Genomic DNA, 112,724 nt, shown 5'->3' on the forward strand with positions numbered 1-112,724 from the left:
GTACAAGGCGCCGTTGGTAAGGGCAAGGACGCCGTCAAGGATGCGCTGAAGTGAGGTTGTGATGACGGCTCGCTACAAAGGCGAGCCGTCATCACCCAATAAGGATCACGCCAGATGCTTTTTCAATCTTTTGCAAGCGTAGCAACCGCTGCGGACCCCATTGCGAGTAGTGAGGCGATCAGGTGCCTTTTGGCCTATACCTACGGTCTAGAAGATTGTCAGATCAAAGTTGAAGTAGTTGACGGCGCCATCATGCTGACCGGTATGGCGTCGTCAGAGGAAGCCTCACGTATGGCGACCTCGATTGCTGCCGACTTCACGTCAAAACAGGTAATTTGTGGTCTGCAGGTCGCTGTCACGTCAAGGCGCGCCTGAAGCTGATCGCAAAACAGAACCGCTATGTTTCAAACAAGGAAGAGACCATGAAAAAGACGCTCGTTCTCGCGGTGGCCACCACACTTGGCTTTGGCTCCGTTGCCGCGGCAGCCGATACCCACCACAGCAAAAGGCAGCATAAGCAGCAGGTTGCGTCACAGCCGAAAGAGCGGCTGGGTACGCTTTCCTGCGAAGTCGCCGGCGGTATTGGCCTTCTGATCGGCTCCAGCCGCGCGGTGGATTGCCAGTTCAAGCAGCGAACCGGGAAGGTCGAACGTTACAACGGTACGATCGGAAAGCTCGGCATTGATGTCGGGGTGACCGGCAAATCCTATCTGAGCTGGATCGTGGTCAACACGAAGCCGACGACAGTTGGCGAAGGCAGCCTTGCCGGGACCTATGTCGGAGCGTCCGCTGGCGCATCTCTTGGTTTGGGCCTGGGGGCAAACGCGCTGGTTGGAGGCAATGCCACCAATTTTGGCCTGCAGCCGCTCAGTGCTGAAGCCGGGACCGGTCTCAATGTCGCAGCCGGCGTCTCGCGCCTGCAACTCCGTAAGGCAGACTAATCCGCGATCGTTCTCATCCCGACGGCCATGAATCCGATCGCCGGGCGCACTAGAGGGGCAAGGCTGTGCCCCTCTTATGATTTTGGATGCCGACTACAAGGTAATACCCAGCTGGTATCGGAGAGCCAAGACGCATCGAGCAGGGTAGTCGTCACGCTGCTGGGACGTGCACCGGCATGGTGAAAGTGAGTGGATGGCATTGAACTCTTCTGCAGAAACCGGCAAAGCGGCAGCGCCTTAGATTAGGGTGTCAGTTCAGTCGCAACAAAGCTTGAACGCCAGACCCCAACCACGCGATCTGCCGAGCCCATTCGGCACTCAGCTGATTGGCCTAAGCCTGAAGCAATTTGTTTCCCAGTTCGGCGCTGACGTTGTCCGGCTCGACAGGCTCCGACTTCGACCCGTATGAAAATGCCAATTGAAGCGCCGTACGACGAGGTTCATCTCCCCGCCTGCGTCGCCAAGGCCCCAGCGCCCCGCGTCGCCGACGTGCTCGTTGACGATGAGCGACAGAGGCGTCGCCTTCACGGCCGGCACGAAGTCCGGCGAGGTATCGGCGTCAGGCGAATGTCGTCACGCTTGATCGACTCGATAAAATCGATCGTAAGCTCTCAGTGAAATCGCCTCACGAATGCGCGACACCGCGGCCCGATCCGTCTCAGCCCGCTGCAAGAGCTGACAGTTCCGGCCGATATGGTCTGCATTAGAATAGCCCGTCAGCTTCTGGAACGCCGCGTTGCAGAAAATAATCGAGTTGTCGTCTTGGCTCGGATCGGTGCCGATCATCGGCATGCGCGCTCCGCGGCCAACGGGTCTTCCCGCACATGCGCATCCGCTAGGCGGTTTCCAGCTGTCCTGGCGTCCAGCCGTCTCTGGTCGGTGTCCTGCATCGTCAGCCTCTGAAAGTCCACACGGTCAGTTTCGGCGCAGGATATGGTCCCGCATTTACTCGGATTCGGGGAAGACAAAGAGACGTTGTCGATAGTGTCTATAACCTTTCTTGTCCTGGTTAGAAAAATCCCTCCTCAATCAACCATAACTCCGCCCCGCCTTGCCGTACGCACCTCGCAATTGGTGTGATCAGCCAAGACAGTGACAAGGGAACAAAAGGTGTATACTAACCTGCTAATTGACAGCACCGAAGAACGACGGATCGACCGCGAGATCAATCAAACCAGCTCAGGATCAGATCCGTTCGCTGCCGCGATGCGGGCCTCGCGGATGCCGATGATCATCAACGATCCCCGTCGCCCGGACAACCCAATCGTTTTCGTCAACGAAGCCTTTGCCGCCCTCACGGGATACAGCCGCCAGGAAGCGCTGGGACGGAACTGCCGCTTTCTCCAGGGACCCGGCACGAATTCGCACGACGTCGAAAGAATCCGAAAAGCGGTCGCCGATAAACGCCCCATCGAGATAGACCTTCTCAACTATCGTAAGGACGGCTCGCTGTTCTGGAACAGGCTGCTCATATCACCGGTCTTCGACGGCGGGGAGCTGACCTATTTCTTTGCCTCCCAGTATGACGCGACTTCGGAGCGGACAGCGCCGTCCCGTCCGGAGCAGCAGGAGCTGGAAGCCACGCTCCAGCGCCGGATCGTCGATCTGACGGCAAGCGAGGAGAGGCTAAACTTCACCCTCAAGGCGGGCGGCCTTGGAGTTTGGACGCTGGACGTTCAGGACGGGCGGCTGGTCTGTTCGCCGATCTGCAAGGCGAACTTCGGACGCCAACCTGCCGAGAACTTCACCTACGACGATTTGCGAGCATCAGTGCATCCCGATGATTTGGAACGGTGGCAGCAGACCGTTGCGGCGGCGCTGGCGTCCGATGGCAACCTTCATGTCGAGTACAGGATCATCAAGCCGGATGGCAGTCCTGCGTGGATCGAAGTCCGGGCGGAGACGAAGTTCGACGAAGCGGGACGGCCTTTGCAGATGAGCGGCGTTTCGATCGACACGACCGAACGCAGGCAGGCGGAGGCCTATCGCGCGATGATGGCCCAGGAAATGGGACATCGGATGAAGAACATGCTGGCGACCACCCAGTCGATCGTCAATTAGTCGCTGCGTGCAGACCAGTCGATCGAGAGGATGAGGTCGACAATATCGGAACGTCTGGCAGCCTTGTCCCGCTCCGCAGACGTTCTGCGCGGGCGAGAGTTCGAGACGCTCGGCTTGCGCGAGATAGTGGAGCAGGCAGTCGCGCCTTTCAACGAGGCCGGCCGCATCGCGTCCGACGGGCCTGACCTCGAGGTCTCACATCGGTCGAATACAAGCCTTTCGCTGGCTCTGCACGAGCTCGCGACAAACGCGGCAAGGTACGGCGCTCTTTCCGTGCCGGATGGCCACGTCGATATCGACTGGAGTGTCGGTGGAGGCGACTTCAAATTCCGATGGCGCGAATCCGGCGGGCCGACTGTCGTGGAGCCGAGACGACGAGGCTTCGGAACGAAACTTATTCAGATGCTCGGCGCGAGCCTGCGTGGCAAGGCCGACATCGAATTTCGCCCGGAGGGTCTGTCGTTTACCGTTACGACTTCAAAAGATGCACTAACGCAGCCTTGCTGAAGGAGGCGACTGTGACGACGCTGCTCGGTCTACCGCGCTACTCCAGGTCGGTTTTCGTGACATGAAGGCAGCAGCCGCGCCGCCATCCCGACGCGGCTCGCGGCCGCCAAATGGCCTCGCCACTGTTTCAGGTACGGCGGTGAACCCGTCGCACAAAGAGATCGTCGCACAAGCCAAGGCTCAACCCAGCCCCATCCGTGCGACGAACTCGCTTGAAGAAACGCGCATCGATCGTGTAAATTGTTTCCGGGAGCGCACCTCCACCGCGCTCCATTGAGGCCGTCCAAGCTGCCTCTAACTCTCACCTTGGGCGGTCTCTTCAATCAGTTCGAATGGGTATCGCCGATGGCAGTTGCAGTGATCGCTAGCCTTGCATCCTTCCTCCTGGGGATGATCACCGTGCGCATGGCCGGGCTTCGGCATGAAGTGATCGGCGGGTTGCTTGGGCTGAGCTGGTTCTGGGGAACTTCATCTGGCTAATGCAGAATAAGCGGCGTGAGATTGAAGCGATCAAAAAGGAGCTAGAGCGAATGTATCCCCGGCTGAACTTCTAAGCTTCATCGCATTCCTGCATAGAAAAAGCCCACGCGAGGGCGGCGCGTGGGCTTTCATTATCTCTGCCAATGGGTTCTGAGGGGAGCAGAGATTGAACGCGTGCGGTTGGGTTTCCATAACGTTCGCCGATTAAACGACTCGGGTGACGTTGGGTTCCATCGAATCTTGGAAAATTGGATTGTACCCATGTTGACAAATCGCTGCGCCCTATTTTAGCAATCCGCTCGTGATGGACCTGAGATAACCATCACGAGAAATGCTGGTGCGCATGAAGAGACCCCGGGATCCAGGGCAAAGGTGGTTCCGGGGTCTTTTTTTTGCAAAAAAGGCGCCGGTGTTTCCACCGGCGCAGTTGGTCATACAGTTGAGAACTGCCGCCCGACTTAGCAAGAACTGGGGTAGCTTGCTCGAACAGGTAAACAAAGCGCCGGGCGGCACAAAGTCAACCTGCGTGGAGCCTTGAAGTTCCCTAGGCTACGCGTTTTCGCTCTGTTTCTGGTCTCAAGGCCGCATCTTTCGCCATTTGGATCATGTACGCGACAAAAGGTTTGTCGCTCAATTCCGCCAACTTCTTTGCTGCTTCCAGATGATCGACGAGATGAACTTGCGACATATCTACCTCCTGACTGTCCGCATATTCATCTTTGCTAATGACTCTTAAGCGAAGCTTACCATGGGTAGACTATTTTTGGCCTTTGATGCCGCATGGGTAGTACAGAGGAGTTTGCCGCTCGGCATACGCAGGAAGAAACTCTGACAATCGACTGAAAGAGCGCCGAGCGGCAGCGTAACAACTTGCGGTGAGCTTACTGGTTCCAAGAAAAAAGCCACCACAAGGCTTAATTCGTGGTGGCTGCCAAGTCGTTGATGGAGAACGGTTTGCCATCAATGCGATATTGTTATTGGCATTGACTGGCATCTGCAAGAGCGCAGCAACCCGTTCATCATCCATTGGCTAGCGCGGATCCCATCTTCACGCATGTCTAACACCATCTGACAGCTTTCATATGATCGCGCGATCACGGTCACGGAAGCCGATGAAAAACCTGCGGCCGTTCAAATGCACGCGTCGCTTCATGAGAAGATGAACATGATCCTCGGCGTCTTCCTCAAGGTTTATCAACGACAGGAAGCGGACAGACGCCATCGACGCGGTCCCCGCCGACGGGCTGGGCCCATCTGAGCTGGAACCCTTTGGACCTCGTCTTTTCGTCGGCAGCCTTCGGTGGGCTTATCGCCTGATGCATACCCCGTGCGAGCCGGTCAAAACCGGGCCCCGCGTACGGCGAGAAGCCGCTTAGCGGTCGGCCCTCGAACATGCTTATTGAGGGCCGAGTTATCATGCACACCCCACTCGATCTCCTTGGCGTTGGCATCTTTCTTCCGGTCACGAGCGATTTGTCGAGGCGGCTCCCGTTAGTCAAGATCGATCACCTTGAACTCGCAGCTCCCTTCTCGGAGGTCTCTTCGAGTTCTGAGATATGCTTGAACTTTTCCGGGACGAGGCCGGCGACCCGGTCGACGTAGATCGTCGCGGCAGGTCTACGAGACCCCCATAAAATGAAAGACTGGATTGCGTTGGTCGGCGAGGTGGCGGGTGAGCTGATCATGCTGCACCTGGTCTGTCGATCGTCAGGAAGTGGCGTACAACCGGCTTTTCGGTCCCCGTATGGTACGCGAGCACCTTGCCCTGCAGGTCTGCATCGGCATGCGAAACGCGCTTGTGCTGGCGAAGATGCTCGGCCCAGGACTCCACCATGAACCATTCCACGATCTTCTCTGGATCGGCGGAATCTTCCGTCACGCCCCAGCCATAGGCGCCATCGCGACGACGTTCCTGGGAGAGCGTGTCGAGGGCGTGCAGAAACGCTTTGCGGTGCTGCTTTTCGACATGATATTCGATCAGGATCAGGACCGGTCCACGGTCATGAGCGACGGGCTCGGCAACGAGAGGCTCCGGCCAGTGGGCCGACGGGACCAGATCGGCATCCCCGGTCGGCAGCTTCACGCGGTGCATGATGAGCCCGGCGACCAGCAGACCGGCCGCGCCGATCACCAGCGCGCCGGAAACGCCAACTGCTTCACCGACGGCGCCCCAGCCAAGGCTGCCGGCCGTCATCGCGCCGTTGAAAACGGTGAGATAGACGGCAAGACCACGACCGCGCACCCAGTTCGGAAGGACAGCCTGAGCGGCACCATTGAGCGTTGTCAGAGCGGTAATCCACGCCCCGCCCAGAAAAAGCAGAGCGATAATGGCAATCGAATTCGAAGGCGCAAGGGCCAGGACTGACATCACGATAGCGGTGGTGATGGCTGCGCCAAGCATCAGGCCATCGGCGCTCAAACGTTCGCGCAGCTTCGGCATGACGAGCGCTCCGCCGATCGCACCGGCACCGACCGCGCCAAGCAGGATACCATAAAAGCTTGCACCACCGCCGAGAAGCTGGCGGGCTACCAGGGGAAGAAGGGCCCAGACCGCACTGGCGAAGGCGAAGAAGATTGCAGCGCGCAGCAGCACGACATGCAACGGGCGGCTTGCACGGGTGTAGCGAAGGCCAGCGCGAAAGGCTCCGAAGAAATTCTCCTGCAAAGCATCATTCGAATTTTTGGCGCGCGGCCACCAGACAAGTGCTGCGATGACGATGATATAGCTCGCGACGTCAGCACCATAGGTGAGACCCGCGCCGAACGCCGCAAGCAGAAGACCGCCTGCGGCCGGCCCGATCGACCGCGCAATGTTGATGCCGAGCGAATTCAGCGCCACGGCACTTTTGACGTCTTCCCGTCTGACGAGTTCGGGCACGATCGCCTGCCAGGTCGGCCCCATCAGCGCAGCGCCGATACCGCCGAGAAATGTCAGACCGATGAGGGCACTGACCGAGAGCATGCCCGTCTGGGCAAGAGCCATAAGGCTGATGCTGACAGAGGCGAGCAGCAGCTGGACGGCAATCAGGAACTTGCGCCGGTCGAGAATATCGGTCAGGACGCCGGCCGGGATGGCGAGCAGGAAGATCGGCAGCGTGCCCGCCGCCTGGACCATGGCGACAGCCGCCGGCGAGGCCGAAAGATCGGTCATCAGCCAGGAACTGGCGACATCGCGCATGAAGCTGCCGGTGTTGCCGAGAACGGTCGCAGCCCAGAGGACCGCGAAGACCGGTTGTGCAAGCGGTGCAAAGCTGCCCCCGGGCGACTTTGTGGTGCTCATTGTTCAGCTCCCTTGGTGATATCGAAAATGGTGACGAGGACGAAGGCCCCCGCGAGGCCGAGATGTTCGAAGAAGGCGTTGGTTGCCATCATCCGCTCCATGCCGGCGGGCAGTTCCCAGAAGCGGAGCGCGATGAAGGTCGCAAGGACAGTGAAGCCGGCGAGCGCGAGAGCGCCTGCCCACCGGAGCGTGCCAGAGACAACCAGGGCCGACGCAGTCAGCTCGAAGGCAATGACGGCGACAGCAAAGACCGGGGCCGGGTGGAGACCGAAATGCTCCATCTCGGCGATCGCGCCGCCGAAATCGAAGATCTTGGTCAGCGGGCCCTGGATATAGGCGGCGCAAAGCGAGAGCAGCGCGACCGTTCGCACGGCGGGCGCCGAAACGACATCGGCCAGAAGCCTGCGCGAGTTTGAAGGAGAGTGGCTGGTCATCATTGCTCCTGCGATCTGGGCCGGTCGGTTCGAGCGGCGCTGTGTTCGTCTGATGGAGCGATATTGCCGGGAACCATTGCGGCCAACAATTGCATCAATAGTTTCGATTTAATTGCGATAAACGCAATTATTCGCGGGAGTTTTCCCCTCTTATAAAACAAGCCTGGGGCAGCGGTCTCCCGCTGCCCAGGCCGATACGTCGTTCGATTATCGCGTCAGCCTCAAACGGCCCAGCAGGAGCAACCGAGTGCGCCGAAGAAGCCCTTGAGATCCGCGATCGGCAGCTTCGAGGTCCAGGCACCGGCATGGTCGTGGCTATGAACGCCGCAGTCGCTGGCGCAGCCGCAGGTGGAGATGGCCGTGCGGCGCAGCGAGCGTGCGCCCGCCCCTTCGGGTTCGCCCCAGGCAGCGTAGCCGCCGAACTTGCGCACCGGAGACCAATCCGGCATGGCGGGCGGGATATTGCTTTCGTCGTAGTTGGCGAAGTCACCCGAGCCGTAGACGATCTTGCCGCCGACCATCGTCAGATCGGAGGTCAGGAACGAGATCTCGTCCTCGGCGCAGGTGAAAAAGTCCTTGCTTGGCACCACGAGATCGGCGAACTGGCCTTTCTCGATGCGGCCCTTCTTGCCCTCTTCGTTGGAGAACCAGGTGACCTTTTCCGTCCACATCCTGAGCGCGGTCTCGCGGTCGAGGCAATTGGCACGCGGATAGAGCTGCATGCCGCCGACCGTTTTGCCCGTCACCATCCAGGAGAGCGATACCCACGGATTGTAGGAGGCGACACGCGTCGCATCCGTGCCGGCCGAAACATTGACGCCCTTGTCGAGCATGCGGCGGATCGGCGGCGTGGCCTCGGCAACGCCGTGGCCGTAACGCTCGACGAAATATTCGCCCTGATAGGCCATGCGATGCTGGGTGGCGATACCGCCGCCGAGTGCCGCGATACGGTCGATCGAGCGCTCCGAGATGGTCTCGGCATGGTCGAAGAACCAGTTGAGGCCCTCGAGCGGAATGTCCTTGTTGACCTTCTCGAAGACATCGAGCGAGCGCGAGATGGTTTCGTCATAAGTGGCGTGCATGCGCCAGGGCCAGCGGTTTTCGGCGAGAACGCGCACGACTTCCTCGAGCTCGCCTTCCATCTCCGGCGCCATTTCCGGGCGCGGCTGGCGGAAGTCCTCGAAATCGGCGGCGGAGAAGACCAGCATCTCGCCGGCACCATTGTGGCGGAAGTAGTCGTTGCCCTGCTTGTATTTGACCGAAGACGTCCAGTTGAGGAAGTCTTCCTTCTCCTGCTTCGGCTTCTGGGTGAACAGGTTATAGGCGAGACGAACTGTCAGCTGATTTTCGTCGGAGAGCTTCTGGATGACCTCGTAGTCATCGGGATAGTTCTGATTGCCGCCACCGGCGTCGATCACACCGGTAACGCCGAGACGATTGAGCTCGCGCATGAAATGTCGGGTGGAATTGACCTGGTAGTCGAAGGGCAGCTTGGGGCCTTTTGCCAGCGTCGAATAGAGAATGCCGGCGTTCGGCTTGGCAAGCAGCATGCCGGTCGGGTTGCCGTTGGCGTCGCGCGTGATCTCCCCGCCGGGCGGGTTCGGTGTGTCGCGGGTATAGCCGACGGCGCGGAGCGCAGCACCGTTCAAAAGCGCGCGGTCATAGAGATGCAGCAGGAAGACCGGCGTATCGGGCGCAACCGCATTGATCTCCTCGATCGTCGGCAGGCGCTTTTCGGCGAACTGGTGTTCGGTGAAGCCGCCGACGACGCGAACCCATTGCGGGGCCGGCGTGATCGCTACCTGACGCTTGAGCATGTCCATCGCGTCAGCCAGCGAACGAACGCCGTCCCAGCGCAGTTCCATGTTGTAGTTCAGACCACCGCGCACGACGTGGGTGTGGTTGTCGATCAGGCCGGGTAGGACGCGCTTGCCCTTGAGGTCGACGATCTTGGTGTCGGGGCCAGCGAGCGCCATGATCTCGGCGTCGGTGCCGACTTCAAGAAAGGTCCCGTCCTTGATAGCGACTGCGCTGGCAGTTGGATTGGTGCGATCGAGCGTGGTGATCAGACCGTGGTGGAGGATGAGGTCGGCGAACATGGGAAATGCTCCTGGCTTTATTATTAAGATTGATTTCAACGCCTTGCGCCGGGATCGACGGGCTGGGGCCCACCGCAAGCGAATCTCCTCTTGCGGTGTCAGCTATCGGACTTGTGCTGATCGTGGCGAGACAGGACAACGTCGTTGCGGCTCTCGCCCTTCGGCATATGGCCGAACATGTGCGGCTTGATCTGGTTGATCCAGGAGACGGCTGCGGGCTCCCTGCCGATCAGCGTCTTGGCGAAAGGAATGAGCTGTTCGCCAACCAGAATGCCAAGCAGGCCGACAAGGGCCACGATCGGCGGCGCGGGAGAGCGAACATTGAGCAGGCTGTAGACGATACCGACCAGAAGACCGGCGCCGATGGAAAGAATGTAGAGTTTCATGGGGGCATCCTCGACTGTGAATGAAGCCGCCTCCGCATCCGGACGTGCGATCCTGCGGAAGCGGCGGTGATGGGTGATTACTTGGCTGGGTTCGGGCCGATGCGCTTGCCGTGGCTGACGCGCTCGGCGCCGCCGTGGACATGCGTGACCGCGTAGTCGATGCCCATGCCGTAGGCGCCGGAATGTTCCTTCACCAGCGACGTGACCGCGTTATACGTCTCCTTGCGTGCCCAGTCGCGCTGCCACTCAAGCAGGACCTGCTGCCAGGTCACCGGAATTACGCCCGCCTGCACCATGCGGTCCATAGCGCGATTGTGGGCTTCCAGCGAGGTGCCGCCGGAGGCGTCGGCGACCATGTAGATCTCGTAGTCCGGGACGTCGTTGAGAGCGGAAAGCGCGAACGTCGTGTTGCACACTTCCGTCCAGAGACCGGAGACGACGATCTTCTTAGCGCCGCCGGCGGCATTCTTGGCAAGGGCGTCACGAACGTTCTGGTCGTCCCAGGAGTTCATCGACGTGCGCTCCAGAATGTCGTTCTCGGGGAAGACGCCGAGCAGTTCCGGGAAGGTGTTGCCGGAGAAGCTTTCCGTCTCGACCGTGGTGATCGTGGTCGGGATGTCGAAAATCCTGGCGGCCTTGGCGAGACCGACGACGTTGTTTTTCAATGTCTGCCGGTCGATCGACTGGACGCCGAAGGCCATCTGCGGCTGCTGGTCGATGAAGATGAGCTGGCTGTTTGCCGGGGTCAGGACTTGGAGCTTGGACATGGTACTTTCCTCGTGGTTGCGGCCCGCATGGGGTGCCTGAAAATCGATAGCGGCGGGCGGGAGCTTCCTGGCCCGCAGGCCGTTTCGCTCGCCGTCCTGGCTGCTGAAATCAAACCTAGCGTTCGACGCCGCGCTGCAGAATTGCAATAATTCTATTGAATGAATTGCGAAAAATGAAATAACCCTTGAGGATGCATGGGTCTGGATGTGCACGAAGGGCCGCGATCCTTGCCGATCGCAGCCCTCGTTGTCGTCAGATGTCTGGTATGCTCCTACGCAGCCAGGGGCACGAGGTTGGATTCTATTTCAGCGCGCATTGCCTCATAACGGCTGGGCAGCTTGAGCACCTCTCCGAGATGGGCGGTGTCCTCGTCTCGATTGAAGCCCGGTTCGTTCGTTGCGATCTCGAACAGAACGCCACCGGGCGTGCGGAAATAGATGGCCCAGAAATAATCCCGGTCTATGACCGGCGTGACCTGGTAACCGGTATCCATCAGAGCCTTGCGCACTTCGAGCTGCTGTTCACGGTTGTCGACGGCGAAGGCGATGTGGTGAACGGATCCGGCGCCCTGCCGGGCAAAGGGCGTCGTTGGCAGGAGCTGAAGGTCGATCGTGTCGGCGCCGTTTCCGCCCGGAATGATGAAGCGCGTGACGTCGCCTTCCTTTTCAGCGCGCTGGTAGCCCATGAACCCGAGCAGTTCTTCCGTCGCAGCCGTATCGTGCAGGCGGAAGCGAGCGCCGGCAAAACCGCGGATAGCAGCATCGTCCGGGATACCGCGACCAAGCCAGGGGGACGAGCGGCGGTCGTCGGCCGCTTCGATCAGCGCCAGGCTGTCGCCGTCCGGGCCCATGAAGCGAAGCCGCCTGGCTCCGAAGATTGTGTCTGCTTCCAGCCCATCGACGCCTTGCGAGGCCAGGCGGTCGCGCCAGAATTTCAGCGAACCTTTCGGCACGGAAAATTGCGTCTCGCCGACCTCGCCGACCCCGGGGCGGCCAAGCATCATGTTCTGAAAGGGAAAGTAGGTCATCACCGTCCCGGCGCTACCGGTCTCGTCGCCGTAATAAAGGTGATAGACGCTGGGATCGTCGAAGTTCACCGTCTGCTTGACGCGGCGCAGGCCGAGCGTATTTGTGAAGAAGTGGTTATTCTGGCGTGCGTCCGACGCCATAGACGTTACGTGATGCAGTCCCTTGATGTCCTTGATCATGTCGATGCCTTTCTCTCAGCACGGATGATTGTTGTGTGAAGGCAATCTAGGCCCGTTGATGACCAGGCGGAATTGCAATACTTGTTTTGAACGAATTGCGATTTTTGAAATAATGATATGAACGACTACAAGGCACTCCGCACCTTCCTCCTCGCCGCTGAGAAGCGGAACTTCGCCCAGGTGGCCCGCGAACTCGACATGACGCCCGCTGCCGTAACGCGAGCCATCGCCGCCCTGGAGGCAGAGCTCGGCGTTCAGCTCTTCGTGCGCACCACGCGCCAAGTGTCCCTCACCACCGACGGCGCGATCTTTGCTGCGCAGATCCAACCCGCGGTAAAGACGCTGGAGGATGCCCGACGCGAAGTGATGAACGCCCACAAAGCCGAGGAAGGACGCCTCAGGATCAGCGCACCGACCTGGTTCGGGAAGGTCGTGCTGCCGACGATCCTTTCCGGATTCAAGGAGCGCTATCCGAAGATCAGCTTCGAGATCTCCCTGTCTGACGGCCTGATCAACATCGTCGACGACGATTACGACCTGGCGATCCGCATCTCCTCGCAGCCCTCCGACAAGTTCACGATCTGGAGGAAGATCCGCGTCGTGCCGCGCATCCTTGTTGCCGCGCCCGGCAGCCGCTTCGTCACCATGTCGCATCCCAACGAACTGACGCCGGACGATTGCCTTGCCTATAGTGGAGAAAGCCGGCGGGAGAACTGGGTTCTGTCGGATGGTGGCTCAAGCATCGCAATATCGGCGGGGCGAGCGTTCAGCGCCAATAGCGGCGAGGTGCTCGCGGAAATGGCCGCAGACGGGGCAGGTGTCGCCCTGCTTCCGGGGTTCAACATCGCCGAGCACATCCGCAGTGGACGGCTCGTGCATGTGTTCAAGGGATGGGCGCCGCCAGATCTGTGGCTCACCCTTTACTATCCGCCCTACCAGGCTCTGCCGCCGCGTATTGCCTCCTTTTCGAAATTCTTCGAAGAGCAGGTGGCGGCGCATATGGTCATGCTGGATTGACAGGTAGCGGGAGAGCCTGAAGCTTCGTTGCCACAAGTTCCTGTAACTGCCATAGGTTCCGGTCGAAGATTTGGCGTTCTGCAAGATCAACGACGGTGCGATGCAGGTATTCCGCACAAGACCCGGCCGGTCCGCAGGCCTGGGCAATCAGCGCCGCCGCCTGTTCGAGAGGTACCTTTTGGGTCAGTGCTGACCGCGTCGGGCTTGCCCAGAATGTCAATGCGCGACGGGGTCCTGCCGGTGTCCGGACCGTGACCCAACGGACCATATCGCAAACTTCGACATAGCGGATTTCGCGGGCCAGGAGCCTACGTAGATCTTCCTTCTTCGACGCGCAGGCAAGCTTGAGGATCAGGCCGGTGCAGCTTCCTCCCGGCTGAAGGGCAAGCATAAGACCCGGCGCATCCGAGGTCGCCCGCAGCCGTTCGATCCTCAATGCGAACGCACGGTGCCATCCGAACGCGACGGCTCTTTCGAAGCCCGCCACGTCGAACCCGGGGTTCCACATCAGCGAGCCATAGGCAAACACCCAAATCTCTTGATCGCGCGCTTCCTCATCGACCCTCTGGACGAGCTCCTCGAGCTGGTTGGACGAGATGGGCGTCCAGTTAGGCTCCGGACCTTCGTCCGTAACAGTCCTCAAGGTCCTGGCAACGAGATCCGTGGTGAGATGCAAGGCGGATGGCGATCTCATCGTCGCTGAATATGGTCTTGGCATCGGGAAACCCATCAGGAAAGGTTCGCCGCGGCAGTGCATCACCCCGGCAACGCTTCGAGCGACTGTTGTCTAATCAGGCGACCGTGGCGTCGAGCACCGCGCGGAACGTGATCTCGACGATCTGTTCGGGGAAGGCGAGCGCACTCACTCCGATCAGGTTGCTTGCGACGGACGGAGTGTCCGTGCCGTACATCTCCTTGCGGACCTTTGATCCGGCTGCGAATGCACTCGCGACGTCGAGGACAAAAAGCGTCTCTTCGACAACGTCGTCGAGAGTGGCACCGAACTCAGAAAGAAGCTCTTGGCGTTCACATAGCTCTGACGTATCTGCGCCTCCATTGGCTCGAAGTCGACAGGACGGCCTTGCGCGTCAAGGGTGGCTGGCGCGACCATCTTGCCGTCGCCGTCTTGGCTTAACTGTCCAGAAATGTAGATCGTATCCTTGACCTGGACAGCCTGCGCGTAGCCGAAGGTTTGCTCCCAGGCAACGCCAAGGTTTGCGATTGTCTTTGTCGTCGTCATTACGTTTCCTATCGATATGCAGCGCGCTCGCGCGTGTGGACCAGCAATCCGAAGACGGCGGATGCGAGGGAGCCCGCACCCGCCGTCAATGCCGATCAGGCCCGGATGAAAGCCAACAGATCAGCGTTGAGAACGTCGGCGTTGACAGTCAGCATTCCGTGAGAGAAGCCCGGGTAGGTCTTCAGCGTGCCGTTTTTCAGGAGCTTGACGGATTTGTGGGCGGAATCTGCGATCGGGACGATCTGGTCGTCTTCGCCGTGCAGAACCAACGTCGGAACGCTGATATTCTTCAGGTCTTCGGTCTGGTCGGTTTCCGAGAATGCCTTGATGCCGTCGTAATGCGCTTTTGCGCCGCCCATCATTCCCTGACGCCACCAGTTCTGGATCACGCCTTCATGCACAGTCGCGCCATCGCGGTTGAAACCGTAGAATGGACCAGCCGGCACATCGCGGAAGAACTGCGCACGGTTTGCCGCAAGCGCCGAGCGAAAGCCGTCGAACACCTCCATCGGCAAGCCTTCGGGATTGGCCTCGGTCTTGACCATGATCGGCGGGACAGCAGAAACGAGAACTGCTTTGGCAACACGACCAGAAGGTTCGCCATGCTTTGCGACGTAGCGGGCAACCTCACCGCCGCCGGTGGAGTGACCGATATGGACGGCATTTTTCAGGTCCAGCGCCTCGACGACTGCGAAGGCGTCGGACGCATAATGATCCATGTCGTGGCCGTCCGACACCTGGGCCGAGCGGCCATGGCCGCGGCGGTCATGGGCGACGACGCGAAAGCCCTTCGAGAGGAAGAACAGCATCTGCGCGTCCCAGTCGTCGGATGAAAGCGGCCAGCCATGGTGGAACATGATCGGCTGGGCATCCTTCGCTCCCCAGTCCTTGTAGAAGATTTCGACGCCGTCTTTGGTGGTTATAGTGCTCATGAACTCGTGTCCTTTGCTGGAGACTGTGGTGGGATCGATGGTGGCTGCAAGGCCGGAAGCGCGTGACATGGTTGCGAGCGTGACTGCGGCGCCTGCGCTCATCAACACGTTCCGGCGTGTGATCGATGTAAAAGCTTTCGTCATCGTGCGTCCTGCGATTTTTTTTTGAAACTCTCAGGCGAAGACGTCTTCGTCTGACAGGTGCGATATTGCCGCCAGAACCGCGGATCAACAATTGATTGAATAGTGTTGAGTTTGTTGCGTCTGGCGAAACAATCCGCAGCCTCGGCCAGATCATGCGTGGAAGACCCGACTTCAGGAACGTCACCGCTGACCCATGAATCTGCGATGCACCGGCCGGACGCGAGCGCGCACCGTCGTAACGACACAGGCAGCTGGGCTTGGCTTCGTTGCTCACGCGAGGCAGGTTGTGAAAGCGCTGCGTCCCTCAAGGCCCTGCCAGCCACAAAAGGCATGTCGACGATGCAAAGCGCCAAGCGATCAACGTTTGCCGTTATCGTAGTCGTGCTGCGCTTGCTCCAGCTCGGGACCGTAGGTCATGGACCATGTGTAAAGGGCTTCGAACGGTTGCTGAAGCGAACGGCCAAGCGAAGTGATGGTATACTCCACCCCGACCGGTGTCGTCGTGGTCAGCACTTCACGACGGATCAGACCGTTGCGCTCCAGGCGCTTCAACGCCTCGGCGAGCGCCTTGTGCGTGATCCCGTCCAGACGCCGCATGATCTCGTTGAACCGCGACGGCCTTGAGCAAAGAACCGTCAGGATCAGCACCGACCATTTGTTGGCGATCTGCTCCAGCACCGGGCGCGCCTTTTCTACGTTCAATAGTGCCTCGGCTGCGGCAGCTTTGTGTCTTTCAGCAGAACAAGGCTTAACCGGAAAACCTACGTCGGTCCTTCGCATCGATATACTCCATGATATCTGCTTTACATATAGTACGTAATTGACCGTAGGTATAGAGTTTATATCTTCTGCCCATCACTATTGATGGAGTTGATGTGATGAGATTAGCAAACAAGATTTCCCTCGTAATCGGCGGCGTTGGCGGTATCGGCGGGGCCATATCGCATCGCTTTGCCAGCGAGGGCGCAACGGTTTACGCAACGAGCCGCAAGGGCGCAGAGACACAGAGGCAGCCGGGTGGCACTGGCACCATCCGCACCATAAAGGCCGATGCCGGAAACAATGCAGATCTCCAGCGCGTCTTCGAGCAGATCCGATCGGAGCAGGGCCATATCGACGTGCTTGTCGTCAACGCCGGGCTTTCTGAACACGCGCCTCTCGGAGCAATTTCCGAGGATCACTACGATCGAACGTTCGGCCTGAATGTCCGGTCTCTGCTGTTTGCGGCGCAAGGTGCCATTACCTTGATGCAGCCCGGGGCAACGATCGTGCTGATTGGCTCGATTGCCGGCGATATCGGCACCAAGGGCTATGGGGTCTATGGCGCCACGAAAGCTGCAGTCCGTTCGCTCACACGCACATGGGCCAACGAACTCGCTCCCAAGGGGATACGTGTCAACGTCGTAAGTCCTGGCCCAACCGATACCGCGATGATGGCTGCAGCCTCGCAGGAAATTCGAGACGCACTGTCCAGGATGATACCGCTTGGGCGGATGGGCAAACCTGAGGAGGTGGCGGCCGCGGCCCTGTTTCTGGCCAGCGACGAAAGCAGCTTTACGACAGGCGCGGAAATAGCCGTAGACGGAGGCATGGCACAGGTCTGATGCCCATCCCTGTTATCCGCCGGAGACAAACTCGGCGCTAAAAAGCGCGCGAGCCATCAAAGGACCTCTTCCAGTGATGATGGGTGCATCATCACTGGAAGCAAGGCCCAGGTGAGGCGCTGTCTGCAGTGGCTTTTTCCTGCGGGACAAGCCCAAACACAGACAGGCCTTGGGTTCGACCGCCCGCCTGCTGCTTGACTCCTGCAAGCAGGAAGGCACTATCGAGTGCGTGCGTCAGTATCTGGTACAGGCATGACCGGCATCAGTCGATTGGTTCAAACAAGTCTTGTTGTCACACTCCTTCTTCCGGCTGCCACGGGAAGGGCATTTGCTGGAGATAAAGCAGCCGTTGTATCACCGGACAGCTGGGTCGTGACGCTCGGCGCCAGCATCGAATATGGCCCAAAATTTCCCGGATCGAGGCATGACGGTTTCAGCGCCATCCCGTCGTTCGATATCAGGCGCTTTGACGAACCCGATGAGCCGGGTGCTCCCGACGACAGCATCGACTATGGCCTTATTGGTCTTGGCGGCTTCGAAGCTGGGCCAGTGCTCGGTTTTCGCGATTCCCGGTCCCGTTCCGACGACCAGAGGCTCGCCGGTCTTCATGCGGTTCATTGGGACGTGGACGCCGGCGTCTTTGCGCAATATTGGGCAATACCAGACGAGCTGCGTATCCGCACCGAAATCCGCCAGGCGCTGTCGAATGGCAGCGGTCTGGTCGCCGATCTCGGCATCGACTGGTTCCAGTCGTTTGGCGACAAGTGGCTGCTTTCGATCGGACCGCGCGCATCATTCGCCGACGGCGCCTACATGCGCAAATACTTCTCTATTTCGTCAAGCGAAGCAGCCCAGAACGGGGTTTTGCCCGCTTTCGATGCCACCGGCGGCCTGAAATCGGTCGGACTTACCGTTTCGGCGTCTTATGACGTGACGCCGACCCTGTCGCTGCAGCTCTATGACCGGCTCGACAGACTGACGGGCGACGGCGCCGACAGCCCGATCACCTCGAAGCTCGGCGACGCGAACCAGAACATCATCGGCATTTCATTGAACAAGGCCTTCAGCGTCGGCTTCTGACCCGACACCTTCGATTTTCAATGCGATGGCACGGCCGTTGCGATGCACCAGATGCCGATCAGGATCAGACCGCTGCCTGCGAGCTGGAGCACGCTCACCGGCTCGCCGAACGCAAGCCAGGCGACGGCCATCACGAAGACATAGCTGATGGCCGAAAGCGGGAAGGCCTTGCTGATATCGAGCTGTGACAGAACTGTCATCCAGATAGCAAAACAGGCGATCTCAGCAGCGATCGCCGCGAAAAACCAGGGAGACGACAGGATCTGAAACAGCCACTCGCCGTGGGTACGAGCCGCCTCTTCGGCGCTGCGTTTCAACAGCAGCTGCTGGGCTGTGTTCAATAGCGGCACTGCCAACCATATCGGCCGGATCGCATTCACGTCATCACCTCGGCACCGTCATCGCCACTGAAGAAGGGCGATACGGTCTTCAAAACAAGCTGAAGGACCGCATTGCGATGGCGAAAATACATCGCATTGGCCGTCAGGCTGCTACCGAGCCGGACCTTGTTGCGATAGTAGGCCTGACCGCTCTGGTAGCGACCGATACGGTGCCTGAGGCAATATTCGAGGTTGGTGAACCAGCTGAGATAATAAAGGTTGTGGGCCCTGCCCCTAGGGGCATCCATGCAAAAGAACTTGTCGATGAGCCTGGACCCGTCACAAACCATGACATTGGCTGCCAGCAATTCGTCTTCGACGAAATACATCGTGCAGAAGGACCGGCCGGGCATCCCCTTCAGCAGACCCTGGAAATAGGCAGGCGTCAGCTCTTCAAACTGCCATTCGCTGCGTTCTCGCGTCTCCAGATAGAGTTGCATCACGCGAGGCAGCCATTCGCCGAAATCGCTGCGATATTCGATGCGCACGGTGCCGCGGCCCCGGAGCTTGCGCCGCATATCCTTGCGGGTCCCCGCCGACAACCTCGAAAGGTAGTCATCGAGCGTATCGAAGTCGATATCAAGGAACGCTGTCGGCATGCTGACGATCTCAGCATACCCGCCGTCAGACAAAACGCGCGTCACACCCAACGGCAGCGGTAGCGCCAGATCCTTCATCGCGATCAGCGAACAGCCCTCGGCCTGCGCATGCGCTTCGAAAGCGGCGAGAAGCTGCGCAAAGAGCTGTGGCCGGCGACTCTCGGAGATCCGCGGATGAAAGCCGATCATGCCGGTTTCCGTGCAGGGCGAACCAAGGCAGGCCAGGCGCAGCGTCAGAAATTCGGGGAAAAGGCAACGGATCCTGCCCACCGAACGTCTGATGCGGCCGGGCTGCAATGTCGTTTCGAGCGCGTAGCGGCACAAAAAGGCGGGCATCGCGGCAACGATCTCATCGTCTTCGCGCAATACGACATAGCGAAAGTCGAAACCGGCAATGCCGGCCTCCTCCACCACCAGCAGATAGTCATAGGTCTCGATCTCTTTCGAAAAGCAGATGTTCCAGGCGTGCCTGTCCAGCATACGGATGCTCGAAAGCAGTGATGCGACTGGTGAAGGTCCGCCGGATCCGGCATGCTCGGCTGTGCCAATCTCAAGCGCTTGCTGCTGCATGTTCCGCCTCGAAGAATTCGGCTGTCATGTCGGCCACATGCCTGTGCTGGCGATCGACATGGATCATGTGATAGCTGTCATCCAGCCAGCGAAGCTCGCGACGCCCGCCGATATTGGCTGCGATGTACTGGGCGTGCGACGGACCGCTAAGGTCGTCTTCACGTGAATGAACGATCAGCGTCGGCGTTCGCATGTCAGGAAGCCTTGCCTTGAGTGCTCTTCCAAGTTCATGCATCTCGATGAGACCGCGCCCAGGGAAGGTCTCGAGCATGCCCTCGCCGTTCATGCCTGCCACCATGCGACGCATTCGCTCATCCTTGATGCCGAGCGAAGGTGTTTCGCGAAAGTTCAAGCGGCCGATAAAGGGGATAAACGATATCCAGCGGATATGCGGCGAAAACAGCGCGTAGTACCGGGGCACATCCCAGCCGTCGTAATGAAAACAGGGAGAATAAACGGCAACGGCGCGGATCGACATCGGATTGCGCTCTGCCGCCATCATCGCGAGCTTTCCGCCAACGCAGATGCCGGCGGCAAAGACTGCGTCGCACCGCTCGCCCATGAGGTCACTGGCGGCCTCGACACTGTCGAGCCAGTTCTCCCAGCGCGACTTGCGCAGCACCGCCTCGTTCTCGCCATGACCGGCCAAGAGCGGCGCATAGACGCTGAAGCCGCGGCGATGGAGTTGCCGGGCGACCAGCCGCATCTCGGCAGGGGCCCCCGTCAGGCCGTGGACAAGGACAATGCCCCTGCCATTCGTGCCCTCGAGATAGAAGGAAAGTCCCTCAGCCGGCATCGGGAAATTCCCCCGGCTGCCGGTTTTCCTTCGCCATGAAGCCGAGCGCATGGCAGGTGCTGATCACATGCGTGCCGGCCGCAGCCTGGTCCTGCTTGATCTGCTCGTGGAAATTCTTCAGCTTGGTCCAGTGGGTTTTCGGACGATAATGATGTTCGGCGTGATATCCATTGGCGAACCAGAGCCAGTTGTAGAGCCTGTTGTGGCTGCTGACGCCCCAGGCGATCGGTTCGTCAGGGTCGCCGTGCAGATGCTCGTAATAGCCATTCAGTGACGAGAGGCAATTTCCAAGATAATAGAACGGTAGAAAGAACAAGGCAGCCTTCCAGTCGTAGACCAACGCCAGAAGCACGAAGGCGCCAACGCAAACCAGCTCGAAACGCCCCCATCTTGCTTCGGCCGGCCGTTTGCTGGCGATCGCGCGGTGAATGTCACCGATGTCGTCGCGAAAGAAGCTCAGAAACGTGTAGGAAAGGACGTTCTCCGGCTCGCCGTTCTTGCCATGCTTGTAGATCGACAGCATGTCGATCGTCTCGCCCCTGTCGTTGGGCCGGTCGCTATTGCCGGAGTGATGGCGCATGTGCACGAAGTGATAGTAGGTCTGCGAAAAGCCGATCGTCACCGATTCCAAAAGGCTGAAGAGACGGTTCATCCATCTCGATCTGAAATAGGGCGTGTGAATGAAATTATGCGAGATACTGTTGATGTTCCAGGATATCGATAGAGCATAGAGTGACCCAAGCGCCGCCGATAGCCAGAGCGGTCGGCTCTCAAATCCGGCAATCAGGTCGATGTTGAAGGCCAGATGCGCCGTTGCGGCCAGCACCGGAACGATATCCCATTTCGAATAGGCGAAGATTGTCATAGTCCCGTCGCTCCAACACAGACCACGCCAAAGGTCACCAGGGCGATGCCCAGGACATGGCGACGATTGATAGTTTCCTTGAAGATGATCCCGCCCGCGAGCGCGATCGCCGCATAGCTCAGCGCCATCAGCGGAAAGGCGACCGACAGCGCCACTTCCTCAAGCACGCGCGTCCACATTACCAGTTCGACGGCCCAAAGGAGGATGCCGAGCCAGATTACCTTGTTGCGCAGGCCCGCAAACAGCGCACCGGTGGCGCCGCGCTTGAAGCAGATCTCCCGGCCGGTTTCGGCCAGGATGCAGAAGACGATGACCCCGGTCGTCCATTCCGAAAGACCCCCAATCATGGCATCAGCTCCGACAACACCTCCAGCAGCGCATGGTTGGCGGCACTGTTGATGTTGCGCACCGCCGCCTTGTCGCGTCGCCGCAACGGCTGATCGATCAGCACTTCGGCCGTCTTCATTGCACGGGTATAGAGATTGCCGCTGTAATGCGGAGTTGAGTAGTCACCGGTAACATCGGCGCCGATGACGCGATATTTTTCACCGATCTCGCTCAAGAGCCAAAGCACGTAGGGAAGCCGCATATGGCCCTGATCCCAGTTTGTCACCGCATCGGCATTCGTCAGCACGTCCTTGTCGATGGTAATGTAAACCGCCTCGGTCTTGATACGGCCGAGCAACCGGTCGAGGAAATTGGCCTCGCCGAGTTCTGATATCGACTGCCAGTGCAGCGCACCGTCGATCTGGCTGAAGCTCGCTCCAGACCCATAGCTTGATGTCACCCTGCTCGGTGGATGGTCATAAGGGTAGAGTTCCAGCCGTCCATCGGTCAACGGTACAAGATTGGCGCCCTTTTTCTCGGGCGACTTCAGATCATGACTGCAGACGCCGAGGGTAATCACCTTTTCGACGAGCGGCTGCTCCAGCGCCTTGTTAACCCAGGAGCCGCAATGCATGCCATCGCCGAAATGTACCCAGTCGGGGTGATTGTCGATATGGATCACAGTTACGGGCCGGCGGGCACGCTCAAGCGCCAGCGACAGCAACAGCGCCGTCACGTGATGGAAATCGCCAGAACCCATGAAGCAGAGCCGCGATTGATCGCCCGACGGCGACCCTATCCGTGCCAGGCGTCTCCTAAGGGCATCGAGCGCGCGGCGCCGGCCCCAGAGCCTGACTGCGCGCCCGCATTCCTTGTCGCTGACTTCGTGCGCGCCTGCCATTATGCAAGACTGCACAAAGTCGGGCTGCAACTCCAACGCATCATCCAGATGAAGGAGAAGCAGTTGCACCGGACTATCTCCGTTCCGCGCGAGTGAGGAGTTGGTCGAGCAGTGAAATTGCAAGCTCGATCTCGTCATGGCTGATCATCAGGCTTGGTGCAAAGGTGATGACGTTCTTGTGGTAGCCGCCGACATCGAGCACCAACCCATATCTGCGACCGTCGACGACGAGATCGCCCTTCATGCCTTCGTCGCACATCCAGTCGAGCGTCGCCTTGTCAGGCGTGAAAGCATCGTCCCTGCAGATTTCCATCCGCAAGGCCAGGCCTAAGCCGTCCACCTCGCCGACGATCGCATGTTGCGACTGCAAGTCCTTGAGACCCTCGAGGAAATGCGCACCCTTCTCCATGACGCTGGCGCCGAAGTCATTCTCCGACACCATCTTCAGCGTCTCCAACGCGACGGACGTGCCCATTGGGTTGCTTGCAAACGTCGAATGGGTGGAACCAGGCGGGAAAATGGTGGGATTGATCATCTCCTCCTTGGCCCATATGCCAGAAAGGGGATTGAGCCCGTTGGTAATGGCCTTGCCGAACACAAGAACATCGGGCGAAACACCGAAGTGCTCGATCGACCACAACTTGCCTGTGCGATAGACGCCCATCTGGATCTCGTCGACGACCAGCAGAATGCCGTGATCGTCGAGGACCTTCTTCAGCTCGACGAAGAAGTTCATCGGTGGGATGACATAACCACCCGTGCCCTGAATCGGTTCGACGTAGAAGGCGGCATATTCCGACTTTCCCGCCTTTGGATCCCAGACGCCATTATATTCGCTTTCGAACAGACGGGCAAACTTCTGGACGCAATCGTGACCGTACTCTTCCTTCGACATGCCCTTCGGGCCGCGAAAGTGATAGGGAAATTCTATGAACTGCGCCCGCTCGCCGAAATGGCCGTAACGGCGACGGTAGCGATAGCTGGAGGTGATCGAAGTCGCACCAAGCGTTCGGCCGTGGTAGCCGCCTTCGAAGGCAAACATCAGGCTTTTGCCGCCAGTGAAATTGCGGACGATTTTGAGCGAATCCTCCACCGCCTGCGAACCGCCGACGTTGAAATGCACGCGGCCCTTTGAACCGAACTTTTCTTCCATATCTCGGGCGATCAGTGCGGCGAGTTCGACCTTCTCGCGATGTAGATATTGCGACGCGACCTGTGGCAAGCGATCAAGCTGGCGATGCGCAACCTGGTTCAGGCGCTCGTTTCGGTAACCGAAATTGACAGCCGAGTACCACATCTGCAGATCCAGAAATGGCGTTTCGGCCGCATCATAGACGAAGGAGCCCTCGCAGGTTTCGAAGAATTTCGGCTTCTCTGTATAATGCACTGTATCGCCGTGCGAGCAGTAGGTCTCTTCGAGCAGACGAAGTTCGTCTTCGCCAATGACCGGCGCGCGGGTGGGAGCAAGTTTCAGGTTGGAACGCATGAGGTCCTCTTGTTACGCTGATTTCTTCACCGGCAGTGCGGGGCGCCGGCGCGAAGGGATTGAAAGAATGCTTGCGAGAGACCGCTGAACATCGGCGAAACTGTCGTAAGGGAAGAATTCGATGCCCCGGGAGCGGCAATGGTCAGCCAAGTTTGACTTGGCGAAGACAACCGGTGCCTCGTTCGAGACACAAAAGTCGCTGCGTCCATCGCCAACATAGATGTAATCGACCGAGGGGCTGACGACCGCGCATTTGCAGACGCCGGAGCCAGCGTTGCAGCCGCTGCTGATCGCGGGAAAATCGAGATCGTATGCCGATTTCGAAAGCTCGTCGCCCTCTCGGAGCCTGTTTGCAATCACGGGTATGGAGGTGATCTGATGGCGGCGAAGGACGCGACGGATGAAATAGTCAACGCCGTCGCTAACCACGCTCAAGCCGAGCCCGGCGTTGTCGCAGAACCGCTTGAAGGCAATAAAATCGCTGTCGATCTCGACAGTGTCGAGAAAGGCGTTCAGCTCGGCGCGCGTTGCCTCGATCAGCCTGATCTGGCGCTGCATGCATATCGCCGACGTGATCTTGCCGCTGACCCATTGATCCTCGATCGCGCGCCATTCCGGGCGCGCATAGCGCTGGAGCACGAGGTCGGTCACGTCCTCCTTCGATATCGTTCCGTCAAAATCGCAAAACACCTGCATCGCGTGCTCCGTCAAACGTCTGAGGACACGTCTAGAGCGGCGAACTGAAAGCAAGATGAGGCGAAGATGAAATGAAACTGAATTCGGCGCCTCACGCGCCGACAATGTCCAGATCGACCCTTAGGCCCCGTCCCCATTCCGAGGTCCCGAGGCTGAGGGCGATCTCCAGCCGATTGGCGATATCGGCAACGATAGGCAATCCCAGTCCGGCGCCATCGCCGGCGCCCGTATCGAGGCGGTTGAAGCGTTGAAACGCCGCCTCTCTTTGGTCTGGCGGAATGCCAGGACCGCTGTCCATGATGGAAAGCCGCCAACCGCGCTCGCCGGGCTCGATCCGCACCTCGATCTTTCCGGCATCGCCCGAATACTTGATCGCGTTGTCGAGGAGGTTATCGATCATGATCCGAAGGAGGGCCCTGTCTGTCTGGACCAAGGCCTCCGGCGCACCTCTAAGGCTGACATCGAAGTGGCGTGCATTCAGCAGTACGGCAAAATCGGCAAGCGAGGCGGAAGCGATGTCACGCAGCGACACGGAGCCGAGCTGCAGCGGCTGGTGACTGACCCGCGCCAGGCGCAGGAGCTGTTCAATCAAGTGCATGGCACGCTCGTTGCTGACCACCAGATCCTTCAAAAGCGCTCGCCGCTCATCCTCTGAATCGGCCCGGTCGAAGAGCTGCAGCAAAAGCTTGATGCCGGCCTGTGGCGTGCGCAGCTGATGGGCTGCAAGATCGGAAAAGCGCCGTTCCATCGTCAGCGACCGGCCAAGCCGGCGCAGGAGGTTGTTAAGCGAATGGACAAGCGGCGCAAGGTCCCTCGGCAGACCGGTCGTTGCGATCACCGACAGGTCATCGGGCGTACGCGTCCGGATTTGCGATACCAGCTCCTTCATATTGCTGAGCCCGTTGGTGATCGCCATCCAGATGATGACGGCGATCACAGGGATCAGCACGACAAGCGGGAAAGCCAGGTTGAGAAGAATGTTCTCGACCAGGCCCTCGCGAAGATTGATTTCTTCCGCAACCTCGATGGAAATATCTGTATCAGGGATCGGCAGGGAATAGATCCGCCATCGTGCGCCGTTATTAACGGTCTCTGAAAACCCGGCCTTGAAGCGGCTGAGCCCGGCTGGAAAGGCATTGCTGCTGGCAAAGGCGAGCGTATCGCCCTTCCAGGCACGGAACGAGTGCGCGTCCGCATAATCGTCAGCGTCCTCGTTCAGAGCCAGCTGATTATCCATATTGAAATCCAGGTCGGGTACCTGGATCGTTGGCCGGTTATCGGGCCGGGTGAGCGGATGCTGCATCAGGGACCACAGGACGTTCGCGTCGTTGATCAACTGGGCGTCGTAGATGTTGTCTATTTCTCGTGTCGCGCTGCGATAGGCAAAAAAGCCGACGACAGCGATCGCGACGATCAGGGTCGGCAGGATACGGGCAAAGAGCCGTTGGGTAAGGGTCACTGCCGGCGCTCGACCATGTAGCCGACACCACGGATCGACTGTATGAAATCAGGGCCAAGTTTCTTGCGCAAATTATAGACCGTCACTTCGATCGTGTTGCTCTCCACGGACACCTCAGAATCGTAGAGGGCATATTCGATGTCGCTTTTCGTGACGTAGCGGCCGCTGCGCTCCATCAACAGGCGCAGAAGATGGAACTCCTTTGCGGGCAGGTGAAGTTGAACCCCATCGCGACGCGCAACCATCGCGGCCGGGTCAATCTCGACGTTTGCGCAACGGATGACCGTTTCGTTGCGCCCCTGCCTGCGGCGCAACAGCGCGCGGATGCGCGCCAAAAGCTCATCCAGATCAAACGGCTTCGTCAGATAATCGTCGGCTCCCTCGTCCAGGCCGGCAACCCGGTCGCGCACACTGTCGAGCGCGGTCAGCATGAGAACGGGGATGCCATTGCCACTCTGGCGAAGAGCCCGCAGCACATCAAAGCCACTTGCCTTCGGCAAGTTAACATCCAGGACCAGCGCGCCGTAGTCATTGTATTTGAGGACATGGAGCGCCGTTTCGGCATCACGGAACCAGTCCACGCCATAAGCATGCTTCTCAAGTGCCTTTTTCAGGGCCGACCCAAGAATGTCGTCGTCCTCGACCACCAGTATACGCAATGGAACGTCCTTGCTGCTCCCTGTCAGATCGGCTTATGTTCTCTCGAAATGAGGCTGAAATCCGGCCTGAGATTGGCGCGAGCGGATCTGTTTGGCGCAGGGGTCGGGCCCTGTCGGCCGGACTGCACCGACTGCCTCGTGGGAGCTAACCGGCCTTTCGTTCCAGAACGCTTTGGCGCGCATGATATCGTGTCGACATGTGCTTGTGGGTCTGCCGCGTAACGGCGGCCACACGACCATCGCGGGCTGCGACGCCTCCGGCTTTCGCGTATGAGATGTAAGCATTTGAAATTGCTTTACCAAGCCGGTTAGCGGGACCTTAAAGGCAGGGTGCTAGAAGTCGCACATGTCCTCTTTGGTACCTTTGTGCATGATAAAGACAGTTAGGCGCATCTTCGCATGCCGTTCGGGAAATTTCGGGTTATTGACGGCAATCCTGATCACGCCCCTGGTCGGGGCCGCCGGCATGGTTATCGATTTTTCGCACGCGCTGGAGATTCGCACCCAACTCTTTGACGCTGCCGACGCTGCAGCGGTCGGGGCAGTCGCGGAAAAGTCTTCGGCCGTTACTCAGGCCATGGCAATGCCGGCTGACGGCTCCATATCTGTCGGCGAGAGTGAAGCGCGCAAACTGTTCACGGGACAGATGTCGGGAGAAGCCGCGTCGCTACCGATCGACCTGTCAGTGACAGTAACGCGCAACTTGAACAAGGTCACCTCCAACATCGCCTTCAAGACATCAATCCCGACGACCTTCATGGCGATATTTGGTAAAACCAGTATTGAGGTGTCGGGTACCGCCAGCGCCGAATATCAAACCGCGTCCTTCATGGATTTCTATATCCTCATCGACAACACACCTTCAATGGGTGTCGGCGCTACGGCAGCTGATGTCACCAAGATGCAAGCCAACACATCCGACAGTTGCGCCTTTGCCTGCCACGATATCGCAAGCGGCAACAAGAGCTACTACAATCTGGCAAAGTCGCTCGGAGTGACCATGCGTATCGACACGGTCCGCCAGGCGACCCAGCAGTTAACGACGACGGCAAAGAGCACGCGCGTCACGAGCAACCAGTTCAGAATGGGAGTTTACACCTTTGGCACCAAGGCCGAGGATGCGAAGCTCACCACCATTTCAGATCCCACCTACGATCTGGATCAAGTTCGATCATACACAGATGCCGTCGATCTCATGACCATTCCAAGTCAGGGATACAACAGTGATCAGACAACAAGCTTTGACAGTGCTCTGACGCAGATGAACACCATCATCACCACGCCGGGCAGCGGCAACACGTCCGCTGACCCGCAGAAGATCCTGTTCTTCGTGGCGGACGGCGTCGGCGACAGCTACAAGCCATCCACTTGTACCAAGAAAACCACCGGCGGTCGCTGCCAGGAGCCGATCGACACGAGTTTCTGCGCTCCTTTAAAAGCGCGCGGCGTCAAGATTGCTGTCCTCTACACGACCTATTTACCGCTTCCGAAGAACAGTTGGTACAATACCTGGATCTCGCCGTTCCAGAGCCAGATTCCTGCTAAAATGGCGGAATGTGCGTCCCCTGGCCTCTATTTCGAAGTGACACCGACCGACGGCATCGCGGATGCAATGAAAGCTTTGTTCCTCAGGGTTATCAGGCAGCCGCGCTTAACGTCCTAGTGATTGCGGTCTGATGGTCGATCCCCTTAAGTCGGCTTTGCCGTGCAGCTTGCTCGATCAAAGGCGCCTTGTAGTGCGCATGTCAGTCGCCAAGGTCACGAGAGACAGCACGACTGTTAGTGGCGCGTATTTCGAGGCTTGGGCATAGGAAGAACCTTTAGACCTTCCCTGCTATCGACGATGAAGCCCGACCGTGTTCTTGAGTATGCGATCGAACTTTTGCCGGGTGTAGCCGAGATCGTAAGCCGCCTTCGAGTTTGGCGCTCAAAGCCGGTGTCGGCCGAGTAGCCAGAAGGTAAAAACGACAATCGGCATCAAGGAGAGCGATGCCAGCTGCCACAACCCGTCGCTCGAAACTGACGTCTCGTCATCGGCTCCCAGAAACACTGTCCCTCCCAGGAACACCAAAATTGCGACAACGGTGGCGGCCGGCAGGCCGTACATTATCCAATGATTGGTCCGGTTGCGATCGTCGCCATCTCCCATGAGCAATCCCTTCTCCTCGGGCATAAGGCGGCCGTTTGCAGACCGTCGCGGACATCGACAGGGACGGTAGCCGGGCTGCGACACGCAGCCCGGCAATTCACATCAGGATTTCGGAAGCAGAACTTTATCAATAACGTGGATGACGCCATTTGACTGTTTCACGTCTGCGATGGTCACGGTCGCAGTGCCACCGGTCTCATCGGTGAGGGTGATCTTTCCCATGTTTTCCTTGGCCTTGATCACACAACCTCCGACCGTCTTGATGTCATGCTCGCCGCCATCGTCCTTGATCATCTTCGCGACCGTGCTTGCCATTGCTTCGGCAGCAACCACATGACAAGTGAGGACCTTTGCCAGCTTTTCCTTGTTTTCGGGCTTCAACAGCGTCTCGACAGTACCCTTCGGAAGGGCGTCGAAAGCTTCGTTGGTCGGCGCGAACACCGTGAAGGGCCCCTTCCCTTCCAGCGTCTTTACCAGCCCGGCCGCTTTGACCGCAGCGACCAGGGTCGTGTGGTCTTTCGAATTGGAAGCGTTCTGGACGATATTCTTGTCTTCATACATCGCCGCACCGCCGACTTTAGGATTGGCAGCGTTAGCACCCATAACTCCCGCCAAACCGATTGATAGTGCGACAGCCGAAGTTACCAAAAGCCTGTTCATGATGGTCTCCTCTCGTTGCCGGTCTCTTGCCCGGTCGCCTGTCTACGCATCCTCACGATTTCGGTTTGATTTTTTTCAAGACGCGTCCCGGTCGCCACATAAAGCGATGCGATCACCTCGATATGTTGAAACCCGCGTGTATCAGCACGACAACATAGGACAGAACAACGAGTGCCGTGACTCTTGAGCGCAGCCGTAGATACCAGCGGAGATCTGCACGATCAGACAAAAGCGAGAAATCGCAAGCGAGAAGCACGAGGTAGAGCGCCATCTGGATCGAAAGACCGAGCGCGGGTGATCCGATCAAAACGCTTGCAAAGGAAGCCAACGCCAACAGGTTACTCAGCACAATGATACCGAGACCAGACGCCGAAGCCTGCGCGCCGCCCCACAACGCTCCGGCCATGAACGCTGCAATAATGGACCCGTAAGCAGCAAAAAGTTGCGAGGCCGCGCCGACTTGAAGGATTACTGGCAGTACGAGCAACCAGAATGGCAGCGCACCCAGATAGGTGAGGACCGTCGAAACGCCGCGTACCGTCGCTTTCATTCCTGTTCTCCAATCGCTGCGAGGATGGCATCCGCAAGCTTCGAGCCGCTCATGAATGCTGCCTCGACACGACCTCCAATACACCAGTCGCCACAAGCGCCAAGCTGATTGCCTTCATCGAGGAGAAAAGGCTGGCCGGCAGCCTCTATGACGTCGGCATCGCGCCAGCGGTGAATGACAACTGTTCGAGTTTCGGCCGGCTTCAGGGGCATATGACGCTTTAAAGCCTCAACCATCGTCCGGCGCACGATATCGAGCGATACATCGATGTTGGCGTCCGCCCATGACGCCGTTGCGTTGACGACCAGGGTCGGGGACGATGCGCGACCTGGCTTAGTGTGATTACGAGCGATCCAGCCGATGACAGGATCCGACAGCCAGGCAGCCTTGAATGGCAATCTGGCATCGTCCAGCATTCTCATCATCAACGTGAAACAGCCACTCATTGTGACCCCCGTCAATGTTCGATGGTGCGAGAACAGCTCAGGCATCAGCATGGCCGCCTGTCGGGCAGGCGCTGCTACGACCACCCAATCAAATGGCCCATGCGAGGCATGACCAGCGTTGACATACCAGCTACCGGGTTTGCCTGTAATTTTGCCCGCAGACGTATGCAGCCGGAGATCAAGACCGACCGACATTGATTTTGCGAGAGCGTCCATCTCTGGAATAGCGACGTACCGTGTGGGGTCCAAGGCAGCCGTCTTCGGTAAACCATTGTCCGGTAAGGTCATGGGAGCGCAGGTCCAAACAGCGACCAGGCCGGCCTCACAAGCTGCCTTCACCTGCCTGGAAAAACTTGCATCACGCACTGTGAAATACTGTGCGCCATAGTCGAACGAGCTGTTATCGACCCGACGTGTCGCCATCCGGCCGCCGACGCCTCTTTCCTTTTCGAAAACCGTTACGTTCGCGGACTTCGACAGCGATCGGGCAGCAGCAAGACCGGCCATTCCCGCACCAATAATACCAACGCGTTGCATCGCGACCATATTCGTTCGCCGTGATCAATGACGGTTCACTGTACGGTTCTGCGCCGAAACAGATCAGAAACCACTGTTCAGCTCAACGCCTGTTTGATCCACCTGTGCTTGGTCAGCGTAACACCAGCCTGACAGATTGAGGAGAAAGTGAAATGGACGCGGTGGTGACCAAAAGCGAGCTTACGCCAGATCCGGAACGGCCGACCCAATTGGAAGTAGAAGCGGCCGTGCGTACGTTGATCCGTTGGGCTGGCGATGATCCGTCACGCGAAGGGCTAATGGAAACACCAAGACGCGTGGCAAAGGCTTATCGCGAGCTCTTCTCGGGGTACGATGTTGAACCTGAAGACATTCTGGCCAAGACATTCTCAGAGGTCGGTGGGTACAGTGACATGGTCCTCGTCAGGGATATAGAGTTTCATTCGCACTGCGAGCACCATATGGTCCCGTTTCATGGGGTTGCCCATGTTGCTTATATTCCCGATCATGGAGTTCTTGGACTGTCAAAAATTGCAAGGCTGGTCGATCTCTACGCCCGCAGGCTTCAGACGCAGGAGACGATGACGGCTCAGATTGCGCAAGCCCTGGACGAGAGCTTAAGACCCAAAGGTGTCGCCGTGATGCTTGAAGCTGAGCACATGTGCATGGCAATGCGCGGGATCCAGAAAAACGGCGCCAGGACCATAACCACGTTCTTCACCGGCCAGTTCCAAATGTTTGCGTCAGATCAGGCGCGCTTCATGCAGCTGGCGCGCCAGCGATAGAGGGGGTCTTGGGGCGCACGTAACATTGCAGCATGCGCAGCGACTAGCCCTGCTCCAAGCGGAGCGCAGCTGGAAATCGTGATCAGGATGCCGGTGCATTTGACGGTTTTATGGCACTCCTGCACCTCACCGGCCTCACCACCGGCATGCGGGCCGCGTTGCGAAACCTGTGGCCTCCAACCGGCTCATGTTTCGAACGTCGCCTTGCAAAGGATCGTCCAATGACCGACCGAACTCGCCCGGTACCTCAAAGCCGTCTTAGCCGACTTGCTGCTTTGGGAAAGCTCGCCGGCGGCGTTGCCGCCGGAGCTGTGGGAGAGGGGCTGGGGCGTCTGGCGCGGGGTGAACGGCCGCATCTTTCAGACCTTGTTCTGACACCATCAAACGCCTTGCGTGCAGCAGAGCAACTATCGCGACTGCGAGGTGCAGCAATGAAGCTAGGCCAGATGTTGTCGCTTGACCCCGGCGACATCCTGCCCCGGGGACTTACCGCAATCCTTGCTCAACTTCGTGAAAATGCTCACACGATGCCGCTGCGTCAACTCGAGGGCGTGCTCAGGAATGCCTGGGGAAGCAACTGGCGATCCAGGTTTGCTCGCTTCGATATGGCCCCGATCGCGGCTGCCTCGATCGGTCAGGTTCACCGCGCCCGGCTTGCGACAGGTCGCGAGCTCGCTGTCAAGGTTCAGTATCCCGGCGTCGCTAAGAGTATCGATTCCGATATTGATAACGTTGCTGCGATCCTGCGCATGTCCGGCCTTGTTCCGGCAAATCTGGATCTCGGCCCCCTGCTCGCGGAGGCAAAACGTCAGCTGCGGGAGGAGGCCAATTATTTGCGCGAGGCGGAGCAGATGAAACACTACAGGGCGCTGCTCGAAGACGACCCACGATTTCTGGTACCGGCTCCGGTCGATGACCTGCTTCATGAGACTGTCTTGCCGATGGACTACATGGCCGGTTCAAAGATCGAGACCTTGACCGATGCCCCGCAGCAACACCGCAATCTCGCTGTAACTGCGCTTCTTGATCTTGTTCTTAAGGAACTGTTCGAGTTCAAACTCATGCAGACTGATCCCAATTTCGCCAACTATCGGTTTCAGGCCAATACAGGCAAGATTGTCCTACTCGACTTTGGCGCAACGCGGCAGCTTGCACCTGATACCGCCGAGCAATACCAGGCTTTGCTTGGTGCCGGCCTTGCTCGCGATCGCACCAAAATCCGACAGGCCCTGTTGACCATGGAGTTTGTTTCTTCTGCGCAGATTGCGAACCACAGCGCCGCGCTCAATGAAATAATCGATATCGTCCTTCGGCAATTGGCAAGACACGACCGTTACCAGTTCGATTTTTCAGATCGAGCCTTCGTCAAAGCCATTCGGGAAAAGGCGGAACCGATCATTGCAGATCGAAATACGTGGCGCGTGCCGCCACCAGACAAGCTGTTCGTACAGCGCAAGATAAGCGGCACGGTTCTGCTGGCGGTAACCCTGCAGGCCAAAGTGCCACTCGAGGTGATGCTTGACCGCTACAATCCGATGAATGGCTGAGATCTAAAGCATAAAACAGTCAGTCGGCACCATCCAAATGCAGCCAGTGGCGTAAGAGCATCAAGGAGATCATGATGCAAATGCTCACACACAACGCGCTACCGGATGATGACGGATTTTTTGGAAGATTCGGGGGACGCTTTGTGCCCGAAACGCTGATGCCCCTCCTGATCGCCCTGAGCGAAGAGTGGCAGAAAGCGAAAACAGATGCATCATTCTGGCAACAGCTCGACATGTTGTCTCGACATTATGCTGGAAGACCGAGCCCACTCTACTATGCGGAAAGACTGACAGGCCGACTGGGAGGGCCTCGTATCTATCTGAAGCGAGACGAGTTGAACCACACCGGTTCGCACAAAATCAACAACTGTCTCGGCCAGATCCTGGTTGCCCAACGCATGGGCAAGACCAGGATCATTGCGGAGACCGGTGCAGGCCAGCATGGCGTGGCCACTGCGACGATGGCCGCGCGGTTCGGTCTCGAATGCGTGATCTACATGGGCGAAACTGATGTCGAACGGCAGGCTCCCAATGTGTTTCGGATGAAGCTGCTGGGAGCCGATGTACGCCCGGTCCGCTCTGGAAACGGGACCCTGAAGGACGCTATGAACGAGGCGCTCCGCGACTGGGTCTCAAACATCGATGACACCTACTATCTCATCGGCACAGCCGCCGGTCCCCATCCCTATCCAGAGATGGTCCGAACCTTGCAATCCGTCATCGGGCGGGAGGCACGCGAGCAGATCGTAGAACTTGAAAAACGGCTTCCCGATCTATTGGTGGCCGCTGTCGGTGGTGGCTCCAATGCCATCGGCTTGTTCCATCCCTTCCTAGCCGACCGCGATGTGGCGATGCTTGGCGTCGAGCCCGCCGGAAAAGGTTTGGACACGTCGCAACACTGCGCCTCACTGACACGGGGAAGTCCTGGAGTTTTGCATGGCAACCGCACTTACCTCTTGCAGGACGAAGAGGGTCAAATAAATGAAGGACACTCGATCTCCGCTGGGCTGGACTACCCCGGGGTCGGCCCAGAGCACTCGTGGCTGAAAGACACAGGGCGCGTTTTCTACAGCTCCGCGACAGACGCTGAGGCTTTGAATGCCTTTCAATTCCTGTCTACGATCGAGGGGATCATTCCGGCCCTGGAGCCTTCGCACGCAATTGCAGAGGTGATGAAGATCGCGCCGCGCATGGAGCGCGACGAGATCATAATCGTCAACCTTTGCGGCCGCGGCGATAAGGATATTTTTACTGTGTCGGGCCTTCTGAAGCTGGAATAGCAGCTATCGATGGTAAGAACGATCTGCCCCGTCCCGAAACCTCATATTGGGACTGCAAAAACTCTTCCGTCCTTGGCCGGCAGTCCGGACTGGCAAGGTTGAGTTTTTTAATCGACCCTCGCAACGTCTATCCGGCAATCACATGATGCGGTCAGCAAGCACGCTTCTCCGATCAAACGTTGGCGGGACCGGAATAGCAACGGTCCTGGCGCCGCAAGTGCAAGTGCAGATGGCGGTGCCATGCTGACTGAGGGGCGACCGCCAGCTTGATTCTCATTCTTCCAGCAGAATAAAGGCGTGGGCCACCAGGCCCCTTGCGAAAGCGTTGTCTCTTCTGTCGATATAGCAGACTACAGCCGGAGAGGACCTCGACGCCCCGTGGGCAGTGCCAGACGTATTCGTCCTGCGTCAGCCCAGGCGATTTGCGGACGACCGCGCCGGACACCTCCCGGCGCGTATACAAAACTATAGCTGCTCCGTCGGGTTCGGCTATGTCCTGTGCGCGGTCTTCGTCCGCAGCAAGCTCCAGACGATGCCTGTTCCGATGATCAGGAACGTGATCCCAAGCGATACTGCTGCGGGAAATTTTTCCAGACCGAGCAGATCGGCCACGAAGACCTTCGACCCGATGAATATCAACACGATCGCAAGAGCCGGCTTGAGGTACTTGAACCGATGGATCATGGCAGCCAGCGCGAAGTACAGGGCGCGAAGGCCGAGAATGGCAAATATATTCGACGTGTAGACGATAAACGGATCTGTCGTGATCGCGAAGATCGCCGGCACCGAGTCGACCGCAAAAATTATGTCGGCCAGTTCCACCATGACGAGCGCCATGAATAGTGGCGTCATGAACCAGACCAGCCTGCCCGTTTTCGGATCGGGCTTTCTGACAAAGAAGTTTTGGCCATGGTGCTCATCTGTGACGTTAAAGCGGCGACGAAGGAGCTTGACCACCGGGTTGTCGCCCATCTCGGGTAGACTATCGCCCACCCACAGCATCTTGACGCCAGTGACGATCAAAAAAGCCGCGAATGCATAGAGTAGCCAGGAAAATTGCGATACAAGCGTCGCACCGAGGCCGATCATGATCGCGCGAAGGACTATAACGCCGAGGACGCCCCAGAAGAGCACTCGATGCTGATAGATCCGGGGGACGGCGAAAAATGAAAAAATCAAGGCGATAACGAACACGTTGTCGAGCGCCAGCGTCTTTTCGACGACGAAGCCAGTCAGATAATTGATCCCCGGTTCGGCGCCGAGCTGCCACCAGACCCACCCTCCAAAAGTGAGTCCCAGCCCGATATACATCGACGACAGGATAAAGCTTTCGCGTACCGAAATCTCCCGGTCGTGGCGATGCAGAACGCCCAAGTCGAATACGAGAAGCGCCAAGACAATAGATAGGAACGTCAGCCACATCCAAAGTGGCTTGCCGAGCCAATCGACAAGAAGGAAGCCGTAATCCACATTTCTCTCCGACCGGTCGTTCGATACTGAATACGACATCCGACATCGCGAGAGGACCGGCTTCTCTCGCCAGAGGGGCCCGGACTGCAGGGCTCGTGGGGATGTGCCGGATAAGGCACGTCTGTTTGGCGACTTGGTTTAGCGAGCCGTCTCAACTCGGTTCACGCCCAGCGCTAACGCGTTTCTGACCAGGTCGCCGGTCCGTTACATATCCTCGAGCAGAAGAACTCGGGACATGCTGCGGCGGCGGACGACCGGAACGGTCACTGAATGTCCATCTCGGTTGCGCCGCTCGATATAGTCGACACGGTCACGCTTGCGCACGCGCGACCTCTTCCCGTTCGAACGCTGGATCCCAGTTGAGATGAGCTTGCGCTGAGCCTCCCGGCGCGACGGGCTGTTGTCGTGGAATGTAACGTTATCGTTCATCTTCGCCTCCTGACACTTTTTTCAGGACAGAGGTGGAGAGCAGTTCATGATAGCGCCAATTGATTGTTGTAATCATTGCGATAGCATGCTTCTATCGCGCAATGCCTTTTCGTCCGTCCTTTCGCCAGTTGGAATATGTGATTGCGGTAGCTGAAGCTCGGCATTTCGGTGCGGCTGCGCGTCGGTGTCATGTTTCCCAGCCGACGCTCTCGGTACAGGTGAGCGCGGTGGAAGACGGCCTGGGGATCCAGCTATTCGAGCGGACATCCAGCGGCGTAATCACGACGAAAACCGGTGAACAATTCGTGCATGGCGCCCGTATCACCCTCGCCGCAATCAACGATCTCCTTGACGCCGTTGGCCAAAGCGCCAAAACCCTCGGGGGTCTGATCAAGCTTGGAACCTCCCCGAGCTTTGGTCCTTATTTTTTGCCGACCTTTCTTCCCACGATCCATGCGGAATTTCCGGAGCTCAGGATATACATCACGGAGGATCGCCCGGCAGCGATCGAGAGCGCGGTGGTCGAGGGTATCCTCGATTGCGGGATAGGACCGGCTCTGACCGACAACACGCTGACATTCATTCCGATCGGGCGGGAAAAGCTTTATCTGGGAATACCCCGGGAGCATCGGCTTGCGGGGGCGCGGGTCGCCCGGGTGGCGGACCTTCGAGGAGAGACATTGCTCGCTCTGGGCAGCGGTAACAGGCTTTTCGAAAATGTCAGACATCTTGCTGACGCCTCCGGCGCCCAAATCGTCGACGACTATGAGGGAACGAGCCTTGACGCTATTCGGCACATGATGTCGATCGGCATGGGCTGCTCGCTCTTTCCCGAGCTCTACGCTCGATCAGAGTTTCGTCAATCTGAAGACGTTCTGCTGCTCCCATTCGTAGACTGGCAGGAGACGCGGACCATCGGGTTCTACTTCCGTGATGGCAGCGGCCGAAAAAGCCACTTCGAGGCGCTCGCACGGCATGGGAAGAATGCTGCGCGAGCGCTCGGGCTGCTTGAGGCCTGAGCCTCAGTGAGAGGAAAAACTGAACAGTGCTGTCACGGCCTCGATTGCGATGCGGTCTGCGATGTATCATCTGGTGTCCGCCACGCCGCCAGGTCGCCACCCTCGATCTTACTTGCGCCAATGATAAACTCAAATTCATGATCCAAAAGGTGTGGCTGCGGCCCGTAATTGAATGCAAATTGGATATTTCCGATGCGCCGCATGCGCACATGCTCAGGTAGGGCCTGAGGCTTCAATCCAGCCTCGTCGCACAATTGCGTGAGTGTCGATCGCAGAAGATTTTCGCTGGCCCAAACAGAAAGGTAGAAGTGATTGTTGTTCTGCGTCAGCGCAGGCCTTCCATCATCGAAGCGTGCGAGCACATTGGCCCCTGTCTGAAGATGCTCCTCCCACCTGGTTCCAAGCCCGGAAACCCGCCCATCGATGGAGCGGGAGAGACCGGGGCGCATCGAGCCGACTTGCGTGACCCGGACCCCGGTCAGATCGGCGAGCGGACCGGGCGCGAGGTTTTGAGGAATTTTGAAATTGCGGTCGCGCGAACCTGTACGGGGGCCGTATAACACCTTGCCCGTCGCTCGCAAAAGCGCCCGGTATGCCTCGTCAGATACGTGCATGAGGCATGGTACGAGTACAACGGCATAGCCCTCGAGAGAGGCGCCTGGCCTCACGAAATCGACGTCAAGCCCCAGACGCCGAACGCCCTCGTACCAGCGGAAGGCAAGTTCGTCGTACCTGAAATCTTTGCCCTGCGGCTGGATCATGGTGGCCCAGTATGTCTCATAGTCATAGACGAGAGCGACGGAAGCCTGCCCTGTTTGCGGCAGAGCGCCGATCTCTTGCAGCTCGCGCCCTACGATTTTTGCCTCTTCTCCGCCGACAGAGAGTTCGTCGAGCCCAGCCAGATTGAGGCCGGCATGCATCTGCTCTTGAGCGAAAGGCGCCTGCCGCCAGCGAAAGTAGCTGACGACTTCAGCGCCGTGGGCTAGCGCTTCCCACGTCCAGAGGCGGACCATGCCTGGCTTGGGCACCGGGTTCCAGGGCGCCCAGTTGACGGGACCCGGTTGCTGCTCCATGACCCAGAAGCGGCCTTTGCCCACGCCCCGATAAAGATCATGATGAAACGCGGCAATGTCAGGATGAGAGGTCTCAGCCCAACGGTCTCTCTCCGTCTCGTTGAAGGGAAACTTCTCCACGAAGCCGATGGGATAGCTATCCCAGGACGCCAGATCGAGATTTTCCGCAACCTGCCAGTGATCGAAGTCGTTTACGAAGCCCATGAAGTTGTGCGTGATCCAGCGGCCAGGCGAGTTACGTCGAATGATTTCGCACTGCATTTTGTCATAGGCGGCAACCTGATCGGAATGGAATCGCCAGAAGTCGAGCCTTGCCGCCGGGTTCGCCTCGGTTACGGTCATGTTTGGGAGACAGACCTCTTCGAATGAGTTGACCTCCATGGACCAGAATACCGAGCCCCAGGCCTCGTTCAACTGATCCGTCGATTGGTAGCGCAATCGCAGCCAGCGCTTGAAGGCAATGAGGTCCTCTGCCCCCCAGGAAAGGGTCGTATCGTGGCAGCCGTATTCATTGTCTGTCTGCCAGCCGACGACGCCTGGATGTTCACCGTACCGTTTGCTGACGGCCTCTACGATGCGACGCGATTGCGCCCACCAGACGTCTGATGAAAACGTGTAGTGTCGCCGCGAGCCGAAGCCGCGGGTTCGACCATGCTCGTCGACAGGTGCTATGGACGGATGGTCGTCCATAAGCCATTTAGGCGGCGTCGCAGTCGGTGTGCCCAGGACGATTTTGAGGTCTGCGGCATGCAGGACGTCTATCGCACGATCAAGCCAATTAAACTGGAAATCGCCACGCCTGGGCTCCAGTCTTGACCAGGCAAACTCACCGATCCTGACGAATGATATGCCGATCTGCCGCATACGCTCGGCATCAGCTTTCCACCGGCTTTCATGCCAGTGTTCCGGATAATAGCAAACACCAAGCATCAGCGCGTCAGATCCCCATTGATAACTGCGACACCATTAGCGTCGAAGACGTGACAAGCCCGGGCGGGAATGGCAACGGCGATTTTGTCGCCCGGTCGTGCTGTAGAAAGGCCATCAGCCTTGGCGGTTATCCCGCTGTTTTCTGTAAGCGTTATGTGAAGCATCGTCTCCGATCCCAGCCGTTCGGCGAGCCTTACCGTTCCGTCGAGCAGCACGTCGCCTTCCTGGCTTTCCAGATGTTCCGGCCTGATGCCCAAAGTAACTTCTTGACCCGAGCGCACCGCACCGCTTCCCGCGACATCGATCGACGCTCCGCCAGGCAGCGTCACTCGTATGCCGCCATCTATCGCCGATGCCACCGCCTTGAGAAAGTTCATTTTCGGGGAGCCGATAAAGCCCGCCACAAACATGTTCTTGGGACGGTGATAGAGTTCCATAGGTGTCCCGACTTGCTCGACCAGGCCAGCCTGAAGCACAACGATTTTATCGGCCATCGTCATGGCCTCCACCTGATCGTGCGTCACGTAGATCATGGTGGATTTCAAGTCCTGATGCAGCTTGCTGATTTCGGTGCGCATCTGAACACGCAGCGAGGCGTCGAGATTCGACAGGGGTTCGTCAAACAGAAAAACTTCCGGATTACGGACGATCGCACGACCAATGGCGACGCGCTGGCGCTGGCCTCCCGAAAGTTGCGAGGGCTTTCGATCGAGTAGAGCCTCAAGCTGCAGCATTACAGCGGCCTGCCGTATCCGCTCGGTGATCATCGCCTTCGGATGGCCGGTCATCTTCAAGCCGAATCCGATATTTTCTGCGACGGTCATGTGAGGATAGAGCGCATAGGACTGAAAGACCATCGCGACGCCGCGCTGCGCCGTACCGACCCGTGTCATGTCCTTGCCGTCGATCGCGAGCTTGCCCGACGAAATGTCTTCAAGACCGGCGATCATGCGCAGGAGCGTGGATTTCCCGCAACCGGACGGTCCGACAAAAACGCAAAACTCTCCGTCCGCTATATCAAGGTCGACACCTTTGATCACTGCGGCTGAGCCAAAGCTTTTGGTCACGCCTTCCAGCGTCACAGCACCCATTCAATGCACTCCTGCTACGGGTTCAAGTTCAAGGATCAAGCCGCTCTCCGGTCTCAGCATTGGCAGCGGCAGTCCCAGCTCGGTGAGGTCCGGGATCGAGAACGAAAGCTCGCCCCTCAATAAACGACGCTGCATGTCCGACACTCGGATGAAATCGGGTTCTGCAGGGTGGATCGCCTTGACCCTCCACGAGCGGTCGTCATGTTGAGGCGCCGGCACCCTCAGCGGCGGAGGCTGCTCTGCGACCATCTGCGGCCCCTGCGCGACGAACACTGCCATGCGGTCGTTGTCCGCTGCCCCCCAGACGTAGCGGCCATCTTCAGGCGCCATCCGGAACTGTGCGTCCGGAGCATGAAGCAGCGGCCGCAAGTCCTTGTGCAGTTTGATCCAGCGCGACAATTCGACCCTGTCGTCCTCGGAGAGAGCGACCGGATCCAATTCGACGCCCAGATGGTAGGCGAGCGCGACGATCGCTCTGAAGGAAAGCGACAAACGACGAGCCGTCTGGTGGTTCGGCGAGGCTGCGATATGCGCCCCCAGGATCTCGGGCGGTAGCAAAGACGACGCACCGCGTTGAATCTCCAACCGCTCTAGCGCGTCAGTGCAGTCCGATGTCCAGACCCGGTGCGTGTAACGAAGGACGCCGAAGTCTATCCGTCCGCCTCCCGAAGCGCAGGATTCGATCTCCACATGCGGGAAAGCCGACCTAATGCGGTGCATCAGAGTATACACCGCTTGCGTCTGCGCAGAGGTTCGCGCCGTGCCGTCGCGGCCGCCCACATGGGTCAAGTCGCGATTCATGTCCCATTTCACGTATGATATGGCGTGCTTCGAAAGCAAAGCCGAAATCGCCCCGTAAAGGTATTCGCCGACCTCCGGCCTACTGAGGTCGAGAACCAACTGGTTCCTGGAGAGGAGCAATGGGCGACCGTCAACCTGAAGAACCCATTCGGGATGAGCCCTGAACAGGTCGGATTGAGGACTCACCATTTCAGGTTCGAACCAGATGCCGAATTCCATCCCCAGTCCAATGACATGATCGACAAGCGGCGTCAGGCCATCGGGATACTTGCGGCTGTCGACAGTCCAGTCGCCGAGGCTTGTCGTGTCGTCGTCCCGCTTGCCAAACCAGCCGTCGTCGAGCACGAAACGCTCAATCCCGAGTGCCGCCGCAGCGTCTGCCTGCGCTTTGAGCGAATCCAGACGGTGATCGAAGTAGTTCCCCTCCCAAGTGTTCAACATGACCGGACGAGGCTTCATTATCCCCTTGGGCCAGAGCAATAGCTCATCACGGACGAACGCATGGAAGCAGGCGTCGTCGCTGCAAGCGTACGCGACTGGGCTGCTATAGGTCGCGCCCCTCTTAAGCCTGATCTCGCCCGGCTCGAAAAGCTCGCCAAGGTGGACAAGACGCCGGCCGTCGTCGAGAACATCCACGGCGATCACGTGATTGCCACTCCATCCAAGATGGAACAAGAGGTTTTGCGTTCCTACCTCTACCGAGATAAGTGGAGGCTTGTCGTGGGACGTTCGCCCGCGTCTGTTTTCCTGTAGCCAGAGCGAGTGATCGACGCGACACGACCTCGATTGGAACTCGCGTCCCCACATGCCCGTGAAGTAATTCAGCGTAGCCTCCCCCTGCGGAACAAGAAAGCTCGCGGCCATGCAGCGATCCACCGTGTATTCTGCGCCGCGGTTCGTGAGGAAGGTCGACATGGACAGGACACCAGAGTTACTCATACAGATGTTGATTGCGATCTCGATCGCCGCCACCGGATCTACGGCGTGCAGAGTAGTCGTCGATCCGTCGTGCCTGGCCTTCCAATCCCGGAACTGTAGAACGAAGTCTCGTCCGTCACGATGGCCTGAAATGGCAGGCCAACCGAAATAACCGAGGCCTCCTGTCGGTAGAAGGACCGCCGAAGGCCCGGCCTCATCCATGCCGTTGACCCGGCTCGACCGCATATCGTCGCGCCAAATCCGGCCCGTCGCAGCTTTCAACCCAAAGGAAATGATTTCCGGCATCCCTGCTGTGGGTAGACCAATTACGAGGGAAAGCGGGCCGCTCGTCATTGTGACGATCTCAGTCATCCTTTGGTTGCTCCAAGAGTAAGCCCGGCGATGAAGTGCCGTTGCATGAAAAAGAACATCAGGACCGGGGGCATCGCCGCCACGATCGAACCGGCAGAAACCAGGTGCCAGGCAGCGACCCACTGACCGTTCAGAGAGTTCAGTCCGGCCGTGACCGGCATGGCTGCCTGACCCTGCACGAGGACAGTTGCCCAGAAATAGTCGTTCCAGACGAAGGTGAAGATAAGAACCGAGAGCGCTGCGATGGCCGGTCGCATCAGGGGAAGAACGATGTGCCGGAATATCTTCCATTCGGAGACGCCTTCAACTCTCGCCGCCTCGATGAGCGCGAAGGGCAGACCCTTGATGAAGTTTCTCATGAACAAAGTGCAGAAACCCGTCTGGAAAGCGACGTGGAAAAGGACCAGGCCGGTCACGGTGTCATAAAGACCCATCTTAAGAGTAAGATCGCGGACTGGAACCATGAGGATCTGGAACGGAATAAAGTTGCCGGCAACGAAGACGAAGAACAGGAAGAGGCTTCCGCGGAAGCGATAGACCGCAAGCGCGAACCCACATAGGCACGACAGTCCGACTGCGCCAATCACGGTTGGAACGGTGATTTTGAACGAATTAAGGATATACCAGCCGATCGGAGAATCCCGGAAGACTGAGGTGTAGTTCTCGACGCCGGCGAAGCCGGAAGGCATGCCGAAATAGTTGCCAGCAGCGAGATCACCGGATGGGCGGATCGAGGTGAGTGCGACCCCGATAAGAGGAAGAAGCCAAATGACCAGCAGTATCGGCAAGAGGATCTGATAGGCCCATGAAATCCAGGGCGACGCTTTTTGAACTGGTGTCGGAAACATCACGCGTTCCTTTCCTGCCGGATCATGCGAACGAGGAAGAAGGTGATGAAGACCATCATGATCACGAACAGGACGACGGCGATCGCCGCACCGTAGCCCATTCGGAAGCCGTATTCCGACAAAGCTTCCTCGTACATGTAGTAGGAAAGCACACGGCTGGACCCGTACGGTCCTCCGGCAGTCATCACCGAAACGAGATCGAACGAACGTAGCGCGCCAATAACGGTGACGACAACGGCAATGAAGGTCGCCGGCCGAAGCTGGGGCAGAACGATGTGCCAGAACAGGCTCCAGCCCTTTGCACTGTCCATGCGCCCTGCCTCGACCTGCTCGGGGTTGATGTTGTTGAGGCCGGTTAGGTAGAGGATCATGCAATAGGCGATCTGCGGCCAGAGACCGGCCGCGATGATGCCGTAGGTCACGAAACGCTCGTCGGCGAGAATGGCGACCTCGGTGCCCGTCAGCGAATGTATCAGGGCGGAGAACAGGCCGAAGTTCGGCGCGTAGAACCAGGTGAATATAAGTCCAACGACGACTTGGCTGATCACGAAAGGAAAGAAGAAGAGCGACTTGTAGATGCGAATACCCGCAACCGTCTGGTTCAGGAACAGCGCCGCTGCGAGCCCGGCAGGCACGGCGAGGAGATAGAGGATCAGCCAGATAAGATTGTTCTCGAGCGAAGTGTAGAAGGCATCGTCACCGAGAAGTTCGACATAGTTGCCAAGGCCGATCCATGTCATGGCGCCAAGGCCATCCCAGTCGTGAAAGCTGATCCACACCGACTGCGCTACAGGTGCGATCACATAGACAAGAAACATCAGCGCGCCTGGCGCAAGAAACAAAACTGGAGCCCAGTGGCGCTGGTTTTTTGACCACATGCCGGCTGGGGTCGCTTTTCGGACGACCATTGTTATTTCCTCAACGAAAGGCGCTGCCGGAATGGGGAGAGTCATCCGGCAGCGTAGGTTCAGCGGCTTTGCTTCACTTGTAGGCGCGGGCGCGAACCTTATCGAGCCGCTCAAGGATCGCGTCGAGCTTGTCCGGCTTCACCATGAACTGCTGGAAGCCTTCCATGCCGGCTTTTGCCATGTCCGCCGGCGCATCACGATCGTAGAACTGAGCAAGTGCGTGCGCGCTCGAAAGCATCGTGAAGCCTGCTTCCAGGAACTTGTCCTCAGGCTTTGGAGCCTTGTTATTGACCGGAAGCTGTCCGAGCGTGATATTCATCTTCGCCTGAGCCTCCGGAGAGCCCAGATACGCGAGGAACGTCCTGGCGTCCTTCTTGTTTTTGGCTGCGGCCGGAATGTGGAAGGTGTCGGTGGGCGCCTCTTCGGAAACCGGAAGACCGGCAGTGATCTGCGGGAATTGCAGGAAGCCGATTTGGTCTTCCTTCAATCCGCCGTCCTTCATCGGCGCGACCGCAAAATTCCCCATGAGATACATGGCGGCCTTGCCCTGAACGAACTGGGGGATCGCGTCCTGCCAGTCAAGTGCTGCGTGGTTCTCGATGAAGTAGCCCGGCTTTACAAGCTCCGCCCACTTGTCAAAGACCGCCTTCACCTTTGGATCCGTGTAGGCGACCTTCCCAGAGGTCAGGTCCATGTGAAATTCGTAGCCGTTGACGCGCAGATCGAGGTAGTCGAACCAGCCGCCCGTCGGCCAGAGCGCCTTGGTCCCGATTGCGAATGGGGTAATGCCATCGGCTTTCAATTTCGCGCAGGCAGCAATCAATTCATCCCAGCTCTTCGGCGGCTCGATGCCCTTGTCCTTGAAGATGTCGGCGCGGTAGTAGATGCCCCATTGGTAATAGGTATAAGGCACGCCCCACTTCTTGCCGTCGATGGTCATGGACGCCGCGGCGGACTTCAACTGGTCGTCGAAGCCGTTTGATTTCCAGACGTCCGTCACGTCATCGAACAGCCCGGCCTTCACGAACGGTTCCATGCGGTTACCTGCATACCAGGCCACGACATCAGGCGCATCGGCAGTCAGGAAGTTCCTGATCGCCGACTTGTAGCCTTCGTGGTCGAAGTTGTTCCACTTGACCTTGATGTCGGGGTTTTTGGCCTGGAAATCGGCAATCAGCTCCTCCATTGCCTTTTTCGGGGCGGGATCCGACTGATCCGAATTGAGAACGAGCTCGCCGGCCCAGGCGCCGGACGCCATGAAAGCCGTGCTCATCGCGAATGCATAAATATAGTTCTTAAAGGTCATTTCTTCCTCCCTGACCGATATACAGCGGGCCGTCCGAGTACCTCCGGCCCTTGCCATAGCCACATCACATCGCGCAGAATTCTGCTACCGCTCTTGAAGCATACGCTTCCTGGATACTAAGATGTCCGCGTTTTACAGGAGAAGGCATGTTCGAGGACGAATCCATTCCGGTGCATTCCGGCGCGACGAGACACCCGCTGGTCGTATTCGGAGATCATCGCTTCTGTGCGGGCGAGCGCCTTGACGTGCGCCGCATGAGCGGTCCTCACATGCACAGCCAGGTCGAGATCAACCTCGTCCTTGAAGGGCGTATGACCTACTGGTTGGATGGACGACTCCTTCAGATCTCGGAAGGCCAGCTTTGTCTCTTCTGGGGAATGGTCCCCCATCAAGTCACTGAGGTGACCGACCCGACGAACTTCGTTTGCCTATACGTCCCGATGAGCGTTCTTGTGAACTTGCACGGCCTGGCACCATTTCGAGACGCCGTCTTCAGGGGCGCGCTGATCGAAGCAATCAGCGTCAGAAGCTTTGACAGGGACATGTTCCTGCGCTGGCGCGAGGAGCTGCTGTCGGGCGATCAGGAAGTCGAGCAGATCGTCAGGGATGAGCTCGTGGCGCGCATCCGACGGATCGGACGGGATGGCTGGCGTGATCTGCGGGAACAGGGCTCCGCTCTCGTATCGTCTCGTGATATGGACGCCGACAGGCTGCCGAAAGTCGAGGTGATGCTGAGATATATCGCCGAACACGCCCTTGGCCCAATCGACATCGCCGCTGTCGGGGCCGCGGCGGGGCTTCATCCAAACTACGCCATGACGGTCTTCAAGAAGACAGTCGGCATGACAATGCATCAGGCTGTTACACGACATCGGCTGGACACAGCGCAGTCCCTTCTGATCTCCTCCGAGCTACCGATCGCTTCTGTTGCGTTCGAAAGCGGCTTTGGGTCGCTCTCCCGCTTTTACGATGCCTTCGAGACCCGCTTCGAAACGACGCCAGCGAAGTATCGCGAAGGTTTTGTCTCATCGCTGCGATGCTGACCAGCTTCAAAACGCCGGAAAGAAGGTCATCTTCTCAGTCCAGTTCTGGCTCACGAAAGGAATGCAACGTTTGGTGCCTGCTGGCCGAAGTCTTGACCGGAGGCTAGAATGGATTGCAAACCGATCGAAAGCAGACCGTTTGCCCCACCCCACCGTGTCACGGCAGGACGTCAGGCTGCGAAAGGTTCAGCGAACGGAGGGCGATACTGGACGGTCTGCAGCGGATGAGCGGTATGTGAAAAGGGGTCGAGTAACCCGGCGTCAATCATGATCTCGCTTTAGCAACAGCGCTGCCAGCGGGTTTGGAAACCGCCTTCGCACGGTAACCGCATAGAATGTTTCGATGATGCTCGGCAGGACGTCAAACTGGATCAACTCACCGGTCTGAAGCTCGCCCTTGACGACGATCGGGGGAAGAACCGCAAGTCCGGCCCCTGCCCGCGCCAGCAAACGCATCATTGCCATATCGTCGACCTCGGCGGCAATTTGCGGCTGGACGCCCAGGCCGGAGACGATGGCGTCGAACTGGAAGCGAACGCCACTCTCCGGTGTTGGGAGGATCAATGGATATGCAGCCAGAAGCTCCTTTACCGATGCGCCGGTTCGGGCGTGAAACGGCTTTCCGACAAGGCTGACGGGTTGCTCGTATACGTGCTGGGCGATCAAGCCGGAGATCGGATCAGCCGCGGGAGACTTGTTCAACAAGACGATGTCGAGGCTCAGTGTCTGCAACGCCTCTATCAGCTCGCGCGAGCTGCCAGATCGAAGAACCAGGTCTACATCCGGACGACCCAGGATCGGTTGAAGGAACTCCATCTGAAAATTGCGCGACAATGTCGCCAATGCCCCGATGCGAACAGTGCGTCTGGTTGCTCCACTTTCCCGAAGCGTGGCGATCAGTTCGTCGCCTGCCGCAAAGATGGTATCTGCATGATCGAGTGCGATACGTCCCGCCTCGGTGAGGTGGAGCTGACGCCCCCGCCGCTCGAACAAAGCGTGGCCCAATCGCTCCTCCAGAAGCTTGATCTGGAGAGACAGGGCCGACTGGGAAACATTGAGGAGCGAGGCGGCGCGGGTGAGGTTTGCCTCATGTGCAACGGCCCAGAAGTAGCGGAGATGATGATAGTTGAGGTCTGCCATCGTTCTATTTAAAAGAACGAAATTACGCAATCAATGTATTTTTAACGAGCCACGGCGTGGGATAGGTCCTCCTTGAGCATAACAGGAGCCGACTTTGATTTACCTCACGCCACTCGCTTGTCCGACAATATTCCTGCTGGCCGCTGCCTATGCGTTTAGTCCGCGAGCGAAACCTCGCACCGCAGCGACTATCGTTGAGAATGCCGCGATCGCTGCGCTTCTGGTGTCGGCATTTTGTGTCGCTATCCTCCTGGGCCTTGGTGCCGGCACCTCCACCGGTGCCGGCGGCCATTTCGATATTCTGGCCTCACGCATCGACGTCGTCAGTGTGGCAATGCTTCTTCTCGTCTCATTCATATCATGGACGGTCGTGCGCTATTCTCAGATAGCGCTGGATACGGAGAATGGGCAGGCGCGCTTCATGGGGTGGATGGCGACAACGATCGCTGCGGTTCTTCTTGCCGTCCAATCAGAATCCTTTGCCGGACTGCTGGTAGGATGGGTGGGCTCGTCCATTGCACTAAACAAACTTCTTTTGTTCTATCCTGATAGACCCCAGACTAGAAAAGCTGCGCATCAGGCCTTCCTGTTTGCCCGTGGGAGCGACCTTGCCATGGTCGCGGCGCTTGTCTTGCTTTGGTGGACGGATGGCGGCCTTCAGCTCTCATCGCTCCAGGTCTCCCAATCAACCAGCGTGATCCACTGGGCGGCAGGGCTGCTGGCCGTTGCAGCGCTCCTGCGCTCGGCACAGTTTCCCACACACGGGTGGCTCACCCAAGTCATGGAGACCCCGACCCCGGTCTCGGCACTGCTGCATGCGGGCGTTGTCAACGGCGGCGGTTTTCTGCTCATTCGGTTCGCCGACATCATGGTCCAGGCACCAGCCGTCCTTGCAGCCCTGATCATTCTTGGAGGCTTTACGGCACTGTTCGGCAGTGTTGTCATGCTGACGCAGCCGGCAATCAAGACGTCACTGGCCTGGTCGACCGTCGCGCAGATGGGTTTCATGATTCTGCAGTGTGGCCTCGCTCTCTTCCCGCTCGCGCTTCTCCATATCATTGCCCACTCGCTCTATAAGGCTCACGCTTTTCTGGCGTCAGGCTCGGCTGTTGAACAGGTTCTTGCAACGCGTCGACCCGGACCCGTTTCCTCACCAAGCATGTTGGCGGTCGGAAAGTCTTTCGCCATTGCGATAGGGGTTTACCTGTTCATCGGCATCGCCTTCGGCATCACCGAAAAACCGCCGCAGGCGATTGCCCTTGGCACGATCCTCATTTTTGGCATCGCCTACCTTGTCGCACAGGGAATGGCGGAGACCGCGCCGAGATCGCTGACCTTGCGCACCACCATGTTCTCACTCTGCACCGCCGTCGCCTACTTTGCCCTGCAGCATTTACTGGAGCGGCTGACAGCGGGCGCCCTTCCTGCCCCTCCGCCGGCCGGTCCCCTTGAATGGACGTTGATCGTCCTCGCACTCCTATCGTTCGGCGCGGTCGCCGTTATGCAGGCGCTGCTGCCAAAATGGGCCCATCATCCCGCTTGCGCTGGCTTGCGCGTCCACGTCTCAAACGGCTTTTACGTGCAGCCGATCGTCGACAAACTCCTGCGCTCCACCGGCGCGATTTCCGCCGCCCAAACAATCACCAAGGACTGACCATGCAACTGCAAACAGCTCACAACCACGATCTTCTTCTCGTCGCAGAAGCTGCAGTCCGGGCGATCCCTCCCGCCTGGCCGCTCGAAGCCACTGTTGCCGTCAACCCTTTCCTGGGCCAGGCAAACGAGAGCCTGGAAAATGTCTCGGCGCTGTTCCAAAGGCTTGCCGGCATCCGACTTGCCCCGCCGCGTTTCTATTACGTCCAAAAGCTACGCGATGGGACCATCCGTGATGATGATATTGTCGGCGCGATCGCCTCACGTGAATCGTTTGCAAAACTGGATCTTGCGCAGATAAAACAAGGTGTTTCGAACGAGCCTGTCAGCTCCGCACCCCTTCCGTCGCTTGCCAGCATCGCCGCGGCCTTTGACGGGAGGGACTGGGAGGGATTGATTGGCGATCGCATATCGAGCTTTGCCAGCGGCTATTTCGACGCCGGGCAAGCTCTATGGGCGGCCCCGCAAGATCAGGGGCTGTTTGCAAGCTGGCGTCACTTCGCGATGCATGACCTGACGCCGGAGTTGTCGGGGCTGAGCGGTTTTGCGTCTCACGTCGCTCACGCTGCCGCAACCGCAGATGCCGCATTTTCAAATGCGTGCCGAGGGCTCGGGATTGGCGAACCGGGAACATATTTTCATCAGCTCCTGGTGAGCATGGGCGGCTGGGCCCAGCACGCCCGGCACCTGAACTGGCTCGCTGAACGAGATGGAAATCGCGACACAACACTATTCGAGCTACTCACCGTCCGCCTGGTGTTCGAAGAGGCGCTCTACAAGATTAGTCCCGCCGACGTCAGGACGCGTTGGTCCGAAGCGCTCGCTGCTCATCGTCAACCGATATCGCCAGGCGTTGAAGACCTGATCGATGCGGTGCTACAAACAGCCACAGAACGCGCCTACCAGCGCGAACTCAAGAGCTTGCTTGAAGAGAGGTGCGACAGTCGCCAGCGGACGGGACGACCGAGCCTTCAGGCAGCCTTCTGCATCGACGTACGCTCGGAAACGTTCAGGCGAGCGCTCGAAAGCGCCGACGCTGGTATCCAGACGCGCGGTTTTGCCGGCTTTTTCGGTGTGGGCGCCAGTTTCCGGCGCCGGGGCACTGTCACCTCGGAAAATCGGCTACCGGTGCTGGTTGAGCCTTCGGTCTTCGCGTGCGAAGCTTCCAGTGCCAGCAAGGATCGGGGTGCGCAGATAACCGCCCGTGCCAAGCGTGCTTGGAGCCGATTCAAGGTCGCCGCAGTCTCCTCCTTTGCCTTTGTCGAAGCGGCCGGTCCCCTGGCTGCCCTGCCCCTCATTCTATCGACCTTGGCAACAGGCAAGGCGGGCAACAAGGTCTACCCGCTGCAACTCTCCGATCAAATGACTGCGGAAAGAAAGACGGACGTCGCGGAGGGTGCTTTGCGCGGGATGGGCCTCATCACCGATTTCGCGCCCATCGTTCTGCTGGTCGGACACGGTTCAAAGGTCGTCAACAATCCCTTTGCCAGCGCTCTGCAATGCGGGGCATGTGGTGGCCATGCAGGCGATGTCAGCGCGCGGCTGCTGGCGATGATGCTGAACGAAGTCGATGTCAGAAACGGCCTGGCTGCGAGGGGGATCGACGTTCCGACCGACACTGTCTTCGTCGGCGCGCTCCATGACACTGCGTCGGACGATGTGACGCTTTTTGAAAGCGACCTTCCAGAAGGCATCGAAAGATCCGCGCTGACCACCGTAGGAACGTGGCTCCAGCAAGCCGGTGACCTCGCGCGCGCAGAGCGGACGGGTCGCCTGCGCGGATCGTCAGCAGACACGATCGGCACACGTGGCCGTCAATGGGCCCAGATGCGGCCGGAAGCCGGGCTTGCCGGCTGCTCGGCCTTCATAGCGGCGCCGCGCACCAGGACGCGGGGACGTTCTCTCGGCGGACGGGTCTTCCTGCATGACTACGAATGGCACCGTGATGTCGACTTCAAAATCCTGGAGCTGATCCTGACTGCCCCGGTCGTCGTGGCCAGTTGGATCGGGTTGCAATATTTTGGCTCCGCGGTTGCCCCGTCGCTGTTCGGGTCTGGAAACAAATTGCTGCACAACGCGGTGGGCGGCATCGGCGTTCTGGAGGGAAACGGCGGAAACTTGCGGACGGGGCTGCCCTGGCAATCAGTTCACGACGGTGCGAATTTGATGCACGACCCGAAACGGCTCACTGTGGCGCTGGAGGCGCCCAAGGAAGAGATAGCAGTGGTTCTGCGCCGGCACCCATCTGTCCAATCGCTCTTCGACAACGGATGGATGCACCTCATTGTCCTCAACGAGGAAGGACGGCTGGCCTGGCGCTATCGTGCCGGCTGCAACTGGGAGCCGGTCGAGGGCCCGAATGAAGACGCCGGCCTTGCGCAGGTTGCATGAAAAGCGTTGCGGAAGAAAGCCGATGAAGCCCGAGGAAACAGCAACGGACGAGGCTCCAGCCGTATGCCTCAACGTGCTGCAGGAGCTGATCGAGGATGGGTGGATCGGCTCGGATGAAGAGCGCATTTCGGTGCGAGCACTTTTGATCGACTTCCACGGCCACGGTGTAATCAGCCATTCCACGCTGCGCAGGCTTGCTCTCTCGAAGGCGGTCAACAGATTGATCAGGGAAAAGCCGAGCCTACTGAAAGTCCGCCCCTCCTACTACGGGTGGGGCCGAGGCCTCTAAGGTCGCAAGAGGGTCCTAACCCTCGCAGCCGGGAAAATACGTGATAAAAAGGTCCTTGTGCGTGATCTTACGAACCTCGTGGACTGCGGCTTTATTAGAGCCGCGCAACGATCTGATTTGGCGACGGCGGGAGGGTAATGACCTTTCGCCAAGACAAGCGCCATGCGCTGCTCAAATCCATAAGAGATTGCAGAGAGGGGAGCGACGCCCCGACGGAACCATTGCTCCGCCCTCGACCTTTGGCGTCTTGTCGGCCCTTATCTGCCAGCGGGGTGGACCCCCTGCCACGTTGGTGCGTTCAGGCGGCGTCAACGAAAAAGCAACGTCTGTATGCGGCACCGGTCGACCGTAAAGATAGCCCTGTAGCTCATGGCAACCGAGGCCGCGCAGAAATGCGGCCTGCTCGGGACGCTCTACGCCTTCGGCGATCACTTTCATGTCGAGGCAGTCGGCCAGCAGAAGGGTTGCCTTGACGATGGCCTGGGAGACGGTGTTCGCATTGATGTCCTTTATAAAGGAGCGATCGATCTTGACCTTGTCGAAGGGAAAGATCTGCAAGGTAGACAATGACGAATATCCCGTGCCGAAATCATCCATGGCGATCTGAACCCCCAGTTCCTTCAGCTCAGTGATCACCGCAAGCGCGCGCTCCCGGTCCTCGATGACGCTCGCCTCTGTTATCTCAAGCTCTAGCCGCTGCGCAGGCAACCCCGAGCCTTGCAATATCTCTGCCAGCATCGACCGAAATCCTGGTTCTCCAAGCTGCGCCGAGGCGATGTTAACGGCGACTCTGACCGGAAGCGGCCATGATGCCGCCTGACTGCAGGCACAGACCAAAACCCATCTTCCGATCGGGACGATCAGCCCGGTTTCCTCTGCGATAGGGATAAACTCCGAAGGCGGGATCAAGCCCCTTTGCGGATGGTTCCAGCGCAGGAGCGCTTCCAGACCCAGTATGTCTCCGGAAGCTGCGTTCACCTGGGGCTGAAAATGCAAAACAAATTCGTCCCTGTCCAAGGCAACCCTTAGATCCGCAGCAAGCGCCGTCCTGTCGCGTCGCTTTTCGTCCATGGAGAATTCGTATCTGCAGAATCGGCTGCCGCCGGAGCGCTTTGCGCGGTACATAGCAGAATCTGCCCGTGCTATCAGCTCCTCGACATCCGAAGCATCCGTGGGGTAAACCGACACGCCAACGCTTGCACCGACAGACAAAAGCGAAGGCTGCGAGCCGTCGCTTCTGACGATCGCGCGCAGCACCCGCATCGAAAATTCCTCGACGTCTTGATCCGCTGCGATGTTGTGCCTGACCACGACGAATTCATCCCCGCCCATGCGAACCGCGAATTCGTTTGGTCCAAGCGAAGCCGACAGGCTCCGAGCGACATCTTGCAACAGTTCGTCACCGGCTTGATGTCCCCTGACGTCGTTGACCTCTTTGAAATGGTCGAGATCAACGACCGCCAGTGCAAGACGCCCAGGCCGGCACGTCGCCACATCCAAAAGCCTCGTCAGCTCGTCATAGAGATGGGCTCGGTTTGGCAAGCCTGTCAGAGCATCGTGGTGCGCAGCGAAACGATACGCTTCGAGAAGCTCGCGTTGCGCGCGTGCGTCAGTTACAATAACGACTGCTCCCGCAAAAATGATCGCGGCGCCGACCACCAGAACCGCCAGCATGCTATTGGATAGCGTACCGTTCGCAGCAGCCTGCAACGGCCCGGGTTCGATCGTGACCGCAGTCATTGCCGTGAAGTGAGCACTGCAGATGGCCAGTGTCATAAGGACAAGGCCAAGACCGAGGCCTATCCTTGAACGCAGACGGATCAGGGTAACCATCGTCGCGACCCCGAAGCCAAACGCCAATGCCGCTGCCGCGACGAGCATACGGCGGTCCCAGAAAAGCGCGTCGGCGTTCCTTAGCCCCGTCATCCCAACGAAATGCATGGAAAGGATTGCGCCGGCAAGACAGAGGCCCGAAACGCACGGTATCGCGGGTCTCGACAGGTTGATCGCGATAGTAAAGGCGGCGACTGAAAACAGTGCCGCAAGAAGGAGCGACCCGACAGTCAGGTAGGGATCAAATGCCAACTCTGTCGGCATTTTGAACCCTAGCATTGCCACGAAATGCGTCGTCCAAATGGACAGACCTCCGGAGATGCCCGCGACAATAGCGCCGGAGAGACGTGACGTGGCGGGAGAACGAACGGCCTGATCGAAAAGTCTGGCGGTGACCGTACACATCAACATGCAAAGAACGGCCGCGGCTAAAACATAGGCGAGATTATGCTCGTAAGCGATACATGACATAACTCTCAGCACTTCGAACTCCCGAAAATATGACTTTCAATAACATCGCTAGAAAAGTCGTCGGCCCGCCCCTCACGCGAAGCTCACCCTTCTCTCCCACGCTTGCGATTTTTCGCACCGAATCTTTTAGGCCCCGTTAACGTCACAACCCAGGAAAGGCAAAGCAGCTTGCCAGGGTGCCTTTCAGCACGCCTGTGGCGAGTTCGCGACTGACGCGAAGCTGACAATCTGAACATGCAAAGCGGAACCGGCGTTCTTCAAACGAGGCTTTGCAAGCCGCGACCTGCGATAAAGAAACTCGATCAGTGGACGCTGCGCGTGAAACGATCTTTCGTCCGGCGCGACACGATTGCCTTCCCGGCATCCGTGAGGGTCAGATCTGGCCCTATGAGACCAAGTTCCTCCAGCGATGCCAGACTGGTCGATGTTTCAGGAAGACGTCTGAGCTTGCTTGTATCGTCGAGCATTTCGAGAACTGCTCAGGGGTAAGTCGCTTCATCTCTATGACAGCCTTCGGCGGGTGATGAGGGGCGCCAACGCTTATCACGATTGCGATCTGCAAAACTATACCTCAGAAGGCATCTTTCCGGAGATCTGCAATATATCGTGAGGAATGCGTCCGCGCCGGTCTCTCGGTCACCAGGAAGGAATGCAGGCGCAAGGGCATTGGCCAAGAATGAGCCGCGCGGCAAGGATCGCGACTTCCTTCGCAGCATCTTCCCACGACCAAGGCAGCCGCGCATCGGAGCTATGCGGGTCCGCGACTGGATTTTGCGTGACCTTCCGAGATAACATTTGAAGCAGTTTCAACCGCCTTTAGCGACGGTGGGCCATGCACAGGCATATCGAAAAGCATTCGATCGAGCGGATAGGCTGGCTGCGGGCAGCGGTTCTCGGCGCAAATGACGGCATCATTTCAACCGCCAGCTTGATGGTCGGCGTAGCATCGGCATCCACTTCAACCTCACAGGTGCTTGTTGCCGGCTTCGCCTCGCTCGCCGCTGGCGCTATGGCTATGGCGGCGGGCGAATATGTTTCCGTCAGCTCCCAGGCTGATACCGAGGCTGCCGATCTCGCGCGCGAACGGCGTGAGCTCGACGATCAGCCTGAACACGAACTGGTTGAACTCGCCGAGATTTACGAAGCGCGTGGCGTCTCCAAGGAATTGGCGCTTCAGGTCGCCCGACAGTTGACCGCTCATGACGCCCTGCATGCGCACGCACGAGACGAGCTCGGTATCACTGAGACGTCTACGGCACAGCCCGTTCAAGCCGCCTTGACCTCGGCCTTGACGTTCTCAGCCGGCGCAATCGTTCCCGTCCTCACCGCAATTTTGGCGCCGCCTCATTCAATTCAACTCGCAATCCCGGTCATATCTCTGATATTCCTCGCAGCGCTCGGCACTGTCAGTGCCAGGGCGGGCGGCGCCGGTATCATCAAGCCAACGATCAGGGTAGCGTTCTGGGGAGCCATGGCCATGGTCGTCACCGGTCTCGTTGGCGCCTTGATCGGCAAGGCACTCTGACATAACCGCGTCGAGCGGCGGACAACTGATATGCAGAGACAGATAGGGGAGTTTTTGTGTCGAGGCTGATTGTCATCCTTGGAGACCAGTTGTCGCGGAGTATCTCGTCGCTGGATGGCGCCGACAAAGACCATGACAGCGTACTCATGTGTGAAGTTATGGCCGAGGCAACCTATGTCGGTCATCACAAAAAGAAGATCGCCTTCATCTTTTCGGCCATGCGCCATTTTGCTGATGAGTTGAGAGGAGCCGGTTACAAAGTTCGCTACACCACGATCGACGAGCCGACCAACACCGGCTCTTTCACCGGCGAGGTCCAGCGTGCGAGTGCCGAACTCCGCCCTTCCGCCATATGCATCACGGAACCTGGCGAATGGCGCGTCCTCAAGGAAATTAGGAGCTGGTCGGATACCCTGGGCCTTGAGGTCGAACTTCGGCGCGATCACCGCTTTATCTGCTCGCACCGGGAGTTCCGGCAGTGGGCGCAGGGCCGCAAGTCGCTGACGATGGAGTTTTTCTATCGGGAAATGCGACGAAAAACCGGGCTACTGATGCAAGGCGACAAGCCACTTGGCGGACGATGGAACTTCGATTCCGAAAACCGCAAGCCGGCAGAGCCGGGTCTCCTCAGACCAAGACACCTGGAGTTTGAGCCGGATGCCATCACTACCGAGGTGCTGAACTCGGTCGGACAATTGTTTCCTGGCCACTTCGGCAAGCTTGAGGGCTTTGGCTTTGCAGTTACCCGCTCCGACGCCTTGAAGGTGCTCGACGGATTTATCGAGGATTTTCTGCCAGAGTTTGGCGAAACCCAGGATGCGATGCTGCAGGGTGAGCCCTGGCTTAACCACTCGCTTCTGTCATTTTACATCAACGTCGGGCTCCTCGAACCGCTCGAGGTCTGCCTTTCGGCTGAACGGGCCTATCATGAGGGTCGTGCACCGCTCAACGCGGTCGAGGGTTTCGTCCGCCAGATCATTGGCTGGCGTGAATATATGAGGGGCATCTACTGGTTCGCCGGGCCTGACTATGCCGAGAGCAATTATTTCGGCAACACCCGCGCGCTGCCCTCGTTTTACTGGTCCGGCGACACGGATATGAATTGCCTCTCAACGGTGATCACGGAAACGATCGACCACGCCTATGCCCATCACATTCAAAGACTGATGATCACCGGGAACTTTGCCCTGCTGGCTGGCATCGATCCCAAGCAAGTTCACCAGTGGTATCTCGAGGTCTACGCAGATGCCTATGAATGGGTCGAGCTTCCGAACGTCATTGGAATGAGCCAGTTTGCCGATGGTGGCTTCCTCGGCACCAAACCCTATGCGGCCAGCGGCAATTACATCAACCGGATGTCGGACTATTGCGGCTGTTGCCGCTTCGATCCAAAGCAGCGCGTGGGAAGCAAGGCTTGTCCGTTCAACGCTCTGTACTGGGACTTCCTCGATCGCAACCGCGACAAGCTGAGCTCCAACCACCGCTTGGTACAGCCTTACGCAACATGGTCGAGAATGAGTGATGAGAGCCGTGACGAGACCAGGCGACAAGCCGCCAGCTTCCTCGCAGGCCTTGAGTGAAGCAACCCACGCGACATGCTGCATCTGTATCCCGGGTCAACCTGGTCCTCATGGTCGGAAGGTTAAGGTGAAGGTCGACCCACTTGCCGATGTCGAGCGCCTTAGCTTGCCGCGATGGATCTCGGCAATTCGGCCGATAATTTTCAACCCTATCCCAAGGCTGTCGGTCTCTGCTTCCCTGACAGTTTGGTCGACAGCTGCCATCCGCCGATCTTCAACCTCTATAAGATGGGACCCGACGCGGACGACGATATGGGTTCGCTCCGGCGTATGACGAACGGCGTTTTCAATCAGATTACGGACCGCATCGCGCAAGAGAGACGGAACTCCCCTGACCAGCGCGCTGTCGACGTCTTTTATAAGCTCTACGGAGTGCAGGTTCTCGTATACCCAGGGTGCTACCTGCTCGACGGCAGAGGTTGACACCTCGATCAGGTCAACAGTTTCAAAAGCGCCGTGATCGAAGCTTTCAAGGCGGGCGAGCGACGTTAGCTGGGACACGAAGCGCACGAGATCATCGAGGTCGGCCTCGACCAGCCTCGCGCGCGGATGATCGATATGCCCAAGTTCCAGCTTCATTGCTGCTAGCGGCGTGCGGATTTCATGCGCGATCCCCGAGGTCAGCGTCTTTTGCGACGTCATGAGCTCCGCCACCCTTTCGAACGCCCTGTTAACGGCAATGGCAAGATGAGCAACCTCGCGCGGCATCTCGTCGAACTTCAAATGAGAGCGCGCATCCATCGGATCGATCTGGTCTGCTGCCTCGGCGGCGGCGCGGACCGGTCCGAGAGCCTGTCGTACGGAAAGCAATGTGGCCCCAAGCACGAGAATGAGCAAAATACTCATTGGCACGACAAGGTGCTCGATGATCTCATTCCACAAGACGTCGGAAACAACCTCTTGTGGATCACCAAGCGTGGCGACATCGATCAGAAACCGCTGGCCTGCGATAAAAAATGCCCGCCCCCCGACCAATGTGAGAGGCTTGCCAGACTTCAGCGACCGTAACCAGAAATCCGGCCTGTCGATATCGACGGGAAGAAATCGATCTTCGCAGGCCGGATCGCAGGACTCGAATAGGAGTGTGCCGTTGGCGCTGCGGATCCTTGCCAAATAGCCAGCCCCGTCCTGTCGATATCGATCCCGGATCGTCTGCGGAAGCTGGTAGCGAACGGTGTCGCGATCGACGAAAATCCCCTCAGACAGTCGTTGGGTTTCCTGTTCGACGTAGAGGCGAGACAGTTCACCAGTGTTCCAGTAGTAGTCGGAGATGACGACGGCAAGCTGAACAAGCATTGCGAGAACCGCAAAGAACGCGATTCTCTTGGCCACTATGGTGCCGAGCGTCGGGCGGTTTCGGCTCAATCAGGCACCTCGCGCATCATGTATCCGACCCCCCTGACCGTTTCGATCAAGGTCCCCGTCTTATGTCCCTCCACCTTCTTGCGTAGCCGCGAGACGGCGAGCTCGACGGCATTGCTGCTTTTTTCGTCTCCAAATTCCGAAAAGGCATGCTCGATCTTCGATTTCGCGACGACTTTACCGCCATTTCGCATCAAGAGCTCAAGCAAGCCCTTTTCCGAGGGGGCCAGAGTGATTTCCGCCCCCGAACACATGACCCGACGCGAGGCGACGTCTATCCGCAGAGCGCCGTATTCCAGAACTGGCATGGACGTCACAGGCGCCCGTCGCATGAGGGCCCGAATTCGGGCGACGAGTTCGCCGTTGTGGAACGGCTTGGCGAGATAGTCGTCAGCGCCCGCGTCAAGCCCGGCGATACGCTCATCGATGGCACCGCGGGCTGTCAGGACAAGCACCGGAGTTTGCAGCTTTTCCTCACGCAGGGATTTCAGGACATCCAGGCCGTCTTCATCCGGAAGGCCGAGGTCGAGTAGCAACAGATCATACGTGTGATCGGCCAGAGCTGCGCGACCAAGTTCGGCGGTTGCAAAGGCGTCGATCTTCCAACCGGCATCCCTGACGGCTTCGCTGACGAGATCGCGAAGCCGGGCGCTATCCTCGATCAGCAGGATCCTCATAGTTTCTTGCGACCCGTTACCATCGACCAGACCAAATTCTCCCGGTGTCTCCAACTTTCGATGATGGCGGCGCCGGCATGAATGAAAACAAGCACCATAATGCTGTTGGCAATGGTCCCATGCAATTGCTCCAGCCATTTTTCTCCCCAGAAGGCATCAAGCGTCGTCATCCAGCCGGTCAGGGCCGTGGCTGCGAGCAAACCGATCAGCACAAGCATCATGGTGGAAGCGAGCGGGTTGTGACCGATATATCGGTCCTCGCTGCGCGTCATGATCCCGCGGACCTGTTTCCTGACCTTGGCCGGGGTTGGCAGGAAGTCACGGAAGCGAGCGTGCTTTGTGCCGACAAAGCCCCATATGATCCGGATGAAAATTGCGGCGGCAACGACATATCCGGTCACGCGATGCCAATATTTGCCCTCTTCAAGGACAAAGAGGTTGAGGGTACAGGCGGCGACGATCGTCCAGTGGAAAATGCGAACAATCGGGTCCCAGACCTTGATCATCCGCGGTGCGGTATTGGAGGGCGATCCGCCCTCCGCTCTCTTCTCAGTTGTGGTCATGGGCTAATCACCCTTCTGAACGATCTCGCCGGACACCGGGTTGAAGTAGACTTCGGCGCGCTTGCCGTCCTTGTCCTTGCCGTAGATCTCGTAGCAGCTGCCGGTGATCTCAAACGTCTTGACCTTGTAACCAAGCGCATCGATCTTGGCCTTCATGGCGTCCTCGGACATCCATTTGGACTTCGGTTCCGTTGTGCAGCTCGGGCTGGCGAAGGCGACGGCCGGAGTTGCAGCAGACATTGCAAGTGCAGCGATGAGTTTCAGCTTCATGATTTTAATCCCGATTAAAGCCCTCGTGGGGCGACGAGGGGATTAATGGCCTGGCAAACCTGTCTGTCTCCTGTCCGACAAAGTCATTACTCCCAGAAGCGCTATCGACCATGTAGGCCGTTGGGAACGCTCCAACCTGTGCTCTCTCGGGATTGCAACCTGAGCCGATCTCGTCACGCCCACCCCAAAGCGCGCGACGGACGCGATCGCCGAAACGGAGACGGTGTGAGATCAGTCAGTGATCAATCCTTGCGGGGATCTGACGTTGACCAGCCGGCCGTTGCTCTCCGCGCCAAAATGGCCAGTTGACGAGATAACCTGCCAGACCGTCAACGATGCCAGAGGACGCCTGCAGCGGCAGTTGAACGAGATGGCGGAGCCATTGCCTTAGAGAAACATCGGCAACTCCTAGGCTGTCGGAGGCGCGCTTGATATTGGCTGCTAGGCGTTGTGGCTCAGCGCAGTGATACGCTGGCTCGCACAAGCCATCTGGATGAGCGCTTAGCGTCCGTCGCAATGGAATCCGCACGCCCGGTCGGTCGACTTGTAGCTCGTTGCGAGACCGCCGACGAGGTCAATCTCTCGCAGCGGCTGCGTCGAGAAATAGCCTGCGAATAGGACTCCGGCGTTGTTGACCAGAATGTCGAGCCCGCCAAATTCCTCGACTGCTTGCTCGACGGCAGCCGTCGCAGATTCGGCAAGCGCGGGGTCTGCTTGAATGGCAACAGCCTTGCGGCCCATCGCGTGGATCTCCGCGATAACGGCACTGGCGTATTCGGAGGACTTCTCGAAAGTTACGGCAACGTCGGCGCCATCTTCGGCAAGCTATAACGCCACGGCGGCACCGATGCCGCGAGCGGCCGCCGTCACGAGTGCTCGCTTACCGGCGAGCGCAGAGTTATCTGTCTTGAGCATCGCTGTGTACCTCGGTTCTATGACTGCTGCATCCCGGCCGGCAAGGATGACGTCGTTGCGTAGCTCGAAAATTCCGGCCGGGCTCGTCTCGGCTCTGGGCGTGACGCAGTTCATCGGTTACGGCACCCATTACAGCTTCAGCATCCTGGCGTCCGGCATGGCGGCCAATCTCGGCTTGTCGCTGGCGGAAGTTTTTTGCGTCTTCTCCGTGTCACTGTTCATCGGTGGCCTGTCGGCCACCTATATCGGCAAGCAGACAAGATCGGCGCCGCGACGATCATGACGAACGGCTCGGCCCTTGCCGCAGTCACGCTCGCCCTATGCGCCTGGTCGCCCTCGGTCGCGATCTTCGCCGTCGCTATCATCCTACTCGAGGTTTCGTCCGGCATGGTCCAGTATCAAGCGGCATTCGCAGCACTGGTCGAAAGCGATCCCCGCACAGCCTTACGCAGCATCACCTATCTGACGCTAATCGGCGGCTTTGCCTCGACGATCTTCCGGCCGATATCGGCCACGCTCACCGCCTATCTGTCCTGGCGGGAGATCTACCTCGTCTTTGCAGCGTTGAACCTGTTTCTCTGTATGCTGCTGCACTTCTGGATCCGAAGCCTCGGAAAGAAGGCAGGCGAAACATCCATCCGGCAGCGCGAGACGGTCATCGGCGCAATCCCGCCGCATGCACGCCGCCGCGCCATGGTCATGGTCTCATTTGCGTTCGCGCTCCTCGGCTTCACGCTTGCCGCGATCCTTGCCCATATGGTGCCGATGCTGGGATCGATCGGGCTGGGTGCGACCGCCGTCGTGATTGGTTCGCTGTTCGGGCAGGCGCAGGTGCTGAGCCGCCTGATCAACATGGTGTTTGGGAAGAACCTGTCGCCGCCAGGGCTTGCCGTCCTCTCGGCCGTGCTGATTGTCTTCGGCGTCCTGGTCCTGCTGATGACAGGCAACTGGCTGCCAGGTGCGGTCGCCTTCGCCATTTGCCTCGGGCTCGGTTCCGGCATCAACAGCATCGCGCAGGGGAGCCTGCCGCTCTATCTCTTCGGATCGGACGGATATGGTGCGATCACAGGTAAGATGGCGGCCGCCCGTCTGGCGGTCGGCGCCGGCGCGCCCTTCGTGTTCGCGGCGGCCATGGAGAATCTCGGGCTGAGCGGCGCCCTCGTCGCACACGCATGTCTCGGGGCGATCAGCATCGCGGCATTCGTCGCGGTGGCAGCGTCCTGCCAGCAGCCTGCCACCGCGACGGCTTGATGCGTCAGATCGACTTGAGCGAAACCCGCTTCTCCAGCTCGGCTGCTTCTTCCTTCCGCTCGCTATATCGGTCGGTGAGGTAGGACGAGGCATCGCGGGTCATGAGCGTGAACTTCACCAGTTCCTCGCAGACATCGACGACGCGGTCATAGTAGGAAGATGGTTTCATCCGGCCATCGGTGTCGAATTCCTGAAACGCCTTCGCAACGCTGCTCTGATTGGGAATGGTGATCATCCGCATCCAGCGGCCGAGGATGCGCAACTGGTTCACAGCGTTGAAGGACTGGCTACCGCCGGAGACCTCCATCACCGCCAGCGTCTTGCCCTGCGTCGGACGGACGGAGCCGAGCGACAGCGGGATCCAGTCGATCTGCGCCTTCATGATGCCGGTCATCGCGCCGTGGCGCTCCGGGCTGATCCACACCTGGCCTTCCGACCATAGGGAAAGGTCGCGCAGTTCCTGAACCTTGGGATGGCTGACGGGTGCCTCGTCCGGGAGCGGCAATCCCGCCGGATCGAATATCCGAACCTCGCATCCGAGGCGTTCAAGCAGCCGACGGACTTCGAATGCAAGGAGGCGGCTATAGGACACTTCCCGTAGCGATCCATACAGGATCAGGATTCTCGGCTTGTGAGTCGAGAATGCCGGCTGCAGAGATTCCGGTGCGATGGGCTGAAGATGGTCGTCCTGCAAAGCGGGAAATGTCTCAGACAATGGGCTTTCCTTCCCGGTCGAGGACCTGTTCGCCGTCTTCCTTCGTGAACGGTCCTTTGAAGGCGTCGGCAGGCAGGATGTCGAGCACGATCTCCGACGGGCGAGCCAGCCGGGTGCCCAGCGGCGTGACGACGAGTGGCCGGTTGATCAGGATCGGGGTGGCAATCATCGCGTCCAGCAACTGCTCATCCGTTCGGCCCGGATGGTTGAGGCCGAGTTCCGCATAGGGCGTGTCCTTCTCACGGATCGCTTCGCGGACCGTCAGGCCGGCATCTGCGATCATCTTCGAGAGCTGCTCGCGCGAGGGCGGGTTCTGCAGGTACTCGATGACGGTGGGTTCGATCCCGGCGGCACGGATCAGCGCCAGCGTGTTGCGAGACGTGCCGCAGGCCGGATTGTGATAGATGGTGGCGTCCATGGTCAGGGCCTTTCGATGGTGGTGTTGCGGGAAACGGCGGGCGATGCCTCGTACCAACCCTTCGAGCGGTTCACGATCCAGACGACCGATAGCATTACGGGCACCTCGATCAGGACACCGACGACGGTGGCGAGTGCCGCGCCCGACTGAAACCCGAAGAGGCTAATGGCGGCGGCAACCGCAAGTTCGAAGAAGTTGCTGGCACCGATGAGCGCTGACGGCCCCGCGACGCAGTGACGCTCGCCTGCCATGCGGTTCAAGAGGTAGGCCAGTCCGGAGTTAAGATAGACCTGGATCAGGATCGGCACGGCCAACAACGCTATGATGGCCGGCTGAGCGATGATCTGCTCGCCCTGGAAGGCGAAAAGAAGCACGAGCGTGGCGAGCAGCGCCACGAGCGATAGCGGATGCAGATTCGCAAGCAAGCGATCGAGCGCGCCTGTTGCGCCGTCGGCTGTCAAGTAGTTCCGCAGCACCTGGGCGATGATGACGGGAACCACGATGTAGAGCGCGACCGACAGGGCAAGCGTCGCCCACGGCACGGTGATGGCTGAGAGACCGAGCAGCACGCCGACGATCGGCGCGAAGGCGACGACCATGATCGCGTCGTTCAAGGCCACTTGCGAGAGGGTGAACAGCGGCTCACCCCGCGTCAGGTTCGACCAGACGAAGACCATGGCCGTGCAAGGTGCTGCGGCAAGGATGATCAGGCCTGCGATATAAGAGTCGATCCGGTCGGCCGGCAGATAGGGTCGGAATAGCCAGCCGACGAAAAGCCATCCCAGCAAAGCCATGGAGAATGGCTTGATCGCCCAGTTGATGATCAGCGTGACGCCGATCCCGCGCCAGTAGGAGCCGACCCGCGCCAACGACCGGAAATCGACCTTCAGCAGCATAGGGATGATCATCAGCCAAATAAGGACCGCGACCGGGATGTTGAGCTTGGCAATCTCGGCGCCCCCGATGACCTGGAAGACGCCGGGCATCAGGTGACCAAGAGCAACGCCGACGGCGATGCAGAGGAAGACCCAAACAGTCAGGTATCGTCCAAATGTCGACATCTTACTCGGCCTTCGGGGATTTGACCGATGCGCCTTCCAATGAACCGATCTGGCGAACGTGCTGCTCGAGGGGCAGGCGGTCGATCGAGGCGACGGCTAGGTTGAGGAAGGCGGTGATCCGATTCTTCAGAAACCGGGCAGCTTGGGCGAAGGCACGCCGGATCTCAACTTCAGTTCCGACGACGGCCGCGGGATCGTCGACGCCCCAATGGGCGGTCATCGGATGGCCAATCCATACCGGGTACGCTTCGCCGGCTGCGCTGTCGCAGATGGTGAAGATGAAATCAATCTCCGGGCTACCTGTCTCGGCGAACACGTCCCAACTCTTCGACGAGATACCCGTCGATGAGTAGCCGAGCGTTTCCAACTCCTTCAGCGCGTGTGGATTGACCTCGCCCTTCGGCTGGCTGCCGGCGGAATAGGCTTTAGACCTGCCGCCACCCTCCTTGTTAAGGATGGACTCGGCGAGAATAGAGCGAGCGGAATTGCCCGTGCAGAGGAACAGCACGTTATCGGTCTTGTCAGTCATGGTCGTGGTCCGTGGTCATCGGAGGCCTGTTGAGCTTCATGATGGTCGCCGACGATGGGCAAATGGATGATAGTTGGCGGGTCGCCATCACCGCAGCCGGCTTCGGCCCGAGGAACTTCGGAAAACCCGATGGCGGAGAAGAACGGGGCGGCGCTAGTGGTCGCGAGGAAGACATTGCCATCGACGTCGCGCAGCGTTGCCTCGACGATGGCTCGGCCGACCCCATGACCCCGATGTGCCGGCAGAACGACAACAGACCGCAGCAGACAATCGCCGGCGCAGCGTTCGAGGCCGGCATATCCGATCGTTTGGCCGTCGCCTGAGGCTGCTTCAAAGAATGCGCGGCCATCGTCTTCAATGTCATCGGTTGGGAGATCCGCCGCACGGAGCGCTTCGCGAAGACGAGCGTCGCTACCGGCCACTTCGTGCAATGCGATCACGCTCAGCATGGGGTCGCCCCCGGCGCGCAGCACGGCGTCAGTTCTGCGATCAAAGGAGCGCAAAGCTCCGTCGATCCGCCGCAACAATCCTTCAGCAGGAATAGTGTCAGGTCGCGCAAGCCGTTCAGGTCGGCCCGGTAGATGATTGATCGGCTCTGGCGCTCGCTCCTCACCAACCCTGCACGGGAAAGCGTCGCAAGATGCGCCGACATTGTGTTCTGCGGGACATCGAGGAGCCGTGCGAGCTCACCTGCCGGAATTCCCTCCGGTTCGTGCCGCACGAGCAGACGGAACGTCTCCAGGCGGGTGTTCTGGGCCAAGGCCGCAAGGGCCGCTATTGCGCTTCTGCTTTCCATATATCCAGAATAATGGATATATGGAAGAAGTCAACCGCCGCTTAGCCGGGGCGGATTATGTGCAGCTGGAACTCGGAGATGCCCTGCAAACCAGGCCATCGAGCCTGAGGTGACCATAAGTCACCACGGCTGATATTCGGCGATCTCTTCCGGATCGACGAGTTCGCCGGTGACCTCGGTGACGACGACAAGGCCGAAAGCGGTTGTCGCCATAGGCCGAGCGAGGGGTGAGAGATCGTCGCTCGGCACGGGCAGCCGTTCTTCCTGCGCTCCGACGCTTCGCTTTGTCCTCCTCGTCGGTGCCCTTGCTTGCCTGGGCGCGCTTTTGCCTTTCTTCCGGTTCATCGCTTGGCCGCCTCCTTGTTGCGACTGTACCCCTGTTGCGGCCCACTTGTTGAGAGGCTATGAAATGCCTGCGCGACATCAGGGGGATCGCTAGTGGCTTACGGCACGGTCAAGTTTTTCAACCAGGAAAAGGGCTTTGGCTTCATCACACCGGACGAAGGCGGTCAGGACGTGTTCGTTCACGTGAGCGCAGTGCAGGGTTCGACGCTTCTGCGGGATGGCCAGAGGGTTTCCTACGAGGTGGGCCAGGATCGCCGGACCGGCAAGTCACGGGCCGAGGGCGTCCGCGGCGCCTGACTTAGCGCTGGAGCGTGTCGATGAAAGTCAGGGAAGCGACCAGCAGCGACGTGGACGCGATGAGCGAACTTCTCGAAAATCTGGTCGAGGCCGGCAAGCGAACGATGCCGGCAGAGATCGACTACGTTCGGGAGCACTATGTCGACAATCCGCTGAGCATATGCTGCACTCTTGCCGAAGACGACGACGGTATCATCCTCGGGTTCCAGTCCCTGATCCGCGCCGTCGATGGCAATCCGTACGGCACGCCGGCCGGCTGGGGTATCATTGGTACGCACGTTTCACCGGATGCCGCACGAGGCGGCGTCGGAACCAGACTATTTGCGGCGAGTGAGCAGGCTGCGATCAGTACGGGACTGACGAAAATCGAAGCTTTCATAGGCAACGCGAACGCTGTCGCCCAGGCTTACTACGAGCGCATGGGCTTCAAGACGTACCGGCAAACGGAAACAGCCATCTGCAAGGTCTGGACGCGCCAGGAGAGTTGACGGAAAAGCGATCGTCTCACGAAGATGCCGGCGACGTTCGCAAGACGGGTCCCTTGACGCCGAGATTGGGCAAGACAGTTCACCGCCATGGACCGTATCCCTTCCCCTCCCGCCGACGGGCATCCCGACCGTTTCCTGCGGTGTCAGGAAGCCAGGACGACGTCGTGGCCGCGGTTGCTTTGGCGGGCGTTGACGCGGGTTGGACACCGGAAGAAGTTTGGGCCGCACTCGTGGAGCTGGCGGACAACCTCATGCTTTCGGAGCTCGCAAATCGTGATCTGGAACGCGATCTGGCGGGCCTCAGAAGCGGGAGAGCGTAAGGGCATGTGCGGCAGGTTCACGTTCGACCATGAATGGCGGGTCTTCGCGAAGACGAACGGAAACGTCTCGTGGGCGAGCTGATGTCGGATGATGATGATCTGGCGGACTTGCCCGCCAGGTCGGCTGTGCGACCAAACACGTATTGGGCGGCTAAGAGCGCCTCCGGAACGGAGTGCACGAGGCGTTCTGGCTATCTGGAAACAGCACGACCCCCGACACCGGTCTCCTGCGAAACTTCGTATTGAAGACGGCAGCCGACATCGACCGGTACTGTCCACTCCGGAGAAACACTTCCACGGTCTTCGTTTCCGGATTGGCGCGCAGCTCGCGGCAGCGATCCCAGTCACACAGGAAGCTTGCTGCCGGCATGTCCGTCACATCGACGTCGAGAAGAATATCCTGCGCACTTGCGGTCGCGAAGATAATCAGGTCGTCCGCGCCAACCAGTAGTGCGGGAGCCCTGAGGCGTTCCAGCTTATCAAGAAGGTCCGTCATCACTTTTCGTCGCAGGTGTTAACTAAGTCATTATTGGATTGGACGGGCATCTTTGCCCTTTTTGGATACGTGTAGCTACAAGCTGGTGTTTGCTCCCTGTTTGTCCAGCGTCCTGCCAACCAATGGCAAATGAAGTCTCTTTCCAATGATTAAAATGCATCAATTCGACCAAGGTCCGTGGCGCATTTTGATAGACGCACTAGATAGCGTGGGGTAACCACGGGTTTGCAGTTCACGATTTTTTACCGGGAAGATTGCAGTCGAATGACACAGGGACCAAACCCCAGCATTGAGCAGCGCTACCGCCTGCTGATCGAAGCAATCACCGATTATGCAATCTACATGCTGGACCCGGCAGGCAACATCACGAGTTGGAACCCGGGAGCGGAGCGGCTGAAAGGATATTCCGAGGCCGAGATCATCGGTCGCCACTTCTCGACCTTCTATACCGAGGAAGACCGCGCAAAGGGTTTCCCGGAAGAGGCGCTCAGGATCGCTGAAGCCGACGGTCGCTTCGAGCGTGAGGGATGGCGGCTGCGCAAGGATGGATCCAAGTTTTGGGCGAACGTCATCGTCGATCCGATCCGAAACGCTGACGGGAACCTGATCGGCTTCGCCAAGATCACGCGCGATATCAGCGAAAAGCGCGCGGCTCAGGAGGCCATGGTTCAGGCTCACAAATTGGAGGCGGTCGGGCAGCTGACAGGCGGCTTGGCCCACGACTTCAACAATCTCCTGACGGCGATCCTGGGCAGCCTCGAGATTGCCAGGAAGCGAGCCGTCAGGCCGGACGTCCTAGACCTCATCGAAAATGCCATTCAGGGCGCCCAGCGCGGCGCAACGTTGACGCAACGGCTTCTGGCGTTCGCACGGCGGCAAGAGCTGAAGATCGACTCGCTACGCGTTCCCGACCTTGTCGGCGGGATGGCAGACCTGATGCGTCGAACGATCGGCCCGGAGGTTGTCATCAACACCGCGTTTCCAGCTGATCTTCCCCCCGTGCTTACCGACGCCAATCAGTTGGAGAGTGCGCTCCTCAACCTCGTCGTGAATGCGCGCGATGCAATGCCGGATGGTGGCGAAATCGCCATCACGGCGGAGCGGCGGTATGTGACAACAGGCAGTGCTAACTCGCTCGCGACAGGCGACTACGTCTGCCTTTCGATTGCCGATCAGGGAGAGGGGATGGATGCAGAGACACTCGCAAATGCCAGCCAACCATTCTTCACGACGAAAGGCGTCGGCAAGGGCACAGGATTGGGTCTCGCGATGGTCCAGGGGCTCATGGCACAGTGCGGCGGACAACTGGTGCTGAAGTCTAAACCGGGTGTCGGCACGACAGCCGAGCTTTGGCTTCCGGTGTCAGGGGAGCCGTCGACATTGGCCGCTTCTACCCCCGAGACCGTGTTTGATCCCGCGCCAACCGCCATGACGGTCCTGGTGGTCGATGATGACGCGCTGGTGCTCATGAACACAGTCCTCTTACTTGAGGATCTCGGCATGGAAACCATGCAGGCGTCCTCCGGGGCGGAGGCCATGACGATATTGGATAGTGGTGAGCTCCCTGCTGTCGTGATCACGGACCATGCCATGCCCCACATGACCGGCGCAGAGCTCTGCAGGCGCGTAAGGCAGCAGTATCCGAGCCTTCCATTGATTCTAGCGACAGGCTACGCCGAGCTTCCCGAGGGGGCCGAGCTTCTGAGCGATGTCGTCCGATTGTCGAAGCCGTTCAGTCAGACCCAGTTGTCGCGGGCACTTTCGGAAGCCTGTAATGCCGGACGGTGCTTCTGACTGATAGACGATTGCGGCTCGGGGACCTGATCGGCCGCGCTTTGTACGGATGCGGACCAAGCTGCGATCCCGGACCAAAGTCCGGATGATCAAACGCGACGGTTGTGTTAGCTGTTGATCTGCCCTGGGGAGGACCCGAATGACGCTGGCGACCGATATCCGTGATGCGTGCCTTGTTCTGCCACAGCTTGATCGTCAGAGCCGCCTGGGCCTGATCGAGCGAATACTCGGACAGCTTGAAGCCTACCGCACGACGGCGCTTGAGGGCGTGCGGCCGGACAAACGCTTCTGGATCGACACCCTCATTGCGTCCGTCAAGACGTCTCTGGACGAGATTGCAGCAATGGACACAGCAGAGCTCCTCGGCATCTTAATCGAGTTCGAGAAACTGATTGCGGTTCTCGACGGAATCAGCGCTTCTCGTGTCGCAGTGCCCACGTTCCACTGATCGCGGAGGTTTGGTATGATCGAGACGCAGCAGACCTCCGGCTGGTTGAATCCGACGTTCAACGATCGCCTCGTTTCCAGCTACGAAACGTTACTCTCTCCGATCCTCTTCGATCCCTATGCCGTGCACATGGTCGAGTATGCCGCCCGATCCCGTCCAGCAAACATCCTCGAAGTCGCAGCCGGCACCGGCGTCCTGACACGCGCGCTTCGCTCTCGCATGCCAACCGCTGAAATCGTGGCGACTGATATCAGCCCGGCCATGGCAGCTGAGGGGCGCAGGGCGACCGAGGGGCTGGAGGTCCACTGGTTGGAGGCCGACGCTGGTAAGCTGCCCTTCGGGCCGCAAATGTTCGATCTGGTCGTCTCGCAGTTCGGCGTCATGTTTTATCAGAACAAGGTGGCAGCGTTTCGCGAAGCTGCGCGGGTTCTGCGCAAGAACGGCAGGTTCCTGTTTTGCACCTGGGACTGGCTTCACGACAACGACTTCGCCAGGGCCGTGGACGAGGCACTGGCGAGGCTGTTTCCTGCAGACCCACCGTCGTTCCTGCGCCGGCTGCCGTATTCATACTACGATCAGGATGTCATCCGAGCGCAGATGTCGGCGGCAGGATTCTCGGCCGTCTCCTGCGATCGCGTCGAGCTGACATCGACAGCACCGGACGCCGGCACGATCGCGGCGGCATTCTGCGAGGGCACGCCGCTTCGCAGCGAGATCGAGGAGCGATCCCCGGGCCTTCTGTTCGAAACGGTCGCTGCGGTAGAAAAGGTCATCAGGGCGGATCTCGCCGCCCGACCAGAGGGTGCCATGACTGCTTTGCTTGTGCTCGGTACGGCCGCTTAGTGCTGCAGCGCTTTTGGTCACAAGCAAACGGCAGTAGACCCGTCACGAGCACTGATTTCCGTTGGCATCGCAGGACGAGCCACCCCACGCACAAAATGCAGGGGCGTCACGAATTTGGCACAGTCGTCACGCGTATTTGGTGAGATTATGGTTCGCGAGCATCGACTCGATGCCGCTGCTTTGCAGCGTCTCCCGCACAGACTCCACCGGCCCGCGAACCGTTATCTCAGCGTGGCCATGCCGATTATATCATACCATGACACATATAAGGTCTTTTCGATGTCCCGTTCAAAATCAGCGGCCCTGAGCGATCAAGTCTATGAAGGTCTGGCCGGCTTCCGGCTCGCAATGCGGCGCTTCCTGGCGTTCAGCGAGGCCGCGCTTGCGGAAGCGGGCGTCACGTCTCCACAATATCAGGCCCTCCTCGTGGTGCGGTCCACCCCTCATCGTCAGATCAGGCTTCGAGATCTCGCCGAGCAGTTGCTGATGCATCACCATGGCGCCGTCCAGCTCGTCGACCGCATGTGTTCCGCTGGCTTGGCGGAGCGTATCCCGGCGGAGGACGATAAGCGCAGCGTCATGATTAGCCTGACCTCGAAAGGGCGGGAGGTCCTTGAAGCACTTGCCCGCATCCACGTCGATGGCATGCTCGAAAACGAGCCGCTGCTGGCGGAATCCCTCTCCCGCCTGCGACAGGTCACCGAGCTCGCCTGACGCCGTCAAAGTTTTTTATCACGTCGTGATTGATCTCCAACTTCGTTCTTGTATCATGACATGATATAAAACCAGGATAACAGCTATCGCGGACGCAGAACGCTGGTCGGCACCCTATCGCCCCTCAAAAACCCTCTGGGCGTGGTCGCTCGTCGGCGCATCAGCCTTGACGTCATTATGGGCGGGCCTTCCGCCTTTGCACGGGCGCTCAAACAATCGAAGCATACATCGATAGCGTCCCGCATTAAAAGTTCGCCACCTGGAAACCGATGCATCGCCCGCGCGTTTGCATTTCCTACGGCGTGGAGGTTTTCATGAACGAGCATCTGACTGACCCTGCATCCGAAGGACCGGCCGGCGGCTGGGGATCGGTGAAATCGATCGCGCGCATTTACGGCGAGACCCTTTCCAATCCGGCGGTCCTCGAAACCCTGAAGCAGCAGAACAAGCCTGGCGGCTTCATGTGCGTTTCCTGCGCCTGGCCGAAGCCGGCAAACTACCATCCCTTTGGGTTCTGCGAGAACGGGGCGAAGGCGACGTTGTGGGAATCGACCTCGGCACGGTGCAAGCCCGACTTTTGGAACGACCACACGGTCCTGGAACTTCGCGACTGGAAAGATCACGACCTCGAAATGGCCGGACGCCTTACGCATCCGATGCGCTACGACGCCGACACGGATCGCTATGTCGAAGTCAGTTGGGAAGAGGCGTTTTCCGGCATCGGCGCCGTGCTGAAGCGCCTAGAACCAAAGGAGGTCGTCTTCTATTCCTCCGGCCATGCCGGTCTCGAAGCCTCCTATCTCTATGCTCTGCTCGCACGTCTCTACGGCAACAACAACCTCCCGCAAAGCTCCAACATGTGTCACGAGACGACGTCGGTCGGCCTGACCAAGGTGATCGGCTCGCCGGTGGGTACCGTGGTCTGGGACGATCTGGAAAAGACCGACTGCCTGTTCTTCTTCGGGCAGAATCCTGGAAGCAACAGCCCACGCTTCCTGCACCCTCTCCAGGAGGCGAAGCAGCGTGGGGCGAAGATCGTCACCTTCAATCCGGTGATCGAGCAGGGCCTTGTCAGTTTCGTCAATCCGCAGAGCCCGCGCCAAATGCTGACAGGCGAAGAGACGGTAATTTCCGATCTATATCTGCAGGTGCAAAGCGGCGGCGATGTCGCGGCAATCCTTGGCCTCTGCAAGGTGGTGGTCGAGGCCGACGACGACGCCAAGACGCTCGGTCTTAAACGCATCCTCGACGTCGAGTTCATCGAGCAGCATACGACGGGCTTCGACCGGTTCGTCGACTGTGTCCGGACGGCATCCTGGTCCGACATCGAGCGCGAGAGCGGTCTAACCGAGCCCGACATCCGCCGGGCCGGTCAAATATATGTCGAGGCCGAGAGGGTCATCGGCGTATACGGCATGGGCCTCACACAGCATTCGAAGGGCGCGCTCAACATCGCGATGCTGGCCAACCTGCTGATGCTGCGGGGCAACATCGGGCGCGAAGGCGCAGGCGTCTGTCCCGTGCGCGGCCACTCTAACGTCCAAGGCCAGCGTACGGTCGGCATCGCAGAAAAGACCAAGCTGGTTCCGATGGACAAGCTGAAGGAACTTTTCGATTTCGATCCGCCGACGGAGGATGGCACCCATATGGTCGACGCGGTGAAGGGCTTGATGAGCGGTCACGTCAAGGGCTTCGTATCGCTCGGCGGCAATCTGCTTCGGGCCGTCCCCGACCAGAGGGACATGGAAGTCGCATGGGCGAAGCAGGAACTGACCGTGATGGTCTCGACCAAGCTCAATCGAAGCCATCTCTTTCCGGCAAAGGCGGCCTATATCCTGCCATGTCTCTCGCGCTCGGAGGTAGACGATCAGGCGACCGGAAACCAATATATTTCCATCGAGGACAGCTTCTCCCACATCCACGGCTCGATCGGCAAGCGCAGCCCGGCCTCGGAGCACCTGAAGAGTGAACTCGCCATCATTGCCGGGATCGCCAAGGCGACCCTTCCCGTAAATCCCAAAGTGACATGGGACGACTGGACCGGCGACTACTCCCTCGTGCGGGACCTCATCGAGAAGACCTACCCGGAAGATTTCGCGAAGTACAACGAGCGGCTCAACGAACCCGGCGGCTTCTATCGTGGCAACGCGGCGCACGACCGCATCTGGAAGACCCCGGAAAAGAAGGCGGTCTTCACAACGCCCGATCAACTGAACTCGCTGTCCTTCCCCGACAGACCTGGCCGTTACCGACTGTTGACGATGCGATCGAACGACCAGTTCAACACGACGATCTATGGATATTCCGACCGATTCCGCGGGATCGAGGGCACGCGCGATGTCGTCCTCATGTGCGCCGAAGACATCGCCGAAGCCGGCCTCGCGCCCGGACAGACAGTGCGGCTCGTCAGCGACTTCGAGGACGGCAGGCGGCGAGAGCTCGGCGGTCTAGTCGTAACACAGCACGCCCTGCCGAAGGGGACGATCTGTTCCTACTATCCGGAGTGCAACGTTCTTAATGCGATCGATCATCACGACGAGCTTTCGAAGACGCCGGCCTCTAAATCGATACCCGTCAGGATAGAGGCCGAGCCATGATGGGCGCCCGGCGGGGGACAGGAGGCTTGGCAGCATGAGCCAGCGCAGCGATGAGGCCGGACCAGACCGGCGCACAGTGCTTGCCGCCGACCGCACGATCTATGCCGCCGAACGCACCTATGCTGCCTGGATGCGAACGGGCTTAACGGCGCTTGCCAGCGGGATAGGAGCGAAAGCACTCTTGGCGGACGTCGTTCCGGAAATCCTCATTGTCACGACGGGGACGATTCTGGTCGTCTTCAGCGCTTTCTGTTTCGTCGTCGCCGTTATCAGGGAGTTCAATCCTGGGCCGCCGCCGCCGGAGCCGGATATCAAGAAGATACCGAGCGTCCTGCTGCTCGCCGTGAGCCGGTTTTCTGGCGATCGTGTCTTTCGTTACTCTCCTCGGCGTATGGTTTGATCGCTCAGGCACGCTTGGCCAGTGAGCTGGACGAGGCATGGATCACGAACCCAACTATGGCACGGTCGGCATTGGCGCGATCCTCGGGATAGGTGTCCTCGTATGGATCGTGGCAATGACTTTTTGAACGAGCCGGGCTCCTGTCTATCGATCGAATTCCGAGCGCTGCAACACGTTCAAGACCTCCTTCGCCATGAGATGTGCCGCCGTCAGGACTGCCGGCGACAGCGGCATTCCATCGCGCGCATCGCGCGAAATCCTCAGGAAACCAATCAACTCGATTGGATTCTCTATGAAGCCGTCGAGAATCTCCTCTACCTCCTGCGGGAAAGAACGCCCTATCCCGACGGCAAGCTGTCCTTTTTCATCGAGCACTCCCCGATCGATGAGTATGGTTTCGATCCGACCGACCCAAAGGCCGAGTTCGGCGCGCATGTCTTTCATCGCTATACCCCTGCCCTTGCCAGCTCAGTCTAATAGTCGTAATCCCCCCGGGGGAATGCCACGGCCGCCTTTTCGGATGTCCTGCAGATAGGTCAGGACCTTGCCTATCATCGGCGGATGAACTGGCTTGGATATCACGCCCACGACGCCCAGAAGTCCGGTTTGAATGGCCTCGGGATTGCCAGTCACCATCACGACTGCCAACCCGAACTCGCTTGCCAGATAATGTCCAACCCTGGGACCCGTTGCACCGTCTCGAAGTTTGACATCGACAAGCGCGATATCGCTGAACGGAGCGAGCGCTTGAGCGGTCTCGAAACTATCGGCGACGCCGGACGTCTCGTAGCCGAAGCTTGTCACTATGTCGCGAAGATCGGCGGCCAGGATGGCGTCGTCCTCCACAATCAATATTTTCTCGGCCGTCATCGCCCCCTCCTCCCAGTTTTGTTCAGCCTGTATTCAGGATTGACAATATGGTCGAAGCGTTAAAGAATGTCATCACATGATATAAAGGATGATACGATGACGAAGACGGCTTTCATTTCAACGGTATTCGCAGCCTATGTCGCCGTCATGTTCGCTGTCGCGTCGATCCCCGCAGAAGCGCCCCAAGTCGTGTCGCAAATGCAGACCCAGCAGGCGGTCAACTGAGGTTGACGGGATGGACGTGAAGCTTTTTCTCGCCGGAGCAGCCATCATGTGCGCGAGCATCTATGGCGGATCTGTTTATGTCCTGTTCTATCTTTGAAGCACCTTCATCATGACGTGATATAAATTTTGCGGATCGCGGAACCGCAAGGGCGCCTCTCCATTATCTTTTGATAAAGGGAGTACGCAGATGCAGCCTACCCTCATCAGGCCGAACCATTCTTACGTCGCGCGTGGCGGCCGCAATCGCAGATATGTCGCGAGGATCGACTGCGGCGTCGTCGACTACAGCGTGAGCGTCTTCGGCGTTTCCTTTACCCGGTCGGAAACGTTGGACGCGTTCGCGCGGTGGGCCTACGAAGACGCGGACCTTCTGATCCACCGTACGTCAACCCGCGGTGCGGGAGCATCGTGATGCTCATGGCGACGCCGGTCAAGAAGGCCGTCATCTACCGCATGGTCATGAAGGACCACATCTGTCCGTTCGGTCTCAAGTCGCTCGACCTGCTGCAACGCGAAGGATATCGGGTCGAGGACCACTGGCTCAGGACCCGTGAAGAAACGGATCGCTTCAAGGCTGACCAGGACGTTGGCACCACACCGCAGATTTTCATCGACGGCAGACCCGTCGGTGGGTACGACGACCTTCGCAATTTCTTTGGCGATCCTCTAAAGGATCCGGACGCCACTTCCTACGTGCCGGTCGTGGCAGTATTTGCGATGACCGCATCGATGGCGATTGCAGCTGGCTGTGCTGCCGGGACTCTGGCATCGCTTCGCACGGTCGAGTGGTTTGCCGCCTTCAGCATGTGCGAGCTGGCGATCCTAAAGCTGCGCGACCTGGAGAGTTTCACGAACATGTTCCTCGGCTACGATCTCCTGGCTCGGCGCTGGGTTCGCTACGCCTATATCTATCCATTCGCCGAAGCCTTCGCGGGCGTGCTGATGATCGCAGGCGGGATGTTGGCCCTGATCGCCTCGCCGGTCGCACTGGCCATCGGTACGATCGGCGCCTGTTCAGTATTCAAGGCGGTCTACGTCGAGAAGCGCGAGTTGAAGTGCGCGTGCCTTGGTGGCGACAGCAACGTTCCCTTGGGATTCATATCCCTGACCGAAAACCTCATGATGGTCGCGATGGCCGTCTGGATGATAATAAAGGCAGTTTTGACATGAGCGAGCCCCAGGACGAAACCACAGACGGTCAAAATGAGCCGGAAGCGATCCACAACATCGCGTCGCTCCGCCGGCAGTACGGCGTCAGCAGGCACGAGGCCCGCCGGCTTATCGAGCGCTTCGGCAATTCGAGGGATGAACTGGATCTGCTCCTCGCAGGCCGCGGTCGGACGGCCCTCCATCGACGGCGTGAGGTCGCTACACCCGAGAGTGACGCCGCGTTTGGTATTGGGTAGTGCGCGTTTCAATGCGAAACCCTGTCTTAGGGCATCGAAGTTCCATCGTGAGACTCGGCAGAGCGCTTCAGGGTTTGGCGCGCCAAGACCGCCTGCAGAACCCCAGTTCGCCCGGACCGCGGTTTCGTTCAAAACCGGATGGACCAGCCCAAGCATTTCCGCAATGACTGCAGCAGGGACACCGCTCACCTATCAGAAAAATCGATCAATTCAATACGAATGCCACGTATATTCCGATGGAGAACCGGAATGAGCGGCATCGGTCTGCCGTTCGCCAATGCCTTTAAGCTGTACGTTGTGCCATCCTCGGCGACGAACGTGCTCTCGATCGGCAAAAGCGCGTTCGGTCTCCGGCCAATCCGCGCTTCCGGATAGAAACCACAGATCACTCGGGGTAGATGTGTCGATCTTTGAACTCTCCGCCATTCTCTTGACTCTATCGGCCGCCCTCGGCTGGATCAACCACAAGTACCTGCCGCTGCCGAACACGATCGGCCTTCTGGTGATGAGTGTGGGGGCGTCGTTGATCCTTGTCGCCGTCGACGCCGCTTATCCCAAGCGGCACCTCTTCGAGCCGCTGACCCAGGCCTTGCTTCGGATCGACTTTACCGAAGTGGTGATGAACGGGATGCTCGCATTTCTGCTGTTTGCCGGCTCGCTGCATGTCGATCTGGGCAGGATGCGCGACCGCGCTGCGCCTGTGGCTATCCTCGCCCTGTTCGGAACGATCGTGTCCACCGCTATTGTTGGCGTCGGTTTCTGGCTCATCGCAAAACTGTTCGGACTCGAGATGCCGCTGGCCTGGTCGATGGTATTCGGCGCCCTCATCAGCCCTACGGATCCCGTGGCGGTTCTGGCAACCCTCAAGAACGTCAAGGTGCCTGCCAATCTTGAGGTCGAAATGCAGGGCGAATCACTCTTCAATGACGGTATCGGGATTGTTCTGTTCACCGTGATGCTGCTGTTTGCGACGCAGGGTCATGACAGCACCATCACCGCCGGGTCGATTATCAAACTCCTTCTCGTGGAAGGCGGCGGCGGTCTCATGCTTGGCATCGTTACCGGGGGTATTGCTTACTGGGCTATGCGCCTGATCGACGACTATTCGGTCGAGGTCCTGATCTCGCTTGCCCTTGTCACAGCCACTTACGCGATCGCCGATCGCCTTCACGTCAGCGGACCGTTATCCGTGGTCGCTGCGGGCCTGCTGATTGGCTACCACGGACCGCGCAAGGCCATGAGTGATCGCACCCAGACCTATCTGTTCGGGTTGTGGACGCTGATCGACGAGATCCTCAACTCGGTTCTCTTCCTGCTGATCGGGCTCGAAGTACTCGTCCTGAAATTCGACACACGATCCCTGGAGATAGCGGCCGTCGCCATCCCCCTTGTTCTGTTTGCTCGGTTGATCGCCGTCGGCGCGCCCGCCATGGCTGCTTGGTCGAGCGATATGATGTCGACCAGGAACGTGCCATTCCTCACCTGGGCGGGCATCCGTGGTGGCATCTCCATTGCGCTGGCCCTGTCTGTTCCGGAGAGCCCGGCCAAGCTCGCCATTCTCTCCTCCACCTATGCGGTGGTGTTGTTCAGCATCATCGTCCAGGGTCTCACCTTGGGTGCACTCGCCCGGCGAACCATACTTACAGATAAGCCTCCAGCAGCTGAAAAGACCTCCCACTAACAGCCGACCGCCGGAGACGTCCTTCAAGCATTCCCGCACAGGGGCCGGCGCCGGGGAAGCCGCCACACGCGCTTTGCAGGCGTCTAACGCTTCACGCTAAGGAAGGGAAACGCAATTTTGAGTGGAAGACGCATGCATGTCAGAAATAAGTGGCGTCTATAAGTGATCGCGCTCTGGTCCTCCTTGCACTGGGGCAAATTGCGGTCGGCGCCGCCGGCGTCGCTGGGTGGTTCGGCTTTGAGCCTCATTCCATCTCGCTTCCTAGACGGGTGGCGGGGCGACGGTATGGCCGACGGAGAAAGCCAAGTATAGCAGTCCGGCGATCGCGACTGCTGTGACGGCAAGCAATATCGTTTGAGAGGGACGCATTAGCGACCTCCTATGGGAAGAGACGGAATGCACGGCCCGGTTCAGGCTGCTGATCGACAAGTAAGGCGCCTGACGTGCCGTTCAAGCCTTTGTCAGAACGGGCGGCGCCTGTCGATTTTCACTAGGCAAACCCATATCCAGTCCTTACTTATGAGACACGCGTGTGCTGCGTGCGCCGGGGATTCCCCTTATTGACGGAGACTGAGATCAACCTTCATCGGAGAAGCGAACCCGTGTCGAAAACGATCCAAGGCCGCATCAAGTCCACGCTGCGTCAGTTTCTCGATAGCGAGGCGTCGGGCGGCCTGATCCTGATGGCGGTGGCCGTGCTGGCGATCGTCGTCGCAAACTCTCCCGCCGCAGACGTCTACTTCCACGCCCTGCATGTCTACCTCGGCCCGCTCAGTCTACAGCACTGGATCAACGACGCCCTCATGAGCGCCTTCTTCCTGCTGGTAGGCCTTGAGATCAAGCGGGAAATGCTGGACGGACAACTGTCGAGCTGGAGCAGACGAATTCTTCCAGGCGCCGCTGCAGCGGGCGGAATGGTGCTGCCCGCACTGATCTACATCGCCTTCAATCTTTCAGACACGTCGACCTTGAGAGGATGGGCGATTCCGACCGCGACCGACATCGCCTTCGCACTCGGCGTCCTTTCCCTTCTCGGGGATAGGGTGCCCGCCTCGGTGAAGATCTTCCTGGCGGCGCTGGCGATCATCGACGACCTCGGCGCGGTGATCGTCATCGCCATTTTCTATACGGCAGACATCAACGTTCTTGCACTTGCCGTCGCAGCCGTCTTGATCGGAAACTTGGTGATCCTGAACCGGTCCGGCGTGAAGAACATCTGGGCCTATCTGGCGCTGGGAGTTCTCCTCTGGATCGCCGTCTTCCTGTCAGGGATTCACGCCACGCTCGCGGGAGTCGTCCTGGCGCTTGCCATTCCGCTGAAGGTCACCCCCGGCGCGCCCGAAGCCTCGGACGCGGACTCACCGCTCCATAAACTGGAGCACGCACTCCAGAAGCCGGTGGCTTTCTTCATCGTGCCAATATTCGGCTTCGCCAATGCCGGCGTCTCCTTCGCAGGCGCGTCGGCAAACGTCCTTGCGGAGCCGGTGACCATCGGCGTCGCCGCCGGCCTCTTCCTGGGGAAGCTTGCAGGCGTGCTTGGAACGGTGGCGCTTCTGGTCAAGTCCGGGTTGGCGCAGCTTCCGGCGCGGGCGACCTGGTCGCAGATGACGGGCGTGTCTCTGCTTTGCGGCATCGGCTTCACGATGAGCCTGTTCATCGGACTGCTGGCCTTCCCGGATGCGTCGTCTCAAGATCACGTGAAGATCGGGATCCTTGCGGGCTCGCTTGCATCGGGCGTGGCCGGGGCCGTCGTCCTGAGGGCGTCGGGCCATAGGAAGCAACCGACGTAGACGCGTATACATCACAAGCTTCGATCGGCGTCAGATGCGGGACGCGAGCGGTTCAATTGGTCTGCTTTTATTGGTCACGCCGATCTGAAAGCACTTCAGCAACTCGCGCGCGAGGTCCCGCCCTTCCTCGCTGTCCGGATTGATTGCCTTCGTCAGGCAATGGTCTTTCACCAGAGCCTGCATCGTGGAAACGTCGTCTGGCCGAGGGATGGCGATCCCCTTCCGAAGGCGCTGAGTATAACGTGCTCGGTGGTTCGGCACGGAGCAACAAACCCCGATCCGGCGCATTTTCAATTCTTGGGGGGTGATCTCCGGGCGCCTTTGGCGTTAGAAGATTTCTTGCCTGCGTCACGTACCGAGTCCGCCATGCCAAGCCGTTACCGCCCTTCCAAGCTTCTTCGCCGCTCCCGCGTGATTTGGGGTTCGTTTTCTCTCTGGAAGCCAAGACTGGTGTTCTGGTGCGGGGCCTTCGCGATCGGTGTAATAAGCGTCGGTTTCGCCAAGCTCGCGGATCTGGCGCAAAACGCATTCCTATCTCTCAACTCTGTCGCTGAAGGAAGCTTCCTGCTGCCGCTGTTGCTGACGCCGGCGGGCTTCATCCTGTCGGCCTATCTGGCGTCGACGTTGTTTCCGAATTCAGGCGGCAGCGGCATTCCGCAGGCAATTGCAGCGCGACACTTACATCACGCAGAAGACAGGGCACGGCTGCTGTCGCTGAAGATTGCCTTCGGCAAGATCGTACTGACAGTGCTTGGATTGTTCTGCGGCGCCTCGATCGGCCGCGAAGGGCCAACGGTACAGGTGGGCGCTTCGATCATGCTCGCCGTCGCCCGCTTTGGCGGCATGGCGCAGGCACGCGGGCTGATCCTGGCGGGTTCGGCAGCAGGTATCGCCGCTGCCTTCAACACGCCGCTCGCCGGTATCGTCTTTGCCATCGAAGAGATGAGCCGTACGTATGAATCGCGAGCCAACGGGCTGGTGCTGACCGCCGTCATCCTCTCCGGTCTGGCCGCACTCGGGCTTTCGGGCAGCTACAATTATTTCGGTATGGCCTCGGCGGCGCCGACCGACCTTCGTGACTGGGGACTGGTTTTGATCTGCGGTGTGGGTGGCGGCGCCCTTGGTGCCGCATTTAGCGGTTTTGCCTTGCATTTCGGCCAGAAGATCCGCCGCTGGGCGCAACCGAGACCGCTGAAGCGCACGCTGGCACTTGCGGGAGCCTGCGGACTGGGAATCGCTGTCATCGGTATCGCATCCGGCGGCACCACCTTCGGCACCGGCTACGAGCAGGCGCGTGGCGCGGTCGAGGGCAATGCCTTGCCCCTGCTCTTCTGTGTCGAGAAACTTGCAGCCAGCTTCCTATCGATGCTGTCAGGCATACCCGGCGGCATCTTCGCGCCGTCGCTCGCCGTCGGCGCCGGTCTTGGCAGCACCGTCGGCTCCCTGCTCGGCACCAGCATCGCCCTTGCAGCAATCCTCGGGATGGCGGGTTACTTCGCAGGCGTCGTACAAGCGCCAATGACGGCCTTCGTCATTATCCTGGAGATGACCGGCGACCACCAGGCCGTCATCCCGATCATGGCGGTGTCGATGATCGGTTACGTGACCTCGCGCTTGCTTTCACGTGAACCGCTTTACCACGGTCTGTCGCGGGTCTTTATCGCCGCCGCAATCCGGGCGCGACGCGCTGCGGAGAAGGAACCGGGATCAAATCGAACCTAACACACTCGGCCGACGACCATGCGCGACTATCTCACTGACCGGTATTCTATTCGCCGCGAACATGACGGCTCCTGGACAATCTTCGATCTGTTCACCGGGCTCGCCGCGGAGTACCACGGACGCACAACAACACTGATGGACGAAGGCGGATCGAAGTCCCTATGCATCGTCATGAATGCACTCGACAAGCAACGGCGGCGACAGACCTCGACATAGTGCTCGCTGTGGATTTGGGAAAGACGCAGGCCATATGGAGGATCAGACCAAAGCGACAGTGACGCGAGAAGCCAGTTGCTCCTGCGGCCAGCTTACCATCAGGGCTAACGCGGCCCCCGTAAAGATCTCCGCATGCCACTGCCAGGAGTGCAAGCGCCGCACTGGCAGTGCATTCGGGGTAGCGGTCTTCTTCGACCGGGAAGAGGTGGCGGCTTCAGGAGCCTCGCGACGTTACACGAGGGCGCAAGACAGCGGGAGATCGATCGAGTTCAAGTTCTGTCTTGACTGCGGGTCGACGTTTTTTGGATGACGGACTTTCGGGAGGATCTCGTCGCGCTCGCCCTGGGATGTTTCCACGATCCGTCCTCCCTGGTTCCGACACTAAGCGTCTACGAGCAAAGTCGCCTGAGATGGGTGGGGCTCGACCTGCCCGGCGGAGACTGACACTCCACCGAGCCCTACCAATGCTTGCGCCTTCCCAGCAGCAGACACCGCTCGCGGTATTGTCATTTCCTTCACGTCCAAAAGTGAATTAGTATCACAACATGATATTTTCAGCCGCAGCGGTAGGTCTTAAGGTCATTGGATTCGTAAGCCCTGCCCTTCATCGTCAACCGCACGCTCAAAGGACGGACGCCCGTGAGCTTGTGGCTGTGAGCCTTCTTCTCGACCAGTGGTGCAGGCAAACGGCGGTCAACCGAAGCGATCCAGTGGCCTATGCCACAATTGCCAGGATCGTGGCGCTCCGAAAGGCCGGCAAGACCATTGAAGAGGTGTGGTCCGAAATAGCTTCGGATGCTCCGAGAGGCGCCGAAAGCAGTGACAAGGGGGAATGAATGCGAAGATTCGACCTGGTGGATAGCGGAACCGCATCGTCTTATCCGGGGCATGTTATCATCGTCGCAGGCGACGACGTAAGGACAACCGGCGAGCTCGCAATCAGAGGCCAACCGCATCAAGGCGAAGCGGAACCACTCGAAGCCGCAATCCATCACGCCTTGCTGGTGCGGCAGAGGGACGCGTTGCCAGTTGCGGTGCAAGACGATCTCGGACTGTGGCCCTCTAGGCTCGGAGAACTTGTTCCCTGGACGCCTTAGCGAGGTAGACCGTGCCGATCGACGAACCGGTCTGCGAAACGGCGCCGTCAGTGAGCCGTCGCCGGGGACGACGCTGCCGTCGTGATCGATTGCGTAGAAGCGAAATCATTGAACGGCGCTCGGCAACCTTGATGTCGTGTCCCATCAATCCTCTGCGCCCGGCGCCCAAATATGTTTACCGTCAGCAATGATGGGTGCAGCAGCGGCCCGCAACCTCTCCATGTCGGCGTCAATCTGTATCACCGCGGCCGCTCGATCGAGTGCCTCCTTCGAATGGCGCACGGCGTTTGAATGGAATTGCGGGCCGAGCTTAGAAAGAGCTGCGAGGGTCTTCTGAAGTCGAAGTCCGACTTCGACAAGGCCGGCGCCGTCGCGGGCGATCGGCGTGAACAGGTCGTCGAACAAGTCGGCTGCCGTCAGTGTCGCGACATTGAGCCGGCGATAGACAGCCTCCTCCGGCGCCTCGCCGATTGCTTCGTGCCAGGAGTAAAGGATTCGCATCGCGCGGGAGATGACGTCGATGGCGGTCCCCGGATCATTGACAGCAGGAGACAAGGCGCGCGACGCGATCTCAGTTAGTACCGACGCTCCGAACCGCGGGTCCTGATCGAAGGATCGGACGTCGCCGATCGAAAAGCAGGCCGCGGCCCGATCCAAAACATCCTCGCCCAAAGCTCCACGCAGCCATCCAAGCGGCCGGGCGGGCGAGGCAAGCTTGCCAGGTAACGCCAAGATCACCACGTCGCACTCTATCTCGTCGGCGATTTTCGCCAGCGCCGCTGCATCAACATGCTGCACGTAGCCGATCTCGTCCGTGAAAAACGGTGTGTCACCGGCCCTGGGCTCGAGACTGTCTGCGTCGAGGGCTTTCCCCCCGAGGTTCGGGGATTTCCGCCAGGCCTTTACGGCGTCGAGCGTCGCCTCCTCCACACGGCGTGTCGTCTCTGTCACCCTTCCTAGCCGGGACAGGTGGTCGATCCATCTCAAAAGCGTCACCACGATGAGCACAATGACGCCGATCGTGACGACGAAGAGAACCAGCCGCCCCTGCTCGCCATATGCGCCCGTCGTCAGGGCGACGATGCCGACAAGACTGAACAGAAACGAGCCGACGAAAGTCGCCAGCACGTTTTGTGTCGTGCTGTCCTCCATGACGAGACGGGTCGCACGCGGCGTTACGTTGCTCGTTGCCGCAGAGTAAGCCGAGACCATTGTGCTGAGCGAGAAGGTCGTGACGGTGAGCATGCTCGAAGCGATGATACCCAGGATATTATCGACGGAGTCGGCGCCGATCTTCGTCGACAAGTCCGCCGGGATGTAGGGCGTGACGACGATCGCCAGCAGGGCGGTGGCAACTGCCGCGATTGAGAACAGGGTCGCCCTGAACCAGATCCGCCGCGCCAGAACCGATATCGACCAAATCAAGCGCGAGCTCATGGCATCCCCTTCCTCGAGACAGGTTCAGATAGCATTAGGAGATGGAAATGCAATCGCTCGGATATTTCCGGCCTGAAATCGATCTGGAAAGAGCCGTTTCAGCGGCGCGGCGTCACGCGGTGGCGCTTGTCCAAGGCGTTTACGACGGCGCAAAGGCTGTCGGCGACGCCCTTGTCCAATCCATCGAGAAACCGTCCGACATAATCTGCCGGCCAGCCGGTGAAGATGTCGAACACCGTCCAGGTACCATCCCCTTCGATCCGGACGCCGAAACGATCGGTCTCAAATGGCTGCGTTCCTGACCTGCTCTTGCCAACCATGATGAATGTTTTCTCGACGTCACGAAATAGGCACAGTCTTTTTGCCAGCATCAGAAGAATATGGTCCGCGAGTGATCGGTCGACGCCGGTGGTTTGCACCGTCTCCGCATCTCGCACACGCGATCCATTCTCCTGGCGTGGTTCGACGTTTATATCACATCATGACATTTTGGAAGGACTAATGAATGCCTCGATCGGGACGCCGGATTTCCGGCCCGGCTGACGAAGTCTATGATGGACTTGCTGGCTTCCGGCTTGCCATGCGCCGATTCCTGTCCTTCAGCGAGGCGGCGCTCGCCGAGGCTGGCGTGACCTCCCAGCAGTATCAGGTTCTTCTCGTCGTCCGCACGGCGCCTGGCCGCCAGATCAAGCTTCGCGATCTCGCAGAACAGATGCTGATGCATCACCATGGCGCGGTACAGCTCGTTGACCGCATATGTTCGGCTGATCTTGCGGAGCGGATACCCGCTGAGGACGACAAGCGGAGTGTGCTGATCGGCATGACCAACAAGGGCGAAAAGGTGCTTGAGGGTCTGGCGAGGGTTCATGTCGACGGTATGCTCGAAAACGAACCGCTGTTGGCCGAATCCCTCTCGCGACTGCGACAGGTGACCGAGCTCGCTTGACCGGCGTCACCGTTTTTTGATCATTGCGTGATTGACCTCCGCTCTCAATTTTGTATCATGACATGATATAAAATGGAGGAGAACAGCTATGGAAAATGGCGACAGTGGCTGGTCGCGATACCGGCCTTCCAAGACCCTTTGGGGTTGGTCGATCGTCGGCGCCTCGGCATTGACGATGGTGCTCGGCTTCACCTGGGGCGGCTGGACGACATCAGGCAGGGCGAACGTCATGACCGAGATTGCCGTCCGTAACGCCAAGGCGGATCTGGTCGCAAGCATTTGCGTTCATAACTTTGTTACCGCGAACGACGCCGAGCACAATCTCAAAGCGCTGCAGGCAAAGTCCTCATGGCAGCGCGACGACTTCATCACCGAAGGTGGGTGGGCGAAGATCGCGGGGATCGACGGAACCGTCACGAACGCGGCCGACGCCTGCGCCGACCAGCTCGTAAAAATGAAGGAACTGCCGCGATCGGGAGGAGACGCGCCAGTCACCGACAGCTAGAGTTCAGGTCGGACGTGATGAGATGTCCGGTCCGCGCGTGGCCCGTCCGAAATGATTTCGGGCGGGCCACTTTTGAAAGTGGCGCCGACATTTTGGCGACTGTGGACCCTGAACAGTATCTTCAATGCGGATACGATGTGAGGATTTTGAGGTTACGCCACAGTGTCGGCCAACACGACGCAGAGCGCCTTGGCATAAGTTCGAAAGCTCGAAGCACGAATTGGACCGCTACTTTCGGGCAAAGGTAAACCGCCGTTGCGCCTCCCTGGCGAACTCGCGGCGCCCGCTTACACGTTCGTTTCGAATTGGTTAAGCCCGGCTTCACCTGCATCTCGCGACCCGCTCCAAAGCAGCCGTGATGCCTGACAGAGAATAATCGTAGCTAGTACGCGTTCCTCGTGCAGACGTCGCCTGCAAGGTCATGCGACTGCCGGAGCGAAGCGCGTTGATGAGTCCGGGTTCCTGCGCGGCGTCAGCGACCCAGGCGGTATTGTCCTTTACGAACATCTTGAACGTCTTCTCGCCAACGGAAACCCGTACCGAACCGGGCTGCACTGCGTAGCCGAGGACGGCCTCTGGCTCGTTGCTGCCGCCGTTTTCCGCTGGCGCGACCAGGAAGTAGTTCTTCCCGTGATCGACCTCCGAGGGTCTGGCTTCCTTGGGCACCGAAAGCGCGTAGCAAACAAGCTTTCCATCTCTTTCGAAGGAGTAGACGCCCCAGTCGCCGGTCTGAGAGACCATTCTGGCCGCAGCGTGGGCGGACAGAGGGATCGAGATTGCGACAAAGAGGCCGGCGAGCTTCTTCATTGTTTTCCTTTCTTTACGTCGAATCAGGATCCGCGGCGAACCATCGGTGGCGGGTTGCCGGCGCGCTTTCCGCGCAGAAACCGGACCTCTTCAGAGATGACGGTCCCATCTAGGATAACCCCTTCCCAGATCCTGTTACCGAGCTGGCAGGTGACCACAAACCCGTCGCTCCCGACCGCGTCCGCTGTGGAAACTGAAACGAGGTTCTGCAGGCGATATCGCTTGAACTCCTTGGTGGAGAGGCCCAGGCGATCCGCCAGGATCTCGTCATTCGGCAGATGCCGGGGTTTGATTGGATCTGACACCTCGACGTCACGCTCCGGTCATAGCAATATCATGTCGTGATATAAATCAATGAGCGCCAGCGGTTCAACCCCTTTTTCAAGTGAACTTCGCAGGCGTGTCACATGTGGTCGTTACGCAATGAACCGCTGTGCTTTTCGTCTCCTGGCTCGCCGCTGTGTTCGCCGGCATTCTCGTAGGGAACCGCGGTCCAAAGGATGCGCTGAGTGACGTGACCCAGCGCCATCTTTTCGGCCTCTGGACGCTGGTCGATCAGATACTCAATTCAATCCTCTCCCTGTTGATCGGCATCGAAGTTGCCGTGCTTCGCCTTCGACCCGGCTTAGCTTCCGGTCTCGCTCCTTGCGATCCCGGTTGCCGTCGGCGCGCGCTTCGTCGCCACTGCATCTGCCGTTGCGACAGTCAAGCGTCGGTATAGCTTCCCGCGTAGTACGACCGTGGTGCTGGCCTGCGATAGCCGGCGCGGGGGTATAACGATCGCGCTGGCGCTGTCGCTTCCAGACACCGAATGGAAGCCGCTCCTCCTCTCAACGACAGACTGCGTGGTCGTCTTCTCGATATTGGTTCAGGGGCTTACGCTGGGGCGTATGGCAAGCCACGCGCTGGAGCGGCATGCAGCAAGCGGCTAGGCGACTTTCGACCTCGTGATTGCAGCCTCAGGAGCGGCGATTGTCTCCAAAGCGCCCGCCTTGACAAGGCTCGCTAGGGACACTCCGGCATGGCGGTCCGCCCGAGGGAACTTGTGGACTCTTGACGGCCAAATCGATTATTGAAACCTTCGTTTGCCGGGCGCCGACGTGCCACGCAACGGTTAAGGGGACACCTGAAAAGTTGGCGGATATTAGAACTTGACCGATACTCGACCCTCGAATACATCACGACATGATATTTCTAGGGACTCAAGCGTGCAGAGAGATACCCGCATTGTTGTGGCGGCGGTCATCGGAAGCGTGCTGGTTTGTGGCATCTGCTTCGTCATTTGGATGTGGAACGAACCGTATCGTCCGAACTGGGACCTCCCGGCGGAGACGCGCTCGCGTGAATGAGCGACCGAACGCTGCGAATTTCGTCCGGTCAAACCTGGGCCTCTTGATCGATTGGCAGCAACCGCCGCCAAGACCATGAAGCCGGTGGCAACCAACGGATACATGACAAACAGCACGACCGGCACCGACATAAGGAAGTGCAAGGATAGGTCAAATGCCAAGGGCGCACCTCGGACCCATGCCGGTAAGGGCGATGCCACGCCACGGGATCAGGCCTGCGGAGAAGGAAATCATTAAGATCGGCTCAAGGTTCGGTCGAAGCGTCGGGTTTCCGCGACCCTTCTTACTTTTAGAACTATCGAATGACCTCGGCTGGCTTTTCTAAAACGCCAATGGAGCGCCCTTCCCTTATGTCTCTATGAATACAAAGGATCGATCGGCGGTCTCCAGCAAAGTGTCTGCTATTGTTCCGTAAGAAAGAATTGAGCCTGCACGCTTGCTTACCCCTAGAACAATTAGATTGAACCGGCCCTTTCTCGCATGAGCAAGGATCGCCAGCTCAGGGGAGGAACCATGCGAAACCACTTTCTCCACATCGACATCGTAGAAGCCCGCAATCTGATCTATGCGCTGGAAAGCAGAGTGGTGAATATTGCCGGTGTCGCTTACCCTGGACGGCGACGCCGCTTGCCCAGGCTCCTGGAAATAGACAGCGGATATCGTGGCGCCACTCGCCTTTGCTATGACGCATGCGAACTCGGCAGACTTCATGGAGCGCTCTGTTCCGCTGACGGGAACAAGAATTCTGAGCTCGGTATCCTCCGCTGGAACTCTTCCTCTTGATGCGACGAGAGCGGTCGTACCTTCGAATGCTTCAATCATGGTCGAAAGATACTCGCTGTAGCCGCCACCTTCTGACGTCGTCGGCTCGATGCCGACGAACATCATGTCATGGCCCTTCTCTGCCGTGTCAGCGAGGACATCTTCCAACTTGCCATCCCGCTCTCTGATCGACACGTGGATGTCGGATCTGACCTCAGCTCCTTCTTCAGAGGCGGCTTCCACAGCGCCGCCGGCGATTTGGCGAACGCGATCGCTGACCAGTTTTGCGCGATCGTCAGCCTTCGACGATTGCTCTGCCTTGGCGGCGTCGGCATCTGGCGCATCGACCGCCAGAACGGTGACAGGCATATTCCTGACCGCCGCGAAATGCCCTGCGACCCGGGAAGCCAGATCGCTGCTGGATGACTCATCGGTGACAAGCAGAACGCGCTCGAAATCCGATAGGAAGCTGGTGTCTTCGAAAGATTCAAGCTCCAGCCGGTTTCTCTCGTCGTCCCGCATCGGCAGTCTCTTTAGCGCCCAGCGTAATGTCGGTGGCATGGCCATCGTTGTGACAACCGCCATGGCAACAATCACCGAGAACAACCGCTCGTCCAGCACGCCAACAGAAAGGCCAATCGAGGCGACGATCACCTCTGTCGATCCGCGTGCGTTCATGCCACATCCGAGTGCAATTGCCTCCGCGTTAGTGAAGCCGCTGACCTTAGCGCCCGCGAATGCACCCGCAAACTTCCCGACACTTGCGATGACGATCAGGCCGGCAGCGAGGAGAGCGATCGAGGGCTCTCCAAGCACGCTGAGATCCGTGCTAAGGCCCGTCAGTCCGAAGAAGACCGGCATGAACAGTGCCGTCGTCAACCCCCGTAACTGACCTTCGATCTGCTTGGTGAGGATAGGAGATTGCCCTACCAGAATGCCCGCGACAAAAGCCCCGAGCACGGTGTGAACGCCTATGGCATTGGTGATGATCGCCATTGTGCCCATGATCGCAATAATGGCGCTTAAGACCGGCAGATCGCTTTTGAATTTGTCGTTCGTCCAACGAATGATTTCAAAAACGATGCGTCGGCCGACTGTGAAGCTCAAAGCCATAAAAGCGACGGTACCGACCACACTCTTCGCCAATGTTGTGAGGTCAACGTGCCCGCTTTGCGCGATACTGAATGTCACTGCGATGATGACCCAACCAACCGTATCGTCGATGATGGCAGACGCCACGATCAGTTGGCCGACGTTGCGGCGCATGAAATCCATCTCTCGGACAACTGATGCAACGATCTTCACCGATGAGATAGACAAGGCAGTACCGAGAAACAGCGAGGTGACAAGACGCGCGTCAGGATCAGGGAGCAGCGTAGCTGGCACGAGCTCACCAAGAGCAAAGCCCAATGCGAACGGCAAAACGATGCCTGTGAGCGAGACGCCTGCAGCCGCGCGACGAAGCTTTAGGGCTAGGCCAAGGTCGGTTTCCATGCCCGCGAGCAGCAACAAAAATAGGATGCCAAGCTGGGCAACAGCATCAGCCATCGCCTTCTGCGCTTCACCATCCGGAAAGAGTGCCGTGTGTGCGCCCGGTGCAATCACCGCGAAGATGGAAGGACCAAGGAGAATTCCTCCGATGATCTGACCCATGATCGAGGGTTGCCCCAATCGCACCATCACCTCGCCCAGGAGTCTGCCGACCACGACGAGGATCATGATCTGAACCAAAAACAAGGCTTCGGACGCCCCGGTGCCGTTTCCTTCCGCCGCTGCCGCGGCGCCGCAAGATGACATGAAGCATAGGAAAGCGATCGGCCACACGGAACGTGAGGGCTTCCCAAAACTTATATTGCTGAATGTCAATTTGACGCCCCCGCACTCTCTTGCGGAGAAACGGTTCACTCGCGGTCCGGTTCCGCCAGGGGGCATCGAGCCAAGCAAGATTGCGCGTCGATGTTGAACTGAAGCGCGGATGGCGCCGGAGCAAGAGGTGTCAACGCGCCTCAACAAAACCGCCACAGATCCGCTTCCCGAACGACCTTCTTGACGATTGGAAATGGACCACCCAGCCTCATCCCATCGCGCGTTGGTTTTGGTTGAGGCCGTCCTGTTTAACGAGTGGACGGCCAGCGGGCGGTTCTAGCAAAGCCGCAGCGAGATTGAGGTCGGCACTTGAGCTGGCCGGGCCTAGCTTTTCTCGTCGCAGGTCCGGATCACCGGAGAGATGATTGACGAGGAAGGACACGAACATCCTGACCTTGACGGCGATGTGACGATTGGCAGGATAGACTGCATGGACCAGCGTCGCGATGTCCCAGTCGCTCAGGACCGGAACGAGTTGCCCTGTCCGGATCGCCGGTCCAACGACCAAATGCTGACTGCAATGCGATGCCCATTGCGGAAAGTGCTGCAGCCAGCAAACTTCGTCCGTCATTGCACTCTAATAGCGGCACGACAGGGACGCGCCGTGCGGCCTCTGTGTCCACTGAGCGAGCGGAAATTCCGCCGCAGGTGCCATTCACCCCGGACGACCAGCAGAAGCTTGCGGCGCTCTGCAAGCGGAAAGGCATTGAATTCGTTGGTCCACCGATCGACTGCAGGAGCACTTCACCGACAGCGCGGCCAGACACCGATCTCAGAACCCGAAGTGGCGCTGAGGTACGGTGCTCGATCGACCTGCGGAACACCATGGCAAATCAAGGCGGATCGCACGAACAGCACGTAAGGGCTGCTCAGAGCAAGTCGAGTTCAAAGCAGGCTTCGACGACGAAGTCATCGCCTTCCGAAGGCAAATCGGCTGACAAGCAGGGTGGCTCGCATGAGCAACACGTCAAGCCGGGCCAGCAGAGCCACAAGAACAGCCATTAGGTTCCAGGCCCCCATCGCCGTGGGCCTGATGCGATTAAGACGCAGGCTTGCGGTTTTTCTGAACATCGAATGGCGGAGAGGTGCGGTCGACCAGACGGTGCCGAATTCGAAACTGTCGAACTTGCCTTCGAAGAAGCAAGGGCGAGCGCTAGGGATCTGATGGCGGAGAAAATTCGCGGAGGCCAGAAGGTGAATGGCCACCGTTTCGAAATTGCCGATGCTGACGGTATGATCGTTGCCGCCTCGCCGGAGAGGTTTTACAAGTCGCTCCTACTAAGTACCATCAACCACCGGAAGCAAACGGAGCGAAATTGACGAAAAGCAAACCGGAAGAATTTGACGCGGTCATTGGATCGCGGATGCGCGCGCAGCGACGGCGCCTAGGTCTGTCGCAGACGCAGCTCGGCAACTGCATTGGCATCACCTATCAGCAAATCCAAAAGTATGAGACGGGACGCAACAAACTGAGCCCGGGACGGCTCCTCCAGATCGCCAGGTGCCTAGAGGTGACTCCCGAATGGCTTTTTGGCGATGTAAAGTTCGTAGGCGCCCTCGGTGACGCATCAGTTTCACGGTTCTCCGACGCTCTTCATTCCTCAGAAGACTTGTTGTCTGCCTTCACCTCCATCGCCGACGCTTCACTTCGGTCACTCGTTATCGAGTTCGTGGAATATTTGACGCAGCGGCCGGAGCTGGCCTCGGGAGTTTTTCCAACTCGCGCTTGCGAGCTTCGCCTGCTGCTCGAAGAAACAGGGGGAGCTAAATCGCTGGGCCATGCCGACCTGGCCGACCGTGAGATCGCCGCCCGGCATCGTTAGAGACGTTCCTTTTTGCCCGCAGATGCAAGGTGCCACCTTCGTAGGTTCTTGAAATAAACCCGTTTATGCGATCTCGCATAAAGAATGCTGGCGGCAAAACGGTGGGCAAGGTTTTGCCGGAATAGCCGGAACCTTCTTCGCGTCTGATCTTTGTTCAGCAATTACTCTGACACCGCGGGGATCTTCCATGGCCGACGACAGCAAACGGACCGACAGGTGGTGGGAACGCAAGACAATCTACCAGATTTATCCACGCAGCTTTGCCGATAGCAATGGTGACGGCGTCGGCGACCTCGGCGGCATCATTTCAAAGCTTGAATATCTCAAGACACTGGGTATCGAGATCATATGGCTTTCCCCGATCTACACGTCGCCGATGGACGATAACGGCTATGACATCTCCAACTACACCGACATCGCCCCGGAATATGGCACGCTCGCAGATTTCGACCGTCTCGTCAGTGAGGCGCGGCGACGCGGCATCGGCATCGTACTGGATCTGGTCGTCAACCACACCTCTGATGAACACCCATGGTTTGTTGAAGCGAGAAAATCGGTCGATAATCGCTTCCGTGATTTCTACATCTGGAGAAAGCCCCGCCCCGATGGGACTGCCCCGAATTCCCTGACCTCGTCCTTTGGGGGCCCCGCCTGGACACTCGATCCCGCAACCGGCGAATACTATCTTCATCTCTTCTCACGGCGGCAGCCCGACCTGAACTGGGAAAATCCGCAAGTCCGTAACGAGATCTACAAGATGATGAACTGGTGGCTTGACCGCGGCATTGCGGGCTTCCGCATGGACGTCATCGATTATATCGGCAAGCAGGTGGATCGCGAAGTCATCACAGACGGACCGCATTTGCACACCTATCTGCAGGAAATGCGCCGCCAGACCTTTGCGGATCGCGATATATTGACTGTGGGCGAAGCATGGAGCGCAACACCCGGCTCCGCACTTCTTTACTCCGGCCGGAACCGCAATGAACTTTCGATGGTTTTCCAGTTCGAGCATGTGACGCAGCAATGGGATGAAGTCTACGGCAAGTGGCGCTCGCGGCCGTTCGATCTGATCAGGCTGAAATCCGTTTTGAACAAATGGCAATATGCGCTGGCCGACGACGGTTGGAATTCCCTTTTCTGGGGCAATCACGATCTGCCGCGGGCTGTGTCGAAGTATGGAGACGTCAAAGGCTATCCGGTCGAATCGGCCAAGATGCTGGCAACGGTTCTGCATCTGATGAAAGGAACGCCCTTTATCTACCAGGGCGAGGAAATCGGCATGACCAACGTGCCGTTTTCGAAGATCGAGCAGTATCGGGACATCGAAACCCTCAACATGCACCGTCTGCACCTGGAAGCCGGCCTTTCGCCCGAAGACTTCATCAAGGGTGCCAACGAAAATGGCCGGGACAATGCCCGCACGCCGATGCAGTGGACGCCTGAGGCCAATGCCGGCTTCACCACTGGCATCCCCTGGATTGAAATCAATGAGAACTACACGGTGATCAACGCGGAACAGGCTATTTCTGATGAACACTCCATCTGGAACCACTATCGCAAGCTGATCGCGCTTAGGAAAAACAGTCCCATCGTCGTACACGGGCGCTACCAGTCCTACTTGGACCATCACCCTGATGTATTCGTCTATTCGCGCAGGCTCGGCGACGAGTTCATGGTGGTGGTCGCCAGTTTTTCCGCCCGCATCATAACCGTCGAACTGCCGGAAGAGCTGCTCGTCTCCGGTCAATGCCTGATCAGCAATTATGCGCCCGTCACACGGTTAGCCGGTGTCGTCGAACTCCAGCCATATGAGGCTTTTGCCATTCTTGTCATGCGAACCTAGGCGAATGGAACAATGACCGGGCAACATGGTTACGACCAACGCCCGCGCACGGCTGTCTGATGCTCGTGGTCCATTGTTGGAGGGTGAAACATGAGCGCCAATCAAGACGTCTTGGCAGGTAACGAAAAGATCGGGGAAAACCGGCGATATCCGATCGGCGCTGAACCGATCGGCGCGTGCGTGTCCTTTCGCGTATGGGCACCGGCACAGGACAGCATGACAATTGTGCTTGACGAGGGACAGACGTTCGACATGCGTCGTCAGCATGACGGTTACTTCCAAATCGAAGTCGATAACCTCAGGCCGGGCGCCCTTTACCGCTTCAAGCTGGGAAGCTGTGACCAACTTGCCCCAGATCCGGCGTCGCGGTTTCAACCCGACGGGCCCACCGGTCCATCGATGGTCGTCGATCCGGGAGACTTTGACTGGCATGATCACGAATGGACGGGCCTCAGCCCAGGCGGTCAGGTGCTCTATGAAATGCATATTGGAACGTTCACGGCTGAGGGAAGCTATCGGGCAGCGGCCGAGAAGCTTCCCTTCCTCAAAGAACTCGGCATCACCTGCCTGGAGCTGATGCCGGTCAATGAATTTTGCGGATCGTTCGGATGGGGCTATGACGGCGTTCTGGCCTATGCCCCGACACGCCTATACGGATCGCCCGATGACTTGCGCTTCTTCGTCGAGACGGCCCACAAACACGGAATTGGGGTTATTCTGGATGTCGTCTATAACCATTTTGGTGCCGGCGACCGGTTTAAGGATTTTTCGCCGGACTACTTCACGGATCGCTACGCCAACGAGTGGGGCAGCTCGATCAATTTCGACGGTCCCAACAGTGCCGGTGCGCGCGAATATTTCGCGAAAAATGCTGCCTATTGGATCGATGAATTTCATTTCGATGGTTTGCGATTGGATGCGACACAGGCGCTCTTCGATGAAGGCGACGAGCATATATTGGAGGTGATTGCCCGGGAGGCGCGCCGGGCCGGCGAAGGCAAGTCGATATACCTCGTGGCGGAGAACGAGCCTCAGCAGACCCGTCTGGTGCGCAGCCTGGAACAGGGCGGTTACGGTCTCGATGCGCTTTGGAATGACGATTTCCACCACTCCGCGACCGTCGCGCTAACCGGACGCAATGAAGCCTATTACCACGACCATCTGGGCTGCGCACAAGAATTCGTTTCTGCTGCGAAGTACGGCTATCTCTTCCAGGGTCAACGATATGATTGGCAGGACGCGCCGCGAGGGCAGCCAGGCTTCGACCTACGTCCCAGCGCTTTTGTCCATTTTCTGCAAAACCACGACCAGATCGCCAATTCCGGCAGGGGCGTCCGTATGGACAAGCTTGCGTCACCCGCAAGGGTCCGGGCGATGACGGCGCTGCTCCTTTTGGGTCCGCAGACGCCGATGCTGTTTCAGGGCCAGGAGTTCGGCTCCTCAAGTCCGTTCTTTTACTTCGCCGATCAGTCGGGCGAACTCGCGAACCTTGTGCGCAACGGGCGGATCGACTTCCTCAAACAGTTCCCGAGCTTGCAGGACGATAGCTTCGTCGAATGGATGCCCGATCCGGCTCAACCGAGCACTTTTGAACGCTCGAAACTCAACTGGTCGGAGACCGAATCCAGCGGGCATGTCATAGCGTTGCACAGGGATCTCATTGCTCTGCGTCAGCAGACGCCAGCAATAGCCGGCAACGGCGACGTCGATGGAAGCGTTCTTGCTCAGTCGGCTTTCCTGTTGCGGTTTTTTTCCCCGGACCCGTTGGACGAGAGACTGCTGATCGTTAACTTGGGCCAGGATCTCCCAGTCATGAGCCGTGCAGATCCGCTTTTGGCGGCGCCTTCGGGAACACGATGGTCAGTGGAGTGGGCGAGCGAAGAGTTTGTCTACGGCGGATCCGGCAGAAAGCCGATCGACCTGCTGCATCGCTGGACCTTATGCGCCGATAGCGCCGTGTTGTTTCGCCCTGTCGCGGCGGCGCCACGATGAGACAGCCGACCGTACCATGCGCCGAGAATCATGCCCCTCGCCTGAGTGAGCACCGCGAAACCGCATGGGCGGGCGCCCCCTCCTCACCCTGTGACTGAAGTCTCGGCTGACGGCCCTACTTCGCCTCTGTCCACTCGATCGCCAGCGCGCGGGCAAGCTCCGAGGGGGGGAGGGAAAAACCAGCCGCATAACTCGCTTGCCACATCTACCGCCCGGGGTCTTTTGCGAAAGTGCTTGTGCTCCGCATAATCCCCATCTGCAGTTCTCAGCTCACGCCTGCACCACAGCTGGATTCTGATCCTGCGCTGCCCAGTTTATTCTACTATTAACCATCTGAAGAAATGACATTATTTTCCGTGCCGGAAGCAATATCGGCCTTTTCTTCCGCTGCCCGTACAGCCTACGCAGCCATTATTTCCGGGCCCTGGAAGTCGATCGCTGGAGAGTACTGTGCATGGCATGCGGCGCACGTGGCCAACCAGGCTGGCACCTGGCAAACATACCCGTTGACGACGGATTTATCAAGCCGAACCGTCTCTAACGTAGGGCCAATGTCCGCAATATCCGATCCACGCGTTGCCAAGGATAGCCCCCGACCCAATGGCGTCAGCAGGATTGCGGTGCCGGTCGCGAAAGGTGGGCGACGTCTTCAAACGGCACGCAAAACGACTATCGCGACCTCGCCGCGGGCGTCTGCCATGAAGACCCGGCGAGGAATGGGTTCGAGATCCCGGGCAAAGTCCTGGCCCAAATTGGCTTTGCGCGCAGATCAACAGGGGGAAACAACAAGGCCGGTGCCGGGTGGCGTTGCGATCAAGAAGGCAGATATCGGTGTAATCGACGAACCAAGCCGGAGGCCTTCCAAGAAGAAAATCGAGCGTCCGACAGATGTTTCCCGCGGGCAACCCGTGAGGCAGTGCCGCCAGGAGTTAAGTGACCTCGGAATTGTCAATGACAAGCGGCATGTCCTTGGCATTCGAACCGACCTGGCAAGGGATAAGGGCGAAGGGGCGGCCAGCCGGGCACCAGGAGATGGAGGTGGGATGCTTGGGAGCAGCATGAATCATGCCGCAGAGCACGACCCACGTGCCGAGGCACCCCTTACGGGCCGTGGCGGGACGTTACGCGCGGGACCTTGCCCCAGCCGCGCGGTGGACGCCTTGAACGCATCACGGATGCCACACAATTCAGGTGCGCCGCAGGATCTCTTATCGCGGCTTATTCCAAGGCCGGACGCCCCCGCGCAGCAAATCCCCTCCCCTGAATGTTCATCCAGCGCAGCTCGTCAACCCCGAACGGGCATTGGCATCCGCCGGAAGGCTCTGGATCTGCCAATCCAGCTGCGAGCATCGGACGGGTCTGATGCGAACCGATCCTCGCGTCGATGCCAGGGGAGCCCCCTCGCCGGTCTCACGCGCCCTCTGTTTTCTGGCACGGCGCAGGAAAGTCGCAAAAGCTGCGTCGCGATCGTCAACGGCCTCTGGCGACGCGACTGAGACAGGAAGAAGCTTCGGCGCGCATGGCGATCGCAACTGGACCCTGACAAGCGCCGGCGCGGAAGAGATCGCATCCTGAGTGGCGCCGGTGTGTACGGCCTATTGTGGGTGTCGCATCGGCAAGATGAGCGCAATCACTGGGGCACTGGAGTTGTCCGCGGACAACTGTTGTGCTGCTTTACATCTTGGCGGGTGGACAACGGCGCTGACAGTCCACCAGCGCTCGCAAGGTTGGGAACGGGCGAGCAATCTTCCCGACATGTCGGCTTCGCAAGGTGCCGGGACCGTTTCGAGCGTGACCTTCTTCCGGCATGCTCCGAGCGCTGGCCGAGGTTTGCCACAGGGGCGGGTTGGCCGGCTGGCAGAAAACAAGCCGCGCGATCACCTATCCGCCTCGATACAAAATTCCCCAACGCGAACCGACGTCTCATCAAAGTCGCGCGTTCGCAATTGCCTGACGCTGGAACGCGTCGCTCCCAGCCCCCTACTGACGAATGACACTGGCCGCTGCTGCTTCCAGCGCGTAACAGAGATCGCTGGCACGGCTTATCTTCGCCATCTTGTAGAGGTTGCCCCACGCAAGGCGCCGCCACCAACCATTGTCATGGTGTCCGACTCGAAGCCTTTCTGGGACGCATCTCAAAATTCTGCTTCGCGCGACGATGTGGACATTTGCGCAGCGGCGAGGGCGGTTGCTTGTTTGAAACTTTGGGGCTTGAGGATCAGATCTCTTGATGCGATCTGCTGTCGCCGCCTATTAATTTCGCGGGACGAGCCCGCGGGTGAGAGCCGCACCGCCACGCAGATGTCGCGACGCACAGCACTCAGCGCCACACATCGGCCACGACAGGACCAACCCAATGCAGTTGAAAGGTCCTGCCGACCGCCGGGCAGAACTGACTACAAGCTCAGCGGCAATATCCTTGATCCTGACTGGCATGCTCGCCATGCCTGGCACCAGCGTTCGCCGCCCGTGTGGGACCGGCCCTTTCTGCAAGGCGAACTGGACAGGAGTCTCGCGGCCCACCGCAACATTGATGAACGGGGTGCATCGCCGCTGGCGCCGGCTGGAACGGACCTGTCGCAGAGTTTCCGCTTCACGGGGGCCGCGGACAACCCGCCGAGTTGTCCGCGGACAACTCGCAAATCAGGGCGTGGCGAACACCGTTTCTTGGCCCGAATGGCCCATCAAATCGGCTCTCCACAGGTCATGGTTAAGCGTTTGTAAATTGGTAACGAATCGGAGCATACTCTAACTGCGCAGTTTTCCACCCTATTCGAACATTTGCGCAGTTGATTGGAAAAACACTATGCAGCCGAGTCTCGCCCTTCAGGATGATCAAGAGCACCTCCCCTCGCTTCTGGCAACAGATGCGCAGGAACTCTCATACCAGCTTCAGCAGCACCAGGCGAAGATCTTTTCGCCGCTGGCACGCAAGACCCTGCGGACATTCTCGCCGGCCGAAGCGGCAAGCTTCATCGGCATCGGCGAGGGCTACCTGCGCCAGATTGCAGCCGAGGGCCACGGCCCCGATCCCCTGGCCAATGGCCGCCGCCTCTACAGCGCCGAGGACATGGATCGTATTCGCCATGCGCTCGACCAGCGCAACGGCAACACCAAATATATCCCCGCCCGCAAGGCCTCCGAAAAACTTCAGGTGGTCTCGGTCATGAACTTCAAGGGCGGATCGGGCAAGACAACCACCGCCGCGCATCTGGCGCAATATCTGGCACTGAGAGGTTACCGTGTTCTGGCGATCGACCTCGACCCGCAAGCGTCGATGTCGGCGCTGTTTGGTCATCAGCCTGAGTTAGATGTCGGCGAGGGGGAAACCCTCCATGGCGCTATCCGCTACGAGGATCCGCGGCCAATCGCCGAAATCGTGCGCGCGACCTATACGCCGAACCTCCATCTTATTCCGGGCAATCTCGAACTGATGGAATTCGAGCACGAGACGCCGCGCGCGATGGCATCGGGCAACGCCGAGACGATGTTCTTTGCCCGTATCGGCGAAGCACTGACGGACATCGAAAGCCACTATGATCTGGTGATTATCGATTGCCCGCCGCAACTCGGATTTTTGACGATGTCTGCCCTTTGCGCGGCGACATCGGTATTGATCACCGTTCACCCCCAGATGCTCGACGTCATGTCGATGTCGCAGTTCCTGACGATGACCAGCGAGCTGATGTCCGTGGTCGAAAGGGCAGGGGGCCGCACAAGCTACGACTGGATGCGGTATCTCGTGACCCGCTTCGAGCCCAATGATGGACCGCAGAGCCAGATGACCGGTTTCATGCGCGCGATCTTCGGCAATCGCATGCTTCACAATGCGATGCTCAAATCGACGGCTGTCTCCGATGCCGGCGTAACGAAGCAGACACTCTATGAGGTGGACCGCGCGCAATTTACCCGCGGGACCTACGATCGCGCACTGGATTCCCTCAATCTCGTCAATAGCGAAATCGAGGCCCACATCCGGTCGACCTGGGGAAGGAGGTAAGTGAATGTCGAGAAAGAACCTGCTTGAGATTTCAAGCCCAAACGGGGAACGCCCCGAACCGGCACCTCATCGGGACAGCCGGCCATTGGCCGGCCTTGCTCCGACGGTCCGCTCAGGCTCACCTGTCGGGGGCATTACCAAGACCCTCGGAAACATAACCGAGAAGATGGAGCGCGCCACCGACCTTGAAAGGCAGCTGGCACAGGGACAGACAATCGTCGAGATCGATCCGGCTCTCGTTGACGCCTCATTCGTTGCCGACCGACTTGAAATCGATCCCGTTGAACTTGCACAACTCGTCGAGCAGATTCGCGAACACGGGCAGCAGGTTCCGGTTCTGCTCAGGCCGCATCCCGAGGCCAAATCGAGATACCAGGTCGCCTATGGTCATCGTCGTTTGGCGGCAACGCGGATGCTCGGTATCAAGGTCCGTGCCGTTGTTCGCGAACTGACCGACGAACAGCTGGTGGTCAGCCAAGGCCAGGAAAACAGCGCCCGCACCAACCTTTCGTTCATCGAGCGGGCATTGTTTGCTGCACGCCTGGAGGAACGCGGCTTCGGTCGCGACGTGATCATGGCGTCTCTCGGCGTCGACAAGGCTGCGCTGTCCAAGATGATGTCGGTCATCTCTCAGGTTCCGATGGCCGTCCTTACGGCAATTGGCGCTGCTCCAGATGTCGGCCGGCGACGCTGGGCGGAGCTGGCAGAAAGACTGACCCCAAGCAATTGCGAGACCATTGCGACCGAGTTGTCCGCGGACAACTGGCGTGCCTTGAGCAGTCCGGAACGGTTCCAAAGAGCTCTCGAAATTGCACAGAATAAGGAGCAGCGTGCTGTTTCGGCCGCTTCCAACGCAGAAATTCCAGGCCTGCCCGTCACCCTGAAGACATCAGCGAAGAGTGCAACTTTTGTCTTCAACAACAAGGCCGCACCTGGATTCGATCGATTTGTGCAGGAGAGGCTTTCGCAGCTCTTCGCCGAATACCAACAGCAACAAGGAGCGTAACGCGCAAAAGAAAAAGGCCCCCAAACGTCGCCGTCGTGGAAGCCCTTCTCGATCTTAAGCAAATCAAGAATCGCATTTCCCCGAATCACAGTCAAGAGTCTTGGCGCCATTTTGGTGAGCGGATTTCTTTTGCCTCAACGTAGGTGAAAGAAAAATGGATACGACATACGTGACGACGCCTGTTGGGCGGCGGCCGATGACGCTTGCCATGATGTTGGCACAGCACAAGGCCGGTACCTTGCCAAAGGACCACCGGCGCAACAAGTGGAAGCTCTTCAGATCGGTCTGCGAGGCGCGCCGTGATCTCTGCGTGAGCGACCGGGCGCTGACGGTTCTTGATGCCTTGCTGACGTTTCTGCCTGATGATGAGCTGTCCGGCAGTGCCTCCCTCGTTGTGTTTCCCTCAAATGTACAGCTCTCTATCCGGGCCCGGGGCATGACGCCAGCGACCCTACGCCGGCATCTGGCCATGCTCGTTGACGCCGGACTGATTGCCCGCAAGGACAGTCCCAATGGAAAGCGCTATGCGCGGCGGGGAAAGGGTGGGGAAATCGATGAGGCCTTCGGGTTCAACCTGGCCCCGCTGCTTGCCCGCGCCGATGAGATCGAAGCTGTCGCCGAACGTCTGCGCCTCGAGCGGGAACACCTGCGCCTTGCCAAGGAACGTCTTTCGATCTGCCGCCGTGATATCGGCAAACTGATTGCTGCAGCTACGCTTGAGGAAGTCCCCGGTGACTGGACATCGCTTTTTGGCGCGTTCCGCCGCGTTGTCGATGAATTGCCTCGCCAGGCCACTCTCCTGGAGGTCGAGGCTGCATTGCGTCAACTCGAAGATATTCGCTCCGGTGTCGTCAACCAATTGGAAAATCATGTAAAAGCACAAAATACAGGCGCCAATGAATCTCAGAGTGAGCGCCACATACAGGATTCAGATCCAGAATCCCTTTTTGAAATTGAAGCCGCAAATCACCACGAAGAAATCCAGCAGTCAGGTCCGGAGACCTTCGTCACTCAGACGGGGGGCGGAGAATATGCGCCGTCAGCCATTAATCTCGGCGCTGTCTTGAAGGCATGCCCGCAAGTGAACTCCTATGGCCCGAACGGAGCCGTCCGAAACTGGCAGGATCTCGCTGCTGCAACAGAGATCGTGCGCACCATGCTTGGCATCAGTCGTTCGGCCTATCATGATGCGGTCCTCGCTATGGGTGCCGAAGGGGCGGCAATCGTTACGGCGTGCATTCTTGAAGGCGCAGAGCGGATAAACTCGCCGGGTGGATACCTGCGCGGCCTCACCCTTCGAGCGCGGCATCGCTCCTTCCAGCCGGGCCCCATGCTCCAGGCACTGTTGCGAGGTAGCCGTCAGAACAGTTGAAAGTCGCAATGCAGACCGTGGGGCCCGATGGTGAAAGCCCAAGCAAACTAAAAAGCAGTCCTATACCTTGAGGAAGGGATGACGGAAACTAAGTGCCATTTCACTTCTCCGCACGCCAAGATATGTTTTGTTTTCAGAAGGCTGCCCCTACGTTGCAGATATTCCTGAAGCGTTCCTCAACCTGATAATCAACGCGATGATGCTTCCACCGGGCCCAACGGCGCTAGGGCACGTTTGCTGGACACAAACGGGAACTTCAATCGACGTCGTTTCTGGGCGGTAATGAGGACGACCATGGAAAAGACATCGGAGAGGCCGCGCCCAGGACCGCGCCCAGGTAGCCGGCGGACAGGATCACGAAGTGCGCTACAACGCGAAGAGAAAAACGCCGTGAAGCTGTCTGTTGGTTGGACCGGCGATTCCCGTAGAAAAATCGATCCAACTCGGCAAGAAGGCAAGCTCAGTACGCGATCGTACTGATCGATCCGCTCGTTGGCGCGTTACTCTCCCGGAGAACGCAACCATGACGGACGGAATTAGCAAACGCAGGAATACCACGACGGCGGCCAATCGGCTTGCTGCGAGCGAGTGTACGAATTCACCCGCCGTGAAGCGCTGGCCGAAGAGCGTCGACGGCGCGACGAGATGAGGGAACGTTCGAAAAGGCTCGCCTGAAGGCGCAGGAGCAGGCCGCCAATCATAAGCCACAGGAGGCAATCATGGACGACGACATTCGAAAGGACGCATACAAGCGGTGGGAGGACGAAGGTCGCCCTGAAGGCCAGCATGAGCGACATTGGCGCGAGGCCGAAGAGGCCCACCGGTCGAAATCGAGCGGGACACCACAGACCTGGTCTTCGGACCAAGGCGCCGGGGTCGTACCGCCGGACCGAAGCGAGACTTCCTCTGACGCAATCCGTTCGAACGAGCCGGGAAGCTTCAAGCCGGGCGAACTCGCTTCCGAAAACAAGTGATCTTGTCCAGCAACTGGAAGCCACGATGATCGATCCTTGTCCTACGCACACTACCGGTTATGGTCGATCTTCGTCATATTGCTCTGCCCCCGCGATCGGCGCTAGCCAGGGTTCCCGGCGTTTTACCCAAAGTTCGTACGCAGGCCTTAGCGGCGTCGGCGCGTCGGACAGAATGCCGAGCTTGACCTCGGCCTCCTGTTCGTTGGCCGAGAACAGCCGCGACCCGCATTTTGGGCAAAATGATCGACCGCGAAACTCACGTGTTTCGCCTTTCAATTCGAACCCGCTCGCGGGCCACACGCCGAAGAACGTGAACGCCGATCCGCTTTCTTGACGACAGTCGGTGCAATGACAGATGCCGGTGCGCAGGGCTTCGCCGCGCACCGCAACCTTCACATCGCCACAAGAGCAGGAACCGACCAGCGTTCTCATGCCGACTTCTCCGCTGCATCATCGACGACGTCGGTCTCCGGACGGTCTCCGCCAGATGCATGCTCGGTCTGCCAGCGTCCGTCCGCAAGCTGATATGAAATCTCGGCGTCGCGGCCTTCCAGGTGCTGTCGCTCTGCAGCAGATCTTGCCGCGGCAAGCGCCGCATCATGGTCGGCAAAGGACTCGGACCACACCTCGCCTAGTCGATACGCGAAACCTCCGTCGTGCTCTGCGACATGATAGGTGATCTTGCTCATGTGTCATCCTCTTGAGACTATCAAAGAAAGCGCTCGGTTCGCTTAGCATAACGAGCGTAGTCAAATGGGCGTCCTTGATCGGCGCTATCAAGGCTGCGGTGGCAGTTGCCAAGTCTTCGACGCTGTAATCCTTCCCAAGGAAGCGTCGAAGGCGTCCACCAAGTCGTTCTTCTGCACCTTGCGTCCGGGATAGGGGCACATCTGATTCACTCTGTGCTCCATATGGCGAGAAACGTGTCCGACAAGATCCAGTTCCGCTTTAGCTCCATATCGGCGATGAGCTTAATGCGAGCCCTCGTCCGTTTTATCCTCCAAGGTCCTCCTCAGCGGCGTCTAAAGTGGCTCGGGGTCTGGCCGAGCACGACAGTGGACGGACGTCAAGACAGCGCCTACTCGGGCAGTCCCTCGACGAAACGAAGGCCCTTCGCAGGTTCTCTCGTCGCGAGTATGGCTGGCCGCCATTCATGTCCCGCATCCTATGTCGGGTGGCACTGCTAATGGATGATCCAATTTAGCGCGGGTGAAAACACTGGCGCTAATTTTTCGTCTTGATGGAACCCGACAAGGCCCACACTCGTTTGTGCCGTGAACGTCATCGCTTTAACCCAGCACGCACGTTCAAGGCTGACTGCAATTAGCCAAAAAGGCCACCGTCGCATCGCCCGCCACGGTGGCTTTTTTTATACGTGAGGACTGCCCGGCGAGGGTCAGGTTAAACGAGCACCCCCAAGCGATAACGGGGCTGCAATCGCCACGTCGGAAACTTAGGTGAGGTCATCGCCGGACCGCAGGGAGGAAACGATGACCTTCTCCTAAATGATGCCTGCGTCGCCATTACCCGCGTGCAAATTAGCCAAGCCGGAACAGTGCTGCTGCCGGGAGGTCCTGAGAAAAGAGAAAAGCGGGCAGATGTCATGCTGATCGAGCAGCACGACAAGAGTTTATCATCGGTGCGGCGAGAAACGATGGCGCTAACGCATCGCAAGCGCGATGCCATCGATTTCTGTGGAACGATATAAGAACATCAGCAAGAAGCTGGTGCTAAACAAGACTTTTCAAAATACGTGCGAACAGCCGGTGCACGAACCGTAAATATCCACAGAACACGCACCGTGCACTGCGTTTGAAAAGCAATATAATATCTCAGATATCTTTCCGCGGGTGTGTCCTAGCATCACCTTCAATTCGTCGGCGAGTGTATCCGGGTTATTCCCGAATTCGTCGCGGACGATGGGGAAGACCTTGCCCGCGTCTTAAGTAGAAGCGCGCCTGGAGGCAGGCCTCTTGCGACCGATCTGACGTCGAAGGTGATGCCCCATTGTTCCCGGATGCCGTGGCCCGCTTTTAGCACTTTTTGAGGCGGCCTATTGCAATTGCCGCAAGGCAGCCGTGCTCTACCTGTTCAAGCTGAACAAATGCATGCGTTGGAATTCAATCCTCCGTATGGCCTCTGCCACGACGTAGTCGAACCGTCAGCAGCCCGCCGGCCTTTGACCTCGGGGCAGGACGGAGGTTCGCTAAGCAAGGAGGAGACGCGCGATGGGCGATCACTCGGACCGCAATGACCGCCAGCGGGCGCTTGCCGACTTCGGAGACTTTGTGCTCGATCACGACGATCTCGACGAGATTTTGACCGAAGGATGCAGGCTCGTCGCCGCGGCGCTTGGAGCAGATCTCGCAAAAATTATGGAGATCGAGCGAGGAAGCAACACTGCGATCGTGCGTGCCGGCGTCGGGTGGCACGACGGCGTCATTGGGAGAGCACGGGTAGACCTTAACGATCGGTCCTCGGAGGCCTACGCCATCGAGGAATCTGAACCGGTGATCACCAACGACATCTCTGACGAAAGTCGCTTCGTTTTCCCGAGATTTCTGCGTGATCACGGGGTCGTGGCGCTGGTCAACGTTCCGATTCTTGTTGTCCTCGTAGATCCATGGCGAGCGTACCATTCGATCCCTATCGAAACTGAGCGCAACTTCAGTCGCCCCGCCCCCGTAATGCAGATGTCTCGCCAGATAATGCCTTGTCGGAGACAATTGAAAATTGCGGCGAGGCTTTACGCTCTATCGATGTAAAGCGGACGGCGGCGTGGCGTCCGACTGCCTCTCGGTGAAGCAGACAGGACTTTGGACCGGAACGGCATCAGCAATCCATGACGTCGCGTGCGTTACACCCATCATATTTTTGCAGTTCGCCCCGCATCCTGCCGCTCCACCGGCCGATAAACGCAATGGTATCAGCTGCCAGCAGATGAGCGGTCAACGCATTCTGGTCGACCCACCGTTCCGATATTAGCAGTCGCCCAGTGCGCGAACCGACCACGGCAGCATCATAGCTGATGCATCCGGGACGCCCGCGAGTGGTGAATGCCAGTGCATTCAGTTCCGCCATGAATTGCGCCAGGTCGGCTGGATCGACATGCGCGTAACCCGTAATGATCAGCATGAGAACTTTCTCCATCAAGAAGACCCGACCGGCCGCCCGCGGCGGCCAGGTGTTTGGTCAAGCGATGATCACGTGGCAACCAGCACGATCTTGCCCTGGATGCTTCCTGCAGAAGCACGGCGGTGGGCTGCCGGTGCCTCGGCCAGGGCATAGGTGCTGTCGATCACCACCCGAACGGAGCCGTTATCAAGCAGACGGCCAGCGTCGGCCAGTTGCTTGCCGTTCGAGCGCACCTGCGTCGTCGAGACGGTGATCTTGCGCCGGACGGCTTCCTCATGGCCGGAAAAGCCAAGCGGGTTGACGAGGAAGAGGGCGCCACCCGGCTTGATGGTGGAAAGGAAGCGTTCCATCTTCGCGCCACCGACGGCATCGAGCACCAGATCCGCATTCGCCACTGCCCTTTCGGCGGCCACCTTCGTGTAGTCGATGAAACCATCCGCGCCGAGGTCGGTCAGCAACGCCTCATGTTTGCCGGAAGCAACGGCGATCACCTTTGCTCCTTGCCATTTTGCGACCTGCACCGCGAGATGACCGACGCCGCCTCCGGCGCCGTTCACCAGCACTGTCTTGCCGGCGAGCGGTACCGGGGCATGGGGGACGGACTGAAAAGGGTTCGGCGCATCATGACCAAGCTCGACCAAAAACTGCCAGGCTGTCAGCAGCGACATCGGCGCAGCAGCCGCCTGGATATGGTCGATCCCGGATGGTTTCAGCGCCAGGTCCGATGCCGGAACGCGAACATAGTCTGCGTAGGCGCTGCTTCCGGTCATCAAGTCGTGCGGGAACCGGACCATCGCGTAGACAGCGTCGCCCGCGTGGAACTGCGACACGTTTTCGCCGACAGCCGCGACCACGCCGGAAACGTCCGTGCCCAGGATCAGCGGAAAAGCCGGGCTGGGACGCCATTGCGGCGGCAGGGCGCGATAGCCGTCGCGCAGGTAGAGATCCGGCGGGTTGATGCTTGCGGCATGGACGCGAACGAGTACGTCGTCCGCTGAGATTGCCGGTCGGGGCGCATCCTCATGGAGAAGGACATCCGGTCCACCGAATTCGTGGATGCGCACGGCTTTCATCATTTTAGTCATCATCGCCTCACTGGTGCTTGTTTTCGCAGAAGAAAATACGAGCATCTTTGTGAGTTGATAATGGTGGCGCTATTCGCTTTAATCATGCCATGAGGGAACAAATCGGAATTGACAGGCTGACCGGATTAATCGCTTTCGCGCGCGCCGGATCGCTTGGAAGCTACACCGCCGCCGCCCGCTCCCTGTCGGTCTCACCCTCGGCGGTCAGCAAGAGCATCCAGCGGCTGGAAAAGCAGTTCGGCATTTCGCTGTTTATGCGCACCACCCGTTCTCTCACCCTGACGGCCGAAGGGCGCGACCTGCATGAGCGCGCGCTCAAGCTCTTGCACGACGCAGACGAGATCGAGCAGGCGGTAAGAGCAGCACGAACCGAGCCTACCGGGACCTTGCGGATCGCGGCCTCGTTGCCGATCGGCTTGCACATCATCGCACCGGCCCTGCCTGAATTTCGCAGGCTCCATCCAAAGGTGACCATCGATTTGCGTTTGAGCGATCAAATGGTCGATCTCGTCGAAGGCGGCTTCGACCTGGCGGTCCGCATCGGCGATCTTCCAGATTCCAGCCTGCTTTCACGCCAGCTCCTGCCATACAGGCTGTGCTGCTATGCCTCGCCACAATACCTGGCGGGGCGCAGTCCACCAACCCGTCCCGACCAGTTGGAAGAACATGAAACTGTCAACCTTCGCTACCAGAACAGCGGCCAGTTGTTCCGTTGGCCATTTCTCGTCGGGGGCAGGGAAGTGGAGATCCTGCCGCCCTCCGGCATTATCGTCGATGCGAGCGAAGCTGTGCTTGCGGCGATCGCGGCCGGTGCCGGCATCGGAATGGCAACCAGCTTCATGGCCGGCGCCTGGGTCAGCCGCGGGGCGCTTGTCCCTGTCCTGGCTGACCACGCGGTGGAACGGCACAATATCACAGCGCTGTGGCCAGAAAGCCGCCGGTCCAATCCCGCCGTGCGCGCCTTCCTCGACACTCTCGTGGAGCTGTCGTGAAAAATCACTGTGACTCCCTGCGTCTGGTGTAAGCCGGCCCAAGGCCTTCAAGGAGCATGTCGGACGCGGGCAGTCGGTCCCGCTTCTCCTGCGGACCGCTATGCTGAAGCTCCTACGGCTGCCCCGACACGCCCGACCTGCGTCGCGAATTCCCACTTTCCCGCGCCGGAGGCACGGCGCGATGCTGAAAGCTCCGATACGCTTCATGTTTGTCGCAGGCTCGCCGAGCGAGCCGGCCGCTATTCGAAACCTGGTCATTTCGCCGCCCGAGCCGAGGTAAGACACCGCTCCGCTTTCGGACACAAGGGCGCATCTTGGTGATCCGAGTGGTAATGCCGGGACCGGGGAATGGCGCACCCTCATTGAACGCGACTTTACCGCCGCTCACCTGCCACGACCATCCGTGGCGCGTTCGAAGCAGGTGCTGGTTCAAGGGAAGCTTGACCATAAAACTTGAGCAGGCCGTCTTGCTCTCAGGCGCGCTCCTGGTTCAGGATTCGCAACGTCCGGATCTGGCTTGCCAGGGCGAGAAGCGCCTTCGCCACAGTCTCGTCCGACATCTCCTCGATATGCTGGGCGATGTCTCCGATGACCCGCCCGGTCGGCTCGTCCGACGGAGCAGGCTTGCCGGTCTTCAGCAATAAGCCGCGCAGCGCCCCTGACGTCGTCATGCCGCGTTCAAGAAGCCGCTTGCGCTCGGCAAGGGTCAGGGTCTGGACGGTGTTTGCGGCGCGCACGAAATCCGAAATCATCTGCGTTGTCAGCGTCACCGCGGATGGTCCTCCATCAGCCACTCGTCTTTCATCATCAACCCTCGACATGCCGTGATGTGCTTCGGCCGCCATCATCACGAGCTCGTCCCGCTGGGTCAATAGCGGTAAGAGGCGGCGCGATGTGTCAGAAAGGGCGAGCGTCACGCTAAGGTGGTCTTTCAGGCGAGTTGTGATAATGAGGGCTCGGAGACGTACGAGCCCGGTGAAATGGACGTCGAGCGCATCGGCGTGGAAGCTTGAAAGCCTGCGGTCATCTGAGCCCATGACGCAACTCCGCGATCGAGACCTTGCCGAAGGCTAGAAGACCGCACCCCCAGCGCCGGTCGCTGACCCATCTTCACGGACGCTTGCGACAAAGGCACGTCGCGTGCAGGGACAGGTTGCCCACGATGCGTTTCCCGCAACCATCATCCGATCGCGTCCGACAGCATCCAGTCAGGGTCCTGGTCGAGGTCTTTCTTGCGGCAGATCGAAAACGTCTTCCCGCAAAGTTCATCTTTGGGGCTGCGCCTTCTTTACCGAAGGAAACGGTCCTTTGCGAACGCCCTGAACTCCAGCTCGACGTCTGCCCTCTGCGGCGTTCCGCAACAGGCAGAGAAGCCCGGGCTCGGCTTATCAACAATGGGCGAGCCACGCCGAATGGAGCCCGAAGAGAACGGTGGCGCTCAACAACTGGGTCGGCCAGGTTGTGCGCTGAAAGGTGCTCGCAGCGGCGTGTGACAGAGGGAGAGGAGGGAAGGGGTTTTGTAGCGGGTTGGGAGGCTGGAGAGAGTTTCTGGCCGGCTCGCGACGGAGAAACCGCATGGCTAAAGCAATCGAGAAGTTCACCCTCGGTGCAGCCCGAAATATTCCCTTCAACAAGCTGGTGCCCAGCCAGCAGAACGTCCACAAGATCAGAGCGGCCCTGTCGATCGAAGACTTGGCGCAAGACATCGCGATCGCGGATTGCTCACCAGCCTCAGCGTCCGGCCCGCACTCGACGGCGATGGCAACGAGACCGGCATCTAGCGCATTCCCGCCGCAGAGCGCGCTATCGCGTTCTCGAACGCTTGGTCCACGGAAGCGACTGACCAGAACCGCCAGCATTCCTTGCATCGTCAGCAGAGGCGACACCCACGAGGTCGAGGACCCGCTTGCTGAAGGCCTCCAGCGCATCGCCTTGCATCCGCTCGATCAGTTTCCCGGCCTTGCAGGCCTCGCGCAGGGCCTCGGCGAGGACGCGATCGCCGACCATGCGTGCATTGGCGGGAACGAGGCGGGTCAGTCTCGGAATCTCTCGACCGGCCAGCCGACCTCCAAGACGAGCCGCAAGCATCAGGCGATGACCCCGGCGATACGGGACGTGAGTTTGAAAGCGAATCTCACGGCCGCCCAGTCGGTTCACCAGCATCACAAAAGCCAGACCCGATCGCGGTGCGGTCGGGTCTTCTGAGCGATGGTTTTCCAGCATGATCGCCAGCGCAAAATTCGCCGCGGCTTTTGGCGATCCGGCTTGCCGCATCGCCGGCCGGCACATGGCTAAGCTTTTTTCGAAAACACCCCTCAACCTCGCCCGGCCATCGCGCCGGGTTTTACGTTTATGGAGACAAATCGATGCACATCCTGCCTTCCAACATCCAAACCGCCTCTTCCGCCTTCAAGGTCGATATCTCCCGCGGCATGCGGATCGGCCGCGTTTCGTCGGAATGGTTCTCACGGCCCGACGACGAACGCTTCCTGTCGCTGAGCGATCTCTATGACACCGTTCGATCCCGCGCTGAGCACGCCCATGCCCGGACGATCGAAAGCGCTGCGATCCGGGTCGAAG

General features: G+C 59.0%; 111 protein-coding genes and 4 pseudogenes (2 of these 115 only partly in view). 53 read left to right on the forward strand and 62 right to left on the reverse strand.

From position 1 onward, the window contains the following. The 3 genes in view from ACQZ5H_RS23855 to ACQZ5H_RS23865 are tightly spaced (at most 60 nt apart) and all read left to right on the forward strand, a layout consistent with a single transcriptional unit that may run on beyond the window. Positions 1-54: the 3' end of a CsbD family protein gene (locus tag ACQZ5H_RS23855; RefSeq protein ID WP_112717069.1), read on the forward strand. Its footprint begins 126 nt before the window's first position; the window shows 54 of its 180 coding nt (coding positions 127-180); its start codon lies off the left edge, out of view; its stop codon occupies positions 52-54. A 60-nt stretch (positions 55-114) separates the two neighbouring features. Continuing rightward, complete coding sequence (locus ACQZ5H_RS23860) at positions 115-375, forward strand: BON domain-containing protein (RefSeq protein WP_112717071.1); 261 nt, start codon at positions 115-117, stop codon at positions 373-375. Positions 376-422: 47 nt separating this feature from the next. Then, the gene (locus ACQZ5H_RS23865; protein ID WP_203431339.1) at positions 423-941 is read left to right on the forward strand and encodes a DUF992 domain-containing protein; all 519 of its coding nucleotides are present in this window, start codon (positions 423-425) and stop codon (positions 939-941) included. Between the two features lie 573 nt (positions 942-1,514). Here ACQZ5H_RS23865 and ACQZ5H_RS23870 read toward each other — a convergent pair. Then, positions 1,515-1,733 carry a PAS domain-containing protein gene (locus tag ACQZ5H_RS23870; protein ID WP_203431340.1) on the reverse strand — a complete coding sequence of 73 codons (219 nt, stop codon included), beginning with the start codon at positions 1,731-1,733 and terminating at the stop codon, positions 1,515-1,517. Positions 1,734-2,051: 318 nt separating this feature from the next. Between ACQZ5H_RS23870 and ACQZ5H_RS23875 the strand changes: the two genes are divergently transcribed. Together ACQZ5H_RS23875 and ACQZ5H_RS23880 are read left to right on the forward strand one after the other, a co-directional pair. Continuing rightward, the gene (locus ACQZ5H_RS23875) at positions 2,052-3,002 is read left to right on the forward strand and encodes a PAS domain-containing protein (protein WP_246777692.1); all 951 of its coding nucleotides are present in this window, start codon (positions 2,052-2,054) and stop codon (positions 3,000-3,002) included. 3 nt (positions 3,003-3,005) lie between these two features. Further along, on the forward strand, positions 3,006-3,509 hold the full coding sequence (locus tag ACQZ5H_RS23880) for an HWE histidine kinase domain-containing protein (protein ID WP_449099203.1): 504 nt from the start codon (positions 3,006-3,008) through the stop codon (positions 3,507-3,509). A gap of 1,024 nt (positions 3,510-4,533) precedes the next feature. Here ACQZ5H_RS23880 and ACQZ5H_RS23885 read toward each other — a convergent pair. The 7 genes from ACQZ5H_RS23885 to ACQZ5H_RS23915 all read right to left on the reverse strand — a co-directional run bounded on the left by ACQZ5H_RS23885 (position 4,534) and on the right by ACQZ5H_RS23915 (position 12,163). Continuing rightward, positions 4,534-4,677: a hypothetical protein gene (locus ACQZ5H_RS23885; protein ID WP_162708699.1), complete on the reverse strand. Its 144-nt coding sequence runs from the start codon at positions 4,675-4,677 to the stop codon at positions 4,534-4,536. A 993-nt stretch (positions 4,678-5,670) separates the two neighbouring features. Then, a complete protein-coding gene (locus ACQZ5H_RS23890; protein ID WP_148195370.1) occupies positions 5,671-7,269 on the reverse strand; it encodes an MFS transporter in 1,599 nt (532 codons plus the stop codon). Continuing rightward, positions 7,266-7,703 carry a DoxX family protein gene (locus ACQZ5H_RS23895; RefSeq protein WP_203431645.1) on the reverse strand — a complete coding sequence of 146 codons (438 nt, stop codon included), beginning with the start codon at positions 7,701-7,703 and terminating at the stop codon, positions 7,266-7,268. The genes ACQZ5H_RS23890 and ACQZ5H_RS23895 overlap by 4 nt, the downstream gene beginning before the upstream one ends. Positions 7,704-7,924: 221 nt before the next feature. Beyond that, positions 7,925-9,802 (reverse strand): amidohydrolase, encoded by a 1,878-nt coding sequence (locus ACQZ5H_RS23900; protein ID WP_203431342.1) that lies wholly within the window; start codon positions 9,800-9,802, stop codon positions 7,925-7,927. A 98-nt stretch (positions 9,803-9,900) separates the two neighbouring features. Beyond that, the gene (locus tag ACQZ5H_RS23905) at positions 9,901-10,188 is read right to left on the reverse strand and encodes a XapX domain-containing protein (RefSeq protein ID WP_203431343.1); all 288 of its coding nucleotides are present in this window, start codon (positions 10,186-10,188) and stop codon (positions 9,901-9,903) included. A 77-nt stretch (positions 10,189-10,265) separates the two neighbouring features. Beyond that, positions 10,266-10,955 (reverse strand): hydrolase, encoded by a 690-nt coding sequence (locus ACQZ5H_RS23910; protein WP_112717085.1) that lies wholly within the window; start codon positions 10,953-10,955, stop codon positions 10,266-10,268. 272 nt (positions 10,956-11,227) lie between these two features. Continuing rightward, positions 11,228-12,163, reverse strand: a complete 936-nt coding sequence (locus ACQZ5H_RS23915; protein ID WP_203431344.1) for a VOC family protein — start codon at positions 12,161-12,163, stop codon at positions 11,228-11,230. Between the two features lie 117 nt (positions 12,164-12,280). Between ACQZ5H_RS23915 and ACQZ5H_RS23920 the strand changes: the two genes are divergently transcribed. Next, a complete protein-coding gene (locus tag ACQZ5H_RS23920; RefSeq protein ID WP_130279729.1) occupies positions 12,281-13,180 on the forward strand; it encodes a LysR family transcriptional regulator in 900 nt (299 codons plus the stop codon). Here the strand turns inward: ACQZ5H_RS23920 and ACQZ5H_RS23925 are convergent. From ACQZ5H_RS23925 to ACQZ5H_RS23935, 3 genes and pseudogenes are all read right to left on the reverse strand, one after another. Beyond that, complete coding sequence (locus ACQZ5H_RS23925; RefSeq protein WP_449099151.1) at positions 13,167-13,898, reverse strand: gamma-glutamylcyclotransferase; 732 nt, start codon at positions 13,896-13,898, stop codon at positions 13,167-13,169. The genes ACQZ5H_RS23920 and ACQZ5H_RS23925 overlap by 14 nt on opposite strands. A 73-nt stretch (positions 13,899-13,971) precedes the next feature. Further along, positions 13,972-14,420, reverse strand: a pseudogene (locus ACQZ5H_RS23930) (Rid family hydrolase). Between the two features lie 95 nt (positions 14,421-14,515). Next, positions 14,516-15,352: an alpha/beta fold hydrolase gene (locus ACQZ5H_RS23935; protein ID WP_246777694.1), complete on the reverse strand. Its 837-nt coding sequence runs from the start codon at positions 15,350-15,352 to the stop codon at positions 14,516-14,518. Positions 15,353-15,380: 28 nt separating this feature from the next. Between ACQZ5H_RS23935 and ACQZ5H_RS23940 the strand changes: the two genes are divergently transcribed. Further along, on the forward strand, positions 15,381-15,521 hold the full coding sequence (locus tag ACQZ5H_RS23940; protein WP_246777695.1) for a hypothetical protein: 141 nt from the start codon (positions 15,381-15,383) through the stop codon (positions 15,519-15,521). A gap of 332 nt (positions 15,522-15,853) precedes the next feature. Here the strand turns inward: ACQZ5H_RS23940 and ACQZ5H_RS23945 are convergent, their stop codons facing one another. Then, positions 15,854-16,276, reverse strand: coding sequence for a winged helix-turn-helix transcriptional regulator (locus ACQZ5H_RS23945; protein ID WP_203431346.1), 423 nt, complete (start codon positions 16,274-16,276; stop codon positions 15,854-15,856). Positions 16,277-16,371: 95 nt separating this feature from the next. Here ACQZ5H_RS23945 and ACQZ5H_RS23950 point away from each other — a divergent pair, with 95 nt between their 5' ends. Together ACQZ5H_RS23950 and ACQZ5H_RS23955 are read left to right on the forward strand one after the other, a co-directional pair. Beyond that, positions 16,372-17,100, forward strand: a complete 729-nt coding sequence (locus ACQZ5H_RS23950; protein ID WP_203431347.1) for an SDR family NAD(P)-dependent oxidoreductase — start codon at positions 16,372-16,374, stop codon at positions 17,098-17,100. Positions 17,101-17,472: 372 nt separating this feature from the next. Continuing rightward, positions 17,473-18,180, forward strand: a complete 708-nt coding sequence (locus ACQZ5H_RS23955; RefSeq protein ID WP_246777696.1) for a MipA/OmpV family protein — start codon at positions 17,473-17,475, stop codon at positions 18,178-18,180. Between the two features lie 17 nt (positions 18,181-18,197). Here the strand turns inward: ACQZ5H_RS23955 and ACQZ5H_RS23960 are convergent, their stop codons facing one another. Genes ACQZ5H_RS23960 through ACQZ5H_RS24005 form a run of 10 tightly spaced genes read right to left on the reverse strand, consistent with a single transcriptional unit; the run spans position 18,198 to position 26,918 of the window. Continuing rightward, positions 18,198-18,530, reverse strand: a complete 333-nt coding sequence (locus ACQZ5H_RS23960) for an EamA family transporter (protein WP_246777697.1) — start codon at positions 18,528-18,530, stop codon at positions 18,198-18,200. A 26-nt stretch (positions 18,531-18,556) separates the two neighbouring features. Further along, positions 18,557-19,729: a GNAT family N-acetyltransferase gene (locus ACQZ5H_RS23965; protein ID WP_203431349.1), complete on the reverse strand. Its 1,173-nt coding sequence runs from the start codon at positions 19,727-19,729 to the stop codon at positions 18,557-18,559. Then, positions 19,710-20,525, reverse strand: a complete 816-nt coding sequence (locus ACQZ5H_RS23970) for an alpha/beta hydrolase (protein WP_148195376.1) — start codon at positions 20,523-20,525, stop codon at positions 19,710-19,712. The genes ACQZ5H_RS23965 and ACQZ5H_RS23970 overlap by 20 nt, the downstream gene beginning before the upstream one ends. Then, positions 20,515-21,390 carry a fatty acid desaturase family protein gene (locus ACQZ5H_RS23975; protein WP_203431350.1) on the reverse strand — a complete coding sequence of 292 codons (876 nt, stop codon included), beginning with the start codon at positions 21,388-21,390 and terminating at the stop codon, positions 20,515-20,517. The genes ACQZ5H_RS23970 and ACQZ5H_RS23975 overlap by 11 nt, the downstream gene beginning before the upstream one ends. Next, positions 21,387-21,737 (reverse strand): permease, encoded by a 351-nt coding sequence (locus ACQZ5H_RS23980; protein WP_449099152.1) that lies wholly within the window; start codon positions 21,735-21,737, stop codon positions 21,387-21,389. The genes ACQZ5H_RS23975 and ACQZ5H_RS23980 overlap by 4 nt, the downstream gene beginning before the upstream one ends. Beyond that, a complete protein-coding gene (locus ACQZ5H_RS23985) occupies positions 21,734-22,687 on the reverse strand; it encodes an arginase family protein (protein WP_203431648.1) in 954 nt (317 codons plus the stop codon). Before ACQZ5H_RS23985 ends, ACQZ5H_RS23980 begins: the two co-directional genes overlap by 4 nt. A gap of 4 nt (positions 22,688-22,691) precedes the next feature. After that, positions 22,692-24,104 (reverse strand): aspartate aminotransferase family protein, encoded by a 1,413-nt coding sequence (locus tag ACQZ5H_RS23990; protein WP_203431352.1) that lies wholly within the window; start codon positions 24,102-24,104, stop codon positions 22,692-22,694. Between the two features lie 12 nt (positions 24,105-24,116). Next, the gene (locus tag ACQZ5H_RS23995; protein ID WP_449099153.1) at positions 24,117-24,905 is read right to left on the reverse strand and encodes an MtnX-like HAD-IB family phosphatase; all 789 of its coding nucleotides are present in this window, start codon (positions 24,903-24,905) and stop codon (positions 24,117-24,119) included. Continuing rightward, positions 24,892-26,259 carry an ATP-binding protein gene (locus tag ACQZ5H_RS24000; RefSeq protein WP_203431353.1) on the reverse strand — a complete coding sequence of 456 codons (1,368 nt, stop codon included), beginning with the start codon at positions 26,257-26,259 and terminating at the stop codon, positions 24,892-24,894. Before ACQZ5H_RS24000 ends, ACQZ5H_RS23995 begins: the two co-directional genes overlap by 14 nt. Next, positions 26,256-26,918 carry a response regulator transcription factor gene (locus ACQZ5H_RS24005; RefSeq protein WP_203431354.1) on the reverse strand — a complete coding sequence of 221 codons (663 nt, stop codon included), beginning with the start codon at positions 26,916-26,918 and terminating at the stop codon, positions 26,256-26,258. The genes ACQZ5H_RS24000 and ACQZ5H_RS24005 overlap by 4 nt, the downstream gene beginning before the upstream one ends. 370 nt (positions 26,919-27,288) lie before the next feature. On the opposite strand from ACQZ5H_RS24005, the gene ACQZ5H_RS24010 reads away from it, so the two are divergent. Continuing rightward, positions 27,289-28,581, forward strand: coding sequence for a TadE/TadG family type IV pilus assembly protein (locus ACQZ5H_RS24010; protein WP_449099204.1), 1,293 nt, complete (start codon positions 27,289-27,291; stop codon positions 28,579-28,581). A gap of 264 nt (positions 28,582-28,845) precedes the next feature. Here the strand turns inward: ACQZ5H_RS24010 and ACQZ5H_RS24015 are convergent, their stop codons facing one another. The 4 genes from ACQZ5H_RS24015 to ACQZ5H_RS24030 form a co-directional block, all read right to left on the reverse strand. Continuing rightward, positions 28,846-29,067: a hypothetical protein gene (locus tag ACQZ5H_RS24015; protein WP_130279741.1), complete on the reverse strand. Its 222-nt coding sequence runs from the start codon at positions 29,065-29,067 to the stop codon at positions 28,846-28,848. Between the two features lie 102 nt (positions 29,068-29,169). After that, a complete protein-coding gene (locus tag ACQZ5H_RS24020) occupies positions 29,170-29,670 on the reverse strand; it encodes a fasciclin domain-containing protein (RefSeq protein WP_413709037.1) in 501 nt (166 codons plus the stop codon). Between the two features lie 169 nt (positions 29,671-29,839). Beyond that, on the reverse strand, positions 29,840-30,277 hold the full coding sequence (locus ACQZ5H_RS24025; protein ID WP_449099154.1) for a DUF3429 domain-containing protein: 438 nt from the start codon (positions 30,275-30,277) through the stop codon (positions 29,840-29,842). Next, positions 30,274-31,269: an NAD(P)/FAD-dependent oxidoreductase gene (locus tag ACQZ5H_RS24030; RefSeq protein ID WP_148195529.1), complete on the reverse strand. Its 996-nt coding sequence runs from the start codon at positions 31,267-31,269 to the stop codon at positions 30,274-30,276. Before ACQZ5H_RS24030 ends, ACQZ5H_RS24025 begins: the two co-directional genes overlap by 4 nt. Positions 31,270-31,412: 143 nt before the next feature. Between ACQZ5H_RS24030 and folE the strand changes: the two genes are divergently transcribed. The 3 genes from folE to trpB all read left to right on the forward strand — a co-directional run bounded on the left by folE (position 31,413) and on the right by trpB (position 34,851). Next, entirely contained in the window at positions 31,413-32,024 is a 612-nt protein-coding gene (gene folE, locus ACQZ5H_RS24035; protein ID WP_199628433.1) for a GTP cyclohydrolase I FolE, read from the forward strand. Between the two features lie 221 nt (positions 32,025-32,245). Continuing rightward, positions 32,246-33,571 carry an ABC1 kinase family protein gene (locus tag ACQZ5H_RS24040; protein ID WP_203431356.1) on the forward strand — a complete coding sequence of 442 codons (1,326 nt, stop codon included), beginning with the start codon at positions 32,246-32,248 and terminating at the stop codon, positions 33,569-33,571. A 74-nt stretch (positions 33,572-33,645) separates the two neighbouring features. Beyond that, on the forward strand, positions 33,646-34,851 hold the full coding sequence (trpB, locus tag ACQZ5H_RS24045; RefSeq protein WP_449099155.1) for a tryptophan synthase subunit beta: 1,206 nt from the start codon (positions 33,646-33,648) through the stop codon (positions 34,849-34,851). Between the two features lie 489 nt (positions 34,852-35,340). Here trpB and ACQZ5H_RS24050 read toward each other — a convergent pair whose 3' ends face one another. After that, a complete protein-coding gene (locus ACQZ5H_RS24050; protein ID WP_449099156.1) occupies positions 35,341-36,360 on the reverse strand; it encodes a TerC family protein in 1,020 nt (339 codons plus the stop codon). 165 nt (positions 36,361-36,525) lie between these two features. Continuing rightward, a complete protein-coding gene (locus ACQZ5H_RS24055) occupies positions 36,526-36,750 on the reverse strand; it encodes a hypothetical protein (RefSeq protein WP_148194973.1) in 225 nt (74 codons plus the stop codon). Positions 36,751-36,809: 59 nt separating this feature from the next. Here ACQZ5H_RS24055 and ACQZ5H_RS24060 point away from each other — a divergent pair, with 59 nt between their 5' ends. Beyond that, complete coding sequence (locus ACQZ5H_RS24060) at positions 36,810-37,769, forward strand: LysR substrate-binding domain-containing protein (protein ID WP_246777699.1); 960 nt, start codon at positions 36,810-36,812, stop codon at positions 37,767-37,769. Positions 37,770-37,801: 32 nt separating this feature from the next. Here ACQZ5H_RS24060 and ACQZ5H_RS24065 read toward each other — a convergent pair whose 3' ends face one another. The 6 genes from ACQZ5H_RS24065 to ACQZ5H_RS24090 all read right to left on the reverse strand — a co-directional run bounded on the left by ACQZ5H_RS24065 (position 37,802) and on the right by ACQZ5H_RS24090 (position 46,016). After that, positions 37,802-39,772, reverse strand: coding sequence for a beta-galactosidase (locus tag ACQZ5H_RS24065; RefSeq protein WP_203431357.1), 1,971 nt, complete (start codon positions 39,770-39,772; stop codon positions 37,802-37,804). Next, positions 39,772-40,863, reverse strand: a complete 1,092-nt coding sequence (locus ACQZ5H_RS24070; protein WP_449099157.1) for an ABC transporter ATP-binding protein — start codon at positions 40,861-40,863, stop codon at positions 39,772-39,774. Before ACQZ5H_RS24070 ends, ACQZ5H_RS24065 begins: the two co-directional genes overlap by 1 nt. Beyond that, positions 40,864-42,954 (reverse strand): alpha-galactosidase, encoded by a 2,091-nt coding sequence (locus ACQZ5H_RS24075; protein ID WP_449099158.1) that lies wholly within the window; start codon positions 42,952-42,954, stop codon positions 40,864-40,866. Beyond that, positions 42,951-43,802, reverse strand: a complete 852-nt coding sequence (locus ACQZ5H_RS24080; protein ID WP_112717139.1) for a carbohydrate ABC transporter permease — start codon at positions 43,800-43,802, stop codon at positions 42,951-42,953. The genes ACQZ5H_RS24075 and ACQZ5H_RS24080 overlap by 4 nt, the downstream gene beginning before the upstream one ends. After that, on the reverse strand, positions 43,802-44,620 hold the full coding sequence (locus ACQZ5H_RS24085) for a carbohydrate ABC transporter permease (RefSeq protein ID WP_449099159.1): 819 nt from the start codon (positions 44,618-44,620) through the stop codon (positions 43,802-43,804). Before ACQZ5H_RS24085 ends, ACQZ5H_RS24080 begins: the two co-directional genes overlap by 1 nt. Before the next feature lie 163 nt (positions 44,621-44,783). Then, positions 44,784-46,016, reverse strand: a complete 1,233-nt coding sequence (locus ACQZ5H_RS24090) for an ABC transporter substrate-binding protein (RefSeq protein WP_449099160.1) — start codon at positions 46,014-46,016, stop codon at positions 44,784-44,786. A gap of 146 nt (positions 46,017-46,162) precedes the next feature. Between ACQZ5H_RS24090 and ACQZ5H_RS24095 the strand changes: the two genes are divergently transcribed. Next, positions 46,163-47,059 carry a helix-turn-helix domain-containing protein gene (locus tag ACQZ5H_RS24095; protein ID WP_112717143.1) on the forward strand — a complete coding sequence of 299 codons (897 nt, stop codon included), beginning with the start codon at positions 46,163-46,165 and terminating at the stop codon, positions 47,057-47,059. Positions 47,060-47,320: 261 nt separating this feature from the next. On the opposite strand, the gene ACQZ5H_RS24100 is transcribed toward ACQZ5H_RS24095, so the two are convergent. Next, on the reverse strand, positions 47,321-48,199 hold the full coding sequence (locus ACQZ5H_RS24100; protein ID WP_112717145.1) for a LysR family transcriptional regulator: 879 nt from the start codon (positions 48,197-48,199) through the stop codon (positions 47,321-47,323). Between the two features lie 94 nt (positions 48,200-48,293). On the opposite strand from ACQZ5H_RS24100, the gene ACQZ5H_RS24105 reads away from it, so the two are divergent. From ACQZ5H_RS24105 to ACQZ5H_RS24115, 3 genes are read left to right on the forward strand one after another with little or no spacing between them, the layout of a single operon-like run. Next, a complete protein-coding gene (locus ACQZ5H_RS24105) occupies positions 48,294-49,853 on the forward strand; it encodes a proton-conducting transporter transmembrane domain-containing protein (RefSeq protein WP_449099161.1) in 1,560 nt (519 codons plus the stop codon). Between the two features lie 2 nt (positions 49,854-49,855). Continuing rightward, positions 49,856-52,243 (forward strand): YbcC family protein, encoded by a 2,388-nt coding sequence (locus tag ACQZ5H_RS24110; protein WP_203431362.1) that lies wholly within the window; start codon positions 49,856-49,858, stop codon positions 52,241-52,243. Positions 52,244-52,265: 22 nt separating this feature from the next. After that, the gene (locus tag ACQZ5H_RS24115) at positions 52,266-52,532 is read left to right on the forward strand and encodes a hypothetical protein (protein ID WP_130279758.1); all 267 of its coding nucleotides are present in this window, start codon (positions 52,266-52,268) and stop codon (positions 52,530-52,532) included. Positions 52,533-52,703: 171 nt separating this feature from the next. Here the strand turns inward: ACQZ5H_RS24115 and ACQZ5H_RS24120 are convergent, their stop codons facing one another. After that, a complete protein-coding gene (locus ACQZ5H_RS24120; RefSeq protein WP_203431364.1) occupies positions 52,704-54,848 on the reverse strand; it encodes a putative bifunctional diguanylate cyclase/phosphodiesterase in 2,145 nt (714 codons plus the stop codon). Between the two features lie 820 nt (positions 54,849-55,668). Between ACQZ5H_RS24120 and ACQZ5H_RS24125 the strand changes: the two genes are divergently transcribed. After that, positions 55,669-56,361 (forward strand): VIT1/CCC1 transporter family protein, encoded by a 693-nt coding sequence (locus tag ACQZ5H_RS24125; RefSeq protein ID WP_148194963.1) that lies wholly within the window; start codon positions 55,669-55,671, stop codon positions 56,359-56,361. A 56-nt stretch (positions 56,362-56,417) separates the two neighbouring features. Further along, the gene (locus ACQZ5H_RS24130) at positions 56,418-57,941 is read left to right on the forward strand and encodes a cryptochrome/photolyase family protein (RefSeq protein ID WP_203431365.1); all 1,524 of its coding nucleotides are present in this window, start codon (positions 56,418-56,420) and stop codon (positions 57,939-57,941) included. A 48-nt stretch (positions 57,942-57,989) separates the two neighbouring features. On the opposite strand, the gene ACQZ5H_RS24135 is transcribed toward ACQZ5H_RS24130, so the two are convergent. The 5 genes and pseudogenes from ACQZ5H_RS24135 to ACQZ5H_RS24155 all read right to left on the reverse strand — a co-directional run. Next, the gene (locus ACQZ5H_RS24135; protein WP_203431366.1) at positions 57,990-59,306 is read right to left on the reverse strand and encodes a sensor histidine kinase; all 1,317 of its coding nucleotides are present in this window, start codon (positions 59,304-59,306) and stop codon (positions 57,990-57,992) included. Next, entirely contained in the window at positions 59,303-59,980 is a 678-nt protein-coding gene (locus ACQZ5H_RS24140; protein WP_130279764.1) for a response regulator transcription factor, read from the reverse strand. Before ACQZ5H_RS24140 ends, ACQZ5H_RS24135 begins: the two co-directional genes overlap by 4 nt. Continuing rightward, entirely contained in the window at positions 59,977-60,543 is a 567-nt protein-coding gene (locus tag ACQZ5H_RS24145) for a cytochrome b/b6 domain-containing protein (RefSeq protein ID WP_203431367.1), read from the reverse strand. Before ACQZ5H_RS24145 ends, ACQZ5H_RS24140 begins: the two co-directional genes overlap by 4 nt. A 3-nt stretch (positions 60,544-60,546) precedes the next feature. Next, a complete protein-coding gene (locus ACQZ5H_RS24150; protein WP_112717164.1) occupies positions 60,547-60,813 on the reverse strand; it encodes a PepSY domain-containing protein in 267 nt (88 codons plus the stop codon). A gap of 501 nt (positions 60,814-61,314) precedes the next feature. Further along, a pseudogene (locus tag ACQZ5H_RS24155) lies at positions 61,315-61,626 on the reverse strand (SDR family NAD(P)-dependent oxidoreductase); the annotation flags it as partial. A 148-nt stretch (positions 61,627-61,774) separates the two neighbouring features. Here ACQZ5H_RS24155 and arsK point away from each other — a divergent pair. Further along, positions 61,775-62,979 (forward strand): annotated as a pseudogene (gene arsK, locus ACQZ5H_RS24160) (arsenite efflux MFS transporter ArsK). 4 nt (positions 62,980-62,983) lie between these two features. On the opposite strand, the gene arsH reads toward arsK, so the two are convergent. Genes arsH through ACQZ5H_RS24190 form a run of 6 tightly spaced genes read right to left on the reverse strand, consistent with a single transcriptional unit; the run spans position 62,984 to position 66,498 of the window. Then, a complete protein-coding gene (gene arsH / locus ACQZ5H_RS24165) occupies positions 62,984-63,694 on the reverse strand; it encodes an arsenical resistance protein ArsH (RefSeq protein ID WP_162708705.1) in 711 nt (236 codons plus the stop codon). Next, positions 63,687-64,112, reverse strand: a complete 426-nt coding sequence (gene arsC / locus ACQZ5H_RS24170; RefSeq protein ID WP_203431368.1) for an arsenate reductase (glutaredoxin) — start codon at positions 64,110-64,112, stop codon at positions 63,687-63,689. The genes arsH and arsC overlap by 8 nt, the downstream gene beginning before the upstream one ends. 2 nt (positions 64,113-64,114) lie before the next feature. Further along, positions 64,115-65,173, reverse strand: coding sequence for an ACR3 family arsenite efflux transporter (gene arsB, locus ACQZ5H_RS24175; protein ID WP_203431369.1), 1,059 nt, complete (start codon positions 65,171-65,173; stop codon positions 64,115-64,117). 1 nt (position 65,174) lies between these two features. Further along, complete coding sequence (locus tag ACQZ5H_RS24180) at positions 65,175-65,702, reverse strand: arsenate reductase ArsC (protein WP_203431370.1); 528 nt, start codon at positions 65,700-65,702, stop codon at positions 65,175-65,177. Continuing rightward, positions 65,699-66,151: a GNAT family N-acetyltransferase gene (locus ACQZ5H_RS24185; RefSeq protein WP_246777701.1), complete on the reverse strand. Its 453-nt coding sequence runs from the start codon at positions 66,149-66,151 to the stop codon at positions 65,699-65,701. Before ACQZ5H_RS24185 ends, ACQZ5H_RS24180 begins: the two co-directional genes overlap by 4 nt. After that, positions 66,145-66,498 carry an ArsR/SmtB family transcription factor gene (locus tag ACQZ5H_RS24190; RefSeq protein ID WP_148194956.1) on the reverse strand — a complete coding sequence of 118 codons (354 nt, stop codon included), beginning with the start codon at positions 66,496-66,498 and terminating at the stop codon, positions 66,145-66,147. The genes ACQZ5H_RS24185 and ACQZ5H_RS24190 overlap by 7 nt, the downstream gene beginning before the upstream one ends. A gap of 438 nt (positions 66,499-66,936) precedes the next feature. Between ACQZ5H_RS24190 and ACQZ5H_RS24195 the strand changes: the two genes are divergently transcribed. Together ACQZ5H_RS24195 and ACQZ5H_RS24200 are read left to right on the forward strand one after the other, a co-directional pair. Continuing rightward, positions 66,937-67,140, forward strand: coding sequence for a cold-shock protein (locus tag ACQZ5H_RS24195; RefSeq protein WP_112717180.1), 204 nt, complete (start codon positions 66,937-66,939; stop codon positions 67,138-67,140). 20 nt (positions 67,141-67,160) lie between these two features. Beyond that, positions 67,161-67,628 (forward strand): GNAT family N-acetyltransferase, encoded by a 468-nt coding sequence (locus ACQZ5H_RS24200; protein WP_203431371.1) that lies wholly within the window; start codon positions 67,161-67,163, stop codon positions 67,626-67,628. A 471-nt stretch (positions 67,629-68,099) separates the two neighbouring features. Here the strand turns inward: ACQZ5H_RS24200 and ACQZ5H_RS24205 are convergent, their stop codons facing one another. Next, a complete protein-coding gene (locus ACQZ5H_RS24205; RefSeq protein WP_203431372.1) occupies positions 68,100-68,444 on the reverse strand; it encodes a hypothetical protein in 345 nt (114 codons plus the stop codon). 264 nt (positions 68,445-68,708) lie between these two features. On the opposite strand from ACQZ5H_RS24205, the gene ACQZ5H_RS24210 reads away from it, so the two are divergent. The 6 genes from ACQZ5H_RS24210 (at position 68,709) to ACQZ5H_RS24235 (ending at position 75,240) form a co-directional block, all read left to right on the forward strand. Next, positions 68,709-70,238, forward strand: a complete 1,530-nt coding sequence (locus tag ACQZ5H_RS24210; protein ID WP_112717188.1) for a PAS domain-containing sensor histidine kinase — start codon at positions 68,709-68,711, stop codon at positions 70,236-70,238. A 139-nt stretch (positions 70,239-70,377) separates the two neighbouring features. Beyond that, positions 70,378-70,686 carry a hypothetical protein gene (locus ACQZ5H_RS24215; protein WP_148194953.1) on the forward strand — a complete coding sequence of 103 codons (309 nt, stop codon included), beginning with the start codon at positions 70,378-70,380 and terminating at the stop codon, positions 70,684-70,686. 15 nt (positions 70,687-70,701) lie between these two features. Beyond that, the gene (locus ACQZ5H_RS24220) at positions 70,702-71,529 is read left to right on the forward strand and encodes a class I SAM-dependent methyltransferase (RefSeq protein WP_112717192.1); all 828 of its coding nucleotides are present in this window, start codon (positions 70,702-70,704) and stop codon (positions 71,527-71,529) included. Positions 71,530-71,676: 147 nt separating this feature from the next. After that, entirely contained in the window at positions 71,677-72,243 is a 567-nt protein-coding gene (locus ACQZ5H_RS24225; protein ID WP_449099162.1) for a MarR family winged helix-turn-helix transcriptional regulator, read from the forward strand. A gap of 314 nt (positions 72,244-72,557) precedes the next feature. Continuing rightward, positions 72,558-74,840, forward strand: coding sequence for an FdhF/YdeP family oxidoreductase (locus tag ACQZ5H_RS24230; RefSeq protein WP_449099163.1), 2,283 nt, complete (start codon positions 72,558-72,560; stop codon positions 74,838-74,840). Positions 74,841-74,874: 34 nt separating this feature from the next. Beyond that, positions 74,875-75,240 carry a DUF202 domain-containing protein gene (locus ACQZ5H_RS24235; RefSeq protein WP_246777702.1) on the forward strand — a complete coding sequence of 122 codons (366 nt, stop codon included), beginning with the start codon at positions 74,875-74,877 and terminating at the stop codon, positions 75,238-75,240. Between the two features lie 144 nt (positions 75,241-75,384). On the opposite strand, the gene ACQZ5H_RS24240 is transcribed toward ACQZ5H_RS24235, so the two are convergent. Next, the gene (locus ACQZ5H_RS24240) at positions 75,385-75,684 is read right to left on the reverse strand and encodes a hypothetical protein (protein ID WP_203431373.1); all 300 of its coding nucleotides are present in this window, start codon (positions 75,682-75,684) and stop codon (positions 75,385-75,387) included. A 24-nt stretch (positions 75,685-75,708) separates the two neighbouring features. Further along, positions 75,709-76,143 (reverse strand): response regulator, encoded by a 435-nt coding sequence (locus ACQZ5H_RS24245; protein WP_449099205.1) that lies wholly within the window; start codon positions 76,141-76,143, stop codon positions 75,709-75,711. 63 nt (positions 76,144-76,206) lie between these two features. On the opposite strand from ACQZ5H_RS24245, the gene ACQZ5H_RS24250 reads away from it, so the two are divergent. The 6 genes from ACQZ5H_RS24250 (at position 76,207) to nhaA (ending at position 81,212) form a co-directional block, all read left to right on the forward strand. Next, positions 76,207-76,335, forward strand: coding sequence for a hypothetical protein (locus ACQZ5H_RS24250; protein ID WP_281438228.1), 129 nt, complete (start codon positions 76,207-76,209; stop codon positions 76,333-76,335). Between the two features lie 417 nt (positions 76,336-76,752). Then, positions 76,753-77,505: a glutaredoxin family protein gene (locus tag ACQZ5H_RS24255; RefSeq protein WP_207225169.1), complete on the forward strand. Its 753-nt coding sequence runs from the start codon at positions 76,753-76,755 to the stop codon at positions 77,503-77,505. Continuing rightward, complete coding sequence (locus ACQZ5H_RS24260) at positions 77,502-77,741, forward strand: hypothetical protein (protein WP_130279783.1); 240 nt, start codon at positions 77,502-77,504, stop codon at positions 77,739-77,741. The genes ACQZ5H_RS24255 and ACQZ5H_RS24260 overlap by 4 nt, the downstream gene beginning before the upstream one ends. A 249-nt stretch (positions 77,742-77,990) precedes the next feature. Continuing rightward, positions 77,991-78,116: a hypothetical protein gene (locus ACQZ5H_RS24265; protein WP_281438229.1), complete on the forward strand. Its 126-nt coding sequence runs from the start codon at positions 77,991-77,993 to the stop codon at positions 78,114-78,116. Positions 78,117-78,141: 25 nt separating this feature from the next. Next, entirely contained in the window at positions 78,142-79,422 is a 1,281-nt protein-coding gene (locus ACQZ5H_RS24270) for a cation:proton antiporter (RefSeq protein ID WP_449099164.1), read from the forward strand. Between the two features lie 602 nt (positions 79,423-80,024). Further along, positions 80,025-81,212, forward strand: coding sequence for a Na+/H+ antiporter NhaA (nhaA, locus tag ACQZ5H_RS24275; protein WP_449099165.1), 1,188 nt, complete (start codon positions 80,025-80,027; stop codon positions 81,210-81,212). 30 nt (positions 81,213-81,242) lie between these two features. Here nhaA and ACQZ5H_RS24280 read toward each other — a convergent pair whose 3' ends face one another. Further along, positions 81,243-81,395 carry a hypothetical protein gene (locus tag ACQZ5H_RS24280; protein WP_246777704.1) on the reverse strand — a complete coding sequence of 51 codons (153 nt, stop codon included), beginning with the start codon at positions 81,393-81,395 and terminating at the stop codon, positions 81,243-81,245. A gap of 183 nt (positions 81,396-81,578) precedes the next feature. Between ACQZ5H_RS24280 and ACQZ5H_RS24285 the strand changes: the two genes are divergently transcribed. The 3 genes from ACQZ5H_RS24285 to ACQZ5H_RS24295 are packed head-to-tail and all read left to right on the forward strand — an operon-like array spanning position 81,579 to position 83,460. Continuing rightward, positions 81,579-82,934, forward strand: a complete 1,356-nt coding sequence (locus tag ACQZ5H_RS24285) for a chloride channel protein (RefSeq protein ID WP_203431376.1) — start codon at positions 81,579-81,581, stop codon at positions 82,932-82,934. Positions 82,935-82,952: 18 nt separating this feature from the next. Beyond that, entirely contained in the window at positions 82,953-83,150 is a 198-nt protein-coding gene (locus ACQZ5H_RS24290; protein WP_148194946.1) for a hypothetical protein, read from the forward strand. A 34-nt stretch (positions 83,151-83,184) separates the two neighbouring features. Next, complete coding sequence (locus tag ACQZ5H_RS24295) at positions 83,185-83,460, forward strand: GFA family protein (protein WP_449099166.1); 276 nt, start codon at positions 83,185-83,187, stop codon at positions 83,458-83,460. A 244-nt stretch (positions 83,461-83,704) separates the two neighbouring features. Here ACQZ5H_RS24295 and ACQZ5H_RS24300 read toward each other — a convergent pair whose 3' ends face one another. From ACQZ5H_RS24300 to ACQZ5H_RS24310, 3 genes are all read right to left on the reverse strand, one after another. Further along, positions 83,705-84,190 carry a hypothetical protein gene (locus tag ACQZ5H_RS24300; RefSeq protein ID WP_203431378.1) on the reverse strand — a complete coding sequence of 162 codons (486 nt, stop codon included), beginning with the start codon at positions 84,188-84,190 and terminating at the stop codon, positions 83,705-83,707. A gap of 201 nt (positions 84,191-84,391) precedes the next feature. Next, entirely contained in the window at positions 84,392-85,684 is a 1,293-nt protein-coding gene (locus ACQZ5H_RS24305) for a DUF2254 domain-containing protein (RefSeq protein ID WP_148194945.1), read from the reverse strand. 98 nt (positions 85,685-85,782) lie between these two features. Continuing rightward, a complete protein-coding gene (locus tag ACQZ5H_RS24310) occupies positions 85,783-86,121 on the reverse strand; it encodes a hypothetical protein (protein WP_449099167.1) in 339 nt (112 codons plus the stop codon). A 68-nt stretch (positions 86,122-86,189) separates the two neighbouring features. On the opposite strand from ACQZ5H_RS24310, the gene ACQZ5H_RS24315 reads away from it, so the two are divergent. Continuing rightward, entirely contained in the window at positions 86,190-86,630 is a 441-nt protein-coding gene (locus ACQZ5H_RS24315) for a MarR family winged helix-turn-helix transcriptional regulator (RefSeq protein WP_130279790.1), read from the forward strand. Between the two features lie 88 nt (positions 86,631-86,718). Continuing rightward, a complete protein-coding gene (locus ACQZ5H_RS24320) occupies positions 86,719-87,135 on the forward strand; it encodes a hypothetical protein (protein ID WP_112717220.1) in 417 nt (138 codons plus the stop codon). Positions 87,136-87,456: 321 nt separating this feature from the next. On the opposite strand, the gene ACQZ5H_RS24325 is transcribed toward ACQZ5H_RS24320, so the two are convergent. Further along, positions 87,457-87,942, reverse strand: coding sequence for an invasion associated locus B family protein (locus tag ACQZ5H_RS24325; RefSeq protein WP_112717222.1), 486 nt, complete (start codon positions 87,940-87,942; stop codon positions 87,457-87,459). 650 nt (positions 87,943-88,592) lie between these two features. Between ACQZ5H_RS24325 and ACQZ5H_RS24330 the strand changes: the two genes are divergently transcribed. After that, the gene (locus ACQZ5H_RS24330; RefSeq protein ID WP_449099206.1) at positions 88,593-88,874 is read left to right on the forward strand and encodes a cation:proton antiporter domain-containing protein; all 282 of its coding nucleotides are present in this window, start codon (positions 88,593-88,595) and stop codon (positions 88,872-88,874) included. A gap of 765 nt (positions 88,875-89,639) precedes the next feature. Here ACQZ5H_RS24330 and ACQZ5H_RS24335 read toward each other — a convergent pair. Together ACQZ5H_RS24335 and ACQZ5H_RS24340 are read right to left on the reverse strand one after the other, a co-directional pair. Then, positions 89,640-91,877 carry a cation:proton antiporter domain-containing protein gene (locus ACQZ5H_RS24335; RefSeq protein WP_449099168.1) on the reverse strand — a complete coding sequence of 746 codons (2,238 nt, stop codon included), beginning with the start codon at positions 91,875-91,877 and terminating at the stop codon, positions 89,640-89,642. A 250-nt stretch (positions 91,878-92,127) separates the two neighbouring features. Further along, complete coding sequence (locus ACQZ5H_RS24340) at positions 92,128-92,490, reverse strand: hypothetical protein (protein ID WP_449099169.1); 363 nt, start codon at positions 92,488-92,490, stop codon at positions 92,128-92,130. 503 nt (positions 92,491-92,993) lie between these two features. Between ACQZ5H_RS24340 and ACQZ5H_RS24345 the strand changes: the two genes are divergently transcribed. From ACQZ5H_RS24345 to ACQZ5H_RS24380, 8 genes are all read left to right on the forward strand, one after another. Continuing rightward, the gene (locus tag ACQZ5H_RS24345) at positions 92,994-93,239 is read left to right on the forward strand and encodes a DUF6894 family protein (RefSeq protein ID WP_130279793.1); all 246 of its coding nucleotides are present in this window, start codon (positions 92,994-92,996) and stop codon (positions 93,237-93,239) included. Then, complete coding sequence (locus ACQZ5H_RS24350) at positions 93,236-93,742, forward strand: helix-turn-helix domain-containing protein (RefSeq protein WP_449099170.1); 507 nt, start codon at positions 93,236-93,238, stop codon at positions 93,740-93,742. Before ACQZ5H_RS24345 ends, ACQZ5H_RS24350 begins: the two co-directional genes overlap by 4 nt. Positions 93,743-93,929: 187 nt before the next feature. Further along, positions 93,930-95,588 (forward strand): glycoside hydrolase family 13 protein, encoded by a 1,659-nt coding sequence (locus tag ACQZ5H_RS24355; protein WP_449099171.1) that lies wholly within the window; start codon positions 93,930-93,932, stop codon positions 95,586-95,588. A 90-nt stretch (positions 95,589-95,678) separates the two neighbouring features. Continuing rightward, entirely contained in the window at positions 95,679-97,580 is a 1,902-nt protein-coding gene (treZ, locus tag ACQZ5H_RS24360; RefSeq protein ID WP_449099172.1) for a malto-oligosyltrehalose trehalohydrolase, read from the forward strand. 2,806 nt (positions 97,581-100,386) lie between these two features. Further along, the gene (gene repA / locus ACQZ5H_RS24365) at positions 100,387-101,580 is read left to right on the forward strand and encodes a plasmid partitioning protein RepA (RefSeq protein WP_112717235.1); all 1,194 of its coding nucleotides are present in this window, start codon (positions 100,387-100,389) and stop codon (positions 101,578-101,580) included. Positions 101,581-101,584: 4 nt separating this feature from the next. Next, positions 101,585-102,586: a plasmid partitioning protein RepB gene (gene repB, locus ACQZ5H_RS24370; RefSeq protein ID WP_449099173.1), complete on the forward strand. Its 1,002-nt coding sequence runs from the start codon at positions 101,585-101,587 to the stop codon at positions 102,584-102,586. Between the two features lie 154 nt (positions 102,587-102,740). Further along, positions 102,741-103,958 (forward strand): plasmid replication protein RepC, encoded by a 1,218-nt coding sequence (gene repC / locus ACQZ5H_RS24375; RefSeq protein WP_449099174.1) that lies wholly within the window; start codon positions 102,741-102,743, stop codon positions 103,956-103,958. Positions 103,959-104,677: 719 nt separating this feature from the next. After that, a complete protein-coding gene (locus ACQZ5H_RS24380) occupies positions 104,678-104,932 on the forward strand; it encodes a DUF2934 domain-containing protein (RefSeq protein WP_449099175.1) in 255 nt (84 codons plus the stop codon). Positions 104,933-104,989: 57 nt separating this feature from the next. On the opposite strand, the gene ACQZ5H_RS24385 is transcribed toward ACQZ5H_RS24380, so the two are convergent. Both ACQZ5H_RS24385 and ACQZ5H_RS24390 read right to left on the reverse strand, forming a co-directional pair. Next, the gene (locus tag ACQZ5H_RS24385; protein ID WP_112717243.1) at positions 104,990-105,364 is read right to left on the reverse strand and encodes a GFA family protein; all 375 of its coding nucleotides are present in this window, start codon (positions 105,362-105,364) and stop codon (positions 104,990-104,992) included. Continuing rightward, positions 105,361-105,621: a DUF2188 domain-containing protein gene (locus ACQZ5H_RS24390; RefSeq protein ID WP_112717245.1), complete on the reverse strand. Its 261-nt coding sequence runs from the start codon at positions 105,619-105,621 to the stop codon at positions 105,361-105,363. The genes ACQZ5H_RS24385 and ACQZ5H_RS24390 overlap by 4 nt, the downstream gene beginning before the upstream one ends. Positions 105,622-107,160: 1,539 nt before the next feature. On the opposite strand from ACQZ5H_RS24390, the gene ACQZ5H_RS24395 reads away from it, so the two are divergent. Further along, entirely contained in the window at positions 107,161-107,697 is a 537-nt protein-coding gene (locus tag ACQZ5H_RS24395; protein WP_449099176.1) for a GAF domain-containing protein, read from the forward strand. Between the two features lie 67 nt (positions 107,698-107,764). Here the strand turns inward: ACQZ5H_RS24395 and ACQZ5H_RS24400 are convergent, their stop codons facing one another. Together ACQZ5H_RS24400 and ACQZ5H_RS24405 are read right to left on the reverse strand one after the other, a co-directional pair. Then, a complete protein-coding gene (locus ACQZ5H_RS24400) occupies positions 107,765-108,067 on the reverse strand; it encodes a putative quinol monooxygenase (protein ID WP_112717251.1) in 303 nt (100 codons plus the stop codon). A gap of 68 nt (positions 108,068-108,135) precedes the next feature. Further along, positions 108,136-109,152, reverse strand: coding sequence for an NADP-dependent oxidoreductase (locus ACQZ5H_RS24405; protein WP_130279801.1), 1,017 nt, complete (start codon positions 109,150-109,152; stop codon positions 108,136-108,138). A gap of 89 nt (positions 109,153-109,241) precedes the next feature. Between ACQZ5H_RS24405 and ACQZ5H_RS24410 the strand changes: the two genes are divergently transcribed. Further along, positions 109,242-110,144 (forward strand): LysR family transcriptional regulator, encoded by a 903-nt coding sequence (locus ACQZ5H_RS24410; RefSeq protein WP_130279802.1) that lies wholly within the window; start codon positions 109,242-109,244, stop codon positions 110,142-110,144. A 473-nt stretch (positions 110,145-110,617) separates the two neighbouring features. On the opposite strand, the gene ACQZ5H_RS24415 is transcribed toward ACQZ5H_RS24410, so the two are convergent. Continuing rightward, positions 110,618-111,181: a hypothetical protein gene (locus ACQZ5H_RS24415; RefSeq protein ID WP_449099177.1), complete on the reverse strand. Its 564-nt coding sequence runs from the start codon at positions 111,179-111,181 to the stop codon at positions 110,618-110,620. A 538-nt stretch (positions 111,182-111,719) separates the two neighbouring features. Between ACQZ5H_RS24415 and ACQZ5H_RS24420 the strand changes: the two are divergent. Beyond that, positions 111,720-112,145, forward strand: a pseudogene (locus tag ACQZ5H_RS24420) (DNA-binding protein); the annotation flags it as partial. A gap of 365 nt (positions 112,146-112,510) precedes the next feature. Beyond that, positions 112,511-112,724, forward strand: the 5' portion of a protein-coding gene (locus ACQZ5H_RS24425; RefSeq protein WP_449099178.1) for a DUF932 domain-containing protein. Its footprint extends 977 nt past the window's final position; the window shows 214 of its 1,191 coding nt (coding positions 1-214); its start codon is at positions 112,511-112,513; its stop codon lies beyond the right edge, outside the window.

The sequence above is a fragment of the Rhizobium sp. 21-4511-3d genome (assembly GCF_053522545.1).

Coding starts and splice junctions, on each gene's coding strand:
- ACQZ5H_RS23860 (WP_112717071.1), top strand. CDS start 115: ATGCTTTTTCAATCTTTTGCAAGCGTAGCAACCGCTGCGGACCCCATT.
- ACQZ5H_RS23865 (WP_203431339.1), top strand. CDS start 423: ATGAAAAAGACGCTCGTTCTCGCGGTGGCCACCACACTTGGCTTTGGC.
- ACQZ5H_RS23870 (WP_203431340.1), bottom strand. CDS start 1,733: ATGCCGATGATCGGCACCGATCCGAGCCAAGACGACAACTCGATTATT.
- ACQZ5H_RS23885 (WP_162708699.1), bottom strand. CDS start 4,677: ATGTCGCAAGTTCATCTCGTCGATCATCTGGAAGCAGCAAAGAAGTTG.
- ACQZ5H_RS23890 (WP_148195370.1), bottom strand. CDS start 7,269: ATGAGCACCACAAAGTCGCCCGGGGGCAGCTTTGCACCGCTTGCACAA.
- ACQZ5H_RS23895 (WP_203431645.1), bottom strand. CDS start 7,703: ATGACCAGCCACTCTCCTTCAAACTCGCGCAGGCTTCTGGCCGATGTC.
- ACQZ5H_RS23900 (WP_203431342.1), bottom strand. CDS start 9,802: ATGTTCGCCGACCTCATCCTCCACCACGGTCTGATCACCACGCTCGAT.
- ACQZ5H_RS23905 (WP_203431343.1), bottom strand. CDS start 10,188: ATGAAACTCTACATTCTTTCCATCGGCGCCGGTCTTCTGGTCGGTATC.
- ACQZ5H_RS23910 (WP_112717085.1), bottom strand. CDS start 10,955: ATGTCCAAGCTCCAAGTCCTGACCCCGGCAAACAGCCAGCTCATCTTC.
- ACQZ5H_RS23915 (WP_203431344.1), bottom strand. CDS start 12,163: ATGATCAAGGACATCAAGGGACTGCATCACGTAACGTCTATGGCGTCG.
- ACQZ5H_RS23920 (WP_130279729.1), top strand. CDS start 12,281: ATGAACGACTACAAGGCACTCCGCACCTTCCTCCTCGCCGCTGAGAAG.
- ACQZ5H_RS23925 (WP_449099151.1), bottom strand. CDS start 13,898: ATGCCAAGACCATATTCAGCGACGATGAGATCGCCATCCGCCTTGCAT.
- ACQZ5H_RS23935 (WP_246777694.1), bottom strand. CDS start 15,352: ATGAGCACTATAACCACCAAAGACGGCGTCGAAATCTTCTACAAGGAC.
- ACQZ5H_RS23945 (WP_203431346.1), bottom strand. CDS start 16,276: ATGCGAAGGACCGACGTAGGTTTTCCGGTTAAGCCTTGTTCTGCTGAA.
- ACQZ5H_RS23965 (WP_203431349.1), bottom strand. CDS start 19,729: ATGCAGCAGCAAGCGCTTGAGATTGGCACAGCCGAGCATGCCGGATCC.
- ACQZ5H_RS23970 (WP_148195376.1), bottom strand. CDS start 20,525: ATGCCGGCTGAGGGACTTTCCTTCTATCTCGAGGGCACGAATGGCAGG.
- ACQZ5H_RS23975 (WP_203431350.1), bottom strand. CDS start 21,390: ATGACAATCTTCGCCTATTCGAAATGGGATATCGTTCCGGTGCTGGCC.
- ACQZ5H_RS23980 (WP_449099152.1), bottom strand. CDS start 21,737: ATGATTGGGGGTCTTTCGGAATGGACGACCGGGGTCATCGTCTTCTGC.
- ACQZ5H_RS23990 (WP_203431352.1), bottom strand. CDS start 24,104: ATGCGTTCCAACCTGAAACTTGCTCCCACCCGCGCGCCGGTCATTGGC.
- ACQZ5H_RS24010 (WP_449099204.1), top strand. CDS start 27,289: ATGATAAAGACAGTTAGGCGCATCTTCGCATGCCGTTCGGGAAATTTC.
- ACQZ5H_RS24015 (WP_130279741.1), bottom strand. CDS start 29,067: ATGGGAGATGGCGACGATCGCAACCGGACCAATCATTGGATAATGTAC.
- ACQZ5H_RS24020 (WP_413709037.1), bottom strand. CDS start 29,670: ATGGGTGCTAACGCTGCCAATCCTAAAGTCGGCGGTGCGGCGATGTAT.
- ACQZ5H_RS24025 (WP_449099154.1), bottom strand. CDS start 30,277: ATGAAAGCGACGGTACGCGGCGTTTCGACGGTCCTCACCTATCTGGGT.
- ACQZ5H_RS24030 (WP_148195529.1), bottom strand. CDS start 31,269: ATGGTCGCGATGCAACGCGTTGGTATTATTGGTGCGGGAATGGCCGGT.
- folE (WP_199628433.1), top strand. CDS start 31,413: ATGGACGCGGTGGTGACCAAAAGCGAGCTTACGCCAGATCCGGAACGG.
- ACQZ5H_RS24040 (WP_203431356.1), top strand. CDS start 32,246: ATGACCGACCGAACTCGCCCGGTACCTCAAAGCCGTCTTAGCCGACTT.
- trpB (WP_449099155.1), top strand. CDS start 33,646: ATGCAAATGCTCACACACAACGCGCTACCGGATGATGACGGATTTTTT.
- ACQZ5H_RS24050 (WP_449099156.1), bottom strand. CDS start 36,360: ATGTCGTATTCAGTATCGAACGACCGGTCGGAGAGAAATGTGGATTAC.
- ACQZ5H_RS24055 (WP_148194973.1), bottom strand. CDS start 36,750: ATGAACGATAACGTTACATTCCACGACAACAGCCCGTCGCGCCGGGAG.
- ACQZ5H_RS24065 (WP_203431357.1), bottom strand. CDS start 39,772: ATGCTTGGTGTTTGCTATTATCCGGAACACTGGCATGAAAGCCGGTGG.
- ACQZ5H_RS24070 (WP_449099157.1), bottom strand. CDS start 40,863: ATGGGTGCTGTGACGCTGGAAGGCGTGACCAAAAGCTTTGGCTCAGCC.
- ACQZ5H_RS24075 (WP_449099158.1), bottom strand. CDS start 42,954: ATGACTGAGATCGTCACAATGACGAGCGGCCCGCTTTCCCTCGTAATT.
- ACQZ5H_RS24080 (WP_112717139.1), bottom strand. CDS start 43,802: ATGTTTCCGACACCAGTTCAAAAAGCGTCGCCCTGGATTTCATGGGCC.
- ACQZ5H_RS24085 (WP_449099159.1), bottom strand. CDS start 44,620: ATGTTTCTTGTCTATGTGATCGCACCTGTAGCGCAGTCGGTGTGGATC.
- ACQZ5H_RS24090 (WP_449099160.1), bottom strand. CDS start 46,016: ATGACCTTTAAGAACTATATTTATGCATTCGCGATGAGCACGGCTTTC.
- ACQZ5H_RS24095 (WP_112717143.1), top strand. CDS start 46,163: ATGTTCGAGGACGAATCCATTCCGGTGCATTCCGGCGCGACGAGACAC.
- ACQZ5H_RS24100 (WP_112717145.1), bottom strand. CDS start 48,199: ATGGCAGACCTCAACTATCATCATCTCCGCTACTTCTGGGCCGTTGCA.
- ACQZ5H_RS24110 (WP_203431362.1), top strand. CDS start 49,856: ATGCAACTGCAAACAGCTCACAACCACGATCTTCTTCTCGTCGCAGAA.
- ACQZ5H_RS24115 (WP_130279758.1), top strand. CDS start 52,266: ATGAAGCCCGAGGAAACAGCAACGGACGAGGCTCCAGCCGTATGCCTC.
- ACQZ5H_RS24125 (WP_148194963.1), top strand. CDS start 55,669: ATGCACAGGCATATCGAAAAGCATTCGATCGAGCGGATAGGCTGGCTG.
- ACQZ5H_RS24140 (WP_130279764.1), bottom strand. CDS start 59,980: ATGAGGATCCTGCTGATCGAGGATAGCGCCCGGCTTCGCGATCTCGTC.
- ACQZ5H_RS24145 (WP_203431367.1), bottom strand. CDS start 60,543: ATGACCACAACTGAGAAGAGAGCGGAGGGCGGATCGCCCTCCAATACC.
- ACQZ5H_RS24150 (WP_112717164.1), bottom strand. CDS start 60,813: ATGAAGCTGAAACTCATCGCTGCACTTGCAATGTCTGCTGCAACTCCG.
- arsC (WP_203431368.1), bottom strand. CDS start 64,112: ATGGACGCCACCATCTATCACAATCCGGCCTGCGGCACGTCTCGCAAC.
- arsB (WP_203431369.1), bottom strand. CDS start 65,173: ATGTCGACATTTGGACGATACCTGACTGTTTGGGTCTTCCTCTGCATC.
- ACQZ5H_RS24180 (WP_203431370.1), bottom strand. CDS start 65,702: ATGACTGACAAGACCGATAACGTGCTGTTCCTCTGCACGGGCAATTCC.
- ACQZ5H_RS24185 (WP_246777701.1), bottom strand. CDS start 66,151: ATGCTGAGCGTGATCGCATTGCACGAAGTGGCCGGTAGCGACGCTCGT.
- ACQZ5H_RS24190 (WP_148194956.1), bottom strand. CDS start 66,498: ATGGAAAGCAGAAGCGCAATAGCGGCCCTTGCGGCCTTGGCCCAGAAC.
- ACQZ5H_RS24200 (WP_203431371.1), top strand. CDS start 67,161: ATGAAAGTCAGGGAAGCGACCAGCAGCGACGTGGACGCGATGAGCGAA.
- ACQZ5H_RS24205 (WP_203431372.1), bottom strand. CDS start 68,444: ATGACGGACCTTCTTGATAAGCTGGAACGCCTCAGGGCTCCCGCACTA.
- ACQZ5H_RS24210 (WP_112717188.1), top strand. CDS start 68,709: ATGACACAGGGACCAAACCCCAGCATTGAGCAGCGCTACCGCCTGCTG.
- ACQZ5H_RS24215 (WP_148194953.1), top strand. CDS start 70,378: ATGACGCTGGCGACCGATATCCGTGATGCGTGCCTTGTTCTGCCACAG.
- ACQZ5H_RS24220 (WP_112717192.1), top strand. CDS start 70,702: ATGATCGAGACGCAGCAGACCTCCGGCTGGTTGAATCCGACGTTCAAC.
- ACQZ5H_RS24225 (WP_449099162.1), top strand. CDS start 71,677: ATGGTTCGCGAGCATCGACTCGATGCCGCTGCTTTGCAGCGTCTCCCG.
- ACQZ5H_RS24230 (WP_449099163.1), top strand. CDS start 72,558: ATGAACGAGCATCTGACTGACCCTGCATCCGAAGGACCGGCCGGCGGC.
- ACQZ5H_RS24235 (WP_246777702.1), top strand. CDS start 74,875: ATGAGCCAGCGCAGCGATGAGGCCGGACCAGACCGGCGCACAGTGCTT.
- ACQZ5H_RS24240 (WP_203431373.1), bottom strand. CDS start 75,684: ATGAAAGACATGCGCGCCGAACTCGGCCTTTGGGTCGGTCGGATCGAA.
- ACQZ5H_RS24250 (WP_281438228.1), top strand. CDS start 76,207: ATGACGAAGACGGCTTTCATTTCAACGGTATTCGCAGCCTATGTCGCC.
- ACQZ5H_RS24255 (WP_207225169.1), top strand. CDS start 76,753: ATGGCGACGCCGGTCAAGAAGGCCGTCATCTACCGCATGGTCATGAAG.
- ACQZ5H_RS24260 (WP_130279783.1), top strand. CDS start 77,502: ATGAGCGAGCCCCAGGACGAAACCACAGACGGTCAAAATGAGCCGGAA.
- ACQZ5H_RS24265 (WP_281438229.1), top strand. CDS start 77,991: ATGAGCGGCATCGGTCTGCCGTTCGCCAATGCCTTTAAGCTGTACGTT.
- ACQZ5H_RS24280 (WP_246777704.1), bottom strand. CDS start 81,395: ATGCAGGCTCTGGTGAAAGACCATTGCCTGACGAAGGCAATCAATCCG.
- ACQZ5H_RS24285 (WP_203431376.1), top strand. CDS start 81,579: ATGCCAAGCCGTTACCGCCCTTCCAAGCTTCTTCGCCGCTCCCGCGTG.
- ACQZ5H_RS24290 (WP_148194946.1), top strand. CDS start 82,953: ATGCGCGACTATCTCACTGACCGGTATTCTATTCGCCGCGAACATGAC.
- ACQZ5H_RS24295 (WP_449099166.1), top strand. CDS start 83,185: ATGGAGGATCAGACCAAAGCGACAGTGACGCGAGAAGCCAGTTGCTCC.
- ACQZ5H_RS24305 (WP_148194945.1), bottom strand. CDS start 85,684: ATGAGCTCGCGCTTGATTTGGTCGATATCGGTTCTGGCGCGGCGGATC.
- ACQZ5H_RS24315 (WP_130279790.1), top strand. CDS start 86,190: ATGCCTCGATCGGGACGCCGGATTTCCGGCCCGGCTGACGAAGTCTAT.
- ACQZ5H_RS24320 (WP_112717220.1), top strand. CDS start 86,719: ATGGAAAATGGCGACAGTGGCTGGTCGCGATACCGGCCTTCCAAGACC.
- ACQZ5H_RS24325 (WP_112717222.1), bottom strand. CDS start 87,942: ATGAAGAAGCTCGCCGGCCTCTTTGTCGCAATCTCGATCCCTCTGTCC.
- ACQZ5H_RS24340 (WP_449099169.1), bottom strand. CDS start 92,490: ATGACGGACGAAGTTTGCTGGCTGCAGCACTTTCCGCAATGGGCATCG.
- ACQZ5H_RS24345 (WP_130279793.1), top strand. CDS start 92,994: ATGGCGGAGAGGTGCGGTCGACCAGACGGTGCCGAATTCGAAACTGTC.
- ACQZ5H_RS24355 (WP_449099171.1), top strand. CDS start 93,930: ATGGCCGACGACAGCAAACGGACCGACAGGTGGTGGGAACGCAAGACA.
- treZ (WP_449099172.1), top strand. CDS start 95,679: ATGAGCGCCAATCAAGACGTCTTGGCAGGTAACGAAAAGATCGGGGAA.
- repA (WP_112717235.1), top strand. CDS start 100,387: ATGCAGCCGAGTCTCGCCCTTCAGGATGATCAAGAGCACCTCCCCTCG.
- repB (WP_449099173.1), top strand. CDS start 101,585: ATGTCGAGAAAGAACCTGCTTGAGATTTCAAGCCCAAACGGGGAACGC.
- repC (WP_449099174.1), top strand. CDS start 102,741: ATGGATACGACATACGTGACGACGCCTGTTGGGCGGCGGCCGATGACG.
- ACQZ5H_RS24380 (WP_449099175.1), top strand. CDS start 104,678: ATGGACGACGACATTCGAAAGGACGCATACAAGCGGTGGGAGGACGAA.
- ACQZ5H_RS24385 (WP_112717243.1), bottom strand. CDS start 105,364: ATGAGAACGCTGGTCGGTTCCTGCTCTTGTGGCGATGTGAAGGTTGCG.
- ACQZ5H_RS24390 (WP_112717245.1), bottom strand. CDS start 105,621: ATGAGCAAGATCACCTATCATGTCGCAGAGCACGACGGAGGTTTCGCG.
- ACQZ5H_RS24395 (WP_449099176.1), top strand. CDS start 107,161: ATGGGCGATCACTCGGACCGCAATGACCGCCAGCGGGCGCTTGCCGAC.
- ACQZ5H_RS24400 (WP_112717251.1), bottom strand. CDS start 108,067: ATGCTGATCATTACGGGTTACGCGCATGTCGATCCAGCCGACCTGGCG.
- ACQZ5H_RS24405 (WP_130279801.1), bottom strand. CDS start 109,152: ATGACTAAAATGATGAAAGCCGTGCGCATCCACGAATTCGGTGGACCG.
- ACQZ5H_RS24410 (WP_130279802.1), top strand. CDS start 109,242: ATGAGGGAACAAATCGGAATTGACAGGCTGACCGGATTAATCGCTTTC.
- ACQZ5H_RS24415 (WP_449099177.1), bottom strand. CDS start 111,181: ATGGGCTCAGATGACCGCAGGCTTTCAAGCTTCCACGCCGATGCGCTC.